The following is a 112201-nucleotide window of genomic DNA, read 5'->3' as shown; positions in this document are numbered from 1 at the left end:
CCGTGCACGCCGACGAGACCGGCACGCACGTGCGCATCGAGGACCGCTGGGCCTCCGTCCGGCACGAGGAGTACTACCCCGACGACTCGCCCACCGGCGGCCACCGCGCTGGCCCGGACGACCGTGACGACCGGCATGACGACCGGCACGATGACCGCAGCGGCGAGCGGCGCGGGCGGCGGCGGGCCGACCCGGACGACCGCGACGACGAGGCCTTCGACTCCCGGTTCGAGGGCCGCTACGAGTCCGGCACCGAGAGCCCCCGCCGCTCCGAGGCGCGGCGGGAGCGCGAGCGCAGCTGGGCCTCCGGCGAGCAGGCCCGGGTCGAGGTGGGCCGTCGGCCCGAGGGGCAGTGGTCGGAGAGCACCTACGAGGAGGGCCGGCGCGACGACACCGGCTCGACCCGCTGGTCCGAGGTGCGCCGCTCCGAGCGGGCGGTCGGCGGTCCGCAGGCGGCGCTGCCCGCCTCCCCGGCCGAGCCGGCCTCGCGCTGGACGTCGGGGAACCCCCGCGAGGACGAGCGCTGGGCGACGCCCGCGCGCGAGGACGAGCGGGTGGCGCGGCGGGCGCGGCCGGACGACGACGAGGAGTACGGCTGGAACGGCGCTCGCGACGAGCACCGCGGCGGCCGGGCCGCCCGGCCGATCGTCGACTTCGAGGGCAGCGACGACCGCTGGCGCTAGCGTTCGCTCCTTGCCGGTTTCCTTCTTGTCGGTTTCCTTCTTGCCGGTTTCCTACTTGTCGATGTCGCCGACGACGAAGAACATCGAGCCCAGGATCGCGATCAGGTCGGGCACCAGCGTGCCGGGCAGGAGCGTGGACAGCGCCTGCACGTTGGCGTAGGAGGCCGTGCGCAGCTTGAGCCGCCAGGGGGTCTTCTCGCCGCGGGAGACGAGGTAGTACCCGTTGATGCCGAGCGGATTCTCGGTCCACGCGTAGGTGTGGCCCTCGGGGGCCTTGACGACCTTCGGCAGGCGCACGTTCACCGGGCCGGTCAGCTGGTCCACCCGGTCGAGGCACTCCTGGGCGAGGTCGAGCGAGACGTACACCTGATCCAGCAGCACCTCGAAGCGCGCGTGGCAGTCGCCCGCCGTGCGGGTCACCACCGGCACGGACAGTTCGCCGTAGGCAAGGTAGGGCTCGTCCCGGCGCAGGTCGAGGTCGAGCCCGGAGGCCCGCCCGACCGGCCCGGACGCGCCGAACGCGGCCGCGTCGGCGGCGCTGAGCACCCCGACGCCCTTCGTGCGGGCCAGGAAGATCTCGTTCTTGCGGATCAGGTTGTCCAGGTCGGGCATGCGCCGGCGGACCTGGTCGATCGCGGTCCGGGCGCGGGTGGTCCAGCCGGCCGGGACCTCCTCCTTGAGCCCGCCGACGCGGTTGTACATGTAGTGCATCCGCCCGCCCGAGGCCTCCTCGAGCACGGCCTGGATCGTCTCGCGCTCGCGGAATGCGTAGAAGACCGGCGTGATGGCGCCGATCTCCAGCGGGTAGGAGCCGAGGAACATCAGGTGGTTGAGCACCCGGTTGAGCTCGGCGAGGGCGGTGCGCAGCCACACGGCCCGCTCGGGGACCTCGATGCCCATCAGCCGCTCGACGGCGAGCACCACGCCGAGCTCGTTGCAGAACGCCGAGAGCCAGTCGTGCCGGTTGGCCAGCATGATGATCTGGCGGTAGTCGCGCACCTCGAAGAGCTTCTCGGCGCCGCGGTGCATGTATCCGATGATCGGCTCGGCGCTGAGCACGCGCTCGCCGTCAAGCACCAGCCGCAGGCGCAGCACGCCGTGGGTCGAGGGGTGCTGCGGGCCGATGTTGAGCACCATGTCGGCGGTGTCGAGCCCGGCACCCGTGCCGACGGTGACCTCGGACGTCATGGGTTCAACTCTAGAGGTCCTGCAGGATGCGCAGCGCTCTCGATACGTTGTGCATGGTGCTCGTATCGGCGACCGCCACCCGCTCCACGAACCACCGCTTCAGCGGCGAGGAGAGCCGGTCGGGCATGACGACGTACTCGTCGAGCTCGACCGCGAGCGGCGAGTCGCGCAGCTCCTCGGCGTCGGTCACCTCGGCCACGATGACGACGGGGACGTCGGTGCCGTTGAAGACGTCCGAGCTGATGATCAGGCCGAGCCGCTCACGGGCACCCTTGATGAGCCACACTTCACCGCGACGCACGGCGTCCACGGTATAGCTCGGCGTCGACGATAGCGATCTCCTCCTCGTCGGCGAGTGCGGACGCGTCGAGATCGATCTTGGCGCGGCGGACCGCCTCGGCGTGGGCCGAGAAGATCTCTCGCAGGGCCCGCTCCTGCGTGGCGCGGTCGATCCACGCGCTGAGCGACACCCCGTCGCGCTCGGCCCAGTGCCGGGCATCGGCGATGGTCTGATCGGAGAACGAGAGGGTCACCTTCGTCGTCATGCCATCGAGTGTACCGCCGGTATGACCATCGGTCATACCCAGCGCATGACCCAGTAGTGGCCGCCCAGCCCGCCCGGGTCCGTGAGCTCGGCCGCGGCCGAGGCGCGGGCCAGCGCGCGCACGTAGGCGGCCGGGTCGGTGCTCGCGAGCGCGAGGGGCGGCCGGGCGCCGTCCACGCCGAGCAGGCGCAGGGCCTCGCGCTGGGGCAGGACCGGCGCGCCCAGCGAGTCGAGCGCGACGTGCGCGGTCAGGTCCCGCTCGCCGTCCGCCACGGGCTCGACCTGGCGGCCGTCGCGGAAAGCGGCCAGCGTGCCGAAGGGCGGGCGCCCGGCCGCGAAGTGCCCGTAGTCGACGGCCAGGGCCAGGCCGCGCTCGACGGTGGCGACCGCGGCGGCCCAGGCCTCGTCGCGCGGCCGGCCGATCTCGGCCCGCGCGCCGGGCGGGGCGCCGTCCAGCGGCCACCAGCGGTCCAGCCACGCCCGGTCGGCGGGGGCGATGGGATCGTCGGCGGGGGTGAGGTCGGCGCGGAGGTACCGAATCCGGAAATCGGCGCCGAGCTCGACGATGTCCACGGGCACGTTGTCGAGCCACTCGGTGGCGATCAGCAGTCCGGCGGTCCTCTCGGGCGGCGTCGTGGTCCACCCGATCGGGGACGGCAGATCACCCGGTCGAGGGGCCCGCTCGACCCCCGTCGCGCGCACCCGCCGGCGCACGTCGTCCGGCAGTGCGGCCAGGACGGCGACCAGCAGCTCGCCCCGGCCGGCGCCGACGTCCACGAGGTCGAGGCGCGCCGGGCGATCGAGGGCCTCGTCGAGGCGGCCCAGCAGTGTGGCGACGGCCCCGGCGAACAGCGGCGAGGCGTGCACGCTGGTGCGGAAGTGATCCGCGGGGCGCTCGCGGCGGAAGAAGCCCTCCGGCCCGTAGAGGGCCGCGTCCATCGCCTCCCGCCACAGCATCACAGGAAGGCTCGGCCCTCGCCGCGGTACGTCGGGACGACGTCGACGATCCGGTCGCCCTGCACCAGGTGCACCTCGTTGACGTGTTCGCACAGTTCGCCGGCCTTGGAGTGGCGGAAGTACACCCGGTCGCCGACCCGCAGTCCGGCCGCGCCCGGGCCGACGAGCGGGGTCTGCACCTCGCCCGCGCCCTCGGTGCCGATCAGCTTGAGGCCCTCCGGCAGCCAGGGCAGCGGCTGGCGCGTCGGCGACGTCTCGCCGGAGGCGATCCAGCCGCCGCCGAGCGTGGTCACGGTGTCCGCGTTGGGGCGCCGCACGACCGACAGGGCGAAGAGCGCGGCGGGTTCCGGGCGCCAGTTGCTGTACCCGTCGAAGAGCCACGGCCCGAAGAGCCCGGATCCGGCGGCGACCTCGGTCACGGCCGGGTCGGCGGCCGTCGCGGCCACGCTGCCGGTCCCGCCGCCGTTGACGAACTCCAGGTCGGCGTGGCGGCGCACCTCGGCGACGACCGCGGCCCGGCGGGCGAGCAGCTCCGGCATCGAGCGCCGCTGGATGGCCCGGATCAGCACGCCGCGCACCGGGCGCCCGGGCGGGGCGTCGCCCAGGCCGGCGATCTGGGCCTCGTAGGACATCAGCCCCACCAGGCGGAACCCCGGCCGCGCGGCGATCGCGGCGGCCAGCTCGCCGGCCTGCCGCGGGCTGTGCACGGGGGAGCGGCGCACGCCGATGTGCACCTTGGACACCGGCCGCCAGGAGGCGTCGAGGTCGATGCAGACCCGCACGGGCGCGGCCCGCCGATCGGCCGGGACGAGCGCGTCGAGGAGGTCGAGCTGCTCGATGCCGTCGACCATCACGGTGATCGTGGCGGCCAGCTTCTCGTCCGTGGCCAGGCGGCGCAGGGCGGCGCGGTCGGCGGTGGGGTAGGCGACCAGGATGTCGTCCGCGGTGCCGTGCCCGGCTAGCCAGATGGCCTCCGGAAGGGTGAACGCCATGATGCCGCGCCAGCCCGGCTGGGCCAGGGCGCGCTCGATCAGCGCGCGGACGCGGACGGACTTGCTCGGCGCGCGCAGCGGCTTGCCCGCGGCCCGGCTGACCAGGCTTTTGCTGTTGCCGTCGAAGGCATCCAGGTCCACGATCGCGAACGGCGGGTCGAGATCGGCGGTAGCCCGGTCATAACGGGCACGAGCGTTGGACACGACGTCACGGTAACCGGTGCCCCAGGAAGATGAAAGAACCTCGCGTCCTTGGGCGCGCCTCCGGAATTGTCGGGGGTGGCCTGTAGCGTGAGGACCGGAGATTCTAGGGGGTGCCGCCATCGCCAGCAGCGATCTTTCCGGATTCGGGGAGCTGAGTGCCGTCCTGCGCATCCGGCCTTTCCGCCGGCTGTGGGCGGTGCTCGGCCTCTCGTCCCTCGGCGACTGGCTCGGCCTGCTCGCCGCCTCCACGTTCGCCGCCGCGCAGGTGTCCAACGAGGCCGCCCAGGGCGTCGCGTTCGGCTCGGTCATCGCCGTGCGCCTGCTGCCCGCGCTCATCCTCGGGCCGGTGGCGGGCGTCTTCGCCGACCGGTTCGACCGGCGGCTGACGATGGTCGTCTGCGACCTGCTGCGCTTCCTGTTCTTCGCCTCCATCCCGGCCGCGGCCCTCGTCACGCGCGACGCCGCCCTGGTCATCAGCTGGACCGCGATCGCCACCTTCGTGATCGAGACGGTCGCGATGATCTGGACGCCGGCCAAGGAGGCGTCGGTGCCCAACCTGCTGCCCCGGGCGCGGCTGGAGACCGCCAACCAGCTCACCCTCGCCACGACCTACGGCATCACACCGGTCGTCGCCGCGCTCGTGCTCATCGGGCTGCAGTCGCTGATCACCGCCATCTTCGGCCCCACCGCGCCGGCCGGCCTGCAGCCCAGCTCCGTCGCGCTCTGGTTCAACGCGCTGACGTTCCTGGCCACCGCGGGCACCGTGTTCTTCGGCATCCGCGAGATCAGCGGCCGGCGCACCGCGGGGGTCGAGCGCAAGCCTGGCATGATCCACGAGTTCACCCAGGGCTGGGCCTTCGTCAGCAAGACGCCGCTCGTGCGCGGCCTGGTGCTGGGCATCTTCGGCGCCTTCGCCGGCGGCGGCGTGGTGGTCGGCACCGCCAAGTTCTACGCGACCTCGCTGGGCGCCGGCACCAAGGCGTTCGCGCTGCTCTTCGCCGTGCTCTTCCTCGGCCTCGGGCTCGGCATCGCGGCCGGCCCCAAGCTCGTTGGGGCCCTGTCCCGGCGCCGCTGGTTCGGCCTGTCGATCATCCTGGCCGCCGGCTCCGTCCTCATCCTCGCCCTGGCCACCCACCTCACCATCGCGGTGGGCGGCGCGCTGCTGGTCGGCGTCGGCGCCGGCATGGCGTTCCTGTCCGGCACCACGCTGCTCGGCGGCGAGGTCGCCGACGACATGCGCGGCCGGGCCTTCGCCTTCGTGCAAATGGGCACCCGCGTGGTGCTCATGCTCACCATCTCGCTCTCCAGCGTCATCGTCGGCCTCGGCGGCACCCGCACGATCAACCTGGGCTTCTACGCCTTCGACGTCTCCAGCACCCGGCCGCTGCTCGCCATCGCCGGCGTCCTGGGCGTCTTCGCGGGCCTGTTCGCCCTGAAGCAGATGGACGACAAGAGGGGCGTGCCGATCCTCGCCGACCTGATCGGCTCGGTCCGCGGCCGCCCGCTCAGCCCCGCCGACCCGCGCGCCGCGAGCGGCGTGTTCATCGTGTTCGAGGGCGGCGAGGGCGCGGGCAAGTCGACACAGGTCGACCGGCTCGCCGACGGGCTGCGCGCGATCGGGCGCGAGGTCGTGGTCACCCACGAGCCGGGGGCCACGCCGATCGGGTCGAGCATCCGCAGCCTGGTGCTCGACCGGCCGGCCGAGGGCGGCGAGGCGCTGACGCCCCGGGCCGAGGCGCTGCTCTACGCGGCCGACCGGGCGCACCACGTGGCGTCCGTGGTCCGCCCGGCGCTGGGGCGCGGGGCGGTGGTCATCAGCGATCGGTACGTCGACTCCTCGCTGGCCTACCAGGGCGCCGGGCGCACGCTGCCGGTCGACGAGGTGTCGTGGCTGTCGAAGTGGGCGACGGGCGGGCTCAAGCCGGACCTCGTGGTGCTGCTCGACCTGGACCCGTCGGTCGGGCTGGCACGGGCGGGGAAGCGAGGGGAGGCGGACCGGCTGGAGAGCGAGTCGCTGGCCTTCCACGAGCGGGTGCGGTATGCGTTCCTCGACCTGGCCTCGGCCGACCCGAGCCGCTACCTCGTGCTCGACGCGACCAACGGGGTCGACGCGCTGGCGGAGGGCATCCTGCAACGGGTGCGGCACCTGATACCCGAGGCCGAGTCCTCCATCGAGACGGTGCTGCACGACGCGGCCGAGGTCGCCTCGGCCCTGACGGGCGATCCGGGCCCCACCGCCGACTCCTCCTCCTCCTCCTCCTCCTCCGGCTCCTCTGACGACCCGGACGCCCCCGGGCCGTCGGGCGGGGCCTCCGGCTTATCGTCCGGGCAGGGGTCGCGGGTATGACGCCGCCGATCTTTGACGAGCTGGTCGGGCAGCCGGATGCCGTGGCGACGCTTTCGCGGGCCGTCGAGGCGGCCGACGCGGTCGTGCGCGGGGAGGCGCCGGGCGCGGCCGGGCAGCAGGCGATGACCCATGCGTGGCTGTTCACCGGTCCGCCGGGGTCGGGGCGGTCGGTCGCCGCGCGCACGTTCGCGGCGGCGCTGCAGTGCCCCAACGGCGGGTGCGGCACGTGCCCGGCGTGCCATACCGCGCTGACCGGCACGCATGCGGACGTTCGGTTCGTGGTGCCGGAGGGCCTGTCGATCGCCGTCGGCGAGATGCGCGCGCTGGTGCTGCGGGCCGCGAGCTCGCCGACCCAGGGACGCTGGCAGGTGCTGCTGGTCGAGGACGCCGACCGCCTGACCGAGGCGGCCGGCAACGCGCTGCTGAAGGCGGTCGAGGAGCCGCCGCCGCGCACGGTCTTCCTGCTGTGCACGCCGAGCACGCACCCCGACGACATCTCGGTGACGATCCGGTCGCGCTGCCGGGTCGTACCGTTGCGGCAACCACCGGCCGAGGCCATCGCCGCGGTCCTGCACCGGCGCGACGGCATCGACGAGCAGACCGCCGCGTGGGCGGCCGCCGCGTCGCAGGGGCACGTCGGCCGGGCCCGGCGCCTGGCCCGCGATCCGCAGGCGCGCAGCCGGCGGGACGCGGTGCTCGCCGTGCCGCGCCGCCTCACCGGCATCGGCGCCGCCTTCGACGCCGCGAGCGCCCTGATCGAGGCGGCCGAGGCCGAGGCCGCCGCGACGGTCGCCGAGGTCGACGCGAAGGAGCGCTCGGCCCTGGAGACGGCCCTGGGCGCGGGCGGCACCGGCAAGGGCGCCGCGAGCGCGGTGCGGGGCTCGGCGGGCCAGCTGAAGGACCTCGAGCGCCGCCAGAAGTCCCGCGCGACCCGGGCCCAGCGCGACTCGCTGGACCGGGCCCTGGTCGACCTGGCCGGCTTCTACCGCGACGTGATCGCCAACGCCTTCGGCGCCGACGTGGCTCCCGTGCACGGCGACGTGGACGAGCTGGCGACGGCCGCGGCGGAGAAGTGGACGGGCGAGAGCACGCTGCGGCGGCTGGAGGCGGTGCTGGAGTGCCGCGTCGCCATCGAGGCGAACGTGAAGCCGCGGATCGCGGTCGAGGCCATGATGCTGGCCCTCTGGCGGGGCTGATCCCTTCGGTTTCGTCGCGTCGCGTCGCGTCGCGCTTGCACTGGCGCGCTTGCACCGGCCTCGTGTCGCGGTGCGCTTGCACCGGCCTCGCGTCGCGTCCCGGAACGCGTCCTTCAGTTTCCGGCTGGCCGCGTCGCGGCGCGCCCGCACCGGCCCTCGTCGCGTCCGTGGAGGACGCCCTGCATGACCCATCGACGACCGTTAGCGGTCCCGGCTTCGGTTACCCGCCGGTTGTGGATAGCGGGGCGGGGTTATCCACAGGGTTGGATTCGGTCTTCCGTGGGGGCGTCGGGGTGCCGTACGGTCGGGCGCGGGAGGTCGAATGGGGCGCGAGATCGACGAGACTTGGATCGAGGAGGCGGTCGAGCGCTACCGCCGCATCGAGGAGCTGCAGGCCCGGTTCGACAAGGCGGTGAAGACCGTCGAGGTGGCCGTGCGATCGGCCGACGGGCTGGTCGAGGTCCTGGTCACCGCCGACGGGACGATCCGCGACGTGCGCATCGAAGGCCCGCTGCACAACCGGTCGAGCGAGGCCGTGTCGCGCTCGGTCCGCGAGGCGGTGACCGCCGCCGCGGACGCCGCGGCCTGGGCGCGCGGGAAGCTGCGGGCCGAGACCTTCGGCGACTACCGCGAACTCCAATGACATCGACCATCGCCACCGCAGGAGCGTCCCGGGCGACGGTCGGCCGGGCGGGGGAAGAGATGCGACTCGAAGACCTTGCGCAGCGGCTCGAGGAGGCCGGCGACAGGCTGGCCCGGGCCAGCACCACCGTCAACATCATCGACCCCGGCGCGCGGGCGTTCGGGGCCGACTCCGACGGCGCGCTCGGGCAGACCGGGCGAGACCTGCACCGGCTGCTCGCGATCGCCCTGAACGATCGTGGGCGCGAGGCGGTCGAGCACGGCGCGCGGCTGGCCGAGACGGCGCACGCGCTGCGGCGGGCGGCCGCCGCCTATCGCGGTGCCGAGGAAGACGGCCGGGGGCGGCCATGACCGACGCGCGGGATCGGCTCGGCTGCGCGCTGCGGTTCGGCGCCGAAGTTGATCGTCGGGGGCGGGTATGACCGATGCGTTGGATCGGCTGGCCGGGCCGGGGGACGTTGCGGCGGATGGGGGCCGTGCCTGGCAAGGTGCTCGACTGTGCGCTGCGGTTCGGCGCCGGAGTAGATCGTCGGGGCGGGCATGACTGACGCGCTGGATCGGCTGGCCGGCCCGGGAGACGATCTGTTCCGGCGGGTCGAGGCTCTGCTTGACGCGGGAGGGGTTCCTGCTGGTAGCCGTGCCGAAGAGCTGCTGCTGCGGGTGGGGGCCATGCCCAGTGAGGTGCTCGAGTTTGCGCTGCGGCTCGACGTGGGCTCGATCCGCGCCGCCGTTCAGGAGTTGCGGGGGTTGGGGGATCACTTCCGTGTGCTGCCGGAGCGGCTCTCCGCCGATGTCCGGGGCAGCGGCTGGGAGGGCAGCGGGGCGGAGGCCTTCGGCGTCGCGTGGGCCGCGCTGGCCGAGTTCATCGGGGGCGACGAGGACAGCATCGTGGGGCGGGTCGATGCCACCGCCGCCTATCTCGACGGCGTCGCCGGTTGGGCCGGGGAGTTCCGGGGAGAGATGGCCGAGGCCGTTGCCCGCGTCCTGCAGTCCGCCGAGGCCGTCGTCGTCGTGACCGCGGCGCAGGAGCCCGAGGCCGTCGCGGCGGCGGGGCGGATCGCGGAGCGGGTGCTGCGGACGGCCGCCGATGCGCTCGATGCCGCCGATCGGCTGCGGAAGCGGTATGAGGGGCGGCTGGGCGCGCTCGAGTATCTGCCGCCGCAGGTGCCGCGGGGTGCCGCCTCCATCGCGGGAGTCACCAGGGTGGCGTTGTAGGCCCTGTCCCGCCGATCATGCCGGGCCTGCGCCGGGCCCGGATTCAGTCTGCGCGTGCCAGGCGTCCGCGGGAGACACACAGCGCGTCGGGTCCGGATTCGGTCGGCGCGTGCCAGGCGTCCGCGGGGCATACGCAGCGCGCCGTCCCGCGAGACACCGGCCTAAGCGCGCTCCAAGGCCAGGCGGGTGCTGAAGGCCAGCAGGAGGCCGCCCGTGGTCGCGTCCAAGGTGCGGCGCACGCGGCGGCTGGCGAAGACGCGGCGGGCCCGATCGAGCAGCGACACGATCAGCAGCAGGTAGACCAGCGAGATCAGGGCGTGGCTGAGGGCGTACGCCGGCAGTGCCAGCGGCGCCGAGGACGGGCCGAGGAACTGGGGCAGCACCGCCAAGTAGAAGACCAGCACCTTCGGGTTCGTGATGTTCGACAGGAAGCCCTGCCGCAGGCCCGGCCGCGCGTCCGGCGCGGGCGCGGTGGCCAGGTCGTACTCGCCGCGGTAGCAGGACCGGAACGACTCGAACGCCAGGTACAGCAGATACGCGATCCCCGCCCACTTCACGGCCTGGAAGAGGGGCTCCACGCGCACCACGACCGCGCCCAGGCCGGCCACCGCCAGCAGGCCCTGCACCACGTTCGACGCGGTCACGCCGACCGCGGCCCAGGCGCCCCGCGGCGCGCCGCCCGTCAGGGTGTTCTTCACGACGACGGTGAAGTCGGCGCCGGGGATGAGCACGAGCACGGTCGCGAACACCAGGAACTGCCAGTACGAGCTCATCGGATCTCGATCGGCTCGTCGATGAGGTGCACGTCCATCGGGCGGCCCGGCTCGAACCAGGGCGCCGAGGGCGCGGCCGACGGGCGGGCGTGCCAGTGGCGGCCGGTGCGCCGCACGCCGATCGGGTAGATGGTGAGCGAGCCGTCCGCCTTGAAGTGCAGGCGCAGGAAGCCCTTGTAGCCGGTGATGCCCTGCCCGGCGAACAGCTCGTTCACGTTCACGTCGAACTTGGCCGCGATGAGCAGGTACAACGCGAACAGCTCGCCGGCCGCGACGCCCGACAGCGGCAGGTACAGGACGATCGCGATGAGCAGGGGCAACGGCCAGGTCAGGTCCACGAAGGGCAGGCTGAGCCACGCCCAGGTGCCCAGCGTCGCCAGCCCCACGAAGGCCAGGCCGTGCAGGAGGCCGAGCAGCCAGTGCCGGGGCCTTCGCTGGCCGGCCGAGCGCGGCATGGCCAGCAGGCAGGTGCCGAGGATGTCGATGACCACCATGAGCACGGCCGGCACGGTGACCAGCCGCTGCTCCACGCCGGAGATCACGCGGTCGGCGGCGTTGACGAACGCGAGCATGGTGAGCGTCTGCAGCATCCCCAGCAGGCCCAGGAACATCGGGTTGCGCCACGGCACGCGCCAGAAGACGCCGAACGCCAGGCCGCGCGACTGCGCCTTGGTGGGGAACGTGCGCCGCAGCTCGTACGTCTTCGAGGGCGACGCGTTGCGGACCAGCGTGCGCACCGGCGGGACGGAGATCTGCTCCGGCAGCTCGTGGGTCGGGTAGAGGTACGCGCCGCCGCCGCCCGAGGTGATGAGCTCCCGGTCCGGGCGGGAGTAGCGCGCGTAGTGGTGCAGGTCGTCGGAGATCATCGCGCGCACGTCGGCCCCGGTGGGCGCGATGATCGTGCGGACGAAGTAGTCGAGGCTGTCGTAGGCCTTGCGGTCGTCGGTCGACTCCACCCAGCTCGGCGAGGGCGGGCAGATGATGACCTTGTCGCCGGGGCCGAGGCGGGCGGCCACCGAGCGGAAGTACCGCAGCTGCGGGTCGTCGATGTAGGCGCCGCCCTGCACGTCCAGCCCGAGCAGCCACCACCGGTTCGGCAGCTGGATGGCGAAGTAGGAGCGCGACTGCCGGGTCCGCCAGCCGCCGACCGAGCCCTCGTCGCCGCGCACGAAGAGCCGGAGAAAGGCGGTCAGGCCGTCGTACCAGTCGTGGTTGCCCGGCACCGCGTACATCCGCGGCCGGGGCCCCTCCTCGGGCGGCTCCGGCATCGCCGCGCGGAACGGGCCCTTGAAGCGGTCCTCGTACTGCTGCCCGCTGGCCGTCGGATAGACCTGATCCCCGCCGAGCACCAGCACCTCGCCCCGCGGCAGCTCGTGCCCGTCCACGGTCAGGCTCGGCTGGGCCAGCAGGTACGCCACCGAGTAGGTCGCGTTGAACCCGTCCCCGGTGTCGGCCGCGAAGTCCACCCACAGCTCGCGGGTGTCGGGCCACTCGCCCTCGTCGGTGACCTCGCCGGCGAAGTCCGCCCCCTCGCGCAGGATGCGTGCGGACAGCGCGTCCTGCAGCTCGCGCTTGTCGAGGTACGCCCCGAAGAGGTCGGCCAGCAGCACCCGCACCGCCGTCCCGCTGAGCAGCACCGGGCTCAGCCACGGCACCGCCCGGCGCGGCGTGAACCCCATCTGGTCCGGGTCGAGCGCGGTCGGCCGGCCGCCGGGGGCGATGGGCTGCGCCTCGTCGTCCTCCTGGGGGATCGGCAGCAGGGGCTCGCCCGGGTCGGCGGACAGTTCGCCCGGCGCGGGCGGCATATCGTCGGGCATCACGCGCGGGACGTTACTCGGGCGCGCGCCGACGGGGAATCCCCTCGCGCACGCCCCCGAGGCGTGCCGTACACTTGGGAACCGTTGCCGCCTTAGCTCAGTCGGCAGAGCGATTCACTCGTAATGAATAGGTCGACGGTTCGATTCCGTCAGGCGGCTCCGACAAGGGCCCGGGACCCAGGTCCCGGGCCCTTTGCCATGGTCTCTCCAACCCCGCTCGAAGCAGGCCGAGATCGAGCCCGCGAAGTCCGGGTGCCCGGCATCGGCCGGCATCCGCGTCAGCGACAGGATGCGCAGCCCGGCCGCCAGCTCGATCGACAGCACCACCCCGGACTTCAGGGTGGCCGAGGGTGGGCCACGCCTGGGTGCCGTCGGCACGCCGGTCGCCGACCACGGACAGGTGCCCGTGCTCGCGGTGCCGGTCGCGCTTCGGGTCGAGGGGCAGGTACGGCCGCCACGTCCACGCTCGTCGGGTCGTGCTCGGCGTCGCCCTTCAGGCCCCAGGAGTCCGGGTCGGTCGCGGGCGGGGCGGCCCGCAGCGCCGCCCGCTGGAGCTGCTCGAACAGGGCGAGGATGGACTTCGCAGCGCGCCAGGCCATGGGATCGGCCCTCCTCGTGCCGGGTGGTCTCGTGCTGCGGATGCGCGGGCCGGGGCGTTTGATGCGGTCGCGTCTTTTACAGTCAGGTTCGCCTCGGCCCGGCCGATCAGGACGGGGTGGAGTCGGGACGCCGGGATGCGTGAGGCCGTGGCCGCGGCGCTGAGCCGGGGTGCGCGCGAGGGCCGCAGCACTGCGGTGCTGCTCGTCGGCCCCGAGCGGCCCGGCGGGGCCGCGCTCGACGACTTCGACGAGCTCATGCGCCGCAGCGTGCTGCGCGACGATCCGGTCGGCCGCGTCGGCGAGGAGCTCGCGGCCGTGCTGCACATCCGCAGCGTCGACAACGCCGAGGCCGTCGCGCGGCGCATCGCCGTGGCCGGGCCCGCGCGCATCGGCATCGCGGTGGCCGCGCCCGGCGAGTACGGCGCCGACGACCTGCTGCGCCGGGCCGCCCTCGCGCTGCAGGAGGCGCGCAGCCGCCCGGACGGCGCGCCGTGGGCCTGCTACGAGCCCGCCTCCGTCGTGGCCGGCCCGCTCGCCGGACAGTTGCGCGAGGCGGTGGGGAAGGGCGAGCTGCGGCTGCTGTACCAGCCGATCGTGGCCCTGCCCGACGGAGACCTCGCCGGCGTGGAGGCGCTCGTGCGCTGGGCCCACCCCGAGCGCGGCACGCTGGAGCCCGACGCGTTCGTCCCGCTCGCCGAGCGCATCGGCGTCATCGGCGACCTGGGCCGCTGGGTGCTGGAGGAGGCCTCGACCCGGGCCGCGCTCTGGCAGCGGCGGCTGCCGGCGCTGCAGCTCAACGTGAACGTCTCGCCGCGGCAGCTGGACGACGACGGCTTCGCCGCGCAGGTGCTGGCCATCCTGGAGCGGACCGGGTTCTTCCCCGGCAACCTGGTGCTCGAGGTGACCGAGGGCGCGGTGATCGGCGAGCGGGCCTCGCTCGCGCAGCTCGCGGTGCTCTCCAACGCCGGCATCCGCATCGCGCTCGACGACTTCGGCACCGGGTACTCGTCCCTGCGGTACCTGGCCCGCCTCCCCGTCGACGTGCTCAAGCTCGACCGCGGCTTCGTCGCCGAACTCGACGGCACCTCCCGCGGCGGCGCGGTCGCCCAGGCGGTGCTGCGCCTCGGCCAGATCCTGCACCTGGACACGGTCGCCGAGGGCGTGGAGAGCGAGGCCCAGGCCCGCGAGCTCACGCTGCTGGGCTGTCACAAGGCCCAGGGCTTCCACTTCGCTCGCCCACTCACCGCCTCCGAGCTGCAGCGATGGCTGCCCGCAGGCGACCTGTCACGCTACGAGTCCGAGGTCTGGGGCCCGGAGGTGTGATACTGCACGGGCCATGGGTGCCCATCTCCGCCTCCGCCTCGGCGTCTCGCTCGTCGTGGCCGTCTCGGCCGCGATCGCCGCGACCGCGCTGGCCCCCCTCCCCGCCGCGATCCTGCTGATCGCGGCCGCCTCCACCGCCGGAGCGCTGCTGGGCTGGCCCGGGGCGGTGTTCGGACTCGCCCTGCTGGTCTTCGCCGACGGGGTCGCGGCCAAGGTCGCGGTCGGGCTCGCCGGGGCGCTGCCGTGGGTCGCGATGCACGCGTGGCGGCGCTGGTCGGCCCGCGACCGGCGGCGGCGCGCCGAGGCGGCCGCGGCCGAGCGGGCGCGATTACAGGCCGAGATGCACGCCTCGCTGGCCGAGACCCTCGAACTGGCCGCGATCCGCGAGCCCCGCGCCGACCCCACCGACGCCGCGCTGCCGGATCTGGTCGCCGCGATCACCCACGAGTGGTCGCAGCGCTCCGGCGTCGGGGTCATCCTGCACAGTGCCGGCCTGGACGAGACCGGCGCCGCGGCGCCCGAGGCCGGCATCGAGCTGTGCTGGATCCTCCGCGAGGCGCTGGCCAACGTCGCCGCCCACGCCCGGGCCGAGACGGTGGCCGTGACGCTGGAGCGCGACGGCGACGGCATCACGCTGGAGATCCGCGACGACGGCGCCGGCTTCACCCCGCCGGCCGCCACCGGTCGCGGGATAGCCGGCATGCGCGAGCGGGCCCGCGTCTGCGGCGGGCAGCTGACGGTCTGGTCGCGCCCGGGCGGCGGCACCAGGATCACCGCAACCGTCCCGGCCGCCATGGCCGTCGGGGCGGCCCTGCCCTCGTGGCGCGTCCGGCTGGGCGCGGCGATGGCGGCGGCGGTCGTACCGCTCGCCGTCGTCGCCCTCCTGACCGCACCCGGCGGCCTCACCTCGCCGCTGGCCGCCGACGACGGTCAGCTGCCCTTCGACCCGAACGCCACCCGCGGCCCGGCCACCGCCCAGGCCGGCCGCGGCGGGTCGCCCGGGCGCTCCGGCGCGACCGGGAGCCCGGCCGCCACCCCGTCCCGCGGCTCCTCGGGCCGCCCGTCCGGCGCGGCGGGGACCAGCGGCCCGGCCGCGCCGCCGCCGACGACCGGCCCGACCGTGGTCGAGCAGCGCACCTGCCGGGTCGCCTACGTCAAGCGCAGCGAGTGGAGCCCCGGCTTCGTCGCCGACGTGACCCTGACCAACCTCACCGGGGCCCCGATGCAGGGCTGGTCGCTGCGCTTCGACTACACCGCCGGGCAGAAGGTCACCAGCTACTGGAACGCGATCGCCGCGCAGAGCGGCACCGGGGTCGTGGTGCGCCCGACGGGCGACCAGCCGACCCTGGCCGCGGGGGGCTCGCTGACCTTCGGCGTCCAGGGCGTCTGGCAGGGCACCAACCCGAGTCCGTCCGCGTTCACGCTCAACGGGAGCCCGTGCGGCTGAGCCAATGGACGATCGCCTCCGTGCGGTTGCTCACCTGCAGCTTCAGGTAGATCTGGCTGACCCGGTTGCGGACGGTCTTCTCGGCCAGGGCCAGCCGGTGCGCGATGGCCGCGTTGGGCTCGCCGGCCGCGAGCAGCTCCATGATGTCGAGCTCCCGCCGGGTGAGCGGCTGGCGGAACGGCCCCGGCCCGAGCTCGGTCGGCCGGCTCTGCACATGGTCGACGACGACCGACAGCGGGATCGGGGACAGTCGGCTGTGTCCGGCGGCGGTCGCGTGCACCGCGTCGAGCAGGTCGGCCCGGGTGTACTGCCCCTCGACCAGCAGGCTCCGCGCGCCCGAGCGCAGGGCGGTGAGCACGTCGCCGGGGACGATCGCGTGCGTGACGATGAGGACCGGCGGCCGCGGGCCGGGCAGCGTCGCCAGCGCCGCCAGCTCGCGCACCGGCGCGAGCGTGTGCAGCACGATGACGTCCACCGCGGGGGCGTCGCCGCCGAGCACGTCGATGAGCGGGCGCACCTCGACGCTGTCCGCCGCCGGGCGGATGAGCTCGGCGAGCGCGTGCCCGGCCCCGCTGACCACCAGCACCTTCGTCACGGGCGCCACCCCACCACGGCCCCGCCGGGCTGGCAACGAGTTCCGAAACTTTTCAGACCATGACTCGGGTCCGCCGTGGCGCGGACCGTTGCTCCCGTCAGCGCCTGGTCTGGGTCGGTCTCCGCGAAGCCTCACCGAGCCGGACTGGGCGAACCGCTCGGCGCTGCGCGCCGACGCTGCCAGGTCCGCCGCTGGTCACCGTAGGCCTTCTATCAGTCCCTCCGTGCTCGGGACGGCCCCGCCCGTGGCCCGGGACATCGATGCCGTTGGCAGCCGGTCAACGAGTCCAACGACTACAGCCGCGGCACCGCGACGTCCTATGTGGACGCGGCGACGGTTCCGGGCTACGTCGGCGGCTCGCTCGCCTGGGGAGTGCAGCCAGCCCTCCTAGCCGTGCCGCTCCTCGTACGCCTGGCGTGATCCGCACACCGACGCCCGGCTGCAGGAGCAGCGGGAGCCGTCGGCGTCCATGCGGACGACGACCGAGTCCCGCGGCACGCTGTGCCCGACCACGCGGCCCTCGCCGTCCGGGGTGCTCACCCGCGCCCCGACGGCGGGGGCCGTCGCCTGGAACGAGACGTACAGGGGATGTTCGTATTTCAGGCAGCACATGAGCCGCCCGCAGGCGCCCGAGATGCGCAGCGGGTTGAGCGGCAGGTCCTGGTCCTTGGCCATGCGGATGGTCACGGGCTCGAAGTCGTTGAGGAACGTGGCGCAGCACAGGTCGCGCCCGCACGAGCCGATGCCGCCCTGCACGCGGGCCGAGTCGCGCGCCGAGAGCTGCCGCAGCTCCACGCGGCAGTGCAGGGTCGCGCCCAGATCCCGCACCAGGGAACGGAAATCCACCCGATGGGGTGCGGTGAAGTAGATGGTCGTCCGCGCGCCCTGCCCGCCCGCGGAGTCCAGCACGTGGTCTACTGCCACGACCTTCATCGGCAGCTCGTGGTCGCGGATCAGGCGCTTCGCCGCGACCTTGGCCTCGGCCTTGCGCTTGCGCAGCAGCTCGTCGCGGCGCAGGTCGTCGTCGCCCGCCAGGCCGAGGAGGCGCGGGAAGCCCTCGGTCTCCTCGGTGACCCACTGGGCGGCCCAGACGCATTCGGCCACCTCGGGCCCGTCGTCGGTCGGGATCAGCACGCGGTCACCCACCTCGGGGCGCAGCTCGCCGGGGTCGAAGTAGAACAGCCGGCCGTAGCGATTGAAGCTCACCGCGCACAGCATGCCCATGGCGATCACAGTAACGCGGGTCACGCCGGGCGCCTACGGCCCGCAGTCAGATGACGGGAAAAGTGGGGAAAAGTCCGACTCGACACTTTTGAGCGACCCCGTACCTATCTCATAGCTTTCGTCGTTACTAGTGCGGATGAGACCCCAAAGAGTGGCGTAACTCCGGCTGGGAAGGCCTCGTTGGGCGCAGCAGTGGCACGCCCTGACGGGGCTTGCTCCCGTACTCCCCGGTCTCGGAGGACCTCATCGCTATGACGGCACCTGTAGCTTCCGCGCGCCCAAAAACAGCCCGACTGATCGTCGCCCTCGCCGCCGCTGGGGTCCTCGGAGCAGTGAGCCCGGTCGCGTTAGCGGCTCCCGCCTCGGCGGGCGCGCCGGAGAGCTCCGGCTGCCCCGAGGGCTTCGGCGCCACGGCCGCCGCCAACACGCTCGCGATCGGCGGGCTGGACCTGCGCGGCATCGGGCTCAACACGCCGCCGCTGCCGGAGCTGCGGACCGCCACCGCGCACTCCGGGTTCGCGGGCGGCCCGGCCCGGGCCGCGGCCGACGCGCGCTACATCCAGAGCAGCGGCGTGCTCCCGCCCGGCCTGATCGGCCCCAGCGCCTACCAGCAGGCGCCCCCGCCGCACGAGCAGGCGGCGACGGTACCCGTCCAGGGCGTCAACCTCGGCGTGCTCCAGGCCGGCACCGGCGGCCTGCGCGCCCACGCCACGTGGCAGGACGCGGCCCAGTGCACTGCGGCGGCCGGCCCCAAAGCCACCGCCGACGCCCGCCTGGCCGGCCTGGCGGTGCTGCCCGGCCGCGGCGGCCGTGCCCTGCTGCGCTTCGGCGCGATCCAGAGCTCGACCGCGACCGGGGTCGACAAGCTCGACGGCAAGACGGCCGCGAAGGCGACGGCCACGGGCGGCATCGCCGACTTCACGCTCCTGGCCGGCGGCCCGTCAGCGATCGGCGTGCGGGTCGTCAGCCCGCCGAGCCTGACGGTCACGGCCGGGGCCAAGAAGACCGTCGACTACAAGGCGCCCGTGCTCGAGGTCCGCGTGCCGGGCCGCGACGTGCTGAAGGTCGACTCGGCCGGCTCCCACATCGACGTGGTCGTCCCCGTCGACGGCAACTCCCGCACCGAGGCCGAGGACCTGGGCCGCGCCGAGAACCTCCCGGTCGCCGGCCTGCCGCTGCTGGACCTGCTCGGCGGCGCGACGAGCGCCCTGTCCGGCACCATCGCCGGCGCCACCGCGATCCCGGAGTCGCTGCTCGCGGGCCTGCTGCCCGGCCTGCCGATCGTCGGCGGCGGTCAGTCCACGGTCCGCGACACCGAGGGCCGCTCGGCCCGCCCGGCCCGCGCCGTCGTGCTGCGCGTCGAGCTCGGCTCGGTGGAGAAGCAGACGAGCGCGTCCGGCCTCTACGCGAAGGCGTACTCGGTCCGCGTGAAGCTGATCGTGCGCACGAAGTGGAAGTCGGGCGGCTACGGCGACCAGACCGACCAGACCACCATCCTGGACCTGGGCGTCTGCCAGCTGGAGGCGGCCGCGGCGTCGCCGTCGTCCGGCGGCTACGGCCAGGGCGGCGGCTCGAACGGCGGCGGCTACGGCGGCGTGAGCGGCGGCTCGGGCGGCGGCGACAGCCTGCCGGTGACCGGTTCGCGCGCCGCGTTCGTCCTCGGTGCGGGCCTGCTCCTGGTCGTCGCGGGCCGGATGTTCGTAGTGCTCTCCCGCCGGCGCTCGGCGGCCTGAGGCCCCTCAAGACCCCTCGCAACCCCTTCGCCGCCCGTGCAGCCTCACACCGAGGCTGCCCGGGCGGCGTCTTTTGTGCCCCAGAACAAAAAAGCCGCCCGAGTGGGCGGCAGCTGAGCCGGGGCGGCGCGGGACCAACGGTGGATCGGGCGGCGACGGCGACGGCGACGGGTTGGGCGGGCGGCGGCGGTTGAGCGGGCTGTGCGGGGCTGCTCGTTGAGCGGGGCGGCGCGGGATCAGCGGTGGATCGGGCGGCGGCGACGGGTTGAGCGAGCGGCGGCGGCGGTTGGGCGGGCGGCGGCGGTTGGGCGGGCGGGCGGTGGTGGTTGGCGGGCGGCACGGGACTAGCGGCGGATCGGGCGGCGGCGACCGCGGCGGGTTGAGCGGGCGGTGCCGGGGCTGGTGGTGGGTCGGGCGGCGGCGGTTCAGCGGGCTGTGCGGGGCTGGTCGTTGGGCGGGCGGTGCGGGGGCTAGTGGTGGATCGGGCGGCGGCGGAGGACGGCGGCGAACTCCAGGGCCGCGGACGCCACCCGCTGGGCGCCGATGATGGCGTGATCCCAGCTGCCGTTCATGCCGGACGCGAACTCGATCTGCACGTCGCCGTCGTCGATTAGCAGTATCGGGTCGCCCTCGTCCTCGGTGATGACCGCGGTGATCGCGCGCAGGTCCAGGGACACGATCGGGCTCAGCTCTTCCTCGTCGTCCTGCATCGCGAGGCCTCCATCGGCTGCTCGGGGGGTGCGGCGACCGCGCGGCTCGCAGCAGTTTGGACGGCCGCCGCACCCCGGTCCGGGTGGCGCGAGGCCTGACCGCCCAGCCCGGCCTCGCGCTACGGTGATAGTAGCACCAAGTGTCCGTGGGGCCATAAGGCCAGGTAGTTACCTGCCGATTTCGCTTCGTATGGTCGCCAGCATGATCTCCCGGAGTTCCGGCCTGTCGTTGTATCGGCAGGTCGCGGACGTGATTCGGCAACAGATCATCAGCGGTGAACTGCCGCCGGGAAGTCTGCTGCCCTCGGAGAAGTATCTCGCCGAGGAGCATGATGTCGGTCGCGACACCATCCGAGACGCGATGGCGCACCTGCGCAGCGAGGGTCTCGTCGAGAGCAAGCGCGGCTACCGCAGCCGGGTTCGCGCCATCCAGCCGCGCGAGCGCATCTGGCTGCACTCGGGCGAGGTCGTGACCGCCCGCATGCCCACGCCGGCGGAGAAGAAAGAGCACAGCATGCAGGAAGGCGTGCCCGTGCTCGTCGTCGGCGACAAGGCCTACCCCGCGGACCGCTACGAGTTCGGCCCCGCCGAATAACGGCGCGCACGGACTGGCATCCGGCTCACCGCGACCAACCGAAGACCCGGCGCGCGCACGGACTGGCATCCGGCTCACCCGTGGCAACCACAGACCCGGCAGCGTCGGTGAAGGCCCGCCGAATAGCGGCGCGCACGGACTGATATCCGGCTCACCGTGACCAACCGCGGGCCTGGCAGCGTCGGCGCGCCAGCGCCGAGCGGTGTCTGGCGGGAGCGACGGTCCGTACCCCGGCGGACCCGAGCCATGCTCTGGCGTGCCGCGCATCACGCATAAATAGCTTGAAGTCGACCGCCCTCGAAACCGATGCTTGTGGCAAGCAAGTATCGAGTTTCGGGGGAGCGCGTGTACGAGGACAGCGAGCACGCCGCCATCGGGCGGCAGGTCGGCCGGTTCATCCGGCTGTCCGAGCGGCTCTTCGCCACCCTCAAGTGGAATGACGCCGGCCGCGGCCTCGAGCGCCCGGCCTACGTCCTGCTGAGCCGGATCGCGGTCGACGGACCGTTCCGGCTGTCGGCGCTCGCCGCTGAGGTGAGCCTCGACCTGTCCACCGTGAGCCGGCAGGTCGCCGCGCTGGAGAGCGCCGGGCTCATCGGCCGGGCCCAGGACCCGTCGGACAAGCGGGCGAGCCTCGTCGAGGTCACCGACCTCGGCCGCGAGGTCTTCGCCGAGAACCGCGACCGCTGGCTGTCCATCTGGCGGGAACTGCTCGCGGACTGGACGCCGGAGCAGCGCGCGGAGTTCGCCGCGCTGTTCACCCGGCTGAACGAGTCGATCGCGGAGAGGCTTCCGCAAGAGAGGGATTGTCGATGACCACCGCCGCGCCGGAGCAACAGACCCGGCCCACCCTCGCCCACCGGCAGATTCTGCTGCTGATGGGCGGTCTCATGACCGGGATGCTGCTCGCCGCGCTCGACCAGACGATCGTGGGCACCGCGCTGCCGACGATCGTCGGTGACCTCGGCGGCCTCGACCACTACTCCTGGGTCGTCACCGCATACCTGCTCGCCTCCACCGCGTCGACGCCGCTGTACGGCAAGATCAGCGACCTCTACGGCCGCCGCCCCGTGCTGCTGTTCGCGATCGCGACCTTCCTGGCGGGCTCGCTGCTGGCCGGCCTCTCGCAGAACATGACCGAGCTCATCGCGACCCGGGCCCTGCAGGGCATCGGCGCCGGCGGCCTCATGACGCTCGCGTTCACGATCGTCTCCGACGTCGTCGCGCCCCGCGAGCGGGCCCGCTACCAGGGCCTCTTCGGCGCGGTGTTCGGCATCTCCTCGGTCGCCGGGCCGCTCGTCGGCGGCTACTTCGCCGAGCACGACTGGCGCTGGATCTTCTACATCAACGTGCCGCTGGGCATCTTCGCCCTGTTCGTGTGCGCCCGCGTGCTGCGGCTCGTCCCGCACACCCGCCGCGAGCACCGCATCGACTACCTCGGCGCCACGCTGATGGTGGCCGGCTCCAGCGCGCTGCTGCTGGCCCTGTCGCTCGGCGGCAGCGAGGGCTACGCGTGGGACTCGGCCAAGATCCTCGGCCTGCTCGCCGGGTTCGTCGTGCTCGCCGTGCTGTTCGTGTTCGCCGAGAGCCGGGCCGAGGAGCCGATCCTGCCGCTGCGGCTGTTCAAGCGGGCCACGTTCTCGCTGTCCAACACGGCCACGTTCATCCTCGGCTTCGCGATGTTCGGCTCGATCATCTACGTGCCGCTGTACCTGCAGATCGTCAAGGGCGCCACCCCGACCCGCTCGGGCCTGCTCATGCTGCCGATGATGGCGGGCGTCATCGTGACGTCGATCGTGTCCGGCCGGATCATCTCCCGGGTCGGCCGCTACAAGTGGTTCCCGGTCGCCGGCACCGTCGTCATGGGCTCCGGCCTGCTGCTGTTCACGACGCTGCAGGTCGACACCCCGCTGTGGCAGGCGTTCATCTACATGACCGTCATCGGCGTGGGCCTGGGCCTGGCGATGCAGCCGCTGATCCTGGCCGTGCAGAACTCCCTCGAACTGCGCGACATGGGCGCCGGCACCTCCGCCGCCACCTTCTTCCGCTCGCTCGGCGGCTCCGTCGGCGTCGCGGCGCTCGGCGCGGTGATGAACAGCAAGCTCAGCGGGGCGAGCGGGGGCGTGTCGATCAACGCGCCGGCCCAGGTGCGTTCGCTGCCCCCGGCCCAGTTGGCGATGGTCGAGCACCTCTTCGTCAACGCGCTGCACCCGGTGTTCCTGGCGGCCGCGTTCGTCGCGCTGCTGGGCACCCTGATCACCGTGGCGCTGCCGGACAAGGCGCTGCAGGGCGCCACCCAGGCCGAGACGACCGACGCGTCCGACATGGAAGCCAAGGTCGCCGCGTTCTAGACAGTTCCCTCTTGTAAGCCAATATGTCCGGACGTAGCACCCAGTCCGGATCGGGACGCTTCGCGGATCCGATCCGGACCGGGGCCCGCACCTCGGGCGTCAGGACATATTGTTACTCGCGGGTTTCATTGTGGCGCAGCGCACATTAGCTTTGCTGTCATGCGCAGCACGATGATGAAGACACCCCTCCTGATCTCCCGCATTCTGCAGCACGGCTCCACCGTCCACGGCGACTCCGACGTCGCGACCTGGACCGGCGAGGGCGCCCGGCGCACGAGCTATGCCGAGATCGGTCGCCAGGCCGCCCGCCTGGCCCACGCCCTGCGCGGGCTCGGCGTCACCGGCGACGAGCGCGTCGGCACCCTGATGTGGAACAACGCCGAGCACCTGGTCGCCTACCTCGCGGTGCCGAGCATGGGCGCCGTGCTGCACACCCTCAACCTGCGCCTGTTCCCCGAGCAGCTGATCTACATCGCCAACCACGCCGAGGACCGCGTGGTCATCGTCGACTCGACGCTGATCCCGCTGCTGGCCGGCGTGCTGCCGCACCTGAGCACCGTGCGGCACATCGTCGTGGTCGGCGCCGGCGACACGTCCAAGCTGGTCAAGGACGGCGTCGAGGTGCACTCGTGGGACGAGTTGCTCGCGGGCCGGCCGGACACGTTCGACTGGCCGGCCGTGGACGAGGACGACGCGGCGGCGCTGTGCTACACCAGCGGCACGACCGGCAACCCCAAGGGCGTCGCCTACTCCCACCGCTCCATCTACCTGCACTCGATGGAGGTGTGCATGGCGGAGAGCTTCGGACTCGGCCCGCAGATGCGCAACCTGACCATCGTGCCCATGTTCCACGCGATGGCCTGGGGCCTGCCGTATGCGGCGCTGATGAGCGGCGCCCAGCTCCTCATGCCCGACCGGTTCCTGCAGGCCGCGCCGCTGGCCAAGATGATCGAGGTCGAGAAGCCCTCGTTCGCCGGGGCCGTGCCCACGATCTTCTCGGACCTGCTGGCCTACCTCGACGCGAACCCGACCGACGTCTCCTCGCTCAAGGAGGTCGTCATCGGCGGCTCGGCCTGCCCGCCGGCCCTCATGCACGCGTACGCGGACCGGTACGGCATCCAGGTCATCCACGCGTGGGGCATGACGGAGATGTCCCCGCTCGGCTCCATCGCCCGGGCCCCGCACGGCGTGGACTACCCGGAGGCGTGGTCGTACCGCTACACCCAGGGCCGCATCCCGGCGAGTGTCGAGGGCCGCATCGTGGGCCCCGGCGGCGAGGCGATGCCCAGCGACGGCAAGGCGGTCGGCGAGCTGCAGGTGCGCGGGCCCTGGATCACCTCGCAGTACATCGGCGAGGACGGCCCGGACCCGGACAAGTTCGAGGACGGCTGGCTGCGCACGGGCGACGTCGGCACGCTCACGCCGAACGGGTACCTGACCCTGACCGACCGCGCCAAGGACGTCATCAAGTCCGGCGGCGAGTGGATCAGCTCGGTGGACCTGGAGAACGCGATCATGGCCCACCCCGCGGTGCTCGAGGCCTGCGTGGTCGGCGTGCCCGACGACAAGTGGGGCGAGCGCCCGCTCGCGACGGTCGTGCTCCGCGAGGGCGCCACCGCCGACGCCGAGACCCTGCGCGAGTTCCTCGCCGAGAAGGTCGCCCGCTGGCAGCTGCCCGAGCGCTGGTCGTTCATCGAGGCGGTGCCGAAGACGAGCGTCGGCAAGTTCGACAAGAAGCGGGTGCGGTCCGACTATGCGGGCGGCTCCCTCGAGGTGGTACAGATCAACGGGTGACCCGCCCGGCCAAGATAGCGCTGGCGATCACCGCGGCGCTGTCGGCCTGCGTGATCGCGATCTGCGGCGTGGCCCTGGCACTGCGCGACTGGGTGCCGGGGCTCGCGGGCTGCCCCGACCTCACCAGGCCGCCGAAGACCTCGGTCTTCACGGAAAAGGCGAGGATCGAGCAGTTGTACCCCCAGCTGCGCCCGATCCGGTCCGTGCACTGGCAGGAGCACGAGGCCCGCGCCCGCAGCTGCCCCGAGATCGGCCCGATGGACTACGAGATGAACGGCCTCGCGGTCCTCACCCCCGAGCGCGCCGCCGCCGCGCCCGACGGCCCCGCGGTGGCCGCCCCGGACATCCCGGCCGACCTGCGCCCGTTCGCCCCGCCGGCGCCGCAGTGGCTCGACGTCGGCGGCGGGCTGCTGCTCGACCGGGCGTCCGCGACCGTCTACTTCACGCGGATTTCTTCGCGGCCGTCTTCTTCGCCGGGGCCTTCTTGGCCGGCGCCGTCTTCTTCGCCGGTGTCGCCTTCTTCGCCGCCGCCTTCTTGATCGGCGTGGGCTCCTCGCCCTCCTCCTCAGAGGCGGCCGGCTCCGCGGGCTCCTCGCCGCGGGCGGCCCGGGCCCGTTCGACCGAGGCGCGCAGCGCGGCCATCAGGTCGACCGCGGCGGCCGGGGCCTCCTCGGCCTCCTCCGGCTGCACGACCTCGCGCCCGGCGACCTTGGCGTCGATGACCTCCTGCAGGGCCTCGCGGTAGTTGTCGGTGTAGGTGCTCGGGTCGAAGTCGGCCGCCATCGACTCGATGAGCGAGCCGGCCATCGCGAGCTCGGCGGGGCGGGCGGTCACGTCCTCGTCGAGGATGTCGAACTTGGCCGCGCGGATCTCGTCCGGCCACAGCATGGTGTTGAGCACCAGCACGTTGTCGCGCACGCGGAGGGTCGCCAGCTGCTCGCGCTGGCGCAGGGCCACCTTCACGATCGCCACGCGCTCGACGTTGGTCAGGGCGTCGCGCAGCAGGGCGTAGGGCTTGGCCGCGGTCTGCTCCGGCTCCAGGTAGTACGCCTTGTTGTACAGGATCGGGTCGACCTGCTCGGTCGGCACGAACTCCAGCACCTCGATCGCGCGGCTGGTGGTCAGCGGCAGGTCGGAGAAGTCGTCGTCGGTGAGGATGACCATCTCGCCGCCGCCCAGGTCGTAGCCCTTGGCGATGTCGTCGTAGGCGACCTCTTCGCCGTCGACGGAGCAGACGCGCTTGTACTTGATCCGCCCGCCGTCCTCCCGGTGCACCTGGTGGAAGCGGATGTCCTTCTCCTCCGTCGCCGAGTAGAGGCGGACGGCGATCGAGACCAGCCCGAAGGAGACCGCGCCCTTCCAGATCGCGCGCATGAGGATCCTTTCCGCAGCGTATCGACCATGCAATCTTCAGCTTCGCATCGTTTCGAGCCGGGCGCGAGGAACTCGCAGGCGAACTATCGTGTGGAGCATGGCAGCTGCGCCGGCTCCGATGCTCGCGTCGCCCGGTGCCCTGCCCGCCGGGCCCGGCTGGGCGTACGAGTTCAAGTGGGACGGCATCCGCGCGATCGCCGTCGTGCGCGAGGGCGTGACCAGGCTCTTCGCGCGCTCGGGGGCCGAGGTGACGGCCGCCTACCCGGAGCTCGCCGGCGTCGGGCGGGGCCTGGCCGACTCGGTGCTCGACGGCGAGGTGGTGGCCATGGACGAGGCCGGGCAGCCGTCGTTCCAGGTGCTCGCCGAGCGCATGCACGTGCGCGAGCCGAACCGGGCCGCGCGCCTGGCGGCCACGGTGCCGGTGACGTACCTCGTCTTCGACGCCCTGCGCGCGGAGGGCGACGAGCTCGTCGGGCTGCCGTACCGCACCCGCCGCCGACGCCTCGAAGCGCTCCCGCTCGGCTCCCGCGCGATGGTGCCCCCGTCGTTCGACGACGGCCCGGCGACCGTGGCGGCGAGCCTGGAGAACAAGCTCGAGGGCGTGGTGGCGAAGCGGGCGGAGTCGCTGTACCACCCGGGAGTCCGCACGCCCGACTGGATCAAGGTGAAGCTCGAGGAGAGCTGCGAGTTCGTGGTCGGCGGCTGGCGGCCGGGCAAGCGCGCGCTCGGCGCGTTGCTGGTCGGGGTGCCGGTCCCGGGCGGGCTGGCCTACCGCGGCCGGGTGGGCGGCGGCATCTCCGGCGCGTCCGAGCGCTCGCTGCTGGCGGCCCTCGAGCCCCTGTCGACGAGCCGGAACCCGTTCGGCGCGTCGGTGCCGCGCGAGGACGCCCGCGGCGCCGTGTGGGTGGACCCGCACCTGGTGGTCGAGGTGAAGTTCGGGCACCGCACGCGCGACGGCCGGCTGCGCTTCCCACGCTTCCTGCGCATCCGCCCGGACCTCAGCGCCGAGGAGGTCCGCGATGCCTGACCGGATTCACGTGGAGGTCGACGGCCGGCGGCTGGACATCTCCAACCTCGACAAGGTGCTGTACCCGCGCGCCGGCTTCACCAAGGGCGAGGTCCTCGACTACTACACCCGGATCGCCCCCACCCTGCTGCCGCACCTGCGGGACCGCCCCCTGACCCGCACCCGCTACCCGAACGGCGTCGAGGGCGACGGCTTCTTCGAGAAGAACGCGCCCGCCGGGACGCCGGAGTGGGTGCGGACCGTCCGGCTGCCGGTCCCCGGCTCCTCGAAGGGCCGCGAGCAGATCGACTTCATCGTGGTCGAGGAGCTCGCGACGGTCGTGTGGCTGGCCAACCTCGCGGCGCTGGAGCTGCACACGCCGCAGTGGCGGGTCGACGCCGAGGGCCGCCCGCTCGACCCCGACCAGCTCGTCGTGGACCTCGACCCCGGCCCGCCCGCGGGGCTGCCGGAGTGCTTCGAGGTGGCCCTGATGCTGCGCGAGCGCCTGGCCACCGACGGCCTCGAGTGCGCGGCGAAGACCTCCGGCAAGAAGGGTATGCAGCTCGTCGTGCCGCTGCCCGGCGACGAGACGGCCGACGAGGTGAGCGCCTACGCGAAGGCGGTCGCCGAGGAGCTGGCCCGCGCCCGCCCGCGGCTCGTGGTCGCGAAGATGGCGAAACAGCTGCGGCCCGGCAAGGTGTTCATCGACTGGAGCCAGAACAACGCGTTCAAGACGACGGTCGCGCCGTACTCCCTGCGCGCCGGCCCCACCCCGACCGTGAGCGCCCCGCTGGCGTGGGACGAGGTCGAGGCCGGCGAGCTGACCGCCGCCGGCCTGACCCCATCGGTGGTGCTCGACCGCGTCTCGGCCCGCGGCGACCTCCTGCTGGTCCGATAAGTCGGGCGCTACGCGCCGCGACTTATCGGACATTTCGTATATTTCAGGATCACCGAATGGCGGCGAGCAGCCGGTCGATGTGCTCCTCGGTGGTGCCGATGCCGAAGCTGGCCCGGACGGCCTGCCCGCCCCCCGGCTCGCAGCTTGCCGCCACCTCCGGCGACGCCTCGCCGGTCAGGCGCGCCGTGGCCTCGGACAGCAGGCGGTTCGTCAGCGGGTGCGCGCAGAACAGGCCCGTGCGCACGCCGATGCCGTGGTCGCGGCCGAGCGACACCGCGAGCTGACCCGGGTCGCGGTCCCGCACGGCGAAGGAGACGATGCCGACCCGCTCCGCGTCGGCGGGGAAGAGCCGCAGCTCCTCCACGTGCGGCAGCGCGGCGAGCCCGGCGCGGAGCCGGCGCAGCAGCGCCTGCTCGGTGCCCGCGAGGTCGCCGGCGAGGTCGCGGTCGCGCAGGGCGCGCAGCGCGGTGGCGAGGGCGACCGCGCCGAGGAGGTTGGGGGTGCCGGCCTCGTGGCGGGCGGGGCCGGTGGCCCAGCGCGTGGGCCCGTCGCCGGGGACGTGGGCGCTGGCCCCGCCGCCGGCCAGGTAGGGCTCGGCCGCGTCGAGCCAGTCCGCCCGCCCGGCGAGCACGCCCGCCCCGAACGGCGCGTAGAGCTTGTGCCCCGAGAACGCGACGTAGTCCGCGCCGAGCCCGGCGAGCCGACCGGGGGCGTGCGGGGCGAGCTGTGCGGCGTCGACGGCGATCCGGGCGCCGTGGCGGTGCGCGACCTCGGCCAGCGCCTCGACCGGCCACACCTCGCCGGTCACGTTGCTCGCCGCGGTGACGCTGACGAGGACGTTGGGGTTCTGCAATTGGTACAGGCACAGCTCCAGCGCCTCGACGGCCTCCCGCGGCGTGCGGGGCGCCGGCAGCCGGATCGCGTCGCGCCAGGGCAGCAGGTTGGCGTGGTGCTCGGCGTCGAACGTGACGACCGTGGTGCCCGCCGGGACCGCCCGCGCGAGCAGGTTGAACGCGTCCGTGGTGTTGCGCGTGAAGATCACCGTGTCGTCCGGGCCGTGACCGAGGACGTCCGCGACGGTCTCGCGCGCCTGCTCGTACTCCCGCGTGCAGCGCTCCGACAGGGCACCCGCGCCGCGGTGGACGCTGCCGTAGTAGGGCAGCAGGTCCGCGACGGCGTCGGCGACGACCCGCAGACACGGGGCGGTCGCGGCGACGTCGAGGTTGGCGAAGTCGACGCTGCGCCCGTCGGACAGCTTGACCTCGCCGGGCGTGAGAATTTCGGACACAGGGCAGCCCTTTCGTTCGCGCTTGCTCGGCACACCGCGTGCCGGGCCGGGTCATCACCCGGGGCACCCCGCCGCGAACGCGAGGGTTGCCGGCCAGCAAGCCGGGGCTGTGCGCTGGCACTCATGACCTGACATGACCGTACCGCGGATAAAGTTGCCCCATGAGCGATCTCCCGCCGAATGGGACGCCGTCCTCGCCCGAGCCCGCGTCCGGGCCGCCCGCCGCCTCGCCGCCGGGCGCGTCCCCGTGGGCCTCCCCGAGCGCTCCGGCGACACCCTCCGGCTGGGGCTCGCCAGCCTCCGTCCCACCGCCTCCGAACCCGGAGCCCTCCCCGCCGCAGCCCGCTTCGGCCCCGCCGGCCTCAGCTCCGCCGGCCGCGCAGCCCGAGTGGGGGCGGCCGGCGTGGAGTCAGCCCGCCTCCGCGCCGCCGGCCGTCGAGCCGGCGTCGGCGCCTCCGAGCGCCTGGGGACAGCCGGCGCCCGGTGCCGAGTGGGGCCGGCCGATGACGCCCCAGATCCCGGCCGGGCAGTCGTCCGGCCCGGCGATGGCGCCCGCGGTGCCCAACGTGACCGAGGCGGTCGAGCCGCCGACGGGCCGCCAGGAATACCCGACGGCCGCGCTCGCCCTGGCCGCCGCCCCGCCCGCGAAGCGCTCCGACCGGCGCCGGCTCTGGACGCTGATCGGCGTCATGAGCTTCATCGCGGCCTGCGGCGTCGCCGTGCTCGCGTTCTTCGGCTTCAGCGGCGGGTGGACGGCGCTGGTCGTGGGCGTGGCCTCCGCGGTGATCCCGGTGCCGGTGCTGGTCTCCTGCTTCCTGTGGCTGGATCGGTACGAGCCGGAGCCGGTGAAGTACCTCGTCTTCGTCTTCGGCTGGGGTGCCTTCGTCGCGACCGGGGTGGCCCTGGTGGTCAACACCGCCGGCTCGTACTTCGCCGAGAAGGCCGGGCTCTCCGACGCGCTGGTCGCCGTGATCGTCGCGCCGCTGATCGAGGAGAGCATGAAGGCCCTCGGCCCGGTGCTGCTGTTCTGGCGCCGCCCGCGCGCGTTCTCCGGCATCATCGACGGGATCGTCTACTGTGGACTTTCCGCGACCGGGTTCGCGATGGTCGAGAACATCCTGTACCTCGGCTTCAAGGGCTACGGCGAGGCCGCCGACAAGTCCGGACCCGTCACCGGGGCCGCGGCGCTGGTGGGCATCTTCATCGTGCGGATCCTCATGACCGGGTTCGCCCACCCGCTGTTCACCTCGATGACCGGCATCGGCCTCGGGTTCGCCTCGCGCTCCTCGGCCCGGCCGGTGCGCTTCCTCGCCCCGCTCGCCGGCCTGCTGGTCGCCATGATGCTGCACGGCTCGTGGAACCTCATGTCGGTGACGGCGTCGACGAGCGCGTGGGTCCTGCTCTACGGCTACTTCGCCGTCATGATGCCGATCTTCCTGTGCATGGTCGGCTTCGCCCTGTGGCTGCGCTCCAACGAGGGCAAGCTGACCGAGCGCGTGCTCGGCGAATATGCCCGGGCCGGATGGTTCTCGCCGCCCGAGGTCGCCGCGCTGGGCACGCTCGGCCGCCGCCTGTCCGCCCGCCGCTGGGCCAAACGGGTCGCCGGCGACGCGGGCGCCAAGGCGATGCGGGCGTTCCAGTTCGACGCGACGCGGCTGGCCCTCCTGCGCGACGGCCTCCATCGCGGCCTGGACAAGGAGCCGAAGCGGCGCATGGAGGCGCTCGCCGAGGAGCGGCAGCTGCTGACCGCGCTCGACGCGTATCGCCAGGTCTTCGTCGGCCGCGACCCTCAGTCGCCGCGGGCGGTGTGGGACGGCACGCGCTACCACATCACCTTCCCCGACGGCGTCGTGCGGGTCCTCGACGCCCCGGCCACCCCGGTGGTGCCCGTGCCCGTCTCGCTGGCCCCGCCGCCGCCCCCGCCGGCGTTCGCCGCCCCGTACTACTACCGCTGACCGCCACCCGGCGCGCGACCTACCAGGGCCGCGCGCCGGTCGGCGTCACAGGTAGAGGCCGGTCGAGTCCGGCTCGACGCGCCGGGCCGCGACCGCGTGCACGTCCCGCTCGCGCAGTAGCACGTAGTCGCGCCCCTGCAGCTCCACCTCGGAGCGCTCCTCGGGGTCGAAGAGCACCCGGTCGCCCGCGACGATCGAGCGCACGCTGGGCCCGACGCCGACCGCGGTCGCCCACGACAGCCGCTTGCCGACCGAGGCGGTCGCGGGGATCACGATGCCGGAGATGTGCCGGCGCTCGCCCTCGGCGCCCTCGAGCCGGACGAGCACCCGGTCGTGCAGGAGCCGGATCGGCAGGGCGTCGGGGGTCGCGTCGCCGGTCGGGGCAGCGGATTGAGCGCCGGTGGACGCCTGGTAACCAGCGGCGGGTTGTGCTGTCACGCTTGCGACGCTACCGCCTCGATGCGTGCCAACGTCGCGCGACCCGGTCTACGGTGGGGAGTCGTCGTCGGGAGACGTGGAAGCCGCATCGGGGAGGTAGTACGTGGGCCGGTTCGACAAGGTGCGCGCCAATCTGCGCCGCGCCTACCTCCAGCGACTCGCGGAGGCCAGGGCCGAGCGCGAGATCGCGGTCGCCGAGGAGCCCGAGCCGGAGCCGACGCTGGTCGTGGGGGAGTTCGAGCACGCGACGACCACGAGCCGGGACGACGCGGAGATCCCGCACGGCCTGCGCATCGCCGCCGCCTGGTCCTGGCGCCTGCTGCTGCTGATCGCGGCCGCGGCCGTGCTGCTCTGGCTCGTCGGCCGGCTCAAGACCGTGCTGATCCCGCTGAGCATCGCGCTGCTGCTCTCGGCCCTGCTCGCCCCGGTGATGGGCGTCCTGCGCCGCCGGGTCAAGCTGCCGCCGTCCCTGGCCGCGTTCGTCGTGCTGATCATGGGCCTGGGCGCGGTCGCGGGCGTGCTCACCCTCGTGGTGACCGAGTTCGTGGCGGGCTTCCCGGCCCTGGCCGAGAAGGCGTCGGCCGGCGTGACGCAGATCCAGGACTGGCTCACCACCGGGCCCCTGCACCTCAGCGGCCGGCAGCTCGACGCGACCTTCGACGCGGCGACCACCTGGCTCAACGACAACCGGGGCAGCCTCACCGACAGCGCGCTGAGCACCGCCACCGCGACCGTCGAGTTCCTGGCCCTCGCGCTGCTGATCCTCTTCGTCACCTTCTTCTTCATGCGCGACGGCAAGCGGATCTGGCACTTCGTGACCGGCATCCTCCCGACGCCGGCCCGCGACCCGATTCGCCGCGCGGGCGAGGCGGCGTGGCGGACCCTGGTCGCCTACGTGCGGGCCACCGTGCTCGTCGCCTTCATCGACGCGCTCGGCATCGGCCTGCTGCTGTTCTTCCTCAACGTCGACTTCTGGTTCCCGCTGGGCACCCTGGTCTTCCTCGGCGCGTTCGTGCCGATCGTCGGCGCCACGGTCTCCGGCGCCGTCGCGGTGCTGGTCGCGCTGGTCGACGAGGGCCCGATCACCGCGCTGGTGGTCCTGATCGGCGTGATCGCCGTGCAGCAGCTGGAGGGCCACGTCCTGCAGCCGCTCATCATGGGCCGCGCGGTCTCGGTGCACCCGCTCGCGGTGATCGTGGCGATCGCGACGGGCGTGGTGCTCGCGGGCATCATCGGCGCCCTGGTGGCCGTGCCGCTCGTGGCGGTGCTGAACACGGGCATCCGCCACCTGGTCCAGCATCGCCAGGAGCCCCCGCCCGACGCCGTGATCGTCTCCGCGGACTGACCGGAGGCGAGGCCTGATCCATCCGGAGGCGGTCAGTCCGACAGGCGCATCCGCACCCGGCGGTTGGCCTTGCCCTTGGACTCGACCTTCACGACCTGCAGCCGCCCGATCTGCGCCGTCGACGCCACGTGCGTGCCGCCGTCCGCCTGCGTGTCCAGCCCGACGATGTCGACGATGCGGATCTCCTGCTCGTCGGCCGGAATCAGGTTCGACTGGGTGCGGATGATGTCGGGCAGCGCCAGGGCCTCGTCCCGGCCGAGCACCTGCGTCACCACCTTGCGGTCCGCGACCACCTCGGCGTTCACGAGCTCCTCGAGGCGCGCCTTGAAGTCCGGCGGCACCTCCGGCAGGTTGAAGTCCATGCGGGCCTCGGCCGGCTCCATCGAGCCGCCGGTGACGCGCGCGCCGAAGTCGCGGAACACGACCCCGCACAGCACGTGCAGGCCCGAGTGGGTGCGCATGAGCTTGGTGCGCCGATCGTCCTCGACCGCGCCGGTCACCTCGGTGTCCACCGGGGGCAGCGGGTCGCCCTCGGCGGGCAGGAGGTAGAGGTCGTCGGACTTGCGGGTGCCGACGATCCGCGTCTGAACGCCCTGCCAGAGCAGGACGCCGTGGTCCGGGGGCTGCCCGCCCCCGCCCGGGTAGAAGGCCGAGCGATCCAGCACGATCCCGTCCTCGGCCGACGCGTGCAGGACCTTGGCGGTCCACTCGCGCAGCGTCGGGTCGGCGAGGTCGAGCCGGTACGTGCGGCCGTGATGTGTGACACCCATGAAAGCCGACTATATGCGGCGGGTCGGCCCGGCCCAGGCAAGCGAAGTGGTCATGCAATACAGAATCCGTCGGACCCGGTTCTGATACGCGTCAGCACCTCGGACGTTCGGTCACTCCGGGCGGGCCGTTCAGGCGTTCAGGAAGTCCGAGATCCGGGTGCGCAGGTCGGCCCGCTGGGTCCACACGATGCCGGGCCGGTCGTAGATGTGCAGCTCGGCCTTTGGCAGCGCCCCGGCGAGCTGCTCGGCGACGGAGACCGGGTGCAGGTCGTCGCCGCGGCAGCCGATCACCAGGCACTCGGCGCTCACCGCTCCCAGGTCGTCGCGGTCGGTGACGGCGGCCTGCTCGGGAAGGCTGGCCAGGCCCGCGGCGAGCCCGTCGCGCATGAGCTGGTCGAGGCGCTGGCGCAGGAAGGCCCAGACGGGCGGGGAGTTGCGTAGCTGAGCCGGGATCTCCTGGGAGATCACGTCGGCCACCGAGGCGGCGTCGCCGGCCTCGATCGCCTCCAGCAGCGCGCTCAGCCGCTCCTGGGCCGCGGCCGCGCGCGGCGCGTCGAGCACGGCGGGCAGGAAGAACACGGCCCGCTCGAAGCGCCCGGGATTGTCGGCGAGCAGCCGGGTGAGCGCGCCGGCCCCCAGGCTCACCCCGAGCGCCCGGGTCGCGCCGCCGAGGTCGGCGACCGCGCGCAGGTCGCGGGCCAGGTCGGCGTAGGTCCACACGCCCCCCGGCGCCGCGGACTGCCCGTGCCCGCGGAACTGGAAGAACACCTTGCGCCCCCGCACGGCGCTGCCCAGCGGCCGGGTCTCGGCGATGCCGCTGCCCAGGCCGTGCGCGAACACCGTCACGGGATCGCCCTCGCCGGTGACGAGCCGCTCCAGCTCGACCCCGTGCGGCGTGGCGACCAGCTCGGTGGGCGGGGCCGGGAGCGTCGGGCGGCCGGTCTGCGGGCCCCGCGTCACGGGCGGCCGGAACCGGTCGGGGCGCCCGTCCGGCGGGGGCGGCCAGCGGAAGTCCATCACCAGGAGCCGTGGCCGTCGACCGCGTCGCGCAGCGCGGGACGGATGTCGAGCAGATACACCGCGAAGATCCCGGCCGCGATGAGCGAGAAGATGCCGAGGTGGCCCAGCCCCAGGTTGGGCGAGATCGCGGTGAGCAGCTCGCCGCCGCCGATCAGGGCGAGCCAGATGGATTTCGACATGGTCCCGATGGCCGGGAAGGCGTCGGTCCGCTGCACCACGCAGTGCAGGAAGGCCGCGGCGCCGAGCACCAGGCAGAAGATCCACACGGCGACTTGGATGTAGTACTCGACATCGTCGTAGAAGACCGGGACGGCACTCACCATGTCACGAGCTTATGCCGAAGCCCTCCGGCCCGTGTACGACGGTGCCGGAGGGCTTCGCAGGATTCGGTTACTTCTTGGGTGCGGTCTTCTTCGCCGCGGCCTTCTTGACCGCCGGGGCCGCCGGGTCGGCGGGCTCCTCGGTCGTGGTGACCTCGGCGGTCACCACCTTCTGGGCCGGCTCCAGCTCGACCCTGGCCTCGGCGGTGCGGGCGGTGCTGACGACCTTCTCGCCGCGCGCGACGAGCTCGGTGTAGACGGCCACGGCCCGGTCCTGCGCGATCTGGGCGCCCTGCTGGGCGCTGGCCAGGAAGCTCGCGGCGTTGCGGCGCGCGGCCTCACGCAGCCGGTCGAGGTCGCCGCGCAGGTTGGTGTCGGCGGCGGCCGGGCGCAGCTCCTCGACCCGGGCGCGCAGCTGGGCGACCTGCTCCGGGAGCCGGCGAAGCTGCTGGTAGGCGAGGTCGCCGGCGCCGGCGGCGGCGTAGAGCGGCGTGGGGATCTTGCGCGTGGTGCTCTTCGTGGTGGTCTCGGTGGTCACTGCGACTCCTCGTGGGAACGTGTCGGCTCGGCGGGCGCGTCGGTGCCCACGCCCTCGGGACCCCGGTCGTCGTCGTCGGCCGGGGCCGGGTTGTTCCGCGCGTTCTCCCGGCGGAACGTTTCGTAGATCTGGGTGAGCGACTGCTTCTGGGCCACGGTGAGATCACTGTCCGCGGCGATCGCGCTGAGCACGTCGTGCCCCTCGCGCTCCAGCAGCCCCGCCCGCAGGTACATCAACGGGGTCGACACCCGAAGCGCGCCCGCGAGCTGAGCCAGCACCTCGGCACTGGGTTTGCGCAGGCCGCGCTCGATCTGGCTCAGGTACGGATTGCTCACGCCCGCCTGCTCGGCGAGCTGGCGGAGCGAGATGCGCGCGTTACGGCGCAGGTCACGGATGAACCCACCCAGGTCGCGCGGCTCTTCGTTCACGCTTACCGACGGTAGCGCGGGCTGCTAACTCTTGCAAGCAAAATGCTAACTCCCGCTAGCGTGAACCCTGTCACCGCGCCCTACCACACCGAGCGAACCACGCCTACCTCCCGGCCGCCGCCCAAAACCGGAACCTGACCGCTGAGGTTCACCCCGAGGCGGGCGAAGGCCGCCGCGAGCACCGGGAGCCGGGCCCGCATCCCACCGTCGTCGATCTTGAGCGCCACCGCGCCGACGCCGGGCAGGGCGGCCGCCGCGACCCCCTCCGCGCCGCCCTTGAGCAGCAGCCCCGGCACCGCGCGCATGAGCCGCGTGTCGTCCTCGGCCGGGTCGTCGCCCGACACCAGCAGCGGGAAGGCCCGCATCGCATCGGCCACCGCGCGCTCCCGGCTGCCGTCCGGCGCGCTCACCAGCCGCAGGAACGACCCGGCCAGCCCGCGCAGGGAGAACGCGAACAGCGGCGCGCCGCAGCCGTCGACCCCGGTGGCCGCGATCGGCTCCCCGATCAGCTCCTCGACCGTCGCGCCGAGCCGCTCCTGCAGCGGGTGGTCCGGGTCGAGGTAGGTCTCGAGCGGCCAGCCGTTGGCCTGGGCGGTGCGCAGCATGCCCGCGTGCTTGCCCGAGCAGTTCATGAAGACCCGCTCGCGGCCGTGCCCGGCCCGGACCACGGCGTCGCGGGCATCCTCGGCCAGCGGGTAGTCCGGCGGGCAGCGCAGCGCGTCGACCGGGATGCCGGACTTGGCCAGGATCTCCAGCACGCCGGCGACGTGCGGCTCCTGCCCGCGATGGCTGGCCGCGACCAGCGCGAGATCCGCGCCGTCCAGGCCGAGCCCGGCGCGCAGCAGGCCGACCGCCTGCAGCGGCTTGGCGCTGGAGCGCGGGAACACCGCCCCGAGCACGTCGCCGGCCCAGGCCGCGACCTCCCCGTCGGGGCCGAGCACGACCACGGAGCCGTGGTGGCGGCTCTCCACGAACGCGTTGCGGACGACTTCGGCGAGCAGTTCCCCGCCGGCGTAGAGGTCAGACACGGGCGATCCCGAGCAGCTCGCGGGCCTGGCCGGCGGTCATCGGGGGCCGCTGGGCGAGCCGGGCGAACCCGCTGGCCCGGGCGACGAGCTGGGCGTTGCTGTCGACCGGCTGCCCCTTCGCGTACGTCACCGTGTCCTCCATCCCCACCCGCAGGTGCCCACCGGCGGCGAGCGAGGCCAGCAGCACCGGCAGGGAGGCGCGGCCGATCCCGGTCGCGGAGAACGTGGTGCCCTCGGGCAGGTCGCGCAGCGCGGCCTCGCAGGCGGCAAGCGCGGCGACGGTCCCGGGCATCCCGCCCGGCACGCCCATCACGAGGTCGACGTGCACGTGCCCGCCCGCGGGCAGGCCGTGCCGGTCCAGCAGCCGGCGCAGGGTGGTGAGCTGGCCGAGGTCGAAGATCTCGTACTCGGGGACGATGCCCCGCTCCTGCATGCGCGTGTGCAGGTCGACGATGAAGTCCCAGCGGTTGAGGAACACGTCGTCGCCGAAGTTGACGGTGCCCATCGTGCACGAGGCCATGTCCGGCCCGGCCTCGAGCACCCGGAGCCGGTCGGCCTCGGGATCGGTCACCGCGCCGCCGGTGGACAGCTGCACGATGAGCCCGGTCGCCTCGCGCAGCGCGGCCACGGCCTCCCTGAGCCGGCCCAGGTCCAGCGTCGGCTCCGCGTCGTCGTCGCGGAGGTGGACGTGGATCACGCTCGCCCCGACCGCCTCGCAGTCCCGTGCCGTCGTCACCAGTTCGTCCAGCGTCACGGGCAGCGCCGGCACGTCCGTTTTGCGGGATTCCGCGCCGGTCGGGGCCACCGTGATCAACGTCGTCGTCATCACCCCGAAGAGGTTACGGCTCCGGGTCGATCCGGGCTGTCGACGGGCCGATACGCAGGGCCGAGTCAGGGGTCAGGTTCTGCTTCACCACGGCCAGCGCGATCATGCCGAGCTCGTGGTGGCGCACCGCCGTGCCGACGAAGCCGACGGGCCGCTCGCCACCCTCCAGCACGATCGGGGTGTGCCGCGCCGGGAGCTCGTCGGTGGCGATCCCGTCCAGGTGCAGCAGGGCGAGCTTGCGCGGCGGCCGGCCCAGGTGGTGCACCCGGGCGATGGTCTCCTGCCCGCGGTAGCAGCCCTTCTCCAGGTGCACGGCCGGCCCGGTCCAGCCGACCTCGGCCGGCAGCGTCTTGTGGTCGGTCTCGAACCCGGCCCGGGGCCGGCGGGCCGCGACCCGCATCGCCTCGAAGGCCCAGATCCCGGCCATCGGCAGCCCCGCGTCCTCGGCCACGGAGGCGACGAGCTGGCGGGGGACGAGCAGATCGGCCCCATACGGCATCCGGCGCGCCCAGCCCCCTGCCGGCAGCGCGGCGGCCGAGTAGCGGGCCGTCGGGCGCGGCGGCACCGAGCCGGTGGCGAACTTCGCCTCCGGCACCGCGAGCAGGTCGGGCGGGAGCAGCGGACCGACGCCCAGGGCGACGAGGGTCTCGTCGGTCTGCGGCCCGACGATCGACAGCAGCGCCCAGTCCTCGGTCACCTCGGCCGGCTCGACGCGCATCAGGAAGCGCATCCGCTCCAGGAACCCCAGCAGCCCGGGCGCGTCGCCGGTGTCGAGCCAGGTGGTCGTCCCGTCGTCGGTGAGCACCGCGTGGTGCTCGACGTGCCCGTGCGGGGAGAGCACGAGCAGCTCGGAGCCGGTCCACGCGGCGAGGTCCGACAGGTGCTGGGTGGTGAGGCTGTGCAGCCAGCCCAGCCGGTCCGCGCCCGGGATGGCCAGGACCCCGGTGTGCGAGCGGTCGACCAGGCCCGCGGCGGTGTCCAGGATGCGCTGCTCGCGGGCCGGGTCGCCGTAATGTGCGACGGCGCCCGCATCGGGGTCGGTGGGGTCGAGGGCGGCGACCGGAACGGCGCTCAGCATGGTGCTCCCTTGCTCTCCCCGCACGCTCGGCACAGGCCGAACAGCGCGACGTGCCCGATGTCCAGGCGGAACCCGCGGCTCTGCGCCAGCTCGCCGGCGAGCTGGTCCAGGACCGGCGACGGCAGCTCGAGCACCGAGCCGCAGCCCCGGCAGACCAGGTGGGCGTGCTGGTGCTCGTCGACCGCGTGGTAGGTCGGCGCGCCGTGCGACAGGTGCGCGTGCGTGATCAGCTCCAGCTCCTCCAGGAGCTCGAGCGTGCGGTACACAGTGGTGATGTTGACCCCGGCGGCCTTCCCCGCCACCTCGGCGTGGATCTGGTCCGGGGTGGCGTGGCGCAGCCGGTAGACCGCCTCGAGCACGAGCTGCCGCGGCGCGGTCAGCCGTAGCCCGCGCGACCGGAGCATCTCCGCGAGGTCCACGGCACTAAATCTAGCCCGCCACCCGCTCGAGCCGGGCGGACAGGTGGACCTGCAGTGGCTGGCCCATCGCCGCCAGGTCGAACGTGTAGAGCAGCGCGCCCTCGACGATGCCGTAGAGCCGCTGGCCGCCCCGCACCTCCTTGGCCGTGCCGGTGCGCCCGACGCCGTCCGTGGCCATCTGCCACTGGGTGGTGGTGCGCGCCTGCCCGGCGTAGAGCTCGACGATCCCGGTGGGCGCGGAGAGCAGCACCTCGAGCTCGTCGGTGGCCTTGTCGTCCACGATCACCGGCCGCCACCAGCCGACCTCGCGCTGCGAGGGGCGGATCGGGTTCGCGTCGGCGTCGATGATCCACGAGCGCGACTCGTAGAACAGGAACGGCCGCCCGTCGTGGCTGAACCGGATCTCCTGGCCGTAGTGGAAGCCCTCGATCGTCGGGTAGTCGCCCTGACCCCGGCCGCGCCACACGCCGACGAGCGGCAGCAGCCCCAGCAGGGCCGGGTGCAGGTCCGGCCCCGATCGCAGGTCGTGCGTCTCCTCATACGGATACTCACCGACCTGGGCGAGCCCCGCCCACGGCGGCTGCACGTCAGTCACCAACGCCCCCTCGACACCCGAACCGCAAGATAGACCAGTCCGCCGGCCAGCGCGCCCATCCCGGCGACCAGCAGGCTCACGAACCCGATCTCCGTAACCATCACGCGAATCCTATGCTGCGGAGCATGGCCCGTTCTCTCGTCGTCAAGGCAACCGCCGGTTCGGACGCCCCGGAGCGATGCTCCCAGGCCTTCACGGTGGCCGCGACCGCCGTCGCCGGCGGCGTCGCGACCTCCCTGTGGCTCACCGGCGAGTCGGCGTGGTTCGCCGTGCCGGGCCGCGCCGCCGAGTTCGAGCTGCCGCACGCGGCGCCGCTGCCGGACCTGCTGGAGGCGATCCTGGCCGGCGGCTCGGTGACGGTGTGCACGCAGTGCGCCGCCCGGCGTGGCATCGGCCCGGACGACGTCCTGCCGGGCATCCGCATCGCGGGAGCCGCGGCGTTCGTCGAGGAGGCGCTCCAGGAAGGCGCGCAGGCGCTCGTGTATTGATCGGCAGTTCATGGCTCGGGCCCGCGTCACCTGCGGACCGTCGCTCCCGCCAGAAATCCTGGCGTCCGGGGGTGGTTTTCAGCAGCCGGCCGACGCGCTCACGAGGAGCGCGTCGCCGTCCTTGCGCAGGACGACCCCGGCGGCGCCTGCGCGGTAGGCGAAGACCTTCTCGGTGTCGAGCACCACGGCCGCGGCCGGCACCGTGGCCCGCGCCGCGGCGCCGTCGCCCGAGGTGACGGCCTCCACGGTCCGCAGCACCCCGCACGCCGGCGAGGTGAGCCGGTGCACGCGCCAGTCCGAGGCGGGCCGGCCCAGCGTGTCGAGCACGGCCTGGACCGGTGCCCGGTCGCCGTCCGGCGACGGGGGCGTGGCCTCCTGCACCGCCGCCTGCTGCACCCGGCACCCCGTGTCCGCGCTGAAGCGCAGGATCCCCGGCTCGGTCACCGAGCCCCGGACCGCCACGAAGTTCCCGGCATCGGCGCTGAGCAGGTCGGTCGTCCCGTTGTGGGCGACGTTCGCCTGGTACTGGGCCGGCAGCGCCGCGCGCACGCGGTCGAGGGTGGCGGCCTCGGTGTCCTTGTGGACGTACACCATGAGCTCCCGGCTGAACCGGGTGCCCTCCCGGGCCGTGGTCACCCGGCAGCTCGCCTCGGTGCGCCGGTAGCCGCCGAGCGCGACGACCGACGCGGCCGGGTCGAGCGCGGCGTAGACCCGCCCGAGCGCGGTGTCCACGGTCGGCAGCGCGTCGGCGATCGTGGTCTGCTCGCGGGCGGTGGGCGGGTCGCTGGAGTACGAGTACAGCGCGAACCCGGCCACGACCACGGCCCACGCGACGACCCCGGTGACGATCCAGCGACGCTTCACGGCCGCCATCCTCGCAGCCACAATGTGAGACGCCGCCCGCCGGGCCCGGGCCCGGCGAGCGGCGTCACGCAACGCGGGTCAGCCGACGGCGACGGCGACCTCGTTGATGCCGCGGTCGGCGGCGAGGGTCGCGTCGCCGTTGCCCTGGCGGGACAGGGCGCGCAGCGTCCAGGTCCCGGGGGCGGCGAAGAAGCGGAACTGCCCGGCCGGCGAGGTGACGACCTCGGCCGTGAACTCGCCGGTGGAGTCGAGCAGGCGCACGTAGGCGCCGGCGACCGGGTCGGCGCCGGAGCGGACGACCCCGGTGATCACGGTCTCCTTCTCCACGTCGACGGAGGCGGGCAGCGGGGCGCTCTGGTCGGGCGCGGCGCAGCTGTCAGTGCTCATGATGCGGGTTTCCCTTCTCAGGCCTGGCCGGGCTCGTCGCCCAGCGCCACCGGCACGCCGACCAGCGAGCCGTACTCGGTCCACGAACCGTCGTAGTTGCGCACGTCGGAGTGGCCGAGGATCTCCTTGAGCACGAACCAGGTGTGCGAGGAGCGCTCGCCGATGCGGCAGTACGCCACCGTCGGCTTGCTGTTGTCCAGGCCCGCGGCCCCGTAGATCTCGGCCAGGTCGGCGTCGGACTTGAAGGTGCCGTCCTCGTTCGCGGCCTTGCTCCACGGCACCGAGATCGCGGTCGGGATGTGGCCCGGGCGCTGCGCCTGCTCCTGCGGGAGGTGCGCCGGGGCGAGAAGGCGGCCGGCGTACTCGTCGGGGGAGCGCACGTCGACCAGGTTCGCCACGCCGATCGCCTTGACGGCGTCGTCGCGGAACGCGCGGATCGACAGGTCCTGGTCGTGCACGGCGACGTAGTTCGTGGCCGGGCGGCTGACCTCTTCCTTGTTCAGCGGGCGGGCGTCGAGCTCCCACTTCTTGCGACCGCCGTCGAGCAGCTTCACGTCGCCGTGGCCGTAGAGCTTGAAGTACCAGTAGGCGTAGGCGGCGAACCAGTTGTTGTTGCCGCCGTAGAGCACGACCTGGTCGTCGTTGCCGATGCCCTTGCTGGACAGCAGGGCCTCGAACTGCTCCTTGTTGACGAAGTCCCGGCGGACCTGGTCCTGCAGCTCGGTCTTCCAGTTGATCCGGACGGCGCCGGGGATGTGACCGCCGTCGTAGGCGGAGGTGTCCTCGTCGACCTCGACGAACACGACGCCGGGGGTCTCGATGTTCTGCTCGGCCCAGTCGGCCGTGACCAGGGCGGATTCGCGACTCATGGGTGTTGCCTCTCCCAGGAACGAGTGGTGGGTTCGAGTCGGCACACGGGCATGCAGCCGCGCGCGACCCGAGGGGGACGGATCACGGTTTCGGCGATGGGTCAGTCTCAGATGCCTGCGGAGAAGGAGCTCGCGGGCCAGACCCATCGGTCTGGGGCGCCGCTGCCTCGAGCCGTTAGAAGAGCACGCTGCAGGGCCGCACCACTAGGGGCGGCAACACAGGCAGGTGGCCACGCGGCACAGGTCGACCGCGCGCCGCTTCGTGAGCAGCATGCTCATAGTCCGGCAGCCTAGCATCGCCGAGCGTGCCCGCCCAGGGTCCGCCGCGTCACTGCCCCGTGAGCTTGACGTCCGCGGCCGAGGCCGTGACCTGCAGGCCCGCGTCGGTCGTCTGCACCGAGTTGATCACCAGGTTGTAGGGAAGGCCGGGCAGCTTGACGGTGATCTGCAGCCTGTTCTGGTACTGCTTGATCAGCGAGTTGACCTGCGCCGGCAGGTTGCCCTCGTCGGTCGTGACCGACTCCAGCTTGAGCACGATCTTGCCGGTCTCCACGACCATCGAGCCCAGCGCGATCAGCGTGACCTTGACCCCCCGGAAGGTCAGCGGCACCCGCATCTCGATCTTGTTGTTGACCACCTTGAGGTCGACGTTCGAGGGGTCGATCGAGGACGGTAGCCCCGCGACCTCGAGCAGCGGCCGCACGTTGTCCCAGCTCATGGTCGCGTTGCCGGCCACCACGCCGGCCACCACGTCGCCCTTGCCGTTCATGAGGTCCCGCGCGTCGGCCTTCACCGAGCGGGCCTCGACCGTGAGGGTGTCGAGCGTGACGTTGTTCAGCTCCGGCTTCGTGAGGGAGATGGTGATCTTCTTGTACTCCCCGGCGAGCACCTGCGTGAGGAACGGCCACCCCGTGATGTCCACCTTGGGCTCGCCCTCGTACTTCACGTCCTTCGCGGCCAGCTGCGCCTTGGTCTCCTGCGTGATCCGGTCTTCGGCCGCCCCGGCCGCGATCCGGTCCACCACGACGAACACCCCGACCAGAATGATCGCCAGCACGACCAGCACGATGCCGATCTTGGCCCCTCGCCTCGCCACTGACACTCCCTCCGACCGCGGTTGCACCGCTCGTACCCAAGCACGAGGATTTCGTACCGCCGCAACAGATGACACGGGGCGCGCGGGAATGGCGCGAATCCGCGACCGACGACCGATGTGTCCTACAGCAGAAGCAGGACGCTTGCCACATATGCCGCCGGCGCGGCGAAGGCCATGGCGCCGATCGGGCCCTGGATGTGCCGGGCGAGCCACAGCGCCGGCTCGTCACCGTCGATGATCCGGCTGGCCTCGGCGTAGCCGACCGACAGGTCCACCATCACCGCCACGATCGCGGTCGCCAGCCCGGCCAGGGCGCTGGGCAGCGGGCTGAGCCCGTCGAGGTAGTTGCCGATCGCGCCGGCTGCGGCCGTGCCGACCATCGTGCCCAGCACGACCCCGGCGCCGCCGCGGGGCACCTGGGGCGCGATGCGCGGCAGCGCGGCGATCGAGTCGGCGAAGCGGGCGATGAACAGCGCGATGCCCGCGGCCGCGAGGCAGGCCACGATCGCCTGGGTGCCCTTCGGGCTGCGGCCGAGCACCACCAGGCTCGCGAAGGAGACGACGCCCAGGGTCACGACCAGCGACGAGCCGAGCGACTCGGTCACCCGCTGGCGGCCCGCCGGGCGGGTGAGCTGGCCGACGACGCCGATGATGAACCCGGCCGCGGTGAGGTAGGCGAGCGGGGCCAGCGACGCCGGGCGGGTGAAGACCGCGGCCGCGTCGGTGCCCAGCGCCACCGCGATGCCCACGGTGCCGACCACCCGCGGGGCCGGTGGCCGGCTCGCCATGGTCCAGACGGCGACGAAGAGCGCCTGGACGCCGAAGACCACCACGGCATAGGACTCGTGCCGGGTCTGCGCGCCCACGATGAGCGCGATGGCGACCAGGGCCGCGAAGCCCGCCACGCCCAGGGAGACCCAGCGGCGCACCGGCGGCAGGGGCGCCTGCCGCTCCTGCCGCTCCTCGGGCAGGGCATCCTCGTCACCCGGACGGGGGTTACTCTCCGAGTGGTGTTCGTCACCGCCGCGCCCGTTCGGGCCCGCATCGCGGCGGCGGCGACGGGCGGCCGGCTCGGTGGCCTGTGGCCAGGCGCCGAAGTCCTCGGCGGGCGGCGGGGATGCGGGCACGCACCGATCGTGCCAGAAAGGACCGGATCCGGGCTCGGCGGGGAGCACGTGGCCGCGTCGAGAGGGCAAACCGCCATACCATGTCGGCGGAAACGGTGGGGTGTGGCTCAGCCAACTGTCCCGAACTGCGTTTCGACCGGTCGCAAAACGTGAATACTCCGATATTCTCGTCGGGGATACACCCACAACCTCCCGTCAGAGTTGCCGGGACGCTAGCGAGCCGCCGCCCTACTCAGGGGCGCCACAGCGCCCCAGACGAGAGGTGCGCCGCGGCCACGGAGGTGACTCGTGGAGATTCTGCTGCTGACCGCGGCGCCCGCGGGACAGGTGGTCCTGCCGGGCCTCGACCTGCTGCCCCACACGGTGCGCACCGCCCCCCGTGACGTCCGCACGCTCGTGAACGGCCCCAGCCCCGACGCCGTCGTGGTCGACGCCCGCACCGAGCTCGCCGACGCCCGCGCCACCTGCCGCATGCTGCACGCCACCGGGCTGGGCGTGCCCCTGCTCGCCGTGGTCACCGAGGCCGGCCTGGTCGCGCTGCACGCCGACTGGGGCCTCGACGACGTCATCCTCGCCACCGCGGGCCCGGCCGAGATCGAGGCCCGGCTGCGCCTGGCGGTCGGGCGGCTCAACTCCGCCGCGGCGGCCAGCGGCGGCATGATCAAGGCCGGCGAGCTGACGATCGACCCGGACACGTATGCCGCGAAGCTCAAGGGCCGCCCGCTCGACCTCACCTACAAGGAGTTCGAGCTGCTGAAGTTCCTGGCCCAGCACCCGGGGCGGGTGTTCACCCGCGACCAGTTGCTGCGCGAGGTCTGGGGCTACGACTACTTCGGCGGCACCCGGACCGTGGACGTGCACGTCCGGCGGCTGCGGGCCAAGCTCGGCTCGGAGTACGAGTCGATGATCGGCACCGTGCGGCAGGTCGGATACAAGTTCGTCGTCCCGCCGTCGCGCCCGCTGCACGACTCGGAGCCGGTCCGGGTCTGAAGATCCTCCGGCTAGATTGATCGGATGATCCCCTCGACTGCGGTGCGCCGCGCCGATCGACTGGCCCCGGACCAGGTGGAGCAGGTGCTCGCCCTCATGCGGGCGGCCGGCGACACCGACGGCGCGCTGCCGCTGTCCGAGCACGTGGTGCTGCACCTCCGGCACGGGGGTGAGGCACCGGCCGTACACCTGCTGGCTCTTGACGACGCGGAAACCGTCGTCGGCTATGCCCACGTGGACACGACCGACGAGGTCGAGGGCGCGTCGGCGGAGCTCGTCGTGCACCCGCTGCACCGCCGGCACGGCCTCGGGCGCGCGCTGGTCACCGCGGCGATGCAGGTCGCGGACGAGCGCGCCGGCGGCCGGCTGCGGCTGTGGGCGCACGGGGACCACCCGTCGGCGTCGGCGCTGGCCATCCGCCTGGGCTTCGACCGGGTCCGGGTGCTGCTGCAGCTGCGGCGCTCGCTCTTCGCGCCGCTGGACGAGGTCGTGCTGCCGGAGGGTGTACGGCTGCGGGCCTTCGAACCCGGCCGGGACGACGAGGCCTGGCTCGCCCTGAACGCGGCCGCGTTCGCCGAGCACCCCGAGCAGGGCAAGTGGACCCTGGAAGACCTGCACGTCCGGCTCCGCGAGCCGTGGTTCTCCGCGGCCGGGTTCCTGCTGGCGGAGCGCGAGTCCGACGGCGCGCTGCTCGGCTTCCACTGGACCAAGGTCCACGGCGAGCAGCACACCCACCCCCACGAGGAGGGTGAGCCGCACGCGCACGAGCCGATCGGCGAGGTGTACGTTCTGGGCGTGGCCCCCGGCGCGAACGGCGGCGGCCTCGGCCGGGCGCTGACCCTGGCCGGGCTCTGGCACCTGCGCGATCGGGGACTCGCCCAGGTCATGCTCTACGTGGACGAGAGCAACACCCGCGCCGTCGCGCTCTACCAGCGGCTCGGCTTCGTCCGGTGGTCGAACGACGTGTCGTTCCAACGCGCGCTCTGAGTGACACCGCACAGCGGTGATCACGGGATAAATGCGGACACCAGGCATCACCGCTGGGCAGTTCACCCAATGGCCAACTCGCCTCCGACCAGCCGTCATCTGCGGAGAGTGACCTGTTCACCCCGCGTTCACCCTTCTCCAGAGACGTGTTTCCCTGCCCCTTTTAGCGTCGCTTGCAGTCGACGACCTGCGTCGGCCTTCCGACTACCTCCCCAGGCAACCGGAAGACGGATACATCCCCGACGAAGGGACCGCAGTGAACTTCAAGCGGCACGGCCTCATCGCCGGCATCGCGCTCACCGCGACGCTCGCGCTCGCCGCGTGCGGCTCGGACAACAACGAACCGACGACTTCGGCGTCGGGCGGCGCTTCCGGTGGCACCGGCAGCGACGTCGCGTGCGCGAGCGGCACCCTTACCTCGCAGGGCTCCAGCGCCCAGGGCAACGCGATGGCCGAGTGGGCGAAGGCCTACCAGCAGAAGTGCTCCGGCGCTCAGGTCAACTACCAGGCGACCGCCTCGGGCGCGGGCATCACGGCGTTCCAGGGCGGCACGGCCGACTTCGCCGGCTCGGACTCCTCGCTCAAGGCCGGCGACGAGCAGACCAAGGCGGCCGCCCGCTGCGGTGGCGCCCCGGCGCTCAACCTGCCGATGGTCACCGGCCCGATCGCGATCGCCTACAACCTCGACGGTGTCAAGGACCTCCAGCTCAAGCCGGAGACCATCGCGAAGATCTTCGCGGGCACGGTCAAGACCTGGGACGACGCCGCGATCAAGGCCGACAACCCCAGCGCCACGCTCCCGTCGACGGCGATCCTCGCCGTGCACCGCGGTGACTCCTCCGGCACCACGGAGAACTTCACCAACTACCTGACCCAGACCGCGCCGAGCGTCTGGACCTTCGGCAAGGACAAGGTCTGGAAGGCGCCGGGCGGCTCGGGCGAGCAGAAGTCCGACGGTGTCGCCGGCGCGATCAAGAAGACCGCGGGCGCCATCGGCTACGTCGAGTGGTCGTTCGCCAAGACCAACGCCCTGGCCACCGCCAAGGTCGGCAACGGTGCGGGCGAGTTCACCGCGCTGACCGGCGAGGCCGCCGGCAAGACCATCGCGGGCGCCAAGGTCACCGGCACCGGCGACGACCTGGCCATGACGATCGACTACTCCACCAAGGAGGCCGGGGCGTACCCGATCGTCCTGGTGACCTACGAGATCGTCTGCAGCAAGGGCAACGCGGCCGACAAGCTGGCGCTGCTCAAGGGCTTCCTCGGCTTCACGTCCAGCAAGGACGGCCAGGCGCAGCTCGACAAGCTGGGCTACGCCCCGCTGCCCGAGACGGTTCGCGCGAAGGTCGAAGCCTCCGTCAAGAACCTGGCCTGACAGGAAGCATCGTTGAGCCAGACGACTCTGCCCGCCACCTCCGCCGGTTCGTCCGGCGGGGGTGGCGGTCTTCCGCCGCGCAAGCGGTTCAGCGGAGACATGCTCTTCCGCGGAACCGCGACGGCCGCCGGCTCGATGGTGCTCGTCATCATCGCGGCCATCGCCATCTTCCTGCTGGTCAAGGCGATCCCGGCCATCAACAAGGACACCGAGAACTTCCTTACCTACAAGGACTGGTTCACCGACGGCGACCAGCCGAAGTTCGGTGTCGCCGCGACCGCCTTCGGCACCGTGCTGACCGCCGTCATCGCGCTGCTCCTGGCCGTTCCGGTGGCGCTGGGCATCGCGCTGTGCCTGTCGCACTACGCCCACCGGCGGGTCGCCACCACCCTGAGCTTCATCATCGACCTGCTCGCGGCGGTCCCGAGCGTCGTGTTCGGTCTGTGGGGTCGTGACTACTTCTACGAGCCCATCGCCAACTTCAGCAAGTGGCTGCACGACGTGGCCGGCTGGATCCCGATCTTCGGCAGCAACGGCCCCTACGGCAAGTCGGTCCTGCTGGGCTCGGTCGTGCTGGGCATCATGATCCTGCCGATCGTCACCTCCCTGTCCCGCGAGGTGTTCCTGCAGACCCCGCCGGAGAACCAGGAAGCGGCCCTCGCGCTCGGCTCGACCAAGTGGGAGATGATCCGCACCGCGGTCATCCCCTACGGCCGCGCCGGGATCATCGCCTCCGTCATGCTCGGCCTCGGCCGCGCGCTGGGCGAGACGATCGCGCTGGCCCTGACCCTCGGCAGCGTCTTCGCCGTGAACTTCGACCTGCTCGGCCCCGGCGGCGTCACCATCGCCTCCAACATCGCCAGCCGGTTCGGCGAGGCCAACGAGTTCGGCCGTAGCGCGCTCATCGCGTCCGGCCTCGTGCTGTTCGCCATCACGCTCGTCGTCAACATGGCCGCCCGCGCGATCGTGTACCGGCGCCGTGAGTTCGTGGGAGGCTCCGCGTAATGGCCGTCGAGACCCCCGTCCGCAGCCTGGGCGTGCAGGACGCGTCCCAGCTGAAGGTCAAGACCCTGCCGAACTGGTCGCCCTGGGCGGTCGCGGTGGCGGCGATCGTGCTGTCCTACGTCCTGATCAACCTCACCGGCGCCGGCGGCACGGTCCTCACCGGCGTCGTCGCGGCGGCGCTGTTCGTGATCCTCATGGGGGTCGCGGCGGCCGTGGTCGAGGGCGGCCGGTCGGCCCGCAACCGCATGGCGACCGTGCTCATCTACGGCGCGTTCATCCTCGCCCTGCTGCCGCTGGTCTCCGTCGTGTGGACCCTGGTCACCAAGGGCAGCGACCGCCTGGACGGCAACTTCTTCAACACGTCGATGAACAACATCGGCCCCTTCGACTCCAACGGCGGCGCGTACCACGCCATCATCGGCACGATCGAGCAGGCGGGCATCGCCACGCTCATCACCGTGCCGCTGGGCATCCTGGGCGCCGTCTACATCGTCGAGTACGGCCGCGGCTTCTTCGCCAACGTGATCCGCTTCTTCGTCGACGTCATGACCGGTATCCCGTCGATCGTGGCGGGTCTGTTCATCCTGTCGTTCTGGGTCTTCACGATCACGCCGCTCTACAGCTCCGACGGCTTCGCCCACTACTCGGGCTTCGCCGCCGGCCTGTCGCTGAGCGTGCTCATGCTGCCGACCGTCGTGCGCTCCAGCGAGGAGATGCTGCGGCTCGTGCCGACGGCGCTCCGCGAGGGCTCCTACGCCCTCGGCGTGCCGAAGTGGAAGACGATCATCAGCATCGTGCTGCCCACCGCCGGCCCCGGCATCGTCACCGGTGTCATGCTGGCCGTGGCCCGGGCCTGTGGTGAGACCGCGCCGGTCCTGCTCGTGGCCGGCGGCGCCTCCGCCATCAACTTCAACCTGTTCGACGGCAACCAGTCGTCCCTGTCGCTGTTCGTCTACCAGCAGGCCGGCGTCGCCTCGGAGTTCGCTCCGGGACGGGCCTGGACGGCGGCGCTCACCCTGGTCGTTCTCGTGCTGGTCCTCACCGTCGCGGCGAAGCTGCTCGCCCGCCGAAACAAGCTCGCCCGATAATCACTGGAGCGCCAACATGGCAAAGCGGATCGAAGCCCACGGCGTCACCTCGTACTACGGATCGTTCAAGGCGATCGACTCCGTGTCGATGACGATCGAGCCCAAGTCGGTCACCGCCCTGATCGGCCCGTCGGGTTGCGGCAAGTCCACGTTCCTGCGGTCGATCAACCGCATGCACGAGGTCCTGCCCAACGCTCGGATCGAGGGCCAGCTCCTGATCGACGGGCAGAACATCTACGACCGCGACGTCGACGTCACGGCCGTGCGCCGGATGATCGGCATGGTCTTCCAGCGGCCGAACCCCTTCCCGACGATGTCGATCTTCGAGAACGTCGTCGCCGGCCTGCGCCTCAACGGCGTGCGCAAGAAGTCGGTGCTGGAGGAGGTCGCGGAGAAGGCGCTGCGCAGCGCCAACCTCTGGAACGAGGTCAAGGACCGGCTCGGCCGCCCCGGCGCGGGCCTGTCCGGCGGTCAGCAGCAGCGGCTCTGCATCGCCCGCACCATCGCGGTCGAGCCGCAGGTCGTGCTGATGGACGAGCCCTGCTCGGCCCTCGACCCGATCTCGACGCTCGCGATCGAGGACCTGATCACCGAGCTGAAGAACCAGTTCACGATCGTCATCGTCACGCACAACATGCAGCAGGCGGCCCGCGTGTCGGACCGCACCGGCTTCTTCTCGATCGACAAGACCGGAGAGCCGGGCCGGCTCATCGAGTACGACGACACCGCGAAGATCTTCACCAACCCCTCGGTGAAGAAGACCGAGGACTACATCACCGGCCGCTTCGGCTAGGCCCAGGCCAGGTCAGGCCAGGCCAGGCCAGGTCGGGTCAGATCACGCGGTAGGGCGGATGGCGTCGGCCGGGTCCCGGTCCGGCGCCGCTGCCAGCGCCGCCTCGATGCCGCCGGCTCCCGAGAACTCGGCCAGCTCCAGCAGGGTGTGACGGGTCGGCGGCAGCATCGTGTAGCGGCCGTCGGCCGCCTCGGCCGGCGAGCACCACACGGTGGCGTCGGCCTCGCCGCCCACGTCCCGGGTCACCTGGCCCTCGGGCAGCTGGGCGAGGAAGAAGTACGTGTCGAAGCGCCGGGGCTCGAACTCCGGCGTGACCCAGCGCGACCACGGGGCCAGCAGGTCGCTGCGCAGGACGAGCCCGTTGCCGCTGAGGAACTCGGCGAAGCCCAGCTCCCGGGCGATCAGCGCCAGCCGCGCCGCCTCCCAGTCCGGCCCGCTCACGTCGCCGACCACGGTGTCCGCGTCGGCGCCGGCCAGCAGCACGCCGGACTCCTCGAACACCTCGCGCACGGCCGCGCAGACCACCGAGCGGGCCACCGACTCCTCCAGCCGCAGGCGCGCCGCCCACTGCGCGGGGCTCGGCCCGGCCCAGTCCGGCAGCACGGCCGCGTCGCGCGGGTCGACGCCGCCGCCCGGGAAGACGTACCTCGAGGCCGCGAACGCCATCGTCGGCACCCGGCGCAGCAGGTAGGCCTCGAACGGCTCCCGCAGCAGCACGACGGTGCTGGCCAGCCGCGGCTCGGGCGCCTGCTTCCCCGACGCGGCGAACTCGCGGGCCATCTCGGCCATCCGGGGCGGAAGCTTGAACTCGACCATGAAGCTACGTTAAGGCCTGGCCTCGTGGCCGGGGCGACCGTGGGTGCGCCGTTGCTCCTTCATCTCCGCCTCGAACAGGTGCCGGAGCCCCCCGGCCAGCTGCTCCCGGGCCTGCCGGTCGAGGTCCTTGAACAGCGCGTAGTACCCGTCGTCGAACTCCTCCACCAGCTGGAACGTCCACCGCCCGGCGATCACGTTGCGCCCGACGAGCTCGCGGCTCACCCGGTCGGCCAGCTCCCCGTGCCCCGCCGCGCGCAGCAGGTCCACGGCGTCGTCGAGCATCAGGTCGGCGTGCCCGATGAGCTGGTGCAGGTCGTAGAGGCGGCCCCGGGCCCGCTCCACGGTCTCGAGGGCCTCGCTGAGCTTGCCGAGCGCCTCGACCGTCCGGTCCGAGACGCCGGCGGGACGGGTGTGCTCGGCATCCGGGCCGGTCGCGTCCCCGTGGTTGTTCCCGTCGTTCATGACCTCAGTACATACCCACCTAAGCTACGGCCATGAGTGATCGCATCCGCTGGGGCATCCTGTCGACCGGCTCCATCGCCGCCACGTTCGCCGAGGACCTCCGGCTGCTGCCGGATGCGGAGCTGGCCGCGGTGGGATCCCGCACCACCGAGTCCGCCGAGCGCTTCGCGGCGGCCCACGGCGCCGCCCGGGCCCACGGCTCGTGGCAGGCGCTCGTCGAGGACCCCGGGGTGGACGCGATCTACGTCGCCACCCCGCACAGCGCGCACTACGAGGCCTCGATGCTGGCGCTGCGGGCCGGCAAGGCGGTGCTGTGCGAGAAGCCGTTCACGCTCGACGTCGCCGAGTCCGAGGAGATGGTGGCGACCGCGCGCGACTCCGGGGTGTTCCTCATGGAGGCCATGTGGATGCGGTGCATCCCCGCGATCCGCAAGATGGCCGAGCTCGTGCGCGACGGGGCGATCGGCGACCCGGTCTCGGTCCACGCCGACTTCGGCATGCAGGGCCCGTTCCCGGAGACCTCGCGGCTGCGCGACCGGAAGCTGGGCGGGGGAGCGCTGTACGACGTCGGGATATACCCCGTGACGTTCGCGCACCTGTTTCTGGGCGCCCCGGCCGCGGTGCAAGCCTGGGCCCGGATGAGCGCCGGGGGCGTGGACGAGAACACGGGGATGCTGCTGGGGTACGACTCCGGCGCCATTGCCGCCCTGACCTGCTCGCTGCTCGGGGACACCGCCCGGACCGGCACCGTCACGGGCACGCTCGGGCGCATCGACGTGCGGCGGGACTTCTTCCACCCGCACGGGTTCACCCTCTGGCGCCAGGGTGAGACGGAGGAGTTCGACCTGCCGTACGAGGGCAAGGGCTACCAGTTCGAGGCGGCCGAGGTGCACCGCTGCCTGCGCGAGGGGCTGCTCGAGAGCCCCCTGATCCCGCTCGGCGAGACGCTGGACATCCTGCGGCTGCTGGCGGAAATTTCCGGAATTATCGGACTTGACTATTCAAGCTGAGGACTGAACGGGGCGGACGCAGCGTCCCGTCCTCGCTACGGTGCGGCGTATGGCTCAGGAGCTCCGGGCCGACCCGGACGAATTGATGACGCTCGCCGCGGCCTGCCTGGCCGCGGCCGACACGCTCGGCGAGCACTACCGCACCGGCCTGGGTGAGCTGACCCTGCCCGCCGACGCCTTCGGGGACACCCGGGCGTCGGCGGCGCTGGCCGGCACCGCCGCCGCGATCGGCGCCCAGGCCCAGAAGGCCGTCTCGGCACACGTCGACATCCTCGAGGAGGACGCCGACGCGCTGCTGCAGACGGCCTTCGCGTATCTGGCCGCCGACCGGCAGGCCGCCCAGACCGTGGGCAACGCGCGGCGCGCGCCGCTCTGACGCAACGACACACGGGGGATCTTCATGGTGCAGACGGTTGAGTCGTCCGCCGTCACGGTGGACGACATCTGGGAGCTGGCCGCGCGGCCGGAGCTGCTCGGGCGGGCCGCGACGGCCTGGCGGGCGGTGGTCGCCGACGTGCGGGCCGCCCACGACAGGCTCGGCGGCGCCGCGGCCCGGGTCGTCGGCGGCGACTGGGAGGGCGAGGCCGCCGACGGATTCCGCGGGCATTGGCGGCAGTACAGCGACAGCCTGAACGACCTCGAGGCAGTCCTCGGGGACACCGCCACGGCGCTGGACGGCGCGGCGGCCCTGTTGCGCGGCGGGCAGAACCAGCTCGCCGACGCGTTCGCCCGCGCCGCCGGGGTGCCGCACCGGCGCGGCGGCGGCAGCGTCACGTTCACGCCGGCCGACGCGGCCCAGGCCGAGACGGTCCGCGCCGCGGTCGCCGAGGCCGGCGAGATCCGGGCCGACCTCGAGCAGGGGCTGGCCGCCCAGCGCTCGGCCCTGGCCGGGGCGCGGGCCCGCTGGGAGGTGCTCGCCGCGGTCTGGGCCCCCGTCATCGGCCGGACGTTCGCGGCCTGGACCCCGCCGCCGGCCGCCGGCGGGGTCGACGCGCACCTCGTCGGCGACCTCTTCATGGTGGAGGCGACCGGCGCCGCGGACAGCGTCGTGGTCGAGGACGGCCACGTGACCGTGAACGGCCGGCGGCTCACCATCCCGCCCGGCGCCCGGCTCGTGCTGCGCACCGGCGACGGCGACGACACCGTCACGGTCGGCGGCGCCACGGGCGTGACCGTGCTCGGCGGCGACGGCGACGACCGGCTCCGCGGCGGGGCCGGCGACGACGTGCTCATCGCCGGGATGGGCGTGGACACGGTCAGCGGCGGGGCCGGCGCGGACCGGGTCAGCCTCGGCGCCATGGTGACCGCGACCCAGACGCCGCCGAAGGGCGCCACCGAGCGGGCCGACCTCGGCGACGGCGACGACCGGCTGTGGGGCAGCCAGGGCGCCGACACCGCCGACGGCGGGGCCGGGGCCGACCTGCTCTTCGGCGGCGAGGGCGCCGACCGGCTCGGCGGCGGGGCCGGCGACGACGTCCTGGCCGGCGGCGGGGACGACGACCGGCTCCTCGGCGGGGACGGCTTCGACCTGCTCGACGGCGGCGACCACCGCGACTACCTCGACGGCGGCGCCGGCGACGACCGGCTCGAGGGCGGCCGCGGCGACGACACGCTCTACGGCGGCGACGGCTCCGACGCGCTGCGCGGCGGCGAGGGCGCCGACTTCGCCGACGGCGGCGCCGGTGACGACCTGGTCGCCGGGGACGACGGGGCCGACGTGCTCTCCGGCGGCCGCGGCGACGACCGGCTCGACGGCGGCGACGGGGACGACGTGGCCTACTCCGGCGCCGGGCGCGACACCGTGACCGGCGGGGCCGGCGCCGACACGCTCTACGGGCAGGGCGAGGACGCCGCCGCCGGGGTCGAGCGGATGACCGCGACCGGGGACGACGACCTGACCGGGTTCATCACGGTGGGCGGCGACGCGCAGTACCAGGCCCGGGTGCACGCCGACCTCGACCTGCTCACCGCCTCGCCCGCGGGCCGGGCGATGCTCGCCGACCTGCGCGCCTCCGGGCAGCGGCTGCACATCGAGCCGCTCGACGAGCTCAACGGCCACGCGAGCTACGACGACGGCGTGCCGGTCATCACGTACAACCCGGCCTACGACGCCCGCACCCCGGTCACGACGCTGTTCCACGAGATGGCGCACATCTACGACTACGAGCACGACACCGACGACGGCGCCGCCTACGACCAGGGCAGCGGGCCCGACCACCAGTACCCGGGCGGGCCCGCGGTGCCGAACTTCGAGCGCCAGGCCGTCGGGCTGCCGATCGACGACGACGGCGACCCGGCCACGCCCGACCGCGTCGACCCCGACCACCCGCTGCTGTTCACCGAGAACGGCCTGCGCGGCGAGATGGGCCTCGGCGACCGGCAGCGGTACGGGTCGGCCTAGAAGAGCGCGTGGGTCAATAGGTAGGCCACGATCGCGATGACCGCGGCGGCCGGGAACGTCAGCACCCAGGCGATCACGATGTTCCCGGCCACCTGCCAGCGCACCGCCGACAGGCGCTTCGTCGCGCCGACGCCCATGATGGCCGAGGTGATGCTGTGCGTGGTCGAGATCGGCAGGCCCAGCTGCGAGGTGGTGAACAGCACGCCGGCCGCGACCGTCTCGGCCGCGAAGCCCTGCGGCGGGTCGAGGTCGATGACCTTGCGGCCCAGGGTGCGGATGATGCGCCAGCCGCCCGAGTACGTGCCGAGGGCCAGCACCGTGGAGCAGGCCAGGAACACCCACTGCGGGATGTCCTTCTTGTCGGCGTGGTAGCCGCCGGTGTAGAGCGCGAGCACGATGATGCCCATCGTCTTCGCGGCGTCCTGCATGCCGTGGCCGACCGCCATCGCCGCGGCCGAGACCGTCTGCGCGCGGCGGAAGCCGCGGCCGAGCACCCGGGGGTTCGCGCGCCGGAACGTCCACATGATGGCGACCATGAGCAGGCCGCCCAGCAGGAAGCCGACCACCGGCGAGGCGACCATCGGCACCAGGACCTTGCTCACGATGCCGGACCAGAGCACCTTCGAGTCGAGGCCGAACCACACGGCGCAGATCGAGGCCCCCACCAGGCCGCCGAACAGCGCGTGGGAGGACGAGGAGGGCAGCCCGAAGTACCACGTGATGAGGTTCCAGGCGATGGCGCCGATGACGCCGGCGAAGACGATGCCCAGCCCGCCCAGGCCGGTCGGCGGGTCGATGATGCCCCCGCCGACGGTCGCGGCGACGTGGCCGCCCAGGTGCGCGCCGATGAAGTTGCCGAGCGCGGCCATGATCAGCCCGGCCCGCGGCGTGAGCGCGCGGGTCGAGACCGAGGTGGCGATGGCGTTGGCGGCGTCGTGAAAGCCGTTGGTGTAGTCGAAGACCAGCGCCACCACGATGACGGCGAGGACTGCGACGAGCTGTGCGCTGATGGCTACGACTCCTTGACCACGATGGTCTCGACCGTGTTGGCCACGTGCTCGAACGCGTCGCAGGCCGCCTCGAGTTCGTCGACGACCTCCTTCATCTTGAGCACGGTCAGCGCGTCGTACTCGCCGGAGAAGAGGCGGACCAGCGCCATGCGGTACGCGCTGTCGCCGTCGTTCTCCAGGCGGTTGCACTCCACCCAGTAGGGCTCCAGGTCCTTCATGGACTTCAGGCGGGGCATGGCGTCGGCGGTGAGCCGGGACTGCTGGTCGAGCACCTTCACGATCTCGTGGATCTCGCGGGGCAGCGACGGGAGCTTGGTGAGGCCGTAGAGGTACAGCAGGCTGCCCACCGCCTCCAGGTGGTCCATCACGTCGTCGAGCAGCGACCCGAGGCGATAGATGTCCTCACGGTCGAAGGGCGTGATGAAGCTGGAGTTGATCTTCTTGTACAGCTCGTGCGTGATCGCGTCGCTGTCGTGCTCGACCTCGACGAGCCGCTCGCTGATCGACTGCACGTCGGCCCCGGGGAGGGCGAGCTCGGAGAGCAGCTCCGTGCCCTTGACGAGGTTCTGCGCCGCGCGGCTGAAGAACTCGTAGAACGAATCGTCACTAGGACGCAGCCTGAACCGCACAGTCGACCTCGTTACCTCATCGAAGGAAACCCCGTACCCCTGAAGCGTGAATGTTAAGGCGCACGCCCCGTGGTCGTCGCAGTGAGATCCCTCGCACGCTGCGCGTTCATCTGCCGTTTACCTTGAGTTCACCTCTGGCGCCGAGGCGTACCGGACCGGTGCCGCACGGTGTTTGTAGGTCCGCTGGACCGGCTTGCGCAGGAAGCGGGCGAGCGCGCCCCGGTGCCGGCTGGCGATCACGTCGACCTCGGCCGCGCGCATCTCCCGCCAGAACGCGTTGCGCACCGGCCGCGGTCCGTCGGGCACGTCGGCGAACCGTACGCGCCGCCCGTCGGCGTGCGCGGCGCGCACGAGCGAGCGCAGGATGTGCCGCGCCTCGGCCGGGAACTCGGGCCACTCCTCCTGCGCGTCGAACCCGAGCCGGGTCGCGAGCGACTCGGTGACGAACGGCGCGACACCGACGGGCAGGCCGCCCGGCTCCAGGTCGCTGAAGCGCCCTTCGAGGAAGGCATATCGCTCGTACGCCCCCAGCAGGTCGGCCCGCGACCAGTGCGCCCCCGTGAGCACGACGGTGATCGCGCCGGGGACCACGCGCCCGCCCAGGAACTGCGTGAGGATCGGCGCGTGCGGGCGCAGGAGACGGTCGAGCGTCTCGTACTCGCGGCCCTCGGCCCGGGTGGCGCCGGTCTCCGGGTCGGGCTCGGGTTCGGCGCGCACCATGAGCAGGAACGGCTCGGCCCGCCGTGCGTGCACCCGCCCGAGCGGATTCCCAGCGACGCGGGTCGCGAGCGGGGTGAGCACGGCCTGGTCGAACGTGGGCGCGGGCTCACCGGGCGGCATCGCGCAGGTGAGCCGCAGCGTCGGGGTGGTCGTGTCCGGGTCGATGCGCACCCCGACCTCGACACCGGCGAAGCCCGCGCGGGCGGCCGTGGCCGCGGGGTCGACGGGCCCGTCGAGCGCGACGAAGAGCCCGTTGGCGAGGTACGGCCGGCCGCGGCGAACCCGGGAGGCGGCGATCGCGCCCACCACCCCACACGTCGCCAGCCCGGCGAGTCCAACGGCGACGGTCGCCAGGGCGTTGTCCATGGGAAAAATGGTACTTAACGCACATTTCGCACGTGCGCGAACTGGTCGAATCTTCGGCTCGGCGGTGTGGCTTCCTACTTCCGGGCCGCTGGTCGCGCGGTTTCGCGCCGGTGACCGTGTGTGGCGGCTTTGGCGGCTTGCTCCCGGTCGCCGGGCACGGGTCTTGAGCGTGGAGGCCGTGGGGTCTGCGGCTGGCGATTGGCCGCTTTCGTCGCGTTTTCGTTGCGTTGCAGGCGATCCGGGCTTCCTCGGGTGCCTGTCGCCGACGCCGCCCGCTGCTGATCAACGCCCGCCTCGGCGGGACGCCTCGTGGCTCGAAGCCATTGGTGGCGCCGATCGCCTGGCGGGTGTGCGTCGCTGGGACTTGGCGCAGCCCGCCGTGGACCGTCCTGCCGTCGCCGATCTTGGGCCGACGGTCGCAAGATCCGCGACGGCAGCCCACGTCGTTCGCGCGCCACTGCCGCGCCCCGCATGCCCGGCACCCCGCCGCGCATTTCGTCCCCGCGCCGCCGCCGCTGCCGCGCCGCCGCCGTGCGCTCGTCCGACACGCCCGCCGTGCGCCGCGCGCGTCCATTGCGGTCGGCGCGTTGGCTGCGCCCACCGTCAGCCGCCCGCCCGTGCGCTGCGCCGGCGGGCACTCGTCCACCCCGCCTTGCGGCGGGCGTCGACGCTCACGCGCCGGATGCCGACCGCCTCGCGCAGCCGATCAGCGATTCCGCCGCGACCACCGATCGCCCCGTGTGTCCGATCAGCGATCCCGCCGTGGCCGCCGACCGTCGCGCGGTGTCCGGCCTTGATCGCCGCGAGGTTCGTGTCCGAAGCGCCCGCGGGAGCACGTCCCGCGACAGCGCGCGCCTCCGCGGCGGCATGCCTCGCGACGGCCTCGTCACGGCGCGGGTGCCTGCGCCGGTGCTCGAACGACGATCGGACGCGGTCCGAGTCGCGCCGGCTGGCCGAATCCACCGCGCTCGTCGAACCTCATCACCGGCATCGACAACGAACTCGAGCCGGCTATCGATGTCACCCTCGTGGACGTACAAGCGAGGCGGGTGCGTGCCGTTCCGTTATCCCTTACGCTAACACACGCATCCAAGTTGATCACATCGATTGTCACGCTGGGTGTGCGGCGAAATGCGTTTACGTGACCTCGTTGAGCCACCGATGGTACGCCGTGCCGAAGGGCTCCACGTGCCCGCTCACGGCACCCATCAGCCAGTCCGCGCTCGCCAAAGCCGAGGTCACGACGTCGGCCGGGTACTGGTAGCGCACCTGATGCACCGCGAACTCGTCCTCGTCCAGGAGGCTGACGTCGCCGTTACGCCGTCGGCGTACATCCAGATCCAGGTCGATCGCGGTCACCTCGGTCTGCGTCGGCCAGTGCGGCACGCTCGTGATGTCGCAGTAGATCTCGGTGCGGGCGGGCTCGGCGTTGAAGCAGGCCGTCCACCACGTCTGGCGCGGAAAGAGCAGCACGTGTGGCGCGTCCGGGGGCCCCTTCAGGGTGGTTCCTTTGTAGATCGGCGTCGTCGCGCCGGCGCCGAGCCACACGCCGTGCTCGTCCTCGCCCAGGTACTCCGTCTCGTAGTTCCAGTGGAGCGAGCCGTCGTACTTGCGGTACACGACCCGGATGCGTTTCATGACGCTCACGGTACCGACCGGGTGCGCCGACGAATTCTGTCGTACACAAGCGGTAGCCTGCGGACCGTGACAGCCACCCCTCAAGTCCGCCGCCCCAAGCCGGAAGTGATCGATCTGCTCGCCGCGGCCGTCGGCGCGGTGCCGGACGGTGCCGAGCGCCCGGGCCAGCAAAGCATGGCGAAGGCGATCACGGCCGCGGTGGAGAAAGAGGAGCACCTGCTGGTGCAGGCGGGCACGGGGACGGGCAAGTCGCTGGCGTACCTTGTGCCGTCTCTGCTCGTCGACGGGCCCGTGGTGATCTCGACGGCCACGCTCGCCCTGCAGTCGCAGCTCGTCGACCACGACCTGCCGCGTCTGGCGGACGCGGTCGAGCCGGTGCTGGGGCGCCGCCCGACCTACGCGGTGCTCAAGGGGCGCCACCACTACGTCTGCCTGGCGCGGCTGGAGGGCACGTCCGCCGACGAGCCCGAGGACGCGCTCTTCGACGTCGGCGAGGCCCGGCCCACGAAGTGGCTCGGCGAGGCGGGCCGGCTCGGCAAGCACATCGAGCGGCTGCGCGGGTGGGCGATGGAGACCGAGACCGGGGACCGCGACGAGCTCGACCCGGGGGTGGACGACGCGGCCTGGAAGCTGGTGTCGATGCCGGCGCGCGAGTGTGTCGGGGCGCAGCGGTGCCCATACGGCGCGGAGTGCTTCGCCGAGGCGAGCCGCAGCCGGGCGCGCGAGGCGGACATCGTGGTCACCAACCACAGCCTGCTCGCCGTGGACATGCTCACCGGCCGCCAGATCATCCCGCCGCACGAGCTGCTCGTCGTCGACGAGGCCCACGAGCTCGCCGACCGGGTGAGCTCCGCCTCGCAGGCCGAGCTCACACCGGAGACGCTGGAGCGGGCCGCGCGCCGGTGCCGGGCCTACGTCGACGACGACGTCGCCGATCGACTCATGGAGGCCGGCGACCTGCTCACCGTCGCGCTCGCCGAGGTGCCCGCCGGCCGGGTCGTGGGTGCGCTGCCGACGGTGCTCGCCGAGGCGCTCACGCTGCTCGACGCGGGCGGGCGCAAGGCGCTCGACGCGATCGGCGAGGTGCGCGCCGACGATGCCGACCCGGTGCGCAAGCAGCAGGCCAAGACGATGATCGGCGATCTCGTGAAGGTCGCCCAGCGCATGATCGCCAACGCCGAGCACGACGTCACCTGGATCGAGCGCGACGAGCGCAGCCGCCGGGCCGTGGTCATCGCGCCGCTGACGGTCGCGGGGACGTTGAGCAGTCACCTTTTCAGCGACCGTACCGTCGTCGCCACCTCCGCCACGCTCGCCCTCGGCGGCCAGTTCGAGACGGTCGCCCGCTCCCTCGGCCTGCCCACCGCCGTCGAGCGCCCGCCGGTCGCGGCCACGCCCGCGCAGGAGGCGCGCGAGACGGTCGTGCGGGCCGACGAGGCGCGGGACACGGCCGGGCTCGCCTGGAGCTCGCTGGACGTCGGATCGCCGTTCGACTATGCCAAGCAGGGCATTCTGTACGTCGCGGCGCACCTTCCGAAGCCGCAGACCTCGGGCCTGTCCGAGCCCGCCGCGAACGAGATGGTGGAGCTGGTGCAGGCGCTCGGGGGCCGGGCCCTGGGCCTGTTCTCCTCGCGCAAGGCGGCCGAGCGCGCCGCGGAGGTGCTGCGCGCCCGCACGCCGGGGATCACGATCCTGCTGCAGGGCGAGGAGTCGCTGCCGATCCTCGTGCGCAAGTTCCGCCAGGACCGCAACAGCTGCCTGCTCGGCGTCATGTCCCTGTGGCAGGGCGTGGACGTGCCGGGCGACGCCTGCCAGCTGGTGATCATCGACCGGCTGCCGTTCCCGCGGCCCGACGAGCCGCTCTCGGCCGCGCGCTCCGACGCGGTGCAGTCGGCGGGTGGCTCCGGCTTCGCCGCGGTGAGCGTGCCGATCGCCGCGGTTCGCCTGGCCCAGGGCGTCGGGCGGCTGATCCGGTCACGCCGGGACAAGGGCGTCGTGGCGGTGCTGGACTCCCGTCTGGAGCACGCTTCGAGCTACGGGCCGTTCCTGCGCCGGTCGCTACCCCCGTTCTGGTACACCACCAAGCCCGAAACCGTCCGAGGCGCGCTCCGCCGCCTGGCTGCCTCGTAGCCCGACGCCGCCGACGGGCCGAGGGAGAGCGCGGCGGAAAAGGCACTTCAGGAAAGGACCGGACCGCCGCGACGAGATCGGGCACAGGGAGCACCACGGCGAGCGCGTCTGGCAGCCGTGAAGCATCCGGCCCCGTGCACGGTCCCGGCCGTGCGCAAGGCCGGGACCGTGCGGCGTCGGCACGCGGTCCGGTCACGTCGGGCTTCCGGGCCGCAGCCTCGCCTTGCGCGGCAGGGTCAGGACCACACCCAGCAGGAGCAGGCCGCACACCACCTGTTCGAGCTTCAGCCAGACGGGGAACATCCCCGGCAGCGAGACGATGACGGTGATCGCGACCATCATGACGATCGCGATGATGCGCAGCCGGCGTACGTCTCCGCGCGCCGCCAGGACGTTGCAGACCGCGGCGCTGAGCACGACGATCGTGCCCCGTACCCAGACCGCGTCGTTCACCAGGTTCGCGTGGTGCCGCAGCGCGTAGGCGACGCCGAGGGTGGCCAGGCTCAGGAGCAGGTAGGCGGCGGTGAGCAGCCGCGGGGTTCGTGTCATGGGCTTCAGCCTCGCGACCGGGGGCCGTCAACCGCATCGGCGCACGGGTAGAGCGCGGGTGGAGGCGGAACGTCCAACCCCGGTTGGATGTGGACCGCCGCGGGGAGCGGATTCAATGGACGTCATGAGCACACCGGCGCAGGCCACGCTCGACTCGGCCAGGGCCCAGCGCGACGCCGTCGTGCGCTGGCTGCGGCCCTTGGCCCCGCTGATCATGCTCGTGGTCGTGTGGTCGGCGTGCACCTCCGAGCCGGGGCCGGCGCTGCGCGGGCCGGGGCTGTGGGTGCTGCTCGTCCTGGCCGTGTTCGTCGTCGCCGGCGCCGGCGGGGTGCTGACGCTGCTGCGGCCGCCGCGGGCGCACGTGCCGTTCGTGGTGTTGCTGCTGGCCGCGTCCGCGACGCTGGCGTGGCTGCAGCCGGACGGCGCGGCCGTGGCCGGGATCTTCGTCGGCGTGTCGTTCCTGGCCCCGTTGCTGCGCGGGCACGTCTCGGTCCCGATCACCGTGATCGCGCTGATTCTGCTGGCCGTGGTGATCTCCTCGGCGCGCGACGACTCGATCGTGAGCGCGCTGCTCGATGCGGTGATGGTCGGCGCGTTCTACGGCATGCTCGTCTTCGCCATCCGCCTCGCCGAGGCCAACCAGCAGGCGGAGCAGCTCGTCGAGGAGCTCGAGCGCGGCCGCGTGGCGCAGGCCGAGGCCGCTCGGCTCTCGGAGCGCCAGCACCTGGCCCGGGAGATGCACGACCTGCTCGCGCACTCGCTGTCGGGGCTGATGCTGCAGCTGGAGGGGGCGCGGATGCTGGCCGTGCGCACGCCCGACGACCCCCGGCTCCCGGCGGCGATCGAGCGCGCCCAGCAGCTCGGCCGGGCCGGGCTGGACGAGGCCCGGCGCGCGATCGGCCTGCTGCGCGACGACGACCTGCCGACGCTGTCCGAGCTGACGAAGTCCTTCGCCCACGACCACGGCATTCGCTGCGACTTCACGACCGACGGGGCCGAGCGGGAGCTGGAGTCGCCGGCGCGGCTCGCGGTGTACCGGGTCGCGCAGGAGGCCCTGACCAACGCCGCCCGGCACGCATCCCCCACGCTGGTGACCGTGCGTCTGGAATACCTGCGGGACACCGTGCGGCTGACCGTCGAGGACTTCGGCCCGCTCGCCGCGAACCCGAGCCCGGGCGCCGGCTACGGCCTGACCGGCATGCGCGAACGCGCCGAGCTCCTGGGCGGGACGCTCGACGCGGACCCGACCGGCCAGGGCTTCCGCGTGCGGCTCGAGGTGCCGGCGTGAGCCCGGACCGGGAGAGGACCGGGATGAGCCCGGACCGGGAGAGCGTCGGCGTGAGCCCGGACCGGAAGAGCGCCGGCCTGAGCCCGGACCGGAAGAGCGCCGGCCTGAGCCCGGGCCAGGAGAGCATCCGCGTGGTCGTGGCCGACGACCAGCGCGTGGTGCGGGAGGGGCTCGCGCTCGTGCTCGGGCTGCTGCCGGACGTCGAGGTGGTCGGGGCGGCCGGCGACGGGGCCGAGGCCGTCGACCTCGCGGTGGCGCTGCGGCCCGACATCGTGCTCATGGATCTGCGCATGCCGCGCTGCGACGGCGTCGAGGCGACCCGCCGGCTGCGGGAGCGGGCGCCCGAGGTGCGCGTGGTCGTGCTCACCACCTACTCCGACGACCGCTCGGTGCTGGAGGCGCTGCGGGCGGGCGCGAAGGGGTACCTCACGAAGGAGGCCGGCGGCGAGGAGATTCAGGCCGCCCTGCGCCGCGTGCTCGACGACGGCGCCGCGCTCGACCCGGCCGTGCAGCACCACGTGCTCAACGCGCTCACGCGGGGAGAACCGGCGCCGGCCCAGCCCGCGCCGAGGAACGACGACCTCACGCCGCGGGAGGCCGAGGTGCTGGGGCTCATCGCCGGCGGGCTCACGAACGGGCAGATCGCGGCGCGGCTGTTCATCAGCGAGGGCACGGTGAAGAGCCACGTCAATCACCTGCTCGCCAAGCTGGGGGTCCGCGACCGGGCGCAGGCGGTGGCGTATGCCTTCCGCAACGGCCTGGCGCCCGGCGAATAGATCCCGACGCGACCGGGCGCAGGCGGTGGCGTAGCGTTCCGCAACGGGCTGGCGCCCGGCGAATAGATCCCGACGCGACCGGGCGCAGGCGGTGGCGTAGCGTTCCGCAACGGGCTGGCGCCCGGCGAGTAGGCTCCCAAGCCGTGGGTCAGCTGAAGACGACCGGGTCCGAGTTCGCAACGGGGCTGCGGCTGCTGGGCAAGGGATTCGCGCGCTACGGGCGCAACCCCAAACTGCTCCTGCTGGGCGCCATCCCGGCCGTCATCACGTGCGCGCTGTTCGTCGTGGCGTGGACGTTCCTGATCATCTACATCGACGACCTCGCCGCCGCGGCCACCGGGTTCGCCGACGACTGGTCGGGCTTCTGGCGCGGCGCGATCGAGTTCGGGGCGGGCGCCGCCATCCTCATCGCCGCCGCGCTGCTCTCCGCGCTCACGTTCACCGCACTGACCCTGCTCATCGGCGACCCGTTCTACGAGGTCATCTCCGAGAAGGTGGAGGAGGGGCTCGGCGGGACGCCCGGGGCCGTGGACCTTCCGTGGTACCGCACCCTCTGGCCCAACCTGATCGACTCCATCCGCCTGATCACGCTGGGCGTGGTCTTCGCCGTCCCGCTGTTCCTGATGGGGTTCATCCCGGTCGTCGGCCAGACCGTCGTGCCGGTGCTGAACGCGCTCGTCGGCGGCTGGCTCATCGTCGTCGAGCTCACCGGCATCCCGTTCAACCGGCGGGGGCTGCGCCTGGCCGACCGGCGCAAGGTGTTGCGGGCCAACCGCGCGCTCGCGCTCGGCTTCGGCATCCCGGTCTTCCTGGTGCTGCTGATCCCGATCGTGGCGATCATCGTGATCCCGGCCGCGGTGAGCGGGGCGACGCTGCTGACCCGGCGCACGCTCGGGCTGAACATCGACGACCAGGCTCGGCCGCCGGCGGGGCCGCCGCCGCTCAGGCCAGCAAGCCCCGCAGGAGAGTCGCGTCCCCGCTGACGAGCAGGGTGTCGAACGGCACGCGGCCCCACAGCGCCAGGGCCAGGTCGCTCGCGCTGCCGCTGGCCGTCGCGCGCTCGTGGTGCTCGTCGGAGTCGAGCAGGGTGTCGGTGTCGAGCAGCGCGATGCCGGCGCCGCGCAGCCGGACGTACCAGACCTGATCCGTGTCGGTGGCGTGCAGCGCGATCATGCCGGCCCGGTCGGTGGGCCCGCTGCGGCGCCCGGACGGGATCCAGGTGTCGAGCACCTCGGTGACGTTGTCGCTGGCCAGCCGCGCCTCGATCGGCTCGGCGAGGCCGCCGGCCATCTGCGCGTCCCAGCGGTGGATCGTCGTCTCGTGGGCCATGCGCCGGTGCCAGAACGCGGCCTTCTTCGCCTGGGGCGCGAAGTTCCAGGCCGGCGTGTCCGGGTCGACGGCGTCGAGGGTCGCTACGAGCTCGGTGAACGCGTCGGTCCAGGCCGTCGCCGCGTCCACGCCCTCGGGCAGCGGGTCGGTCGAGCGGGGCTCCGGCTTGTCGAGGTTCCCGCGGGCGATGTGTCCGGTGACGTACGAGTACACCTGGCGCACATGCCACGCGAGATCCCCCAGGCTCCAGCCCGGACAGCTCGGCACCGGGGCGTCGAGGGGCGTGCCGTTGCTCAGGGCGGTGCGGAAGGCGTCGCCCTCGGTGCGCAGCGCGGCCTGCCAGATGTCCTTGGTGAGCTGAGGCTTGCTCATAGCCAACAAGATTAGGGCAACGCTTACGCTGGTGCCGTGTCCGAACCCCGCACGCTCGCCGCGTTCACGACCCTGCGCCTCGGCGGCCCGGCCGGCCGCCTGATCGAGGCGACGACCGAGGAGGAGACGCTCGCCGCCCTGCGCTCGGAGGGCGAGCAGCTCATCCTGGCCGGCGGCAGCAACGTGGTGGTGGCCGACGAGGGCTTTCCCGGCACCGTGGTGCTGCTGCGCCAGCGGGGCCTGACGAGCGAGGCCGGCGGCGACGGGATCACCCTGACGGTCGCCGCGGGTCACCCGTGGGACGACGTGGTCGCCACGGCCGTGTCCAGCGGCTGGTCCGGCATCGAGTCGCTGTCGGGCATCCCGGGCTCGGCGGGCGCGACGCCGATCCAGAACGTCGGGGCGTACGGGCAGGAGGTCGCCGAGACCATCACCGCGGTGCGCGCCTACGACCGCGAGCGCGACGACGTCGTGACGATCCCGGCCGCCGAGTGCGGTTTCGCGTACCGCACGAGCATCTTCAAGCACAACGCCCGCTATGTGGTGCTGTCGGTGACGTTCCGCCTCAAGGTCTCCGGCGCCTCGACGCCGATCGCGTACGCCGAGCTGGCCCGCACCCTCGGGGTCGAGCCGGGCGCGACGGCCCCCCTGGAGGAGGTCCGCTCCGCGGTGCTGAAGCTGCGCGCGGGCAAGGGCATGGTGCTCGACCCGGCCGATCCCGACACCTGGTCCGTGGGCTCCTTCTTCACCAACCCGGTCGTCCCGGCCGCCGCGTTCGAGCGGGTCCGCGAGCTCGCGGCCGAGTTCGGCGCCCCGCCGTCGTGGCCGGCCGGCGATGCGGTGAAGCTGAGCGCGGCCTGGCTGATCGAGCGCGCCGGCTTCGCCAAGGGCCACGGTGACCTCTCCAGCGGGGTGGCCCTGTCCGGCAAGCACACGCTCGCCCTGACCAACCGCGGCAGCGGTACGACCTCGGCGCTGCTGGACCTGGCCCGCGAGATCCGCGACGGCGTCGAGTCCCGCTTCGGCGTGACCCTCCACCCGGAGCCGGTGCTGGTGAACTGCGCGCTCTAGGGGGCGACGGCGGAGTACGGCACGGTGACCTCGCCCAGGCGCCAGCGGGCCGGGCGGTCCAGCACCGGCCAGCCCGCGCCCCGCGCCGACTCCACGGCGGCCCGCCAGCGCTGCCGCGGCCCGAACACCGACAGCGGGGCCGCCGCCCGCCAGCCGGTGTCGAGGTCGTGCAGGAGGGCGTGGATGCGCTCGCCGGGGACGTTGTGGTGGATGAGGGCCTTCGGCAGCCGCTCGGCCAGCGTGCCCGGCGTGTCCAGGGTGGCCAGGCGGCTGGCGAGGGTGAGCGTGCGCGGGCCGGCGGGGGAGACCAGCACCCAGGCGGCCAGCCGGCCGAGCTCGTCGCAGGTCCCCTCCACCAGCAGCGCGCCCGTCGCCGTCATCGCCGCCCAGGCGCCGGGCACGTCGGCCTCGTCGTACTGCCGCAGCACGTTGAACGCCCGCACCAGGGTCGGGCGCAGGCCGGCCAGCTCGAAGCCGCCGAGCCGGAAGCGCAGGCCCTCGGTCTCGTAGGGGCGGGCGGCGGCCACGCGGGCCGGGTCGATCTCCAGGCCGGCGACCGGCACGCCGAGGCGGGCGTGCAGCTCGATCGCGGTGATCGGCGAGGCGCCGAAGCCGAGGTCGACCACCAGCGGCTCGTCCGCCCGGCGCAGCACCCCGCCGAGCGTCGCGGCGATCCAGTTGTCGACGCGGCGCAGCCGGTTGGGGTTGGTGGTGCCCCGCGTGATCGACCCGACCGGCTTCACAGCACCCGGTGGACCTTGTGCTGGGCGGCCTGGGCGAGCGGGCGGACCACGAGCCGGTCGATGTTCACGTGGTGCGGCCGGGTCGCGGTCCAGGCGATGCAGTCGGCGATGTCGTCGGCGACGAGCGGCTCGGCGACGCCGGCGTACACCGCGGCCGCCTTCTCCGCGTCGCCCTCGTAGCGCTTGAGGGCGAACTCGTCGGTGCGCACCATGCCGGGGTCGATCTCCACGACCCGGACCGGGCGGCCGCAGAGCTCCAGGCGCAGGGTCTCGGCGACGGCGGTCTGGGCGTGCTTGGCCGCCGCGTACCCGCCGCCGCCCTCGTACACGATCAGCCCCGCGGTCGAGCTCAGCACCACGACGGTGGCCCGGCCCGAGCGCTCCAGCAGCGGCAGCAGCGCCTTGGTGACCCGGACCGTGCCGAGCACGTTGACGTCGAACATCCACTGCCAGTCGGCGAGGTCGGCGTCCTCGACCGTCTCGGCCCCGATCGCCCCGCCGGCGTTGTTGACCAGCAGCTCGACGGTCCCGTCCAGCGCCTCGACGGCGGCGGCGAGTGCCGCGACCGACTCGTCGGAGGTGACGTCGGCCACCACGGCGGTGCCGGAGCGCAGCGATCCGACGAGGTCCTTGAGCCGGTCCTCGCGGCGGGCGACGGCGACGACGTGGAAGCCCTCGGCGTCGAGCCGGCGGGCGGTGGCGGCCCCGATGCCGCTGGAGGCGCCGGTGACGACGGCGATTCGAGTAGACATGTGGCCATCCTGCACGACCGGGCCCAGGATGCAGTGACCAACGCAACGGTGGGTGAACGGCCCTCGGCGAGGGAACATGGACGGTTGGGAAGATGTAACCGGTCGGCAACAGACAGGAGCACGACGTGGCGCGGGTCGATTCGCTGTATGGCCACATCCCGCAGTCCCGCCGTATCCTCCCGAGGCGCGTTGCGACGCTGTCGGTGCACACGTCCCCGCTGGACCAGCCGGGCACCGGTGACGCCGGCGGGATGAACGTCTACATCGTCGAGGTGGCCGAGCGGCTCGCGCGGGCCGGCGTCGAGGTGGAGATCTTCACCCGGGCCACCAACAGCGAGCTGCCGCCGACGGTGGAGATGGCCCCGGGCGTGCTCGTGCGCCACGTCATCGCCGGGCCGTTCGAGGGCCTGGCCAAGGAGGACCTGCCAGCGCAGCTGTGCGCGTTCACCGGTGGCGTGCTGCGGGCCGAGGCGGCCCGGCCGTCGGGCTGGTACGACCTGGTCCACTCCCACTACTGGCTCTCCGGGCAGGTCGGGTGGCTTGCGAAGGACCGGTGGGGCGTCCCGCTGGTGCACACCGCGCACACCCTCGCCAAGGTCAAGAACCAGCTGCTCGCCGACGGCGACAAGCCCGAGCCGATCGCCCGGGTGATCGGCGAGGAGCAGGTGGTGGCGGCGGCCGACGGCCTGGTCGCCAACACCCCGGCCGAGGCCGCGGAGCTCATCGACCTCTACGCCGCCGACCCGCGCAAGGTCAGCGTCGTGCCGCCCGGCGTGGACCTGGACCGGTTCGTGCCCCGGCCGCACCGCAAGCTCGCCGCGCGCGAGCGCTTCGGCCTGCCCGCCGACGCCCGGATCGTCGCCTTCGCCGGGCGCATCCAGCCGCTCAAGGCCCCCGACGTGCTGCTGCGCGCCGCCGCCGAGCTGCGGGCGCGCGACCCCAAGCTGCTCGTGGTCATCTGCGGCGGCCCCAGCGGCTCCGGCCTCGACCGGCCCACCGCGCTCATGGACCTCGCCCGCGACCTGGGCATCGCCGACATCGTGCGGTTCCTGCCGCCCCAGCCGCGCGACGCGCTCGCCGAGCTGTTCCGGGCCGTGGACGTCGTCGCGGTGCCGAGCTTCAACGAGTCGTTCGGGCTGGTCGCGATCGAGGCGCAGGCCTGCGGCACTCCGGTGGTCGCGGCGGCCGTCGGCGGGCTGGTGACCGCGGTGCGCGACGGCGTCTCCGGCGTGCTGGTCGACACGCACAAGCCGGCCGACTGGGCGAGCGTGCTCGGGCCGCTGCTGGCCGAGCCAGCCCGGCGGGCGGCGCTGTCGCTGGGCGCGGTGCGCCACGCGCGCGAGTTCTCCTGGGCCCACACGGCCAGCGGGCTGCTGGCCGCCTACCGCGACGCACTGGCGTTCCACCGGGAGGCGGTGGCGGCATGAGCGCCAGGGCCGAGATCTCGGCGCTGATCGAGCGGGTGGCGGCCGAGCGCGAGATCCCGTGGGAGCGCACGGGCGAGCACGCGTACGTCGTGACCCTGCCCGGCACCCACAAGCAGAAGACGAACTGCAATCTGATCGTCGGCGAACACGCGCTGCGGGTCGAGGCGTTCGTCATGCGCCACCCGGACGAGAACCGCGAGGCGCTGTGGGAGTGGCTGCTGCAGCGCAACGCCCGCATGTACGGCGTGGCCTTCAGCGTCGACTCGGCCGGCGACGTGTACCTCATGGGCCGGCTCCCGCTGCACGCCGTCACCGAGGCGGAGCTCGACCGGCTGCTGGGGGCGGTGCTGACGTACGCCGACGAGAGCTTCGATCCGATGCTGGAGATCGGCTTCGGCTCGGCGATCCGCCGCGAGTGGGAGTGGCGGGTCAAGCGCGGCGAGCCCCTCGACAACCTGCGGGCATTCACCGACTTCGTGAACCGCCCGGCCTGAGCATTGCCACGGCTCCTCCAAGCCGCCGGTCGTTGTGACCAGTGGCCATGCGCTTGAAATCGCGACTGATTTCAATTGTTTCCGGTGTGTGAGCGAGCCGACAGCCCGTTTACTTGGCGGGCCAATAGTGTGCCGCGTACCGTCGTTTACGGATCCGGCGATTCCTGAAGTTGGGGAGCGGCGGGGGTGTTCCGGGCCGAAAGGCCCACTCGCGATGACATGTCCGGGCGGGGCGTGTCGTCGCAACCGGCGGCACAGAGCGGGTGTCGTGGACTGGGGGTGCACGCACCCGCTGCCGCCGGTACGAGTCGAAACTTAAGGCGCGCGTAAAGACGCCGAGGGCTTCAAGCCCGTAATTTCCTCGCATGCGTAGGCGTCTGATGACGGCCGCCATTCTGCTGGCCGCATTCGCCGGGCTCGCCGGGTGTGGATCCCAGGCCGCCAATGGGGGAGTTCCCGGTTCGGCCGACGCCTCCGTGGCGCCGAGTGCCGTCGATGGAAGTTTCGCCGCGGACGGCAGCGGGGGACTCGCGGCCCGCGCCGCGACCAGTGCCCCCGCCAAGACGACCACGACTGCGGCCCCCGCGGGCGGGGGTGGCAAGGCGCCGGCGCAGACCTTCGCCACCACCAGCAGCCAGTTCACGTTCACGCGGGCCGGACGGACGCTGCGGACCGTGGTCTGGTACCCGAAGACGGCCGGTCGCTACCCCCTGGTGCTGTGGAGCCATGGGCTGCACGGCTCGCCGGAGGGGTACAGCGGCGTGACCCAGAAGATCGCCGCCGCCGGGTTCGTCGTCGCCGCGCCCGCCTACCCGTTCACCAATGACAAGGCGAACCCGTTCAACCAGAACGACATGGTCAACCAGCCCGCCGACGCCTCCGCGGTCATCACCGAGGTGCTCAAGCTCGACGGCCAGTCCGGCTCGCCGCTCGCGGGGCGCATCGACACCGCCCACGTCGGCGCGGCCGGGCACTCCGCCGGCGGGTACACCACCGCCGGCCTGCTCTCGGGCTCCACCCGCGACAGCCGCCTCAAGGGCGCCGTGGTCGTGTCGGGCGGCTCGATGGGCGGCAAGTTCTCCGGCGCGGCGACCCCGGTGCTGTTCATCCACGGCGACGCGGACGCCACCGTGCCATTCAGCAGCGGAAAATCGCTCTTCGACAACGATCCGTGGCCGAAGGGGCTGCTGACGCTCATCGGCGGCGACCATGGCGCGTCGCTGTGGGGCACGACGCCGGCCGCGAGCGCCGTGAGCAAGTCGATGCTCGACCTCTTCCGGTACAGCCTGTACGGGGACTCGGCGGCCCGCTCGCGGCTGCGCGCCGACGGGACCGCGAGCGGCGCGGCGAAGTACGACGGCACGCTCTGAGGCGAAATGTCGGCCGCTTCGCGGCCGAAGCCGCCGACATTTCGGACTTATACCCTGACCGGAGATATGTCGGGCCTGATGGTTTTTCAACGGGCGCGAGGACGTTCGGCAGGCCTGCGGATGTGCCGGGCGCGGGCGCCGGGCGGGCCGGTTCAGCGGGCGGCCGGCAGCGCGAAGACGTCCAGCAGACCCGTGAGCTCCAGCTGTGCGTAGGCGAGCGGCCGCGGATTGCGCAGGCTCAGCACGCACCCCACCCCGGCCGCCAGCTTCCAGCAGCCGACCAGCGCCCCGATCCCGGCCGAGTCCAGCACCGTCACCGCGTCGAGATCGAGCACGAGCGCCTCCGGGTGGAACGCCGGCAGTACCGCCCGCACCGCCTCGGTCACCTGCTCCCGGGTGGCCAGGTCCAGCTCGCCCGCGAGCCGGATGACGACGGTGTCCGGCGGTGCGGGTTCGAGCCGCGCCGACAAACCCGCCGAGCCGTCCAAGGCGCCTCCCGCCGTCGTGGTGACCAGCGCCACTACCCGGCGACGGGCACCGCAAACTCCTCGTTCGCGGCGAGGTCGCGGGCCACGCGGCGCTCCCGGGCGGGCTGGATGAGCAGGTGGCCGGCCGCGGCGAGCAGGCCCAGGCCGCCGCACACGATCCAGTGCCAGTCGCCGAGGTACTGCAGGCTGACCCCACCGGCCGCGGGCGCGATGAAGCCGGCCGCCGGGAACGTCAGGTAGAACACGCTCTGGTAGCGGCCGCGCAGCGCCTCGGGGGACAGTTCGGCGATGACCGCGGCGTTGGGCGGGGCGGCGATCATCGAGCCGATGGTCCACACGGTCGCGGCGGCCAGGTAGCCGAGCACGCCGTCGGCGAGCGAGACGGCGGCGAAGCCCAGGCCCAGGAAGACGTTCGCGATCGCGAGCGCGGTGCCCTTGCGCCAGCGGTCGATGACCCGCGGCACGAAGAGCTGACCGACGACGATGAGCAGGGCCGAGTACGCCACCACGGAGCCGTACGCCGACGGCCGCAGCCCGTCGCCGGTGATCGCCAGCGGCAGGATCGTCGACGTCTGCGTGCCGACGACCGCCAGCAGCAGGGACAGGGCGACGAAGAGCATGTACGCGCGGTCGGTGAGCGCCGTGTGCAGCCCGCCTGCGGCCCTGGTGGCGACCCGGTGCGCCGGGCGCGTCTCGCGCACCTTCCACAGGATGAGCAGCGCGGTCAGCAGGGTGCCGGCGGCGTCGACGGCGAACAGCAGCGTGAAGCTCACCTCGGCGAGGGCTCCGGCCAGTACCGATGCCACGGCCATGCCCAGGTTGAACGCCCAGAACTGCAGGTTGAACGCGCGGCTGCGGTCGTCGGCCGGAGTCACGTCGACGATGGCGGCCACGAAGGCCGGGCCGGGCATCGCGTGCATCAGGCCGAGCAGGGCCGCCAGCACCGCGATCGCCGGGATCGGGCGGGCCACGGTCAGGCCGGCGAGCACCGCGACCGCGCCGAAGTGCGCCAGCAGCAGGGTCGGGCGGCGGCCCCAGCGGTCGGCGAACACCCCGCCGAGCAGCACGCCCGCGATGCCGCCGATGCCGTAGACGCCCACCACCAGGCCCGCGACGGGGATCGCGAGGTGCCGTGCGGAGGTGAGGTACAGGGACAGGACCAGCGCGACGAATCCGCCGACGCGATTGATCAGCATGCCGGTCCAGAGGTACCAGTAGAGGCTGGGCAGGCCGCCGATCGTGGACCGGTACCAGTTGCGCACGAAAGTCAGCACTCCTTTTGTTAAGACCCCTTACAGTTGGATCTTAGCCAGGTCTTTCTCGACCGGAGCGGCGACCCGGCGCTCGCGGGCGGGGGCGGCCAGCAGGCTCCAGACGGCGGCCGCGAGCGCCGCGCCGAGGCACCCGAGCCACAGCGCCGTGTTGCCGGCCAGATCGCGCACCGCCCCGCCCAGCGTGGGGGCGAGGAACGAGGCCGCCTGCCAGCTCAGGCCGAACACGCCCTGGTAGCGGCCGCGCATCGAGACAGGGGACAGCCCGGCGAGCAGGGCCGCGTTGGACGGCGCCTGCAGCATCTCGCCCGCGGTCCAGACGAGCACCGTCCCGGCGTACAGCAGCGGCGTGTGGGCGAACGCGGTCAGGCCGAATCCGAGCCCGATCACCACCGTGGCGAACGGCATCACGAGCGTGGGCCGGCGCCGGGCGAGCAGCCGGCTCACCGCCATCTGCCCGGCCACGATCATGACCCCGTTGAGCGCGATGACCACGCCGAACGTCTCGCTGGGCAGGCCGTCGTCGATCATCGCCAGCGGCAGCATCGACATGTGCTGGAGCATCACCAGCGCGATGAGCAGGTTGCAGGCCACGAACCCGAGGAACACCCGGTCCCGCAGCACCGTGGCGAGGCGGCCGCGCTCGTGCTCCTCGTGCGGCGCGACGGCCGGCTTCGTCTCCCTGATGCGCCAGGCGACCAGCAGCCCGGCGGCCGCGGTGGTGGCCGCGTCGCCGACGAACAGCGTGAAGTACCCGGCCCGGGCCGCGAACCCGGCGACCACCGCGGACACCGCGAAGCCGAGGTTGATGGCCCAGTAGTAGGTGCTGAACGCGCGCATCCGGTCCTCGCCCGGCACGATGTCGGCGATCATCGCGCCCAGCGGCGGGCGGGCCGACTCGGCCGCGGCGCCGAGCAGCAGGGCGGCCGCCGCGATCTCGGCCGGGCCGCGGGCCAGGCCGAGCGCGATCATGAGCGCCGAGGTGGAGAAGAGCGACAGCAGGGCGGTCGGGCGGCGGCCCCAGCGGTCGGCGAGGTGGCCGCCGGCCGTGACGCCGACCGCGCCGCCGACGCCGTAGAGCCCGATCACCAGACCGGCCGTGGTCGGGCTGAAGCCGCGCTGGGTGGTCAGGTAGATCGTCAGGAAGATGATGACGAAGCCGCCGGCCCGATTGACCAGCGTGGCCGTCCACAACACCCAGAACTGGCTCGGCAGCCGCCGCTTCCCCGTAAGTTCCGCCACGGTCTCGCATCCTTACACCGGGGCCGTGTGATGTCGAAGTGATTCAGTGCGGGACCATGGGGTCATGAGCGGTCCGCAGCGAAGCGGAGGGGCCGCTCATCATCGGCGCAGTCTGTGCTCAGGCGGCCGGAGCGAAGCGGAGGACGAATGAGTGAAGTCGGGACACTGGTGCTCTTGCGGCACGGTGAGAGCGAGTGGAACGCCAAGAACCTGTTCACCGGCTGGGTCGACGTGGACCTCAGCGCCCAGGGGGAGGCCGAGGCCCGCAGGGGCGGCGAGCTGATCCGTGATTCCGGTCTCCTGCCGGATGTGGTGCACACGTCAGTGCTGCGCCGTGCCATCCGCACCAGCGAGATCGCCCTGCACACCGCCGACCGGCACTGGATCCCCGTCCAGCGCAGCTGGCGGCTGAACGAGCGGCACTACGGCGCCCTGCAGGGCAAGAACAAGAAGCAGACGCTGGACGAGTTCGGCGAGGAGCAGTTCATGCTCTGGCGCCGCTCCTACGACACGCCCCCGCCGGCCATCGCCGACGACGACGAGTGGTCGCAGGCGGGCGACGCGCGCTACGCGGCCCTGCCGCCGGAGCTGCAGCCCAAGACCGAGTGCCTCAAGGACGTCGTGGCTCGGATGCTGCCGTACTGGTACGACCAGATCGTCCCCCAGCTGCTGAGCGGCCGGACGGTGCTCGTCGCGGCCCACGGCAACTCGCTGCGCGCGCTCGTGAAGCACCTCGACGGCATCTCCGACGAGGCGATCGCCAAGCTCAACATCCCGACCGGCATCCCGCTGCGCTACGACCTCGACGCGGCGCTGAAGCCGATCACGGCCGGCGGCACCTACCTGGACCCGGAGGCGGCCAAGGAGGCGGCCGCCGCGGTCGCCAACCAGGGTCGCTGATCACGCACGACGCGAAGGGGGCCGGGTCGACGACCCGGCCCCCTTTTTCGTTCGCTGACGTCAGTCCTTGACGGCGTCGCGGGTGTCGAGCGTCTCGCCCGTGACGAGGAACACGACGTGACGGCCGGCGTTGACGGCGTGGTCGGCGTACCGCTCGTAGAACCGCCCGAGCAGCGCCCCGTCGACCGCGGCCTCCGTGCCCTCGGCCCAGCCGGGCGCGAACATGATCCCGAACAGGTCCGTGTGCAGCTTGTCCATGGCGTCGTCGTCGCGCTCGAGCTGGCCGGCGGCGACCACGTCGAGCTTGGAGATGGCCGAGGAGATCTTCCCGGCGATCCGGTCCGCCACCGTGCCCATCTGTTCGAACGTCGCCACCAGGGGCTCCGGCACGGCGCGGGCCGGGTGCCGGCGCAGCGCGGTCTTGGCCACGTGGTCAGCGAGGTCGCCCATGCGCTCGAGGTCGGCCGCGAGGTGCAGCGCGGTCAGCAGCAGCCGCAGGTCGGAGGCGACCGGGGCCTGGCGGGCGCACAGGTCGTAGACCTTGTCCTCGACGAGCCGGTAGAGCGCGTTGACCTCGGCGTCGCGGGCGATGACCTCCTCGGCGTCGGTCTGGTCGGCGTTGAGCAGGGCGTTGGTGGCCCGGCTCATGGCCGAGCGCACCGCGTCGGCCATCCACACCAGCAGCTTGTTGACCTGCAGAAGATCGGCACGGTATTCGTCGCGCATAGTGCTCCCATCGTTGTGACCCTCACCGTATGGCCCGAACCCGGCACACCTGGTGAACAGTGGCCGCCAGCAGGGTGAACACTGGACCACATGAGCCCGATTCGTGCCTTCGTGCGCGCTGGATGCGCTAGATGGTCTCCTACCATCGGATCGTGGATTGGAAGTTCCGGCAGGCGAAGTCCGAGGGTCCGGCGGTGACCGACATCCTCGACGCGCTGCAGGTCGGGGTACTCGTGCTCGATGAGGGCGACCATCCGGTGCTCGCCAACGCGGCGGCACGGGAGATGGGCCTCGTCCGGCAGCGCCAGGGTGGCACCGCCGAGCCGACCGAGGAGGCGCACACCATCGTGCGCACGCTCGCGGGCCAGGTGCGGCGCACCGGCATCACCCGCGTCGTCGAGCTCGACCTGCCCCGGCTGACGCACGGCGAGCCGCTCGGCGTCAACGTGCGGGCCAGCGCGCTCGACGGCGGCCGGGTCGCGATCGAGGCGGCCGACGTCACCGAGGCACACCGGGTCGCCCGGGTGCGCCGGGACTTCGTCGCCAACGTCAGTCACGAGCTCAAGACCCCGGTCGGCGCGTTGCAGTTGCTGGCCGAGGCGCTGCTGGACGCGACCGACAAGGACCCCGCGGCCGCCATCCGCTTCGCCGAGCGGATCAAGCACGAGTCGTCGCGGCTGGGCCGGCTGGTCTCGGAGCTGCTCGAGCTGTCCCGGCTGCAGGGCGCGGAGCCGCTGCCCGAGCCGGAGCCGGTCGACGTCGACAAGATCACCGCCGAGGTGCTCGACCGGGCCAAGACCCCGGCCTCGGCCAAGGAGATCGACCTGCGCTTCACGGGCGTGCGCGGGCTGAAGGTCTACGGCAACGAGAACCAGCTCGTCACGGCCGTGGCCAACCTGGTCGAGAACGCGATTGCGTACTCGCCGGAGCACACCGCGGTCACCGTGGCCACCAGCGAGGACAACGGGTACGTCGAGATCGCCGTCATCGACCAGGGCATCGGCATCGAGCCCCGCGACCTCGACCGCATCTTCGAGCGGTTCTACCGCGCCGATCGGGCGCGCTCGCGGGCCACCGGCGGCACCGGGCTCGGCCTCGCGATCGTCAAGCACATCTCCACCAACCACGGTGGCCGGGTGACGGTGGCGAGCACAGTAGGAGTTGGCTCGACGTTCACGTTGCGGCTGCCTTCGCGTCCGACGGAGGCCGCGTTGACGCTACCGCCGTCAGTTGAGATCGGAGGGGCCCCATGATCGTTACGCAACAGCAACCTTCCACCCGCGGTTCGCAGCGCAGTGCGGCTCCCCGGCAGCTACGAAAGGACAGCACGTTGGCGCGCGTACTCGTGGTCGAGGACGAAGAGTCGATCTCGGACCCGTTGTCGTACATGCTTCGCCGCGAGGGCTTCGAGGTCTCGATCGCGGCGACCGGCACTGAGGCCATGACCGAGTTCGACCGCACCGGCGCGGACATCGTCCTGCTCGACCTCATGCTGCCCGAGATGTCCGGCACCGAGGTGTGCCGGCAGATGCGGCAGAAGTCCAACGTGCCGATCATCATGATCACGGCACGGGACAGCGAGATCGACAAGGTGGTCGGCCTGGAGATCGGGGCCGACGACTACGTCACCAAGCCCTACTCGCCCCGCGAGCTGGTCGCGCGCATCCGCGCGGTGCTGCGCCGCCAGGTCGACACGGTCGGCGAGCTCGCCCCGCCGACGCTCTCGGCCGGCCCGGTGCGCATGGACGTCGACCGGCACGTGGTGACCGTGGCGGGGGATGCCGTACAGCTGCCGCTCAAGGAATTCGAGCTGCTCGAGCTGCTGCTGCGCAACGCCGGCCGGGTGCTCACCCGCGGCCAGCTGATCGACCGCGTCTGGGGTGCGGACTACGTCGGCGACACCAAGACGCTGGACGTGCACGTCAAGCGGCTGCGCTCCAAGATCGAGCCCGAGCCCTCGGCGCCGCGGTACATCGTCACCGTCCGCGGCCTCGGCTACAAGTTCGAGCCGTAGGCCGGCGGGCCGCCCTACCCGGCGTTCGCGACGGATTCGCGGTTGCGCCTGCGCTCCTCCATCTCGCGGCGCAGGACGTAACCGCGGATCGCGCGGCCGATGAGCTCGCTGGTCTCGTACGTGATGATCACGTCGTAGGTGGCGTTCTCGGGATCCCGCCGGACGAACAGGACGGTCCCGCGCAGCGTGATCGACTCGGACTCCAGCGAGACCTTCACGTCGACGCGGTCGTCGCGCTCGAAGCGGTCCTCCAGCAACCGGCACCGCACGCCGCCCTCGGACAGGTCGATGACCCTGCCCTGGTACGTCGAGCCGCCGTGACTCACCTCGACCCACTCGCCCCCGCCGCCGCGTACGTAGTTGCGGCGCGTCTGCAGGCGGATCGAGCCGATGGCCTCCAGGGACCAGCGGGGCGGTTGTTCCCGGCCGAGCTCGACGAGGCGCACGTCCACGGCCTGGCGCCGGTCGCCCGCCACCCAGGCGAGCTCCATGGACGCGCCGACCTTGGGCACGTCCGCCGGTATCACACCGAAGGGCGCGGCCACGGTCAGGCGCTTGCCGCTCATGTCCTCGACGCGGGACTGATAGGCCTCTCCGTCCATCAGCACCACGTCGACCAGGGCGTTGATCGTGGGCAGGCTCGTCACGCCCGGACCTTCGGCTCACCCGGACGAGACTTGAGGAGTCCGGCCTCACGACACGCCCGGCTGCCGTAGCGTTCTGCGTGGTGCGCAGCTTCAACACCGGCCCGGCCGGCTTGCTCATGATGGTCGTCGGCCTGCTGCTGGCGGTCAGTTCCGCCTATACCGCATTCGCCAGGGCCGGCTGGCCGCGGCTGCTGCCGAGCATCCTGATCGGGCTGTCGCTGATGGCGGTGGGCTACTCGCTGGTCGCGCGGGCCCGCCGCTCCCGCTCCCGCTCCGGCTCAGACCGGTCTGATGGGGATGAGCTTTAGGTTCCTGGCTCCGGTGGTCGCCGGGTGCTCGGCGACCATGCCCTGCTCGGCCCGCGCCGCGCAGAGCTCCGCGAGCCGCGCATACGCCGATTTGCCGATCAGCGCCGTCAGCTCCGGTTCGTACTCCTGGTAGAGCCGCTTCGCCCCCACGTGCGCCTCCGGGGAGGAGGTGCACCACCAGTGCAGGTCGTGGCCGCCCTCGCCCCAGCCGCGGCGGTCGAACTCGCCGAGCGTGGAGACGAGCACCTTGGTGCCGTCGGGGCGCTTGCGCCAGTCCTGGTCGCGGCGCACCGGCAGCTGCCAGCAGACGTCCGGCTTGTATTCCAGCGGATGCACGCCGTCGCGCAGCGCCTGGCCGTGCAGGGCGCAGCCGCCCCCGCCCTCGAAGCCCGGGTCGTTCTGGAAGACGCAGCCGCCGCCGGCCCGCGTGGCCGTGCGCAGGGCCTTGTTCTTGCCGTCGATCGTGTCGTTCTCGGTCCACCGCTTGAAGCCGCGGCGATAGTGCTGCCAGTGCTCGGGCGTGAGCTTCTTGACCGCCGCCCGCACCCGCTCCTGGTCGTCGTCGTCGGTGAAGAAGGCGCCGTGCGAGCAGCAGCCCTCCTCGGCGCGCCCCTCGATGATGCCGTGGCAGCCGGTGCCGTAGACGCACGTCCAGTTGGACAGCAGCCAGGTCAGGTCGGCGCGGATGAGGTGGTCGGCGTCGGCCGGGTCCGAGAACTCGAGCCACTCGCGCGGGAAGTCGAGGTCGACCTCGAGGCTGCGCGGGTCCTCGAGGTCCTCGACCTCGACGTGGATGTCCATTCGACGAAGCGTACGCCGTCCTCCGCGCGCGGCCGAAACCCCACGCGGATACGGTTCGACCATGCGACTCGGTGTGCTCGACGTGGGTTCCAACACGGTCCACCTGCTGGTAGTCGACGCGCACCACGGCGCCCACCCGTGGCCGGCACACTCGCAGAAGGCCGAGCTGCGCCTCGCCGAGCGCATCGGCGGCAACGGCGAGCTGACCAAGGCCGGTGCCGACAGCCTCGTCGCCGCGGTGGCCCAGGCCCGCGACGCCGCCGCCCGGCTGGAGACCGACGACCTGCTCGCCTTCGCCACCTCGGCCGTGCGCGACGCGAAGAACTCGGCCCGCGTGCTCAAGCGCGTGCGCGAGGAGACCGGCGTCGACCTGCAGGTGCTCTCCGGCGAGGCCGAGGCCATCATGACCTTCCTGGCCGTGCGCCGGTGGTTCGGCTGGTCGGCCGGGCGGCTGCTGGTGATGGACATCGGCGGCGGGTCGCTGGAGCTCGCCGCGGGCATCGACGAGGAGCCGGACGTGGCGCTGTCGGTGCCGCTGGGGGCCGGGCGGCTGAGCCGGGAGCGGCTGCCCGGAGACCCGCCGTCGGCGAGTTCGGTGGACGCCTTGGGCGAGTACGCGGAAACCGTCGTCGGCAAGGTCGCGCCGGGACTGCTCGTGAGCGGATGGGACCGCCCGGTCGCCACCTCGAAGACCTTCCGCACCCTGGCCCGCCTGGCCGGGGCGGCCCCGAGCGGCGCCGGCCCGCGGGTGTCGCGCCGCCTCACGCGCACCGGCCTGCACCAGGTGCTGTCCTTCATCCGCCGCATGTCGTCCTCGGCGCTGGCCGAGATCGACGGCGTCAGCCCCGGCCGCGCGCACCAAATCCTCGCCGGCGCCGTGGTGGCCGAGGCCACGATGCGGGTGCTGGGCATCGACGAGGTCGAGATCTGCCCGTGGGCGCTGCGCGAAGGAGTGATTCTTCGCCGGCTGGAAGTGCTGGAGTCGAGTTGATCGACAGGAGACGCTACCCGGATCGGGCTAGCCTGGTGGTGTGAGTCGCCAAGTTCCGGTCCTGTTGTCCACCTCCTCGGTCTTTCCCGAGCCGACCGCGGCCGGCTTCGAGATGGCTGCCCAGCTCGGCTACGACGGCGTCGAGGTCATGGTCTGGTCCGACGCGGTCAGCCAGGACTCGGGCGCGCTGGCGGGGCTCTCGAAGCACTACAACGTGCCGGTGCGCTCCGTGCATGCCCCGTGCCTGATGGTCACCCAGCGGGTCTGGAGCCCCGACCCGTGGGAGCGCCTGCGCCGCGCCGCCGAGCTCGCCGACACGCTAGGCGCCGACACCGTCGTGGTGCACCCGCCGTTCGCGTGGCAGCGCGACTACGCGCGCACGTTCTCCTCAGGCCTGCTGCGCCTCGGGCGGCAGTTCCCCGGCATCCGCTTCGCCGTGGAGAACATGTTCCCGCTGCGCGGGGTGGGCCGCGAGTTCGTGCCCTACGCGCCCGGCTGGGACCCGACGCTGACCGGGTTCGACGCCTACACGCTGGACCTCTCGCACTGCGCCGCCTCGCGCACCGACGTGATGACGCTCGCCGACACGATGGCCGGCAACCTGGCCCACGTCCACCTCGGCGACGGCACGGGGAAGGGGCGCGACGAGCACCTGGTGCCGGGGCGGGGGAGTATGCCGTGCGCGAAGCTGCTGGCCTCGCTCGAGTCGCGGGGCTTCACCGGGTCGGTGGCGGTCGAGGTCGGGACTCGGAAGGCGGGGAGCCGGGCGGAGCGGGAGGCTGATCTGGCCGAGTCGCTGCGGTTCGCTCGCCAGCACCTTGCTACGCCGTCGCCGGTCGCCTGAGCCGCTGCTGCCAGTCGCGTCACCATTGTTCGGCGCGTGCTGTTGCGCCGCTCGCCGCTTGCGCCTGTTGCCCGCGCGCTCGTAAGCGGCGCTCGCCGCTTGGTGGCGCACCCGTTCCCTGCCATGTGCCGTCGTTCGTGGCCGACCGATACGGCGATTTGCGGCGTCACCGATTGCGTCGCTTGCTGGCGCCTACCGTCCGTGGCGGCCGAGCCGAAGCGGCGAGTTGCGCTGCGTGCCGCGCCCAGACGCGCTAGCTGCTCGGAGGCCGTTTGAGCTGCGCAAACGTCGCGCGGCGCCGACGGTGAAGCGCGCGAATCGGATTTATCGCCTGTCAGGGTATAAATCCGATATGTCGCGGCGCGAAGCGCCCGACATATCGCGCAGGAAAGCGAAACAGCCCCGACCGCGGGAGTGGTGCGCGGGCCGGGGCCGTTTCCGAAGTCGGCGTCAGATCCTGCGTACGGACTCGGCCTGGGGGCCCTTGGGACCCTGCTTGATCTCGAACTCGACGCGCTGGTTCTCGTCGAGGCTGCGGTAGCCGTCCGACTGGATGGCAGAGAAGTGGACGAAGACGTCGGCTCCGCCGTCGACGCTGATGAAGCCGAAGCCCTTCTCAGCGTTGAACCACTTCACGGTTCCCTGGGCCATGGTGCTGTTTCTCCTTCGTAGGGCGTTGTGATCCGGTGACGTACCCGGTGTCGGGGGCCGGCCGAGAACAGAGGCCGGAACCGCATCGCCCAAGCCCGCGTGTCCGACTTGTCGGACGCGCGGTAAAGCGAACCACATGACGCAAGATATGCCGAAGTTGCCCGCGCCGGAGGCGTTTCCAGGACTTACGCCGTCACGACCGCCCGATCGGCGTCACCCACCGGGCTCGCCGCGGGCTGCAGCGGGGCCGCCGCGCTCGTCTCGGCGGCGCGCTTGCGGGCGCGATGGGCCGCGACGTGGGAGCGGGTGGCGCAGCGCTCGGAGCAGAAGCGGCGGCAGCAGTTGGACGACGTGTCCAGGTAGACGTTGCCGCAGCGTTCGTCGGCGCAGACGCCGAAGCGGGTGCTGCCGTGCTCGCACAGCCACACGGCCAGGCCCCAGGCCGCGCCGGCCAGGAGCTCCGAGCTCACCGACGAGCCGCGGCCGGTCACGTGCATGTGCCAGTCGTGGGTGTCGTGCCCGGAGATGCGCGGCTGCATCGGGTAGGCCTCGAGCAGCGCGTTGAGCTCGGCCACGGCGGCCACGTCCCGGCCGGAGGAGCCGTGCTCGAACACCTCCCGCAGCCGCTTGCGGGCCCGGCGGAAGGCGACCAGGTCGCGCTCCGTCGCCTCGGCGGTCTGCCAGCTGTCCTCGCCGAAGAGGGCAGCAAGATCTTGCATGCTTTCGAGCGGCGCGTTGACGATGTCGACGGCGGTCCGCGCATACGCGTCGAAGTCCACCCGACCAAGGTAGTCAAGAAATGCCACAGTGGCGACCAGGCGTCACCGGCGACGGCGGATCTGTTTACGCTCGGCACATGCTCAGATCGGTCATCCTCGCCGCCAGCCGCTCCACGAGGGTCGAGCGGCTCGTTGAAACCGCCCCGGTCAGCCGCAGCATCGTGCGCCGCTTCATCGCCGGGGAGCACGCGGACGACGCGCTACAGCGCACCCGCGAACTCGTCGCGGACGGACTCTCCGGCACCCTCGACTACCTCGGGGAGGACACCACCAACCCGCACCAGGCCGAGGCGACCCGGGACGCATACCTCAAGCTCCTCGACGCGCTGCACGCCGCCGAGCTGACCCCGGCGGCCGAGGTCAGCCTCAAGCTCTCCGCGCTGGGCCAGGTCTTCGACGAGAAGGTCGCCTACGAGCACGCCCGCGCGATCTGCGCCAAGGCCAGCGAGTCCGGCACCACGGTGACGCTGGACGCCGAGGACCACACGACGACCGACTCGACGCTGGAGGTGCTCGCCCGGCTGCGCGGGGAGTTCCCGACCACCGGGGCGGTCCTGCAGGCGTACCTGCGCCGCACCGAGGCCGACTGCCGGGAGCTCGCCGTCGCGGGCTCGCGGGTCCGGCTGTGCAAGGGCGCCTACAAGGAGCCGGAGTCGGTGGCGTACCAGACCCGCCTCGACGTGGACAAGTCCTACGTGCGCTGCCTCAACGTGCTCATGGCCGGCGGTGGGTACCCGATGCTCGCCACCCACGACCCGCGGCTGATCGGCATCGGCGAGGACCGGGCGAAGTGGTACGAGCGCACCCCGGACGAGTTCGAGTTCCAGATGCTCTACGGCGTGCGCCCCGAGGAGCAGCTGCGCCTCGCCCAGCTGGGCTACACCGTGCGGGTCTACCTGCCGTACGGCACGCAGTGGTACGCGTACATGATGCGCCGCCTCGCCGAACGCCCCGCCAACGTCGGATTCCTGGCCAGGGCGCTGCGGTCGCGGGTCTGACAACGCCGCGGGCGGGCCCTGGGAAACGGGCTCTTCGTCACATCCAGGCGCTTCTCGTCCGTATGGGCGACGCGACGCCTTGACCGTCTCACGTACGGTCCGGCAGTGATGGTTGGGGATGAACGGAGGTACGCGGACGTCGACGACGTCACCGCGACCCGCCCCGCCATTCCCCACCAGCGCGGCGAAGCCCGCCATGAAGCCCGCCATCACGTCCCCGGCGAGCCCGCCCCGCCCCGCGGCGGCACCGTCTTCCGGCTGGCCCTGCTCGCCTCGCTCGCGGTGCTGCTGGGCGCCCCCGCGGGCGCGATCGCCTACGCCACGGCCCGGCACGAGCACTCGGCGATCGTGTCCGGCCAGGACCTGGCCGGGGACGAGAGCGTCCAGAGCGGCGGGCGCGCCGGGGCCAAGGCCGGGCAGCCGGGCACTCCGGACGCGACCGCGAACGCGCTCACCCCGAACGCGCTGCCCAACACCCTCGACGGCCGGATTCGCAAGGCCCTGCGCGACCAGGCGGCCGCGCTGCTCGGCGGCGACGAGGACGGCTTCCTGCGCCCCGTCGACCCGTCCGCGGACGGGCTGCGCGAGGACCTCGCCCGCCGGTTCGGCTCGCTGCGCCAGCTGCAGGTGAAGCTCTGGCAGCCGCGGGCCGACGGCGCGGCGAAGACCGGGCCCGGCGGCACCGCGACCGTGACGGTGCGGGTGAAGTACTGCTACGTCGTGACCACCTGCGACCCGATGGAGCTCGCGGCCGACACGCGCTGGAAGGTCACCGGCGAGGGCGTCACGCTGCTGGAGTTCGGCACCTCCACCGAGCTCGGCCCGCGCCCGTGGGAGGTCAGCGAGCTGCGCACCGCGGTCGGGAACCGGGTGGTGATGGCGACGACCGCGCGGTACGCGTCGCGGCTGCCCGCCATGCTCGCCGCGGCCGAGCAGGCGGCCGAGCTCACCGACACGTTCGCGCGCTGGGGGCCGCCGCCCGCGCGGTACGTCGTCTACCTGGCCGGGCCCGACGAGTGGGCGAGCTGGTACGGCATGCGGCCGGAGGCGTGGGTGATCGGGTTCGCGCTGCCGCTCACCTCGAGCGCGACCGAGATCGTGCTCAACGCGAACCGGGTCGACACCAAGCAGACCCTCGACGTGCTGCGCCACGAGTTCACGCACGTCGTGACGCTGTCCGGGGTCGAGAAGGCCTACGAGCACACCTGGTGGCTGGTCGAGGGCATCGCGGAGTACGTGCGCGTCAAGGGCAGCGGCAAGCCCTTCGACCAGATGGGCGACGTGCGCGCCTACCTGCGCGGCGGGCGCTGGAAGAGCGAGATCGCCCTGGACGACCCGCCCGCCGACGCGAGCACCGCGGACGTCAGCGGCCGCTACGGCGTGGCGTACCTCTCGCTGCAGCACCTGGCCGACCGCTACGGCGAGGACAAGCTGCTCGAGTTCTTCGACTACGCCGCCCGCCAGGGGATCTCGCTCGACGACTCGGCCCGCAAGGCGTTCGGGACGAGCTGGAACGACGTGGCGGACGACTGCGCCCACTACGTGCGGGCACGCGCGTAGTGCAGTGACGTATCTACACTGACGAGCGTGTATCGCGTCCCCTCGCGAACGATCGCCGTCGCCGTGCTGATCCTGGTGTCGCTCACCGGCGCGTCGTGCTCGGGCAACGACTCCGGCATCGGCCTGGGCAGCGCCGGGCGCGGCGACGTGGCCGAGGTCGTCGACGCCCCCGCCACCATCACCGCCCGGGCCGCCGCCACGCTCACCGCGGCCGCCGACGGCACCCTGATCTCGCTGAGCGTCAAGCCCGGCGACACCGTCACGGCCGGCCAGGTGCTCGCGGTCGTCGACTCGCCCGGGGCCCGGCGGCGGCTCGAGGAGGCGGGCGCGGCCCTCGACGCGCTCAAGAACGCCGGAGGCGGCGGCGCCGGGGTCAAGAACCTCTCCGCCCAGCAGCGCAGGACCGACGACGCCGCGGCCAAGGCGTTCTCGGACGCGCGCGCCGCGGCCGCGCAGATCGCCGACGTGGCCGTGCGGACCACGCTGACCACCCAGATCGACCTCGCCGAGCGGACCTACCAGGAGGCGGCCGCGTCCGCGCGGGCCGTGATCCAGAGCGTGCAGCGCGGCCTGGCCAGCGTCTCGCAGGCGATGGCGGCGCTCACCCAGGCCCAGCGCGCCCAGGCCCAGTCCGCGTTCGACCTGGCCCAGACCACCGTCGACCAGCTCACCCTGCGGGCGCCGGTCGCCGGGGTGGTGCAGTTCGGCGGCACCTCGGCGGCGAGCGCGTCCTCGATCACCGACCTGCTCGGCGCGGCCACCGGCGGGCAGGCGCCGGTCTCGGTGCCGACGGGCGGGGCCGGTGCCGGCGGCGCCGGGCCGGGCGTGGACCCCGCGGTGCCGGTCGGCGGCCGGGTGAGCGCGGGCACGGCGATCCTGACCGTGGTCGACGTGTCGGAGCTGGGGCTGATGGCCGAGGTCGACGAGACCGACGTGCTGCTCGTCCAGCCCGGCGTCACGGCGAAGGTCGAGCTCGACGCCGCCCCGGGCGCGACCTACGACGCCACGGTGACCTCGGCCGACGTGCTGCCGAGCACCTCGGCGCGGGGCGGGGTGGCGTACCGCTCACGGCTGCGGCTCGGCACCGGGACGTACGACGACGGACGCCCGGCCCCGAGTCCCCGTCCGGGCATGAACGCGGTCGCGCACCTGCAGGTCCGCTCAATCCACGACGCGGTGACCGTCCCGGCCGCGGCGGTGTTCAACGTCGGCGGCAAGGACGTCGTGTGGCTGGTGCGGGGCGGCCGGGCGGTGCAGCAGCCGGTGAGCGTCGGCGTGTCCGGCCAGGACCGCATCCAGGTACTCAGCGGTGTCAGCGACGGCGACCAGATCGTGGTGCGCGGCACCGACAAGGTCAAGCAGGGCATGGAACTGCCGCGATGACCGCGGCCCTGGTCGCGGAGCGGGTCACGCGGGACTACGCGCTGGACGGGGTCACCGTCGCGGCGCTGCGGGGCGTGAGCTTCACGATCGACGCCGGCGACTACGTGGCGATCATCGGGCCGTCGGGCTCGGGCAAGTCGACGCTCATGCACCTGCTCGGCGGGCTGGACCGGCCCACCTCCGGGCGGCTGCTGCTCGGCGGCCGGGAGGTGGCCGGCCTCGACCCCCGGGAGCTGGCCCGGCTGCGCAACGAGACCATCGGCTTCGTCTTCCAGTCGTTCCACCTGCTGGCCCGCACGAGCGCGGTCGACAACGTGGCGCTTCCCCTGGTGTACCGCGGAATGCGCGCATCGCAGCGGCGCCGGCGGGCGGTCGCGATGCTGGAGCGGGTCGGGCTCGGCCATCGCCTCGACCACCGCCCCAACCAGCTCTCCGGCGGCGAGCAGCAGCGGGTGGCGATCGCCCGGGCTCTCGTCACCGACCCGCAGGTGCTGCTGGCCGACGAGCCGACCGGCAACCTCGACACCAGCAACGGGCAGGCGGTCCTCGCGCTGCTGGAGGCGCTCAACCGCGAGCAGGGGGTGGCACTGGTGATCGTCACGCACGACCGCGAGGTGGCCGCCCGCGCCGACCGCCAGATCGTCATGCGCGACGGCGAGATCGTCGAGACGCTGCCCGCCCCGGAGGCGCCGTGAGGTTCGCGGAGGCCTGGCGGGTCGCGCTCGACGCGTTGCGCGCGAACCGGCTGCGCAGCATGCTCACGATGCTCGGCGTGATCATCGGGGTCGCGGCCGTCGTCGTGCTCGTGGCGATCGGCACCGGCACCAAGCAGGAGATCGAGCAGCAGGTCGAGGGGCTCGGCTCCAACCTGCTCATCGTCGTGCCGGGCCAGGTCAACCTCGGCTCCGCGCCGTCGGTCTCGCGGATGGACCTCTCCGACGTCGACGCGGTGTCGAAGATCGTCGGCGACCGCAACCGGGTGGCGGTGACCGTCGCCTCCGGCGAGACCGTGGCGGCCGGCCACGCGGAGACCTTCGCGAGCGTCAACGGCGTCATCGAGACGACCCCGAACGTGTTCGTGCGCCATCTGGCCCGGGGGACGTACCTGACCCGCTCCGACGTCGACACCCAGCGCCGGGTCGCGGTGCTCGGCTGGAGCGTCGCCCACAAGCTCTTCGGCGACCGGGACGCGGTCGGCCAGCAGCTGACCATCGCGGGCGTGCGGTTCCGGGTGAGCGGCGTGTTCGAGCAGCTCGGGCAGAGTCTCGGGATCGATCGCGACAACGAGGTACACGTGCCGATCACGACGGCCCAGCGACTGCTCGCGACCAACCGGGTCGACGGGATCGCGGTCAACGCGCCCGACCGCGACGAGATCGGGGACCTGTCCGCGCGCATCATCGCCGAGCTCACCCGGCGCCACCCCGGCACCCAGTTCAGCGCCGTGACCCAGGAGCAGATCCTGGGCGTGCTCGGCGACATCCTGGGCGTGCTCACCGGCGTGCTGGCCGCCATCGCCGGCATCTCGCTGCTGGTCGGCGGGGTGGGGGTCTCCAACATCATGCTCGTCTCGGTGCGCGAGCGGACCAAGGAGATCGGGCTGCGCAAGGCCGTCGGCGCCCGTCCGCGCGACATCGGGGTGCAGTTCCTGCTCGAGGCGGTGCTGCTCACCACGCTCGGCGGCGTGATCGGGATGGGGCTCGGCATCGGGGCGGCCCTCGTCGTCGCCGCGCTCTCGCCGGTGCCGGCCGCGATCACCTGGTGGTCGCTCGCGCTGGCCTTCGGCGTCTCCGCCGGGGTCGGGATCATCTTCGGCGTGGTGCCCGCCCAGCGGGCCGGGCGCCTCGACCCGGTCGTCGCGCTGCGCACGGAGTGATCAATTATCGCGGAAAGATTCCGTCGATCCTGGGGCGCAAGTCACAGGCGTACCGTTACCGTACTGGTAACACGCTGATTGAGTAACGCTCGATCCGGGGCTGCCGGGCCGAGCGCTCGGCGAGCACGCTGGTCGGAGGTCGCGATGTCGAGCACGCCACACACCACCGAAGGCCGGTTGGGCGAGGTCAGGTTCCTGACTGTCGCCGAGGTGGCCACCCTGATGCGGGTGTCCAAGATGACCGTCTACCGCCTCGTCCACGCCGGGGACCTGACCGCGGTCCGCGTCGGCCGGTCGTTCCGGGTCCCGGAGCATGCGGTCGACGCCTACCTCCGCGAAGCCTTCCGCGAGACCGCCTGAGCACGCGCACGGCGTCACCTCCGCGGTATGGCGGTGAACGACGTGTGTCGATGCTGCACCCCTGCCGGGCGGCCCCGCCGCTCCGCCGTGCATCGCTCGATGGTGATCTTCGCCGGGGCCGTTTTCCGATCCAGCGGCGATGCGGCTACCCTTGAACGGCTAACCATGTCTTCGGCGTGCCAGCGATGGCACGCGTTCCGCTGTATCGAGGAGATGCTCGTATGGGCTCGGTGGTCAAGAAGCGCCGCAAGCGTATGGCCAAGAAGAAGCACCGTAAGCTGCTGCGCAAGACCCGCGTCCAGCGTCGTCGTCTCGGCAAGTAGCGTCCCCGTTCATCGCCCGGCGGCCGGTCTCGGCTCCGGCCGGGTGATGAGCGTGCGCTTCGCTGTGATCGGAGCCGCGTGACCGCGTCGCCCAGCGTCGTTCTCGTGACCGGGGTGAGCCGGTATCTCGGCGCGCATCTGGCCGCACGGCTCGCCGCCGACCCGCGCATCGAACGCGTTGTCGGTGTCGACGCCACGGTGCCCGCCGGCGACCTCGCCGAGGTGCTGACCGCCGCCGGGTCCAAGATCGACGTACACCAGATCGACCTGCGCACCCCCGGGGTGCTGCGGGCGATGGTCGACGCCCGCGTTGAGGCGGTCGCGCACCTCGCCGTGGCCACCGCGACCGACCAGCACGGCGGTCGCTCGGCCATGAAGGAGCTCAACGTCATCGGCTCCATGCAGCTGCTCGCCGCCTGCCAGCAGGCGCCGCGGCTGCGGAAGCTGATCGTGCGCTCGTCGACGGCCGCCTACGGGGCCTCGTTCCGTGACCCGGCGATCTTCACCGAGGACACCGAGCCGCGCGAGGTGCCCCGCGGCGGGTTCGCCAAGGACGTGCTCGACATCGAGGGCTACGTGCGCGGCTTCCGTCGCCGGCGCCCCGACGTGGCGGCCACGGTGCTGCGCTTCGCGCCGTTCATCGGCTCCGCCGTGGACACGCGGCTGACCCGGTACTTCGACCGGCCCGTCGTGCCCACCGTGCTCGGCCGCGACCCGCGCCTGCAGTTCTTGCACGTCGACGACGCGTTCGAGGTGCTGGTGCGCTCGGTGACGCAGCCGCTCCCGGGCACGTTCAACGTGGCCGGGGCGGGCACGCTGACGCTCTCGCAGGCGGTGCGCCGCGCGGGCCGCGTCACCATGCCGGTGCTCGAGCCGGGCCTGAACGCGCTGGCCGGCCTCGGGCGCGCCGGGGTGTCCCTGGACCAGCTCGACCTGTTCGTGCACGGCCGCGTCGTCGACACCACGAAGCTGATCCGCGCGTTCGGCTTCACCCCGCGGACGACCGCGGAGGCGTTCGACGAGTTCGTCCGCAGCCGCAGGGCCAACGAGCTGCTGCCCGCGGATACGATGCGCTCGGTCGAGCAGGCGTTGCTCGACGGCTTTCGCAGGACACGTGCGGCGCGGGCCGCGTTGGAGCGTGGCGAATGACTGACCCGGATCTCCCGGACGCCTGGGACGATCGGGTCGCCGGCGCGCTGGCGTTCCTTCGTGAGCGGCTGACCGGCGAATACGAGATCGACGGCTTCGGCTTCGACCGGCACCTCACCGACGGTGTCTTCCTGCCGCTGCTGCGCCCGATCTACAACCAGTGGTTCCGCACCGAGGTCGCCGGGTCCGAGCACCTGCCCAAGGAGGGCGCGGCGCTCGTCGTGGCCAACCACTCCGGCACGCTCGCGCTCGACGCCCTGATGCTCTCGGTCGCCGTCCACGACGAGACCGCGGCCGAACGGCACCTGCGGCTGCTCGGCGCCGACCTGGTCTTCCGCATGCCGTTCCTGTCCGAGGTGGCCCGCAAGTCCGGCGCCACGCTCGCGTGCAACCCCGACGCCGAGCGCCTGCTCGCCGAGGGCGAGCTCGTGGGCGTGTTCCCGGAGGGCTTCAAGGGCATCGGCAAGCCCTTCGCCGAGCGGTACAAGCTGCAGCGCTTCGGCCGCGGCGGGTTCGTCTCGGCGGCCCTGCGCACCGGCACCCCGATCGTGCCGGTCTCGATCGTCGGGGCCGAGGAGATCTACCCGATGATCGCCAACATCCGCCCGCTGGCCCGGCTCCTGGGCGCGCCGTACTTCCCGGTCACGCCCACGTTCCCGTGGCTGGGCCCGCTCGGGCTCGTGCCGCTGCCGAGCAAGTGGCTGATCGAGTTCGGCGAGCCGATCCCGACCGAGGACTACGTCGACTCGGCCGACGATCCGATGGTCGTGTTCAACCTCGCCGACCAGGTCCGCGAGACGATCCAGCAGACCCTCTACAAGCTGCTGGACCGCCGCCCGGACGCCTTCTCGGCCTGACTCAGGACTTCGCTCGGGACTTCACTCAGGACTCGGCCGGCTGGGCCGCCGCCTGCACGGACCGGGCCGCCGTGCGACGCCGGCGCTTGCGCATCGCGGTGAACGTGGCCACGCCCCCGATCACGACCCCCGTCGCCAGCGCGGCGGGGATGGCGATCTTGGCGGCCTTCCGCCCGGTGCGGAAGTCGCGGATCTCCCAGCCGCGCTTGCGGGCCTCGCGGCGCAGCGCCGGGTCCGGGTTCACCGCGACCGCGTAGCCCACCGTGGAGAGCATCGGGGCGTCGTTGATGGAGTCGCTGTACGCCGCGCAGCGGGTCAGGTCCAGCCGCTCGGCCAGCGCCAGGGTGGTGATCGCCGAGGCCTTCTCGGGCCCGTGCATGAGGTCGCCGACCAGGCGCCCGGTGTAGACGCCGTCCTGGATCTCCGCCACGGTGCCGATCGCGCCGGTCAGGCCCAGGCGCGCGGCGATGATCCGGCCGAGCTCGACGGGCGCGGCGGTGACGAGCCACACCCGCTGCCCGGCGTCGATGTGCAGCTGGGCGAGGGCGAGGGTGCCCGACCAGATGCGGTCGGCCATGAGCTCGTCGAAGATCTCCTCGCAGAGCCGCTCCATCTCCTCGACCTTCCAGCCGGCGATGAAGGCGAGCGCGGCCGACTTGGCGCTGGAGACGGTGCCCGCGTGTTCGGAGGCCAGCAGGCGGAAGCGGGCCTGCTGGTAGGCGAAGCGGGCGAGGTCGCGGCTGGTGAAGTAGTTGCGCTTGGCCAGGCCGCGAGCGAAGTAGTAGATCGACGCGCCCTGCATCATCGTGTTGTCGACGTCGAAGAACGCCGCCGCGCCGGGGTCGGACGGGATCTCCAGGGCGGCCTCGACCTCGGCCGCCGCCCAGCCGGCGGCGGAGACGACGATGCGGCCGCTCGGCCGGCGGCGGCGCAGCGCGTTGGGACGGATCGGCACGTCGAACTCCCTTCGATGGCGACGCCCTAGGCGACGGGGCTGAGCATCCGTCGGACTCTGGACGAGCCAACGGTACAAGCACCAGACAGCAACAGGGCCCGGTGACGTGCACCGGGCCCTGTCATGTCGCGGCCATGTCGCCGCGTTGAATCAATGCAGCAGCCAGTCGAGCAGGCCGCCCTTCTCGGACTTCGTCGGGGCCGGCGTCGGGTCGGAGACCGAGTTCCCGTTGGGCGCGGCCGGGGCCGACTCGGTCGCCGAGGAGTTCGCGGCGCCGGAGGGAGCGGTGGCGGGGGAGTGCCCGCCGGTGCCGTTCCCGCCCGGGTTGCCCTGCACCGGGGCGCCGGGCTGCTGGTTCGAGGTCCCGTTGCCGCCGGTCTTGCTGTTCGGGCGGCACGCGGCGCTGCCCGGCACGGGGCCGAGCGCGTCCGGCGCGGTCACCGCGGCCGAGCCGCACTTGACGAGCGGGCGGAGGGCCTTGGACCGGTGGTCGATCTCGTCGAGCAGGGTGACCGACTTGCTCGCGCGGGTGCGGGCGTCACCGCTCGTCCCGGTCTTGAGCCGCTCGGCCGCCCCGCGCTGGTTGGTCACGAAGCCGTCGATCGCGTCCAGCGCCGCGGTGTCCTTGTGGGTCATCGCGGTGGCGGTCAGGAGCCGGACGCCCTCGAGCGTCTCGCCGTCCATGTCGTCCAGCACCGAGGAGAGCCCCGTCGGGTCCTTGACCGCCTGGGCCTCGTCGAGCCGGGTCCGGGCGAACTCGAGGTACAGCTGACCGCGGCTGATGTCCGAGCCGGCCAGCGCGAGCTGGGCCTTCTCGGTCGACCGCTTGACGGAGTAGAGCGCGTCACCGGGCATCGCGTCGCCGCTCGCGGCCGACATGCCGGAGAGGGCCAGGGTGCCGGCGGCGAGGCCGACGACGATGGCGCCTCGGGTGCGCGTCCGGCGACTGACGGCCGGTCGGCTCCCGGCGGGCCGGCGCAGCGAGCGCAGGCTTACCCGGTGGGTCGGCTCGGGCTCGGGCGCCGTGGCGGTCGCTCCGATGCCCTCGCGTTCGATCGTGGCCATGAGCATGGCCCGTAGACCGTCGCGGAACTCCTGCTGCGCCTCCACCCGGATCGGCATGTCGCCGAGCCGCTGTCCGACCGACACAAGGTCGGTGAGGGAGTCGTCGAGCGTGGTCCTCGTGTGGTGTCGCCGGGCCCCTTTGGCCTCGTCGAGGAGCTGAGCGAGTCGCTCAGCCCGTCGACGATGGAAGACGGAGCCAATCACCTGAGGCACCCCCCTTCGCTGATCGCGTCACTCAGGCGCGGCAGGGCAGCGGGATGGTGGGCCACCGCGTCCGCCGTGCGCCATGCCGACGGTCGCATCTGGACCAACGGTGCAACACGGAGGCTGGTTACGGCGCCTGCGGGGGCACTGTAACCGGAGGTGACAGCCGTCACGGCTGGAATCCGTCAGGGAGCAGCCGGGCGAGCGCGCGTACCGCACGGTACTGCAACGCTTTGATGGCTCCCTCGTTCTTGTTCATGGTCTGCGCGGTCTCGGCGACGGAGAACCCGTGCAGGAACCGCAGCACGATGCACTCCTGCTGCTCGGGGTTGAGCTGCTTGACCGCCTTGAGCAGGTCCACGTTGGTGATGTGGTCGATGACGGCCGCCTCGGGGCTGCCCTCGGGCCCCCGGTCGGGCCGGTCCGCGTCGAGCACGTCGCCGGTGGTGACCTCCAGCCGGTACCGGCCGGACTTGAAGTGGTCGGCGACGAGGTTGCGCGCGATGGTGACCAGCCAGGCACCGAGGTCGCGACCCTGCCACGTGAAGCTGCCGATGCGCTTGAGCGCACGCAGGAACGTGTCGGAGGTCAGGTCCTCGGCGAGCTGGCGGTTGCCGACGCGGAAGTACACGAACCGGAAGACCGTGTCGAAGTAGCGGTCGTAGAGGAGTCCGAATGCCGCACCGTCTCCGGCCTGGGCCCGCTCGATGAGCGCCCAGACCTCCGACGCCGGGTCCCCGCGGTCGGGGCGCGTCGGCTGCGGCGGGACGGGCTCGCGCGGGCCGGTCTCGGTCAGCGTGTCGGTGCCGACGACGTCCTGCGGGATCGGCACGGTGTCCTCGCCCAGCAGCCCGGCCCCGGCGCCGCCGGCGGGCTTGCCGTTCATCCCGGCGTTGGGTCTTGCGTTCGGTGCCGGACCCGAGCGTGCGGGTGCCTCGTTGGTGTGGGGGCGCACGCGCGTGCGTGGAACGCTGCCTCCCTCACCGCGGATCACCGTGGCGAACATGTCGCGCATCGAGTCACGCAGCATCGACAGCCCACCGGCGAGTTCGTGTTCAGCGTTGAACACGTGCTGGTAACCGCTCATGCTTCGTAAGCCCGGACATAGGGCTTATTCGGCGCGATCACGGGCACTTCGGCCTCCTCGGGGTGAGGGGTGTCAACTCGCAACAAATGGGGTGAGTCGACTTCGGTGATAATAGGTCCGGCGTCACCCGCGTGTGGGCGGCTCTTGATGTGAGGGCACATTCTGTTCACGGATCCGTGTGCGATCGGCGCACATGCTGTCCGTCACTTGGCCGCGACGCGCCGTACGACACGCCGCTAAACCGGAAAAATGGTGCGTAAACGGCCTCGCCGCACCCCGGCATCTCACGTCCGTTGCACACGTTCGGGTGGTCTCTTACTCAGTCGGCGTGTCGGCCCTGCTGTGTTTTCCGCTCCCCTCGGTCGTTCCCTGCGGGGAGCCCCGCTCCCGCACACCCACTCCCGCCCGTCGGCCGGCCCGGTCGGCCGGGAGTCGGATGTGCCGGCGCGGCCCCCAGGGGCCGTTGCCGTGAGCACGATGGCATGGAAGAGGGTGATTGGTGACGGGTGATATTCCAGTGCCCGCGCTCTCACCCTCGGCGCCCCCTCGGCGGCGGCCGGGAGACGGCTCGGGCCTCGATGCCGCTTGGGGCGCTGTGGAAGACTCCGTGACCGTGCAGGATGTCTCTCATTCAGCCGCCGGCAACTTCGCCGATGCCGTGCGGCGCGCCGCCTCCGCCGGCGGCGCCCGTCCCGCCCTGCGCTCGCACGATGCCGAGCTGACCTGGGCCGAGCTCGACCGCCAGGTGGACGCCGTCGCCGCCGGCCTCGGGGCCCTGGACCTCGGCGCCGATGAGCGGGGCCGCGCCCGGGTCGCCATCGCCCTGCCCAACGTGCCCGAGTTCGCCGCGGTGTTCTTCGGCGTGCTGCGGGCCGGGCTGGTCGCGGTGCCCGTCAACCCCGCCTACACGGCGCGCGAGCTCACCCACGTGCTGTCCGACTCCGGCGCGGCCGTGCTCGTCGCCACCGGGCCGGTGCTGGAGGCGCTCGGGGACGCGGCGCCGGCGGTGCGGTACCAGCTCGGCAAGGGCCTCACCGGATTACTCAGTGCCCCCGCTGAAGTCACTCAGGTGGAGGCGGTCGGCGGGGGTGAGGACCTGGCCGTACTCCTCTACACCTCCGGCACCGCGGGCGCGCCGAAGGGCGCCATGCTGCCCCACCGGGCCCTGCTCGCCAACCACGAGCAGCTGGCCGGCATCGAGCCCGCCCCGGTGACTCGGGACGACGTCCTGCTGCTCGCCGTGCCCCTCTTCCACGCCTACGGCCTCAACTCCGGCCTCGGCGCCGTCGTCTACCACGGCGCGTGCGGGGTGCTGGTCGAGCGCTTCGACCCGGCCGACTCGCTGGAGGCGATCGAGCGCCACGGCGTGACCGGGGTGGTCGGGGTGCCGCCGATGTACATCGCCTGGTCGCTCATGGGCGAGCGGCTCGCGCGGGCCTGGTCCGGGGTGCGGCTCGCGGTGTGCGGCGCCTCCCCGCTGGACCCGGCGGCCGAGCGGCGCTTCGCGGAGACGACCGGGCGCGCGGTACACCAGGGATATGGGCTCACCGAGGCGGCGCCGGTGCTGACCAGCACCCTGGCGAGCCCGTCGATCAAGCCCGGCTCCATCGGCCGGCCGATCCCCGGCGTGCGGGTGCGGCTCGTCGACTCCGCGGGCGAGGACGTGCTCGACGACGAGGACGGCACCAGCGACCCCGGGGAGATCGTGGCGTGCGGGGCCAACCTCTTCCGCGGCTACTGGCCCGACGGCGAGGGCGGCCCGGGCGCGGACGGCTGGTGGGCGACCGGCGATGTGGCCTACGCCGACGAGGACGGCGACCTGTTCATCGTGGACCGGCTCGGGGAGCTGATCCTCGTCAGCGGCTTCAACGTGTACCCGCACGAGGTCGAGTCCGTCCTGGCCGCGCACGAGTCCGTGGTGGAGGCCGCGGCGCTCGGGGTGCCGCATCCGTACACCGGCCAGACCGTCAAGGCCGTCGTCGTGCGCGTCCCGGACTCCCAGATCACCGCCGAGGAGCTGATCGCGCACTGCGAGCGCAACCTGGCCCGGTTCAAGTGCCCGACCGCGGTCGAGTTCGTCGCCGAGCTGCCGCACTCCGCGACCGGCAAGGTGCGCAAGGGAGTACTGCGATGAGGCTCACCCTCTACACCCGGCTCGGATGCCACCTCTGCGACGACGCGAAGGCCGTCCTGGACCGCATCGGCGAGCCCTATCAAGAGATCAACATCGAGGACTCCGAGGAGCTGGAGGACGAGTACGGATTCCGCATCCCGGTGCTGATGCTGGACGGCAAGGAGCACGGCTACTGGCGCGTGGAGGAGGACCGGCTGCGGCGCGATCTGCGGCTATCCTCACCCGGGTGAAGCACCTGGTATGGGACTGGAACGGGACCCTGCTCGACGATCTCAAGCTCGTGGTCGACGCCACGAACGTCTGCCTGGCCACGGTCGGCGGGCCGGTGATCACCGCCGAGGAGCACCGCCGCGACTTCCGCCGGCCGATCCTGGACTACTACGCGCACGTGCTCGAGCGCCCGGTCGACCAGGTGGAGTTCCAGCTGCTCGACGACGCGTTCCACGATGCCTACCGGCAGCGGATGGGCGAGGTGCGGCTGGCCCCGGACGCGCTGGAGGCCATGGCGAAGTGGCCCGGCAGCCAGTCCCTGCTGTCGATGTTCTTCCATGACGAGCTGCTGGTCGAGGTCGAGCGGCACGGGCTGGGCGCGCGCCTGGTGCGGGTCGACGGCCTGCCCGGGACCGTCGGCGGGCACCGCAAGGCCGCGTTCCTGGAGCGGCACCTCAAGGCGCTGGAGCTCGACCCCGCCAACGTGGTGATGATCGGCGACTCCGTGGACGACGGGGACGCGGCGCGCTCGGTGGGCGCCTCGGCGGTGCTGTACGCCGGCGGCTTCACCGACACCGCGCTGCTGAAGGCGACCGGCCTGCCGGTGGCGTACTCCCTCGTCGAGGCCGTGGCCCTAGCCCTGTAGGTAGGTCTAGCCCTGTAGGTAGGTCAGCACCGCCAGCACCCGGCGGTGCTGCTCGTCGTCCGGCGGCAGGTCGAGCTTGGTGAAGATGTTCTTGACGTGCTTCTCCACCGCGCCGTCGGTCACGACCAGCTTGCGGGCGATGGCGGTGTTGGAGCGGCCCTCGGCCATCAGCCCGAGCACCTCGCGCTCCCGCGGGGTGAGGCTGCGCAGCGGGTCGTCGCGCCGGCGGCGCACCAGCAGCTGGCCGACGACCTCGGGGTCGAGCACGGTCGCGCCGGCCGCGACCCGCCGCATCGCGTCGAGGAACTCGGCGACCTCGGAGACGCGGTCCTTGAGCAGGTACCCGACGGCGCCGGCGCGGTCGGCGAGCAGGTCGTCGGCGTAGGAGACCTCGACGTACTGCGACAGCACGAGGATCGGCGTCTTCGGCACCCGGGCGCGGGCCTCGACCGCGGCGCGCAGCCCCTCGTCGGTGTGCGACGGGGGCATCCGCACGTCCACGATCGCCACGTCGGGCCGGTGCTCGACGACCGCCTCGACCAGGCTGGGGCCGTCCCCGACGGCGGCGAGGACCTCGTGGCCGCTCTCGGTGAGCAGGCGCACCAGGCCCTCGCGCAGCAGAACCGCATCATCCGCAACGACTACTCGCACGCGGGTGATACTAGTGCCGATCTCTCAGGACTTTCGTGCCCGCGGAGCGGGCATGAGGCGTCGCCGGGCTAGGACATGGGCAGGATCGCGACGACTTTGGTGCCGGCGTCGAGCGGGCTCGTCACGGTGAGCTCGCCGCCCGCCGCGCGGACGCGATCGGCCAGGCCGGTCAGCCCGTGCCCCTTGGCGAGGCTGGCGCCGCCCACCCCGTCGTCCTCGACCGTGACCAGCATGCCGTAGGCCGAGCGCTGCAGTGTGACCTTGACCTCGCTGGCGTGGGCGTGCTTGGCCACGTTGGTGAGGGCCTCGGCGACGACGAAGTACGCGGTCGTCTCGATGTTGTCGGCCAGCCGCTCGAGCTCGGGCACCTCCAGGTCGACCGGGACGAGCGAGCGGCCGGCCAGGGCGGTCAGCGCGGCCCGCAGCCCGCGGTCGACGAGGATCGGCGGGGCGATCCCGCGGGACAGGGCGCGCAGCTCCTCGAGGGTCTCGCGGGTCTGCGCGAGGGCCTCGGCGACGGTGGCCCGGGCCGCCGCGGGGTCGTGGTCGAACTGCAGGTCGGCGCGGCCGAGGTCCATGGCCAGGCGGACCAGCCGCTGCTGCGGGCCGTCGTGGATGTCGCGCTCGAGCCGGCGCAGGGCGGTCGCCTCGGCCGAGACGGCGGCGGTGGTCTGGGCGCGCGCCCGGTCGCGGCTGCGCTCGGCCTCGTAGATCCGCTCCCGCAGCTCGTTGACCCCGCTGAGCAGGGCGCGGGCGAAGAGCGCCTCGATCAGGGCGACGCCGCGCACGACGGGCACCAGGGTGAGGGCGAAGACCAGGCCGATCGCGGTGTGGAACAGCAGGCGGGTGCCGGTGCCGTTGCCGAGCCCGAGCAGCTCCGGCAGGTCGTGGTAGCCCGGCCCGCGGGGGATGGACCAGTCCCACAACACCGTGCTCAGCCCGCCCAGCGCGGCGGCCCACCAGGTCACCACGAACGCGAAGGCGAACGTGCTGGGGATGATCCGGAAGACGCCGTGCAGCAGGTCCAGCCACGACTGGCCGTCGGTGAGCGGGACGAACGTGCGGCGCCAGAACCCGGCGCGGGGGCCGGCCTTCTTGTAGTACGGATGGGGCAGCTGCGTGCGCAGCACCGGGCCGGTCCGGGCGCGCTCGAGGGTCGCGAAGCCGCGCGCCTGGAAGATCGTGACGAACAGGATCGGGAAGCCCACCGTGAGGACCATCAGCCCGAGACCGAGCGAGAACCCCGTGACGCACAGCACGATGGTGATGATCGACAGGGGGAAGCCGAGCAGCACGTACTGCGTGTCGATGCCCAGCTGGCGGAGGATGCGGGAGAAGCGGCCCGGGCCGAGTGGGGTGATGGTCGTCGTCATGTCATTGACGCTAGGCATCGCGGCACCCGCCTCCCATCCCGCCGTCCAGCCACTTGATGGTAGGGGCAGCCCCACTGGAAAACGTGTAGTGTCGCTACGTAAGACAACATCACGACCGCGTGTCGGGTGCGCCAAATGCCGGATTTGTGCAAATAATGGCCGGAGCGCCCGCCCGCTGCCGACCGCGTCGGAGAAAGGGGGCACCACGTGCCGCGGGGGCATTTCTCGTGTGCGCGATCCGCACGGGCGGGCGCTGACCTCTACGTGGTGGGCGCCGATTCTTCAAGATCGCGATTTGTGCACGGCTTCACAAGCGCCTACTCTGTTGCAACGACGAATCCCGCTAGCACAGGCGGTAACCGCCATCGTGAGCGGGCTCGTACACCGTCGTCGTCTCGGAGACTCATGAGCCAGCAGCGCACCGGCACAACGGACGGACCGGACTTTCCGGACCTTCCGGAGGCGACCGTCGCCAGGCTTCCGGAGTACCTGCGCGCCCTGCATCACCTCAGTGAGGATGGGCACGACACGGTCTCGTCGGAGGGTCTGGCCGCGGCCGCGGGGGTCAACTCCGCCAAGCTCCGCAAGGACCTGTCCCATCTCGGCCGCACCGGCACCCGGGGCGTCGGCTACGACGTGACCCTGCTCATCGACCAGATCGAGCAGGTGCTCGGGCTCACCCACCGCCGGGCCGTCGCGCTCGTCGGCGTGGGTAATCTCGGTCACGCCCTCGCCGGCTACGCGGGCTTCGGCACCCGGGGCTTCCGCATCGCCGCCCTCTTCGACGCCGACCTCGGCCGCGTCGGCGAGCAGATCAACGGCCTGACCGTCCGGCACATCGACGAGCTGCCCGAGACCGTGCTGCAGGAGCAGATCGCGATCGCCGTGATCGCCACGCCCGCGCACGCCGCGCAGCATGTGGCCGACCGGCTCGTGGCGGCCGGCGTGACCAGCGTGCTGAACTTCGCGCCGTGCGTCTTGAACGTCCCCGAGGGCGTCGACGTGCGTAAGGTCGATCTGGCCATCGAGTTGCAGATCCTGTCCTTCCACGAGCACCGCAAGTCGGCCCTCACGGCGCTGCCGGCGGTGCAGAAGCCGCAGCACAACGGAGCGGAGGTGGCGTCGTGAGCGGTTCGGAGCGAAGCGGAGAGGCCGCTCACCGGGGGGGCACAGTTTCAGGCGCGACGGCACCGGAGCGAAGCGGAGGTGGCGTCGTGAGCGGTTCGGAGCGAAGCGGAGAGGCCGCTCACCGGGGGGCACAGTTTCAGGCGCGACGGCACCGGAGCGAAGCGGAGGTGGCGTCGTGACCGGAGGCGTGAATCTGCTGGTTGTCGGGCTTTCGCACCGGACCGCCGGCGTGCCGCTGCTGGAGCGGGTCACGCTGGGCCCCGGCGACATGCCGGCCGTGCTCGCCGAGCTCGTCGCGCTGCCCTACGTGGACGAGGCCGTGGTCCTGTCCACCTGCAACCGGGTCGAGATCTACGCCGCCGTCACCGCGTTCCACGGCGGCCTCGCCGACATCGGCGGGGTGCTCGCCGCCCGGGCCGGGCTCGCCATGAGCGAGCTGGCCCCCCAGCTGTACGTCCACTACGAGGCCGACGCCGTCCGGCACGCGTTCCGCGTCGCCGCCGGGCTCGACTCGATGGTCGTCGGCGAGGCCCAGATCCTCGGCCAGCTCCGCGACGCCTACGGCACCGCCGCCGAGCGGGGCACGGCCGGACGCCTCCTGCACGAGCTGCTGCAGCAGGCCCTGCGCGTCGGCAAGCGGGTGCACGCCGAGACCGAGATCGACCGGGCCGGGCAGAGCGTGGTCAGCGCCGCGCTCGCCTACGGCCAGGGCGCCACCGCGCCGGTCGAGGGCCGGCCCGCGCTCGTCATCGGCGCCGGGGCCATGGGCGCGCTGTCGCTGGCGACCCTGCGCCGGGCCGGGGCCGCCCCGCTGTATGTGACCAACCGCGGCCACGCCCGGGCCGAGCGCCTCGCCGAGCTGCACGGGGCCGAGGCGGTGCCCTTCGCCGAGCTGCCGTCGCTGCTCGAGCGGGTCGACGTCGTCGTGAGCGCCACCGCGTCGCCGGAGCCGGTGCTCGACGCGCCGCTGCTGGCCGGGGCCGTCGCCGGCACGGACCGGTCCGGGCACGACCTGCTCGTGCTCGACCTGGCCCTGCCGCGGGACGTCGCCCCCGCCGTGCGCGACCTGCCCGGCATCACGCTCGTCGACATCGAGCTGCTGTCCGAGTCGCTGTCCACCACCGCCGACGCGGAGGAGCGGGCCGGCGAGGAGATCGTCGCGGCCGAGGTCGAGGCCTTCCTCACCTGGCTGCGCGGCGCCGACGTGGCCCCGACCGTGGCCGCGCTGCGCGCCCGGGCCGACGAGGTCGTCGAGGCCGAGCTGCGCCGGCTGGCCCAGCGCTGCCCCGAGCTCGGCGACGACGCCCGGGCCGAGGTCTCCCACAGCATCCACCGGATCGTCCAGCGGCTGCTCCACCAGCCGACCGTCCGCGTCCGGCAACTGGCGGCGGCCCCGGGCGGCGAGGCCTATGCTCAGGCGCTGCGCGAGCTGTTCGATCTGCAGATCCCCACCGCCGGCATCGATCCGGCCGAGGCTTCCGAGGTGCACCCGTGACGTTGAGGCTCGGCACCCGGGGCAGCGCGCTCGCGATGGCGCAGTCGACCACCGTGGCGGACGCCGTGCGCGAGCGCACCGGCCGCTCCGTCGACCTGGTCGAGATCGTCACGCCCGGCGACCGCTCCAGCGCACCCGTCCCGCAGCTCGGCGTCGGCGTGTTCGTCTCCGCCCTGCGCGACGCGCTGCTGGCCAAGGAGATCGACTTCGCCGTCCACTCCTACAAGGACCTGCCGACCGCGCCGGCCGAGGGGCTGGTCGTGGCCGCGATCCCGAGCCGCCAGGACCCGCGCGACGCGCTGGTCGCCCGCGGCGGGCTCACGCTCAACGAATTGCCCGACAACGCGCGGATCGGCACCGGGGCGCTGCGCCGGATCGCCCAGATCCACGCGCTGGGGCGGCGGCTGGAGACGGTACCGATGCGGGGAAACGTCGACACCCGTCTGCGCAAGCTCGCCGAGGGCGAGTTCGATGCCATCGTCCTCGCGCACGCCGGGCTCTCCCGGCTCGGCCGCGGCGGCGAGGCCACCGAGGTGCTCGATCCGCTGCTGATGCTGCCCGCCCCCGCGCAGGGCGCACTGGCCGTCGAGTGCCGCGAAGACGATGCCGAGCTGCGCGAGGTCCTCGCCGCGCTCGACGACGAGTACACCCGCGCGGCGGTCACCGCCGAGCGGGCGCTGTTGGCCGAGCTCGAGGCGGGCTGCTCCGCCCCGATCGCGGCACTGGCCGAGGTCGCCGAGGGCGATGAGGGGCCGGAGATTTATCTGCGCGGTGCGGTGTTCAGCCCGGACGGCGGCTTCGCCCTCCGGCTCTCGCGCACCGGAACGCTCGCCGACGCCGCGGAGGTGGGCCGAGCCCTGGCCCGCGACCTGCGCGAAGAAGGCGCCGACAACGCACTGGGAGTGCAGCATGACCCGCACCCGTAAGGGCAGCACCGGCCGGATCGCCTTCGTCGGGGCCGGCCCCGGCGACCCTGGCCTGCTGACGCGCCGCGCCCATGAGGCGCTGGTGACCGCCGACCACGTCGTCCACGACCGTAATGTCCCGGAGCCGCTGCTCGCCGCGATTCGCGCCGAGGCCGACCCGGAGTGCCAGTTCAGCCCGGCCGAGGGCGCCCCCGGCGACGTCGCCAAGGTGCTGCTGTCCGCGGCCCGCTCCGGCCTGCGCGCGATCCACCTCGTCGGCGGCGACCCGCTGGCGCACGAGACGGTGCTCAAGGAGGTGCAGGCCGTCGCCCGCACCGCGGTGCCGTTCGAGGTCGTGCCCGGCATCGGGCAGGCCGCCGGCGTCGCCACCTACGCCGGGGTGCCGCTGCCCGGCGTGCGCGTGACCGCCGACGTCGACGACGTGCAGTCCGTCGACTTCGAGTCCGTCGCCGCCGCCGTGGCCCGCGGCTCCTCCGCCCTCGCCGTCGACGCCGGGGACCTTGCCGCCGTGCGCGACGGGCTCCTCGCCGCCGGGGTCGACCCGGCCACGCCGGTCTCGATCACCGGGGACGGCACGGGCGAGACGCAGTACAGCTCCGCCTCCAGCGTCGACAGCATGGTCGCCGCCGCGCTCGGCTTCGCCGGCCGCGTGGTGCTGTGCCTCGGGGCCGGGGTCGGGCAGCGCGAGAAGCTCGGCTGGTGGGAGAACCGCCCGCTCTACGGCTGGAAGGTCCTGGTCCCGCGGACCAAGGAGCAGGCCGGGGCGATGAGCGAGCGGCTGCGGGCCTACGGCGCCATCCCGTGCGAGGTGCCGACGATCGCCGTCGAGCCGCCGCGCACCCCGGCGCAGATGGAGCGCGCGATCAAGGGCCTGGTCGACGGCCGCTACGCGTGGACCGTCTTCACCTCCGTCAACGCCGTGCGCGCGGTGTGGGAGAAGTTCGCCGAGCACGGCCTCGACGCCCGCCACTTCGGCGGCGTCAAGGTCGCCTGCATCGGCGAGGCCACGGCCGAGGCCGTGCGCGGCTTCGGCATCGTGCCCGAGCTGCTGCCGAGCGGCGAGCAGTCCTCCGAGGGCCTGCTGGCCGAGTTCTCGCCGCACGACGAGGTGCTCGACCCGGTCGGCCGGGTGCTCCTGCCGCGGGCCGACATCGCGACCGAGACGCTCGCCGCCGGGCTCACCGAGCTCGGGTGGGAGGTCGACGACGTGACGGCGTACCGCACCGTGCGCGCCGCCCCGCCGCCGGCCGACATCCGCGACGCGATCAAGTCCGGTGGCTTCGACGCGGTGCTCTTCACCTCGTCGTCCACGGTGCGCAACCTGGTCGGCATCGCCGGCAAGCCGCACGCCCGCACGGTCGTCGCGGTGATCGGGCCGAAGACCGCGGACACCGCGGTCGAGTTCGGTCTGCGCGTCGACGTGCAGCCCGCTCACGCCTCCGTGCCGGACCTGGTGGAGGCGCTGGCGAGCTACGCTGTGGAACTGCGCGAGAAGCTCGCCGCGATGCCCGCCAAACAGCGCCGCGGCTCGAAGGTGCAGGGCCCTACCGCCCTGAGGTTCCGCTAGAGGTCCGCTAGAGGGGATTACTCCCGTGGGTTTTCCTGAGGTCCGGCCGCGCCGGCTGCGTCGCACCCCCGCGATGCGCCGGCTCGTGGCCGAGACGCACGTGCAGCCGTCCAATCTGATCCTGCCGATGTTCGTGAAGGAGGGGCTGACCGAGCCGCGGCCGATCAGCTCCCTGCCCGGCGTCGTGCAGCACTCCCGCGAGTCGCTGCGCAAGGCCGCGGCCGAGGCGGTCGCCGAGGGCGTCGGCGGCCTGATGCTCTTCGGCGTGCCGCAGACGCGTGACGAGACCGGCTCCGGTGGCATCGACCCGGACGGCATCCTCAACGTCGCCATCCGTGACGTGATCGCCGAGGTCGGCGACGCCACCGTGGTCATGGCCGACCTCTGCCTCGACGAGTTCACCTCGCACGGGCACTGCGGCGTGCTGGCCACCGACGGCTCCGTCGACAACGACGCGACGCTGCGGCAGTACGAGCTGATGGCCCTCGCCCAGGCCGAGGCCGGCGCCCACGTGCTCGGCCCGTCCGGGATGATGGACGGCCAGATCGGCGTGGTCCGCAGCGCGCTGGACCGGGCCGGGCACACCGACATCGCCCTGCTCGCCTACGCGGTCAAATACGCCAGCGCCTTCTTCGGCCCGTTCCGCGAGGCCGTGGAGTCCGCGCTCACCGGCGACCGCAAGGCCTACCAGCAGGACCCGGCCAATCTGCGCGAGTCCCTGCGCGAGGTCGCCCTCGACATCGAGGAGGGCGCGGACATGGTCATGGTCAAGCCCGCGCTGCCGTACCTCGACGTGCTCACCCGGGTCGCCGAGATGGTCGACGTGCCCGTGGCCGCCTACCAGGTCTCCGGTGAGTACGCGATGGTCGAGGCCGCGGTCGCCAACGGCTGGCTCGAGCGCGAGCGGGTCATCCTGGAGACGCTCACGTCGATCCGCCGGGCCGGTGCCCAGCTGATCCTGACCTACTGGGCGAGCGACGCCGCCCGCCTCCTGAGCCGCATCTAAGCCTCTTCGGGGCATCCGGTCCGGTCCTCCTGCCGACGACGAACTCGGCGGGGAGGCCGGACCGTCGGCGTTTTCGGGGCACCGGACGCCATCGCCCAAATCGGGCATTTTGGGCGTGTCGCTGCGATTTCCCCACCACTCCGGCGGCAGAATTGTTGTCGCAGCTCATGGCCCTGGTTACGGCCCCGCGCCGGTGAAATCCGGTCTGTGTGAAGTGTCAGGAACGCGACAGTTGCCCGATCGGGCGGGTTAGGCCCTCGTTGCGCTGATCGTGAGATGGCTCGTCACCGGAGGCGCCGGCTACATCGGCGCGCACGTCGTGGCCGCCCTGCAAGGGGCGGGCCTCGAATGCATTGTCGTCGATGACCTGTCCACCGGCCGGGCCACGCGGGTGCCGTTCGGGGTGCCGCTGCTGCGCGCCGACGTGCGCGACGCCTCGGCCGTGCGCGAGGTGTTCCGCCGCCACCGGCCCGACGGGGTGATCCACCTCGCCGCGCGCAAGGACGTCGCCGAGTCGGCCGCGCACCCGCTGCGGTACTACCGCGACAACCTCGACGGCCTGGGCTCGGTCCTCGCGGCCGTGGCCGAGACCGGGACCCGCTCGGTGCTGTTCTCCTCCAGCGCGGCCGTCTACGGCACGCCCCGCCGCTCCCCGGTGCGCGAGCAGGACCCCACCGAGCCCGAGAACGCCTACGGCCGGACCAAGCTCGTCGGCGAATGGATGCTGCGCGACGCCGCGGCGAGCGGTGGATTCCGCTGGGGCGCGCTGCGGTACTTCAACGTCGCCGGCGCCGCCGCCCCCCACCTGCGCGACGAGGGCGGGACGAACCTCGTGCCCCGCCTGCTGCGCGCCGCCGCGCTGGGCATCCCGGCGACCGTCTTCGGCACCGACTACCCGACCGCCGACGGCACCGCCGTGCGCGACTACGTGCACGTGGCCGACATCGCCGACGCGCACGTGCGCGCGGCCCTCGCGCTGCACGAGGACGAGCTGCGCGACGAGGTGCTCAACGTCGGCCGCGGCGAGGGCGCCTCGGTGCTGCAGATGATCGCCGCCGTCGGCCGGGCGCTGGGCCGCCCGCTGCCCTACGACGAGGCCCCGCGCCGCCTCGGCGACCCCGCCGCGGTCGTCGCCAGCCCCGCCCGCATCCGCGCCCGCCTCGGCTGGCGCGCCCGCCACACCCTGCACTCCATCGTCGCCTCATCGATCGCCGAAGTCGTCAAGGCCGCCTGAGAAGGAGCACGAGCACCTTGAAGTCCCGGATCGTCGCCGGATCGCTGGCCCTGCTGGGCCTCGCCGGCATCGCCCTCGCCCAGCCCGCGCTGGCCACCGCCGCCCCCAAACAGCGCATCGACCTGCGCGTGCTCGTGCTCGACGACGACAGCACCGGCATCGACACCCTCCGCGCCCAGCTCGACCGCGAGGGCGTGCCCTACGACACGCTGGACCTGGCCGCACCCGGGCGCCCGCAGCTCACCGCCGCCTACCTCGCCGACACCGTCAGCGGGGTGCGCCGGGCCAAGTTCCAGGGCGTCATCGTGCCGAACGAGAGCTCGGTGACCGGGGCCGAGGCGACCGCGCTGGCCGACTTCGAGCGTGAGTTCAAGGTTCGCCAGATCGACGCGTACACCTTCGCCGGTTCGGGCGTGGGCCTCACCAACACCTGGAGCGGGGTGCTGGACGGCTCCACCATGCAGGTCACCGACGCCGGCAAGGCGGCCGGGTTCGGCTACCTCAAGGGCGCCGTCCCGGTCGACGACCGCGACCCGGCGGTCTCGGAGTCCTTCGGCTACCTCGGTGCCGCCGCCGTTGCGGCCGGCGCGACCTTCACGCCCCTGGTCACCGGGGCGAAGCCCGGCGGCGGGGCCACCGGATCGCTCATGGGCGTCTACGCGCACGACGGCCGCGAGGAGCTCGTGGTGACGCTGGCCGCCAACCGCTTCCAGACCCACGCCATGGAGCTCGGGCACGGCCTGATCACCTGGCTGACCCGCGGCACCCACCTCGGCTACACGCGCAACTACTTCAGCGTCCACGTCGACGACGTCCTGCTGCCGGACGACCGCTGGGACACCGTGCACAACTGCACCGTCGGCGACGACTGCAACCCGCAGCGGGACCCCGCGACCCTCCCGTACAACCAGACCATCCGGATGACCAAGGACGACGTGAACGCGCTGGTCGCGTGGCAGAAGGCGCGCGGGGTCAAGCTCGACGTCGTGTTCAACGGCGGCGGCAGCGTCGAGGCCGGTCCCGGCGACCCGCTCACCGCGGCGGTCGTGGCGAACAAGAGCCAGTTCCGCTTCATCAACCACACCTACGAGCACACCTACCTCGGCTGTGTTCAGGACTTCACGGTGACGCCGTGGAAGTGCACGGGGCAGTGGGTGTCGCAGGCCGACATCTCCGCGCAGATCAAGCAGAACGTGGACTGGGCCAGGTCCAAGGGCATCCCGATCGACGCGAGCGAGCTCGTCACCGGCGAGCACTCCGGCCTCAGGACGCTGCCGCAGATGCCGGCCGACAACCCGAACCTCGCGCCCGCGCTCAACGCCAACGGGATCAGGTACGTCGCCTCGGACGCCTCCCGCGAGCAGACCGCCCGGCCCGTGGGCAACGCCGTCACCGTGCCCCGGTTCCCGATGAACATCTACTACAACGTGGCCACCGTCGCCGAGGAGGTCGACGAGTACAACTGGCTCTACACCAGCGCGGCCGACGGCGGCAGCGGCATCTGCGAGAACAACCCGCAGTCGACCTGCATCAGCCCGCTGGGCGCGAGCGGCTTCACGAAACACATCGTGCCGCTGGAGTCGCGCATCGCCTACGACCACGTGGTCTCCGCGAACCCGGCCCCGCACTACGCCCACCAGAGCAACCTCGCCGAGGACCGGATCCTGTACCCGGTGCTGGACGCCGTCCTCGCCCGGTACCGCAACACCTACACCACCGCGACCCCCGTGGTGAACGTGAAGTTCGCCGAGACCGCGCTGCAGAACCGGCGCCAGGCGGCCTGGACCGCCGCGGTGCAGAGCCGCCAGATCGAGGCGTACCTGCTCGACGGCAAGGTCACCGTCACCAACAAGGGCGCCGCGGTGGACGTGCCGCTGACCATGCCGAGCGGCTCCACGCTCGTCACCGCCTCGCTGCTGGGCCTCGAGGTCGGCGGAGGCGCGTTCGGCGAGGCCTACGGCGGCGAGCGCTCCGCCTGGCGCAGCATCGCCAGCAACGGCCGGCAGCTCCTGAGCCTCCCGAGCTGAGCCGGGTCGCCGTGCGCGTCGTCCTCGTCAACGAAGGCACCTACCCGTACGCCACCGGCGGCGTCACCACCTGGTGCGACCAGCTGGTACGCGGACTGTCCGAAGTGGAGTGGGACCTGGTCGCCATCGTCGGCACCGAGCCCGACCGGCCCGCGATCGCACTGCCCGGCAACGTCCGGTCGCTGCGCCCGGTGCCGGTCTGGGGCCCGGCCCGCCCCGCGCGCGGCCGGGCCGAGCGGGCCGCGGGGCTGCTGTGCCGGGGCATGCTCGGCGACTCGGCGCCCGACCTGGTCCTGTTCGCCGAGGGCCTGCGGGCCCTCGACGAGCTGGCGCTTCCGGTCCGCGCTCCCGGCCGCCTCGACGTGCTGGGCCGCACCCGCTTCGGCCGCCGCGTGGGCCGGCACCCGCTCGCGGGCGCCGGCCTGGCCGACATCCTGCTCGACGCCTGGGCCAAGGCGGCGGCCGACGGCATCCGGCTGCCGCGGCTCACCCTGCGGGAGGCGGACGAGGCGGCGGTGCTGCTGGAGCACGCCCTCCGCCCGCTCGCCGCGCCGCTGCCCGAGGACGCCCAGCTGGTGCACGCCAACGCCAACGGGCTCTCGGCGATGGTCGCCCTCGCCGCGAAGTGGCGCCTCGGGGTGCCCTTCCTGATGACCGAGCACGGGGTGTACCTGCGCGAGCGGTACCTCGCCGCCGGCGCCCAGCCGCCCGGGGTGAAGACGGCGCTGCTGCGCTTCCACCGGGCCCTGGCGCGCCTGGCGTACTGGGAGGCCGACCTGGTCACCCCGGTCAGCGGGTTCAACGCGCGCTGGGCGGTGCGCCACGGCGCCGACCCGGCCAAGCTCGCCGTCATCGGCAACGGCGTCGACCCGGAGCGCTTCCCGCCCCTGCCCGGCGAGCCCGCCGAGCCGGTCATCTCCTGGGTCGGGCGCATCGACCCGCTGAAGGACCTCGAGACGCTCATCCGCGCGCTCGCCATCGTCCGGCAGTCCATCCCCGACGCCCGGCTGCACCTGGCCGGCCCGGTCCCGGACGGCAACGAGTCCTACGCCGCCGACTGCCGCGCGGTCGCCGAGTCCCTCGGGCTCGGCGACGCGGTGACGTGGGCCGGGCCGTGCGCGTCCAGCCGCGAGGCGTTCGCCGCCGGGCAGGTGGCGGCGCTGTCGAGCATCTCGGAGGGGATGCCGTACACGGTGCTGGAGGCGATGATGTGCGGCCGCCCGACGGTGAGCACCGACGTCGGCGGCGTGGCCGAGGCCGTGGGCAACGCGGGCCTCGTGGTGCCGCCGCGGGACCCGGCCGCGTTCGCCGCCGCGTGCGTGGCGTTCCTGTCCTCGGCCGAGTTCCGGGCCACGATCGGCCACAGCGGACGGCAGCGGGCCCTGTCGGAGTACACCCTGGACCGCTGCCTGTCCGCCTACCGAGCCAAGTACCGCTCCCTCGTCCCGGAGCCCGCCGCTCAGCTGGTGCCGGCGTGAGCGGTACGGAGCGAAGCGGAGTGGCCGCGAACCATGAACGCAGCTGGGCCTCGCGGCGGTGCCGGAGCGAAGCGGAGGTGCCGGCGTGAGCGGTACGGAGCGAAGCGGAGTGGCCGCGAACCATGAACGCAGCTGGGCCTCGCGCCGGTGCCGGAGCGAAGCGGAGGTGCCGG

At 72.7% G+C, this 112201-nt stretch carries 113 protein-coding genes, 1 tRNA gene, 3 pseudogenes and 1 riboswitch (1 of these 118 running past the window's edge); of the genes and pseudogenes, 64 read left to right on the top strand and 53 right to left on the bottom strand.

The window, feature by feature from the left end; genetic code table 11:
- A protein-coding gene (locus ABT369_RS15145; protein ID WP_350612338.1) for a hypothetical protein crosses the window boundary here: on the top strand, positions 1-683 show its end. It extends 1126 nt beyond the left edge of the window; only the last 683 of its 1809 coding nucleotides appear in the window; its start codon lies off the left edge, out of view; its stop codon occupies positions 681-683.
- A gap of 51 nt (positions 684-734) precedes the next feature.
- Here ABT369_RS15145 and ABT369_RS15140 read toward each other — a convergent pair whose 3' ends face one another.
- Genes ABT369_RS15140 through ABT369_RS15120 form a run of 5 tightly spaced genes read right to left on the bottom strand, consistent with a single transcriptional unit; the run spans position 735 to position 4568 of the window.
- Positions 735-1871: an NADH-quinone oxidoreductase subunit D gene (locus ABT369_RS15140; protein WP_350612337.1), complete on the bottom strand. Its 1137-nt coding sequence runs from the start codon at positions 1869-1871 to the stop codon at positions 735-737.
- 10 nt (positions 1872-1881) lie between these two features.
- Complete coding sequence (locus ABT369_RS15135; protein WP_497979168.1) at positions 1882-2181, bottom strand: type II toxin-antitoxin system PemK/MazF family toxin; 300 nt, start codon at positions 2179-2181, stop codon at positions 1882-1884.
- Positions 2159-2416: a DUF6364 family protein gene (locus ABT369_RS15130; protein ID WP_350612335.1), complete on the bottom strand. Its 258-nt coding sequence runs from the start codon at positions 2414-2416 to the stop codon at positions 2159-2161. The genes ABT369_RS15135 and ABT369_RS15130 overlap by 23 nt, the downstream gene beginning before the upstream one ends.
- Positions 2417-2448: 32 nt before the next feature.
- Complete coding sequence (locus tag ABT369_RS15125; protein ID WP_350612334.1) at positions 2449-3372, bottom strand: SAM-dependent methyltransferase; 924 nt, start codon at positions 3370-3372, stop codon at positions 2449-2451.
- Positions 3372-4568: an amino acid deaminase/aldolase gene (locus ABT369_RS15120; protein ID WP_350612333.1), complete on the bottom strand. Its 1197-nt coding sequence runs from the start codon at positions 4566-4568 to the stop codon at positions 3372-3374. The genes ABT369_RS15125 and ABT369_RS15120 overlap by 1 nt, the downstream gene beginning before the upstream one ends.
- Before the next feature lie 196 nt (positions 4569-4764).
- On the opposite strand from ABT369_RS15120, the gene tmk reads away from it, so the two are divergent.
- From tmk to ABT369_RS15095, 5 genes are all read left to right on the top strand, one after another.
- Entirely contained in the window at positions 4765-6915 is a 2151-nt protein-coding gene (gene tmk, locus ABT369_RS15115) for a dTMP kinase (RefSeq protein ID WP_350612332.1), read from the top strand.
- Entirely contained in the window at positions 6912-8111 is a 1200-nt protein-coding gene (locus tag ABT369_RS15110) for a DNA polymerase III subunit delta' (RefSeq protein ID WP_350612331.1), read from the top strand. The genes tmk and ABT369_RS15110 overlap by 4 nt, the downstream gene beginning before the upstream one ends.
- A 322-nt stretch (positions 8112-8433) precedes the next feature.
- The gene (locus ABT369_RS15105) at positions 8434-8754 is read left to right on the top strand and encodes a YbaB/EbfC family nucleoid-associated protein (protein WP_350612330.1); all 321 of its coding nucleotides are present in this window, start codon (positions 8434-8436) and stop codon (positions 8752-8754) included.
- Positions 8751-9104: a hypothetical protein gene (locus tag ABT369_RS15100; RefSeq protein WP_350612329.1), complete on the top strand. Its 354-nt coding sequence runs from the start codon at positions 8751-8753 to the stop codon at positions 9102-9104. The genes ABT369_RS15105 and ABT369_RS15100 overlap by 4 nt, the downstream gene beginning before the upstream one ends.
- 189 nt (positions 9105-9293) lie before the next feature.
- Positions 9294-9968, top strand: coding sequence for a hypothetical protein (locus ABT369_RS15095; RefSeq protein WP_350612328.1), 675 nt, complete (start codon positions 9294-9296; stop codon positions 9966-9968).
- A 161-nt stretch (positions 9969-10129) separates the two neighbouring features.
- On the opposite strand, the gene ABT369_RS15090 is transcribed toward ABT369_RS15095, so the two are convergent.
- Entirely contained in the window at positions 10130-10741 is a 612-nt protein-coding gene (locus ABT369_RS15090; protein ID WP_350612327.1) for a LysE family translocator, read from the bottom strand.
- Positions 10738-12558: a metallophosphoesterase family protein gene (locus ABT369_RS15085; protein ID WP_502891761.1), complete on the bottom strand. Its 1821-nt coding sequence runs from the start codon at positions 12556-12558 to the stop codon at positions 10738-10740. The genes ABT369_RS15090 and ABT369_RS15085 overlap by 4 nt, the downstream gene beginning before the upstream one ends.
- Positions 12559-12644: 86 nt before the next feature.
- On the opposite strand from ABT369_RS15085, the gene ABT369_RS15080 reads away from it, so the two are divergent.
- The 3 genes from ABT369_RS15080 to ABT369_RS15070 all read left to right on the top strand — a co-directional run bounded on the left by ABT369_RS15080 (position 12645) and on the right by ABT369_RS15070 (position 15927).
- A tRNA-Thr gene (locus tag ABT369_RS15080) sits at positions 12645-12717 on the top strand.
- 575 nt (positions 12718-13292) lie between these two features.
- On the top strand, positions 13293-14480 hold the full coding sequence (locus tag ABT369_RS15075) for a putative bifunctional diguanylate cyclase/phosphodiesterase (protein WP_350612326.1): 1188 nt from the start codon (positions 13293-13295) through the stop codon (positions 14478-14480).
- A 13-nt stretch (positions 14481-14493) separates the two neighbouring features.
- Positions 14494-15927: a cellulose binding domain-containing protein gene (locus ABT369_RS15070; RefSeq protein WP_350612325.1), complete on the top strand. Its 1434-nt coding sequence runs from the start codon at positions 14494-14496 to the stop codon at positions 15925-15927.
- On the opposite strand, the gene ABT369_RS15065 is transcribed toward ABT369_RS15070, so the two are convergent.
- A complete protein-coding gene (locus ABT369_RS15065) occupies positions 15905-16522 on the bottom strand; it encodes a LuxR C-terminal-related transcriptional regulator (RefSeq protein ID WP_350612324.1) in 618 nt (205 codons plus the stop codon). The two genes, ABT369_RS15070 and ABT369_RS15065, sit on opposite strands and share 23 nt — an antisense overlap.
- A 276-nt stretch (positions 16523-16798) precedes the next feature.
- Here ABT369_RS15065 and ABT369_RS57965 point away from each other — a divergent pair.
- Positions 16799-16942: pseudogene (locus tag ABT369_RS57965) on the top strand (cellulose binding domain-containing protein); the annotation flags it as partial.
- Here the strand turns inward: ABT369_RS57965 and ABT369_RS15060 are convergent.
- Positions 16910-17746 (bottom strand): PSP1 domain-containing protein, encoded by an 837-nt coding sequence (locus ABT369_RS15060; RefSeq protein ID WP_350612456.1) that lies wholly within the window; start codon positions 17744-17746, stop codon positions 16910-16912. The pseudogene ABT369_RS57965 and the gene ABT369_RS15060 overlap by 33 nt on opposite strands.
- Positions 17747-18078: 332 nt before the next feature.
- Here ABT369_RS15060 and ABT369_RS15055 point away from each other — a divergent pair, with 332 nt between their 5' ends.
- Positions 18079-19479: a hypothetical protein gene (locus ABT369_RS15055; protein WP_350612323.1), complete on the top strand. Its 1401-nt coding sequence runs from the start codon at positions 18079-18081 to the stop codon at positions 19477-19479.
- A gap of 470 nt (positions 19480-19949) precedes the next feature.
- On the opposite strand, the gene ABT369_RS15050 is transcribed toward ABT369_RS15055, so the two are convergent.
- Positions 19950-20189, bottom strand: coding sequence for a hypothetical protein (locus ABT369_RS15050; RefSeq protein WP_350612322.1), 240 nt, complete (start codon positions 20187-20189; stop codon positions 19950-19952).
- A 202-nt stretch (positions 20190-20391) separates the two neighbouring features.
- On the opposite strand from ABT369_RS15050, the gene ABT369_RS15045 reads away from it, so the two are divergent.
- From ABT369_RS15045 to ABT369_RS15025, 5 genes are all read left to right on the top strand, one after another.
- Positions 20392-20784: a winged helix-turn-helix domain-containing protein gene (locus ABT369_RS15045; protein WP_350612321.1), complete on the top strand. Its 393-nt coding sequence runs from the start codon at positions 20392-20394 to the stop codon at positions 20782-20784.
- 345 nt (positions 20785-21129) lie between these two features.
- Positions 21130-21597: a MarR family winged helix-turn-helix transcriptional regulator gene (locus tag ABT369_RS15040; RefSeq protein ID WP_350612320.1), complete on the top strand. Its 468-nt coding sequence runs from the start codon at positions 21130-21132 to the stop codon at positions 21595-21597.
- The gene (locus tag ABT369_RS15035) at positions 21594-23132 is read left to right on the top strand and encodes an MDR family MFS transporter (RefSeq protein WP_350612319.1); all 1539 of its coding nucleotides are present in this window, start codon (positions 21594-21596) and stop codon (positions 23130-23132) included. The genes ABT369_RS15040 and ABT369_RS15035 overlap by 4 nt, the downstream gene beginning before the upstream one ends.
- Before the next feature lie 159 nt (positions 23133-23291).
- On the top strand, positions 23292-24926 hold the full coding sequence (locus ABT369_RS15030; RefSeq protein WP_350612318.1) for a long-chain fatty acid--CoA ligase: 1635 nt from the start codon (positions 23292-23294) through the stop codon (positions 24924-24926).
- On the top strand, positions 24923-25465 hold the full coding sequence (locus tag ABT369_RS15025; RefSeq protein ID WP_350612317.1) for a hypothetical protein: 543 nt from the start codon (positions 24923-24925) through the stop codon (positions 25463-25465). The genes ABT369_RS15030 and ABT369_RS15025 overlap by 4 nt, the downstream gene beginning before the upstream one ends.
- Here the strand turns inward: ABT369_RS15025 and ku are convergent.
- The gene (ku, locus tag ABT369_RS15020) at positions 25368-26300 is read right to left on the bottom strand and encodes a non-homologous end joining protein Ku (RefSeq protein WP_350612316.1); all 933 of its coding nucleotides are present in this window, start codon (positions 26298-26300) and stop codon (positions 25368-25370) included. The genes ABT369_RS15025 and ku overlap by 98 nt on opposite strands.
- Before the next feature lie 97 nt (positions 26301-26397).
- Here ku and ligD (ABT369_RS15015) point away from each other — a divergent pair, with 97 nt between their 5' ends.
- Together ligD (ABT369_RS15015) and ligD (ABT369_RS15010) are read left to right on the top strand one after the other, a co-directional pair.
- Positions 26398-27327: a non-homologous end-joining DNA ligase gene (gene ligD / locus ABT369_RS15015; RefSeq protein WP_350612315.1), complete on the top strand. Its 930-nt coding sequence runs from the start codon at positions 26398-26400 to the stop codon at positions 27325-27327.
- Positions 27320-28204: a non-homologous end-joining DNA ligase gene (ligD, locus tag ABT369_RS15010; protein ID WP_350612314.1), complete on the top strand. Its 885-nt coding sequence runs from the start codon at positions 27320-27322 to the stop codon at positions 28202-28204. Before ligD (ABT369_RS15015) ends, ligD (ABT369_RS15010) begins: the two co-directional genes overlap by 8 nt.
- A gap of 49 nt (positions 28205-28253) precedes the next feature.
- Here ligD (ABT369_RS15010) and ABT369_RS15005 read toward each other — a convergent pair whose 3' ends face one another.
- The gene (locus ABT369_RS15005) at positions 28254-29483 is read right to left on the bottom strand and encodes an aminotransferase class V-fold PLP-dependent enzyme (RefSeq protein WP_350612454.1); all 1230 of its coding nucleotides are present in this window, start codon (positions 29481-29483) and stop codon (positions 28254-28256) included.
- A 22-nt stretch (positions 29484-29505) separates the two neighbouring features.
- Positions 29506-29621, bottom strand: a riboswitch (SAM riboswitch).
- Positions 29622-29995: 374 nt separating this feature from the next.
- Between ABT369_RS15005 and ABT369_RS15000 the strand changes: the two genes are divergently transcribed.
- Positions 29996-31447 carry a PrsW family intramembrane metalloprotease gene (locus ABT369_RS15000; RefSeq protein WP_350612313.1) on the top strand — a complete coding sequence of 484 codons (1452 nt, stop codon included), beginning with the start codon at positions 29996-29998 and terminating at the stop codon, positions 31445-31447.
- Positions 31448-31492: 45 nt separating this feature from the next.
- Here ABT369_RS15000 and ABT369_RS14995 read toward each other — a convergent pair whose 3' ends face one another.
- Positions 31493-31801, bottom strand: coding sequence for a GroES family chaperonin (locus ABT369_RS14995; RefSeq protein ID WP_350612453.1), 309 nt, complete (start codon positions 31799-31801; stop codon positions 31493-31495).
- A gap of 187 nt (positions 31802-31988) precedes the next feature.
- On the opposite strand from ABT369_RS14995, the gene ABT369_RS14990 reads away from it, so the two are divergent.
- Positions 31989-33230, top strand: coding sequence for an AI-2E family transporter (locus tag ABT369_RS14990; RefSeq protein WP_350612312.1), 1242 nt, complete (start codon positions 31989-31991; stop codon positions 33228-33230).
- Between the two features lie 32 nt (positions 33231-33262).
- Here the strand turns inward: ABT369_RS14990 and ABT369_RS14985 are convergent, their stop codons facing one another.
- The 11 genes from ABT369_RS14985 to mtfM form a co-directional block, all read right to left on the bottom strand.
- Positions 33263-34000: an alanyl-tRNA editing protein gene (locus tag ABT369_RS14985; RefSeq protein WP_350612311.1), complete on the bottom strand. Its 738-nt coding sequence runs from the start codon at positions 33998-34000 to the stop codon at positions 33263-33265.
- 129 nt (positions 34001-34129) lie between these two features.
- Positions 34130-35020 (bottom strand): alpha/beta fold hydrolase, encoded by an 891-nt coding sequence (locus ABT369_RS14980; protein WP_350612310.1) that lies wholly within the window; start codon positions 35018-35020, stop codon positions 34130-34132.
- Positions 35017-35343 (bottom strand): DUF2516 family protein, encoded by a 327-nt coding sequence (locus ABT369_RS14975; RefSeq protein ID WP_350612309.1) that lies wholly within the window; start codon positions 35341-35343, stop codon positions 35017-35019. Before ABT369_RS14975 ends, ABT369_RS14980 begins: the two co-directional genes overlap by 4 nt.
- A 67-nt stretch (positions 35344-35410) precedes the next feature.
- Positions 35411-35878, bottom strand: coding sequence for a hypothetical protein (locus tag ABT369_RS14970; RefSeq protein WP_350612308.1), 468 nt, complete (start codon positions 35876-35878; stop codon positions 35411-35413).
- Positions 35875-36306: a helix-turn-helix domain-containing protein gene (locus ABT369_RS14965; protein ID WP_502891753.1), complete on the bottom strand. Its 432-nt coding sequence runs from the start codon at positions 36304-36306 to the stop codon at positions 35875-35877. The genes ABT369_RS14970 and ABT369_RS14965 overlap by 4 nt, the downstream gene beginning before the upstream one ends.
- Positions 36307-36386: 80 nt before the next feature.
- Positions 36387-37334: an asparaginase gene (locus ABT369_RS14960; RefSeq protein WP_350612307.1), complete on the bottom strand. Its 948-nt coding sequence runs from the start codon at positions 37332-37334 to the stop codon at positions 36387-36389.
- Complete coding sequence (locus ABT369_RS14955) at positions 37327-38160, bottom strand: beta-keto acid cleavage family enzyme (RefSeq protein WP_350612306.1); 834 nt, start codon at positions 38158-38160, stop codon at positions 37327-37329. The genes ABT369_RS14960 and ABT369_RS14955 overlap by 8 nt, the downstream gene beginning before the upstream one ends.
- A gap of 13 nt (positions 38161-38173) precedes the next feature.
- Complete coding sequence (ygfZ, locus tag ABT369_RS14950) at positions 38174-39238, bottom strand: CAF17-like 4Fe-4S cluster assembly/insertion protein YgfZ (protein ID WP_350612305.1); 1065 nt, start codon at positions 39236-39238, stop codon at positions 38174-38176.
- Positions 39232-39642, bottom strand: a complete 411-nt coding sequence (locus ABT369_RS14945; RefSeq protein WP_350612451.1) for a Fur family transcriptional regulator — start codon at positions 39640-39642, stop codon at positions 39232-39234. The genes ygfZ and ABT369_RS14945 overlap by 7 nt, the downstream gene beginning before the upstream one ends.
- A 25-nt stretch (positions 39643-39667) precedes the next feature.
- Positions 39668-40252 carry a heme-binding beta-barrel domain-containing protein gene (locus ABT369_RS14940; protein ID WP_350612304.1) on the bottom strand — a complete coding sequence of 195 codons (585 nt, stop codon included), beginning with the start codon at positions 40250-40252 and terminating at the stop codon, positions 39668-39670.
- A complete protein-coding gene (gene mtfM, locus ABT369_RS14935; RefSeq protein WP_350612303.1) occupies positions 40249-40353 on the bottom strand; it encodes a small membrane protein MtfM in 105 nt (34 codons plus the stop codon). Before mtfM ends, ABT369_RS14940 begins: the two co-directional genes overlap by 4 nt.
- 12 nt (positions 40354-40365) lie before the next feature.
- Between mtfM and ABT369_RS14930 the strand changes: the two genes are divergently transcribed.
- Positions 40366-40740, top strand: coding sequence for a DsrE family protein (locus tag ABT369_RS14930; protein WP_350612302.1), 375 nt, complete (start codon positions 40366-40368; stop codon positions 40738-40740).
- Between the two features lie 78 nt (positions 40741-40818).
- Here ABT369_RS14930 and ABT369_RS14925 read toward each other — a convergent pair whose 3' ends face one another.
- From ABT369_RS14925 to ABT369_RS14900, 6 genes are all read right to left on the bottom strand, one after another.
- Complete coding sequence (locus ABT369_RS14925; RefSeq protein WP_350612301.1) at positions 40819-41604, bottom strand: hypothetical protein; 786 nt, start codon at positions 41602-41604, stop codon at positions 40819-40821.
- Between the two features lie 78 nt (positions 41605-41682).
- Positions 41683-41991: a DUF1416 domain-containing protein gene (locus ABT369_RS14920; RefSeq protein WP_350612300.1), complete on the bottom strand. Its 309-nt coding sequence runs from the start codon at positions 41989-41991 to the stop codon at positions 41683-41685.
- 17 nt (positions 41992-42008) lie between these two features.
- Complete coding sequence (locus tag ABT369_RS14915) at positions 42009-42860, bottom strand: sulfurtransferase (RefSeq protein WP_350612299.1); 852 nt, start codon at positions 42858-42860, stop codon at positions 42009-42011.
- 204 nt (positions 42861-43064) lie between these two features.
- Complete coding sequence (locus tag ABT369_RS14910) at positions 43065-43139, bottom strand: Ms5788A family Cys-rich leader peptide (RefSeq protein ID WP_345301109.1); 75 nt, start codon at positions 43137-43139, stop codon at positions 43065-43067.
- A 49-nt stretch (positions 43140-43188) separates the two neighbouring features.
- The gene (locus ABT369_RS14905; RefSeq protein ID WP_350612298.1) at positions 43189-43956 is read right to left on the bottom strand and encodes an LmeA family phospholipid-binding protein; all 768 of its coding nucleotides are present in this window, start codon (positions 43954-43956) and stop codon (positions 43189-43191) included.
- 122 nt (positions 43957-44078) lie between these two features.
- Positions 44079-45083 carry a hypothetical protein gene (locus ABT369_RS14900; protein WP_350612297.1) on the bottom strand — a complete coding sequence of 335 codons (1005 nt, stop codon included), beginning with the start codon at positions 45081-45083 and terminating at the stop codon, positions 44079-44081.
- A 288-nt stretch (positions 45084-45371) separates the two neighbouring features.
- On the opposite strand from ABT369_RS14900, the gene ABT369_RS14895 reads away from it, so the two are divergent.
- From ABT369_RS14895 to pstB, 6 genes are all read left to right on the top strand, one after another.
- Positions 45372-46073: a winged helix-turn-helix transcriptional regulator gene (locus ABT369_RS14895; protein WP_350612296.1), complete on the top strand. Its 702-nt coding sequence runs from the start codon at positions 45372-45374 to the stop codon at positions 46071-46073.
- 24 nt (positions 46074-46097) lie between these two features.
- Positions 46098-47060 (top strand): mycothiol synthase, encoded by a 963-nt coding sequence (gene mshD / locus ABT369_RS14890; protein WP_350612295.1) that lies wholly within the window; start codon positions 46098-46100, stop codon positions 47058-47060.
- Between the two features lie 256 nt (positions 47061-47316).
- A complete protein-coding gene (gene pstS, locus ABT369_RS14885; RefSeq protein WP_350612294.1) occupies positions 47317-48435 on the top strand; it encodes a phosphate ABC transporter substrate-binding protein PstS in 1119 nt (372 codons plus the stop codon).
- Positions 48436-48447: 12 nt separating this feature from the next.
- Positions 48448-49440 (top strand): phosphate ABC transporter permease subunit PstC, encoded by a 993-nt coding sequence (gene pstC / locus ABT369_RS14880; protein ID WP_502891752.1) that lies wholly within the window; start codon positions 48448-48450, stop codon positions 49438-49440.
- Positions 49440-50528: a phosphate ABC transporter permease PstA gene (gene pstA / locus ABT369_RS14875; protein WP_350612293.1), complete on the top strand. Its 1089-nt coding sequence runs from the start codon at positions 49440-49442 to the stop codon at positions 50526-50528. The genes pstC and pstA overlap by 1 nt, the downstream gene beginning before the upstream one ends.
- A gap of 16 nt (positions 50529-50544) precedes the next feature.
- Positions 50545-51321, top strand: coding sequence for a phosphate ABC transporter ATP-binding protein PstB (pstB, locus tag ABT369_RS14870; protein ID WP_350612292.1), 777 nt, complete (start codon positions 50545-50547; stop codon positions 51319-51321).
- Between the two features lie 42 nt (positions 51322-51363).
- On the opposite strand, the gene ABT369_RS14865 is transcribed toward pstB, so the two are convergent.
- The gene (locus ABT369_RS14865; RefSeq protein WP_497979115.1) at positions 51364-52137 is read right to left on the bottom strand and encodes an NUDIX hydrolase; all 774 of its coding nucleotides are present in this window, start codon (positions 52135-52137) and stop codon (positions 51364-51366) included.
- 9 nt (positions 52138-52146) lie between these two features.
- Positions 52147-52599: a hypothetical protein gene (locus ABT369_RS14860; protein ID WP_350612291.1), complete on the bottom strand. Its 453-nt coding sequence runs from the start codon at positions 52597-52599 to the stop codon at positions 52147-52149.
- Positions 52600-52631: 32 nt separating this feature from the next.
- Between ABT369_RS14860 and ABT369_RS14855 the strand changes: the two genes are divergently transcribed.
- Genes ABT369_RS14855 through ABT369_RS14845 form a run of 3 tightly spaced genes read left to right on the top strand, consistent with a single transcriptional unit; the run spans position 52632 to position 56010 of the window.
- Positions 52632-53609: a Gfo/Idh/MocA family protein gene (locus ABT369_RS14855; RefSeq protein WP_350612290.1), complete on the top strand. Its 978-nt coding sequence runs from the start codon at positions 52632-52634 to the stop codon at positions 53607-53609.
- A gap of 49 nt (positions 53610-53658) precedes the next feature.
- A complete protein-coding gene (locus ABT369_RS14850; protein WP_350612289.1) occupies positions 53659-53985 on the top strand; it encodes a hypothetical protein in 327 nt (108 codons plus the stop codon).
- A gap of 24 nt (positions 53986-54009) precedes the next feature.
- Positions 54010-56010 (top strand): M91 family zinc metallopeptidase, encoded by a 2001-nt coding sequence (locus ABT369_RS14845; RefSeq protein WP_350612288.1) that lies wholly within the window; start codon positions 54010-54012, stop codon positions 56008-56010.
- Here the strand turns inward: ABT369_RS14845 and ABT369_RS14840 are convergent.
- From ABT369_RS14840 to ABT369_RS14825, 4 genes are all read right to left on the bottom strand, one after another.
- On the bottom strand, positions 56007-57020 hold the full coding sequence (locus tag ABT369_RS14840; RefSeq protein ID WP_350612446.1) for an inorganic phosphate transporter: 1014 nt from the start codon (positions 57018-57020) through the stop codon (positions 56007-56009). The two genes, ABT369_RS14845 and ABT369_RS14840, sit on opposite strands and share 4 nt — an antisense overlap.
- 2 nt (positions 57021-57022) lie before the next feature.
- The gene (locus tag ABT369_RS14835; RefSeq protein ID WP_350612287.1) at positions 57023-57649 is read right to left on the bottom strand and encodes a DUF47 domain-containing protein; all 627 of its coding nucleotides are present in this window, start codon (positions 57647-57649) and stop codon (positions 57023-57025) included.
- 117 nt (positions 57650-57766) lie between these two features.
- Positions 57767-58735: a PI-PLC domain-containing protein gene (locus ABT369_RS14830; RefSeq protein WP_350612286.1), complete on the bottom strand. Its 969-nt coding sequence runs from the start codon at positions 58733-58735 to the stop codon at positions 57767-57769.
- A 1137-nt stretch (positions 58736-59872) separates the two neighbouring features.
- A complete protein-coding gene (locus ABT369_RS14825; protein ID WP_350612285.1) occupies positions 59873-60373 on the bottom strand; it encodes a DUF402 domain-containing protein in 501 nt (166 codons plus the stop codon).
- A gap of 174 nt (positions 60374-60547) precedes the next feature.
- Here ABT369_RS14825 and ABT369_RS14820 point away from each other — a divergent pair, with 174 nt between their 5' ends.
- Positions 60548-62503 carry an ATP-dependent DNA helicase gene (locus ABT369_RS14820; RefSeq protein WP_350612445.1) on the top strand — a complete coding sequence of 652 codons (1956 nt, stop codon included), beginning with the start codon at positions 60548-60550 and terminating at the stop codon, positions 62501-62503.
- Positions 62504-62695: 192 nt separating this feature from the next.
- On the opposite strand, the gene ABT369_RS14815 is transcribed toward ABT369_RS14820, so the two are convergent.
- On the bottom strand, positions 62696-63052 hold the full coding sequence (locus ABT369_RS14815) for a hypothetical protein (RefSeq protein ID WP_350612284.1): 357 nt from the start codon (positions 63050-63052) through the stop codon (positions 62696-62698).
- A gap of 124 nt (positions 63053-63176) precedes the next feature.
- Between ABT369_RS14815 and ABT369_RS14810 the strand changes: the two genes are divergently transcribed.
- From ABT369_RS14810 to ABT369_RS14800, 3 genes are all read left to right on the top strand, one after another.
- Positions 63177-64340: a sensor histidine kinase gene (locus ABT369_RS14810; protein ID WP_350612283.1), complete on the top strand. Its 1164-nt coding sequence runs from the start codon at positions 63177-63179 to the stop codon at positions 64338-64340.
- Positions 64337-65116 (top strand): response regulator, encoded by a 780-nt coding sequence (locus ABT369_RS14805; RefSeq protein WP_350612282.1) that lies wholly within the window; start codon positions 64337-64339, stop codon positions 65114-65116. The genes ABT369_RS14810 and ABT369_RS14805 overlap by 4 nt, the downstream gene beginning before the upstream one ends.
- Before the next feature lie 143 nt (positions 65117-65259).
- On the top strand, positions 65260-66099 hold the full coding sequence (locus tag ABT369_RS14800; protein WP_350612281.1) for an EI24 domain-containing protein: 840 nt from the start codon (positions 65260-65262) through the stop codon (positions 66097-66099).
- On the opposite strand, the gene ABT369_RS14795 is transcribed toward ABT369_RS14800, so the two are convergent.
- On the bottom strand, positions 66059-66817 hold the full coding sequence (locus ABT369_RS14795; RefSeq protein WP_350612280.1) for a maleylpyruvate isomerase family mycothiol-dependent enzyme: 759 nt from the start codon (positions 66815-66817) through the stop codon (positions 66059-66061). The two genes, ABT369_RS14800 and ABT369_RS14795, sit on opposite strands and share 41 nt — an antisense overlap.
- Before the next feature lie 36 nt (positions 66818-66853).
- Between ABT369_RS14795 and ABT369_RS14790 the strand changes: the two genes are divergently transcribed.
- Complete coding sequence (locus ABT369_RS14790; RefSeq protein WP_350612279.1) at positions 66854-67888, top strand: UDP-N-acetylmuramate dehydrogenase; 1035 nt, start codon at positions 66854-66856, stop codon at positions 67886-67888.
- On the opposite strand, the gene ABT369_RS14785 is transcribed toward ABT369_RS14790, so the two are convergent.
- Both ABT369_RS14785 and ABT369_RS14780 read right to left on the bottom strand, forming a co-directional pair.
- Positions 67885-68631 carry a class I SAM-dependent methyltransferase gene (locus ABT369_RS14785; protein WP_350612278.1) on the bottom strand — a complete coding sequence of 249 codons (747 nt, stop codon included), beginning with the start codon at positions 68629-68631 and terminating at the stop codon, positions 67885-67887. The genes ABT369_RS14790 and ABT369_RS14785 overlap by 4 nt on opposite strands.
- Entirely contained in the window at positions 68628-69383 is a 756-nt protein-coding gene (locus ABT369_RS14780) for an SDR family oxidoreductase (RefSeq protein WP_350612277.1), read from the bottom strand. Before ABT369_RS14780 ends, ABT369_RS14785 begins: the two co-directional genes overlap by 4 nt.
- A gap of 125 nt (positions 69384-69508) precedes the next feature.
- On the opposite strand from ABT369_RS14780, the gene mshA reads away from it, so the two are divergent.
- From mshA to ABT369_RS14765, 3 genes are all read left to right on the top strand, one after another.
- Positions 69509-70810 carry a D-inositol-3-phosphate glycosyltransferase gene (mshA, locus tag ABT369_RS14775; protein WP_350612276.1) on the top strand — a complete coding sequence of 434 codons (1302 nt, stop codon included), beginning with the start codon at positions 69509-69511 and terminating at the stop codon, positions 70808-70810.
- Entirely contained in the window at positions 70807-71304 is a 498-nt protein-coding gene (locus ABT369_RS14770; RefSeq protein WP_350612275.1) for a type III secretion system chaperone family protein, read from the top strand. The genes mshA and ABT369_RS14770 overlap by 4 nt, the downstream gene beginning before the upstream one ends.
- 365 nt (positions 71305-71669) lie before the next feature.
- Entirely contained in the window at positions 71670-72674 is a 1005-nt protein-coding gene (locus ABT369_RS14765; RefSeq protein ID WP_350612274.1) for an alpha/beta hydrolase family protein, read from the top strand.
- A gap of 152 nt (positions 72675-72826) precedes the next feature.
- On the opposite strand, the gene ABT369_RS14760 is transcribed toward ABT369_RS14765, so the two are convergent.
- The 3 genes from ABT369_RS14760 to ABT369_RS14750 are packed head-to-tail and all read right to left on the bottom strand — an operon-like array spanning position 72827 to position 75675.
- Positions 72827-73162 carry an STAS domain-containing protein gene (locus ABT369_RS14760; RefSeq protein WP_350612273.1) on the bottom strand — a complete coding sequence of 112 codons (336 nt, stop codon included), beginning with the start codon at positions 73160-73162 and terminating at the stop codon, positions 72827-72829.
- A 32-nt stretch (positions 73163-73194) separates the two neighbouring features.
- A complete protein-coding gene (locus tag ABT369_RS14755; RefSeq protein ID WP_502891751.1) occupies positions 73195-74424 on the bottom strand; it encodes an MDR family MFS transporter in 1230 nt (409 codons plus the stop codon).
- Positions 74425-74454: 30 nt separating this feature from the next.
- The gene (locus ABT369_RS14750; protein ID WP_350612272.1) at positions 74455-75675 is read right to left on the bottom strand and encodes an MDR family MFS transporter; all 1221 of its coding nucleotides are present in this window, start codon (positions 75673-75675) and stop codon (positions 74455-74457) included.
- Positions 75676-75822: 147 nt separating this feature from the next.
- Here ABT369_RS14750 and ABT369_RS14745 point away from each other — a divergent pair, with 147 nt between their 5' ends.
- Positions 75823-76575 (top strand): phosphoglyceromutase, encoded by a 753-nt coding sequence (locus tag ABT369_RS14745; RefSeq protein WP_350612271.1) that lies wholly within the window; start codon positions 75823-75825, stop codon positions 76573-76575.
- 60 nt (positions 76576-76635) lie between these two features.
- Here the strand turns inward: ABT369_RS14745 and phoU are convergent, their stop codons facing one another.
- Positions 76636-77301: a phosphate signaling complex protein PhoU gene (phoU, locus tag ABT369_RS14740; RefSeq protein WP_350612270.1), complete on the bottom strand. Its 666-nt coding sequence runs from the start codon at positions 77299-77301 to the stop codon at positions 76636-76638.
- 152 nt (positions 77302-77453) lie between these two features.
- On the opposite strand from phoU, the gene ABT369_RS14735 reads away from it, so the two are divergent.
- Both ABT369_RS14735 and ABT369_RS14730 read left to right on the top strand, forming a co-directional pair.
- Entirely contained in the window at positions 77454-78554 is a 1101-nt protein-coding gene (locus tag ABT369_RS14735) for a sensor histidine kinase (protein WP_350612269.1), read from the top strand.
- Positions 78555-78622: 68 nt separating this feature from the next.
- A pseudogene (locus ABT369_RS14730) lies at positions 78623-79315 on the top strand (winged helix-turn-helix domain-containing protein); the annotation flags it as partial.
- 14 nt (positions 79316-79329) lie between these two features.
- On the opposite strand, the gene ABT369_RS14725 reads toward ABT369_RS14730, so the two are convergent.
- A complete protein-coding gene (locus ABT369_RS14725) occupies positions 79330-79962 on the bottom strand; it encodes a PilZ domain-containing protein (RefSeq protein ID WP_350612267.1) in 633 nt (210 codons plus the stop codon).
- Between the two features lie 80 nt (positions 79963-80042).
- Here ABT369_RS14725 and ABT369_RS14720 point away from each other — a divergent pair, with 80 nt between their 5' ends.
- Entirely contained in the window at positions 80043-80270 is a 228-nt protein-coding gene (locus ABT369_RS14720; RefSeq protein ID WP_350612266.1) for a hypothetical protein, read from the top strand.
- Here the strand turns inward: ABT369_RS14720 and ABT369_RS14715 are convergent.
- Positions 80241-81071: a DUF3109 family protein gene (locus ABT369_RS14715; RefSeq protein ID WP_350612265.1), complete on the bottom strand. Its 831-nt coding sequence runs from the start codon at positions 81069-81071 to the stop codon at positions 80241-80243. The two genes, ABT369_RS14720 and ABT369_RS14715, sit on opposite strands and share 30 nt — an antisense overlap.
- 61 nt (positions 81072-81132) lie before the next feature.
- Here ABT369_RS14715 and ABT369_RS14710 point away from each other — a divergent pair, with 61 nt between their 5' ends.
- Both ABT369_RS14710 and ABT369_RS14705 read left to right on the top strand, forming a co-directional pair.
- Positions 81133-82062 (top strand): Ppx/GppA phosphatase family protein, encoded by a 930-nt coding sequence (locus ABT369_RS14710; RefSeq protein ID WP_350612264.1) that lies wholly within the window; start codon positions 81133-81135, stop codon positions 82060-82062.
- A 40-nt stretch (positions 82063-82102) separates the two neighbouring features.
- Entirely contained in the window at positions 82103-82906 is an 804-nt protein-coding gene (locus tag ABT369_RS14705; protein WP_350612263.1) for a sugar phosphate isomerase/epimerase family protein, read from the top strand.
- A gap of 450 nt (positions 82907-83356) precedes the next feature.
- On the opposite strand, the gene ABT369_RS14700 is transcribed toward ABT369_RS14705, so the two are convergent.
- Both ABT369_RS14700 and ABT369_RS14695 read right to left on the bottom strand, forming a co-directional pair.
- Positions 83357-83557 (bottom strand): cold-shock protein, encoded by a 201-nt coding sequence (locus tag ABT369_RS14700; protein ID WP_350612262.1) that lies wholly within the window; start codon positions 83555-83557, stop codon positions 83357-83359.
- 185 nt (positions 83558-83742) lie between these two features.
- The gene (locus ABT369_RS14695; protein ID WP_350612261.1) at positions 83743-84336 is read right to left on the bottom strand and encodes a CGNR zinc finger domain-containing protein; all 594 of its coding nucleotides are present in this window, start codon (positions 84334-84336) and stop codon (positions 83743-83745) included.
- A 77-nt stretch (positions 84337-84413) separates the two neighbouring features.
- On the opposite strand from ABT369_RS14695, the gene ABT369_RS14690 reads away from it, so the two are divergent.
- From ABT369_RS14690 to ABT369_RS14650, 9 genes are all read left to right on the top strand, one after another.
- Entirely contained in the window at positions 84414-85334 is a 921-nt protein-coding gene (locus ABT369_RS14690; RefSeq protein WP_350612260.1) for a proline dehydrogenase family protein, read from the top strand.
- Positions 85335-85442: 108 nt separating this feature from the next.
- Positions 85443-86894 carry a basic secretory protein-like protein gene (locus ABT369_RS14685; RefSeq protein ID WP_350612442.1) on the top strand — a complete coding sequence of 484 codons (1452 nt, stop codon included), beginning with the start codon at positions 85443-85445 and terminating at the stop codon, positions 86892-86894.
- A gap of 27 nt (positions 86895-86921) precedes the next feature.
- Positions 86922-88277 (top strand): efflux RND transporter periplasmic adaptor subunit, encoded by a 1356-nt coding sequence (locus ABT369_RS14680; protein WP_350612259.1) that lies wholly within the window; start codon positions 86922-86924, stop codon positions 88275-88277.
- Positions 88274-88972 (top strand): ABC transporter ATP-binding protein, encoded by a 699-nt coding sequence (locus ABT369_RS14675; RefSeq protein WP_350612258.1) that lies wholly within the window; start codon positions 88274-88276, stop codon positions 88970-88972. Before ABT369_RS14680 ends, ABT369_RS14675 begins: the two co-directional genes overlap by 4 nt.
- On the top strand, positions 88969-90153 hold the full coding sequence (locus tag ABT369_RS14670; RefSeq protein WP_350612257.1) for an ABC transporter permease: 1185 nt from the start codon (positions 88969-88971) through the stop codon (positions 90151-90153). Before ABT369_RS14675 ends, ABT369_RS14670 begins: the two co-directional genes overlap by 4 nt.
- Positions 90154-90297: 144 nt before the next feature.
- Positions 90298-90513 carry a helix-turn-helix domain-containing protein gene (locus ABT369_RS14665; protein WP_033363444.1) on the top strand — a complete coding sequence of 72 codons (216 nt, stop codon included), beginning with the start codon at positions 90298-90300 and terminating at the stop codon, positions 90511-90513.
- A gap of 221 nt (positions 90514-90734) precedes the next feature.
- Positions 90735-90836 (top strand): 30S ribosomal protein bS22, encoded by a 102-nt coding sequence (locus ABT369_RS14660; RefSeq protein WP_007465623.1) that lies wholly within the window; start codon positions 90735-90737, stop codon positions 90834-90836.
- Between the two features lie 78 nt (positions 90837-90914).
- Entirely contained in the window at positions 90915-91985 is a 1071-nt protein-coding gene (locus ABT369_RS14655) for an NAD-dependent epimerase/dehydratase family protein (protein ID WP_350612256.1), read from the top strand.
- Positions 91982-92842: a lysophospholipid acyltransferase family protein gene (locus ABT369_RS14650; RefSeq protein ID WP_350612255.1), complete on the top strand. Its 861-nt coding sequence runs from the start codon at positions 91982-91984 to the stop codon at positions 92840-92842. The genes ABT369_RS14655 and ABT369_RS14650 overlap by 4 nt, the downstream gene beginning before the upstream one ends.
- Before the next feature lie 25 nt (positions 92843-92867).
- Here the strand turns inward: ABT369_RS14650 and ABT369_RS14645 are convergent, their stop codons facing one another.
- The 3 genes and pseudogenes from ABT369_RS14645 to ABT369_RS14635 form a co-directional block, all read right to left on the bottom strand.
- Positions 92868-93797, bottom strand: coding sequence for an HAD family hydrolase (locus ABT369_RS14645; RefSeq protein WP_502891750.1), 930 nt, complete (start codon positions 93795-93797; stop codon positions 92868-92870).
- A gap of 402 nt (positions 93798-94199) precedes the next feature.
- Positions 94200-95075 (bottom strand): annotated as a pseudogene (locus ABT369_RS14640) (DUF5667 domain-containing protein); the annotation flags it as partial.
- Positions 95076-95235: 160 nt separating this feature from the next.
- Entirely contained in the window at positions 95236-96153 is a 918-nt protein-coding gene (locus tag ABT369_RS14635) for a sigma-70 family RNA polymerase sigma factor (RefSeq protein WP_502891749.1), read from the bottom strand.
- Positions 96154-96760: 607 nt separating this feature from the next.
- Between ABT369_RS14635 and ABT369_RS14630 the strand changes: the two genes are divergently transcribed.
- The 3 genes from ABT369_RS14630 to ABT369_RS14620 are packed head-to-tail and all read left to right on the top strand — an operon-like array spanning position 96761 to position 99143.
- Positions 96761-98287: an AMP-binding protein gene (locus ABT369_RS14630; protein ID WP_350612254.1), complete on the top strand. Its 1527-nt coding sequence runs from the start codon at positions 96761-96763 to the stop codon at positions 98285-98287.
- Positions 98284-98517, top strand: coding sequence for a glutaredoxin family protein (locus tag ABT369_RS14625; RefSeq protein ID WP_350612253.1), 234 nt, complete (start codon positions 98284-98286; stop codon positions 98515-98517). The genes ABT369_RS14630 and ABT369_RS14625 overlap by 4 nt, the downstream gene beginning before the upstream one ends.
- On the top strand, positions 98514-99143 hold the full coding sequence (locus ABT369_RS14620; RefSeq protein ID WP_350612252.1) for an HAD family hydrolase: 630 nt from the start codon (positions 98514-98516) through the stop codon (positions 99141-99143). Before ABT369_RS14625 ends, ABT369_RS14620 begins: the two co-directional genes overlap by 4 nt.
- A gap of 6 nt (positions 99144-99149) precedes the next feature.
- Here ABT369_RS14620 and ABT369_RS14615 read toward each other — a convergent pair whose 3' ends face one another.
- Positions 99150-99794, bottom strand: a complete 645-nt coding sequence (locus ABT369_RS14615; RefSeq protein WP_350612251.1) for a response regulator — start codon at positions 99792-99794, stop codon at positions 99150-99152.
- Between the two features lie 68 nt (positions 99795-99862).
- Entirely contained in the window at positions 99863-101167 is a 1305-nt protein-coding gene (locus ABT369_RS14610) for a sensor histidine kinase (RefSeq protein WP_350612250.1), read from the bottom strand.
- Positions 101168-101572: 405 nt separating this feature from the next.
- On the opposite strand from ABT369_RS14610, the gene ABT369_RS14605 reads away from it, so the two are divergent.
- From ABT369_RS14605 to pelF, 8 genes are all read left to right on the top strand, one after another.
- Positions 101573-102295, top strand: a complete 723-nt coding sequence (locus tag ABT369_RS14605; protein ID WP_350612249.1) for a redox-sensing transcriptional repressor Rex — start codon at positions 101573-101575, stop codon at positions 102293-102295.
- A 187-nt stretch (positions 102296-102482) separates the two neighbouring features.
- Positions 102483-103790, top strand: coding sequence for a glutamyl-tRNA reductase (locus ABT369_RS14600; protein ID WP_350612438.1), 1308 nt, complete (start codon positions 102483-102485; stop codon positions 103788-103790).
- Positions 103787-104716, top strand: coding sequence for a hydroxymethylbilane synthase (gene hemC / locus ABT369_RS14595; protein ID WP_350612248.1), 930 nt, complete (start codon positions 103787-103789; stop codon positions 104714-104716). Before ABT369_RS14600 ends, hemC begins: the two co-directional genes overlap by 4 nt.
- Positions 104700-106283, top strand: a complete 1584-nt coding sequence (locus ABT369_RS14590) for a bifunctional uroporphyrinogen-III C-methyltransferase/uroporphyrinogen-III synthase (RefSeq protein ID WP_350612247.1) — start codon at positions 104700-104702, stop codon at positions 106281-106283. The genes hemC and ABT369_RS14590 overlap by 17 nt, the downstream gene beginning before the upstream one ends.
- Positions 106284-106308: 25 nt before the next feature.
- Positions 106309-107289, top strand: a complete 981-nt coding sequence (gene hemB, locus ABT369_RS14585; RefSeq protein ID WP_350612246.1) for a porphobilinogen synthase — start codon at positions 106309-106311, stop codon at positions 107287-107289.
- A 271-nt stretch (positions 107290-107560) separates the two neighbouring features.
- Positions 107561-108523, top strand: a complete 963-nt coding sequence (gene galE / locus ABT369_RS14580; RefSeq protein WP_350612245.1) for a UDP-glucose 4-epimerase GalE — start codon at positions 107561-107563, stop codon at positions 108521-108523.
- Between the two features lie 17 nt (positions 108524-108540).
- A complete protein-coding gene (locus tag ABT369_RS14575; protein ID WP_350612244.1) occupies positions 108541-110550 on the top strand; it encodes a hypothetical protein in 2010 nt (669 codons plus the stop codon).
- Positions 110551-110561: 11 nt separating this feature from the next.
- The gene (pelF, locus tag ABT369_RS14570; protein ID WP_350612243.1) at positions 110562-112028 is read left to right on the top strand and encodes a GT4 family glycosyltransferase PelF; all 1467 of its coding nucleotides are present in this window, start codon (positions 110562-110564) and stop codon (positions 112026-112028) included.
- Positions 112029-112201 lie beyond the last annotated feature (173 nt).

It is taken from the genome of Dactylosporangium sp. NPDC000244 (assembly GCF_040300725.1).
Taxonomy (GTDB): Bacteria; Actinomycetota; Actinomycetes; order Mycobacteriales; family Micromonosporaceae; genus Dactylosporangium.
The sequence above is the reverse complement of the archived record's forward strand: the minus strand, read 5'-3'. Positions and strand labels throughout refer to the sequence as shown.

Bases quoted from the DNA above. Each gene is read 5' to 3' on its own strand.
- ABT369_RS15140 (WP_350612337.1), bottom strand. From the start codon at position 1,871: ATGACGTCCGAGGTCACCGTCGGCACGGGTGCCGGGCTCGACACCGCC.
- ABT369_RS15130 (WP_350612335.1), bottom strand. From the start codon at position 2,416: ATGACGACGAAGGTGACCCTCTCGTTCTCCGATCAGACCATCGCCGAT.
- ABT369_RS15125 (WP_350612334.1), bottom strand. From the start codon at position 3,372: ATGCTGTGGCGGGAGGCGATGGACGCGGCCCTCTACGGGCCGGAGGGC.
- ABT369_RS15110 (WP_350612331.1), top strand. From the start codon at position 6,912: ATGACGCCGCCGATCTTTGACGAGCTGGTCGGGCAGCCGGATGCCGTG.
- ABT369_RS15105 (WP_350612330.1), top strand. From the start codon at position 8,434: ATGGGGCGCGAGATCGACGAGACTTGGATCGAGGAGGCGGTCGAGCGC.
- ABT369_RS15100 (WP_350612329.1), top strand. From the start codon at position 8,751: ATGACATCGACCATCGCCACCGCAGGAGCGTCCCGGGCGACGGTCGGC.
- ABT369_RS15095 (WP_350612328.1), top strand. From the start codon at position 9,294: ATGACTGACGCGCTGGATCGGCTGGCCGGCCCGGGAGACGATCTGTTC.
- ABT369_RS15090 (WP_350612327.1), bottom strand. From the start codon at position 10,741: ATGAGCTCGTACTGGCAGTTCCTGGTGTTCGCGACCGTGCTCGTGCTC.
- ABT369_RS15085 (WP_502891761.1), bottom strand. From the start codon at position 12,558: ATGCCCGACGATATGCCGCCCGCGCCGGGCGAACTGTCCGCCGACCCG.
- ABT369_RS15075 (WP_350612326.1), top strand. From the start codon at position 13,293: ATGCGTGAGGCCGTGGCCGCGGCGCTGAGCCGGGGTGCGCGCGAGGGC.
- ABT369_RS15070 (WP_350612325.1), top strand. From the start codon at position 14,494: ATGGGTGCCCATCTCCGCCTCCGCCTCGGCGTCTCGCTCGTCGTGGCC.
- ABT369_RS15060 (WP_350612456.1), bottom strand. From the start codon at position 17,746: ATGGGCATGCTGTGCGCGGTGAGCTTCAATCGCTACGGCCGGCTGTTC.
- ABT369_RS15050 (WP_350612322.1), bottom strand. From the start codon at position 20,189: ATGCAGGACGACGAGGAAGAGCTGAGCCCGATCGTGTCCCTGGACCTG.
- ABT369_RS15045 (WP_350612321.1), top strand. From the start codon at position 20,392: ATGATCTCCCGGAGTTCCGGCCTGTCGTTGTATCGGCAGGTCGCGGAC.
- ABT369_RS15035 (WP_350612319.1), top strand. From the start codon at position 21,594: ATGACCACCGCCGCGCCGGAGCAACAGACCCGGCCCACCCTCGCCCAC.
- ABT369_RS15030 (WP_350612318.1), top strand. From the start codon at position 23,292: ATGCGCAGCACGATGATGAAGACACCCCTCCTGATCTCCCGCATTCTG.
- ku (WP_350612316.1), bottom strand. From the start codon at position 26,300: ATGCGCGCGATCTGGAAGGGCGCGGTCTCCTTCGGGCTGGTCTCGATC.
- ligD (WP_350612315.1), top strand. From the start codon at position 26,398: ATGGCAGCTGCGCCGGCTCCGATGCTCGCGTCGCCCGGTGCCCTGCCC.
- ligD (WP_350612314.1), top strand. From the start codon at position 27,320: ATGCCTGACCGGATTCACGTGGAGGTCGACGGCCGGCGGCTGGACATC.
- ABT369_RS15000 (WP_350612313.1), top strand. From the start codon at position 29,996: ATGACGCCCCAGATCCCGGCCGGGCAGTCGTCCGGCCCGGCGATGGCG.
- ABT369_RS14985 (WP_350612311.1), bottom strand. From the start codon at position 34,000: ATGGGTGTCACACATCACGGCCGCACGTACCGGCTCGACCTCGCCGAC.
- ABT369_RS14975 (WP_350612309.1), bottom strand. From the start codon at position 35,343: ATGGTGAGTGCCGTCCCGGTCTTCTACGACGATGTCGAGTACTACATC.
- ABT369_RS14955 (WP_350612306.1), bottom strand. From the start codon at position 38,160: ATGACGACGACGTTGATCACGGTGGCCCCGACCGGCGCGGAATCCCGC.
- ygfZ (WP_350612305.1), bottom strand. From the start codon at position 39,238: ATGCTGAGCGCCGTTCCGGTCGCCGCCCTCGACCCCACCGACCCCGAT.
- ABT369_RS14945 (WP_350612451.1), bottom strand. From the start codon at position 39,642: ATGCTCCGGTCGCGCGGGCTACGGCTGACCGCGCCGCGGCAGCTCGTG.
- mtfM (WP_350612303.1), bottom strand. From the start codon at position 40,353: ATGGTTACGGAGATCGGGTTCGTGAGCCTGCTGGTCGCCGGGATGGGC.
- ABT369_RS14930 (WP_350612302.1), top strand. From the start codon at position 40,366: ATGCTGCGGAGCATGGCCCGTTCTCTCGTCGTCAAGGCAACCGCCGGT.
- ABT369_RS14920 (WP_350612300.1), bottom strand. From the start codon at position 41,991: ATGAGCACTGACAGCTGCGCCGCGCCCGACCAGAGCGCCCCGCTGCCC.
- ABT369_RS14915 (WP_350612299.1), bottom strand. From the start codon at position 42,860: ATGAGTCGCGAATCCGCCCTGGTCACGGCCGACTGGGCCGAGCAGAAC.
- mshD (WP_350612295.1), top strand. From the start codon at position 46,098: ATGATCCCCTCGACTGCGGTGCGCCGCGCCGATCGACTGGCCCCGGAC.
- pstA (WP_350612293.1), top strand. From the start codon at position 49,440: ATGGCCGTCGAGACCCCCGTCCGCAGCCTGGGCGTGCAGGACGCGTCC.
- pstB (WP_350612292.1), top strand. From the start codon at position 50,545: ATGGCAAAGCGGATCGAAGCCCACGGCGTCACCTCGTACTACGGATCG.
- ABT369_RS14865 (WP_497979115.1), bottom strand. From the start codon at position 52,137: ATGGTCGAGTTCAAGCTTCCGCCCCGGATGGCCGAGATGGCCCGCGAG.
- ABT369_RS14860 (WP_350612291.1), bottom strand. From the start codon at position 52,599: ATGAACGACGGGAACAACCACGGGGACGCGACCGGCCCGGATGCCGAG.
- ABT369_RS14855 (WP_350612290.1), top strand. From the start codon at position 52,632: ATGAGTGATCGCATCCGCTGGGGCATCCTGTCGACCGGCTCCATCGCC.
- ABT369_RS14850 (WP_350612289.1), top strand. From the start codon at position 53,659: ATGGCTCAGGAGCTCCGGGCCGACCCGGACGAATTGATGACGCTCGCC.
- ABT369_RS14845 (WP_350612288.1), top strand. From the start codon at position 54,010: ATGGTGCAGACGGTTGAGTCGTCCGCCGTCACGGTGGACGACATCTGG.
- ABT369_RS14830 (WP_350612286.1), bottom strand. From the start codon at position 58,735: ATGGACAACGCCCTGGCGACCGTCGCCGTTGGACTCGCCGGGCTGGCG.
- ABT369_RS14825 (WP_350612285.1), bottom strand. From the start codon at position 60,373: ATGAAACGCATCCGGGTCGTGTACCGCAAGTACGACGGCTCGCTCCAC.
- ABT369_RS14820 (WP_350612445.1), top strand. From the start codon at position 60,548: ATGGCGAAGGCGATCACGGCCGCGGTGGAGAAAGAGGAGCACCTGCTG.
- ABT369_RS14815 (WP_350612284.1), bottom strand. From the start codon at position 63,052: ATGACACGAACCCCGCGGCTGCTCACCGCCGCCTACCTGCTCCTGAGC.
- ABT369_RS14810 (WP_350612283.1), top strand. From the start codon at position 63,177: ATGAGCACACCGGCGCAGGCCACGCTCGACTCGGCCAGGGCCCAGCGC.
- ABT369_RS14795 (WP_350612280.1), bottom strand. From the start codon at position 66,817: ATGAGCAAGCCTCAGCTCACCAAGGACATCTGGCAGGCCGCGCTGCGC.
- ABT369_RS14780 (WP_350612277.1), bottom strand. From the start codon at position 69,383: ATGTCTACTCGAATCGCCGTCGTCACCGGCGCCTCCAGCGGCATCGGG.
- ABT369_RS14770 (WP_350612275.1), top strand. From the start codon at position 70,807: ATGAGCGCCAGGGCCGAGATCTCGGCGCTGATCGAGCGGGTGGCGGCC.
- ABT369_RS14765 (WP_350612274.1), top strand. From the start codon at position 71,670: ATGCGTAGGCGTCTGATGACGGCCGCCATTCTGCTGGCCGCATTCGCC.
- ABT369_RS14745 (WP_350612271.1), top strand. From the start codon at position 75,823: ATGAGTGAAGTCGGGACACTGGTGCTCTTGCGGCACGGTGAGAGCGAG.
- phoU (WP_350612270.1), bottom strand. From the start codon at position 77,301: ATGCGCGACGAATACCGTGCCGATCTTCTGCAGGTCAACAAGCTGCTG.
- ABT369_RS14715 (WP_350612265.1), bottom strand. From the start codon at position 81,071: ATGGACATCCACGTCGAGGTCGAGGACCTCGAGGACCCGCGCAGCCTC.
- ABT369_RS14710 (WP_350612264.1), top strand. From the start codon at position 81,133: ATGCGACTCGGTGTGCTCGACGTGGGTTCCAACACGGTCCACCTGCTG.
- ABT369_RS14700 (WP_350612262.1), bottom strand. From the start codon at position 83,557: ATGGCCCAGGGAACCGTGAAGTGGTTCAACGCTGAGAAGGGCTTCGGC.
- ABT369_RS14690 (WP_350612260.1), top strand. From the start codon at position 84,414: ATGCTCAGATCGGTCATCCTCGCCGCCAGCCGCTCCACGAGGGTCGAG.
- ABT369_RS14685 (WP_350612442.1), top strand. From the start codon at position 85,443: ATGGTTGGGGATGAACGGAGGTACGCGGACGTCGACGACGTCACCGCG.
- ABT369_RS14675 (WP_350612258.1), top strand. From the start codon at position 88,274: ATGACCGCGGCCCTGGTCGCGGAGCGGGTCACGCGGGACTACGCGCTG.
- ABT369_RS14665 (WP_033363444.1), top strand. From the start codon at position 90,298: ATGTCGAGCACGCCACACACCACCGAAGGCCGGTTGGGCGAGGTCAGG.
- ABT369_RS14660 (WP_007465623.1), top strand. From the start codon at position 90,735: ATGGGCTCGGTGGTCAAGAAGCGCCGCAAGCGTATGGCCAAGAAGAAG.
- ABT369_RS14650 (WP_350612255.1), top strand. From the start codon at position 91,982: ATGACTGACCCGGATCTCCCGGACGCCTGGGACGATCGGGTCGCCGGC.
- ABT369_RS14635 (WP_502891749.1), bottom strand. From the start codon at position 96,153: ATGAGCGGTTACCAGCACGTGTTCAACGCTGAACACGAACTCGCCGGT.
- ABT369_RS14625 (WP_350612253.1), top strand. From the start codon at position 98,284: ATGAGGCTCACCCTCTACACCCGGCTCGGATGCCACCTCTGCGACGAC.
- ABT369_RS14610 (WP_350612250.1), bottom strand. From the start codon at position 101,167: ATGACGACGACCATCACCCCACTCGGCCCGGGCCGCTTCTCCCGCATC.
- ABT369_RS14605 (WP_350612249.1), top strand. From the start codon at position 101,573: ATGAGCCAGCAGCGCACCGGCACAACGGACGGACCGGACTTTCCGGAC.
- ABT369_RS14590 (WP_350612247.1), top strand. From the start codon at position 104,700: ATGACCCGCACCCGTAAGGGCAGCACCGGCCGGATCGCCTTCGTCGGG.